78 protein-coding genes (1 of these 78 only partly in view) are annotated in these 102,186 nt (G+C 72.0%); 14 read left to right on the top strand and 64 right to left on the bottom strand.

Features of this window, described 5'->3' with window-relative positions; all coding sequences use genetic code 11:
* Window positions 1–206: WXG100 family type VII secretion target (locus ACYVK7_RS22875; RefSeq protein ID WP_460889040.1), on the bottom strand; the 206-nt coding region annotated here is incomplete at its 3' end.
* A gap of 121 nt (window positions 207–327) precedes the next feature.
* Window positions 328–1,059 (bottom strand): hypothetical protein, encoded by a 732-nt coding sequence (locus ACYVK7_RS22870; RefSeq protein WP_460890021.1) that lies wholly within the window; start codon window positions 1,057–1,059, stop codon window positions 328–330.
* Between the two features lie 163 nt (window positions 1,060–1,222).
* On the opposite strand from ACYVK7_RS22870, the gene ACYVK7_RS22865 reads away from it, so the two are divergent.
* Complete coding sequence (locus ACYVK7_RS22865; protein WP_460890020.1) at window positions 1,223–1,480, top strand: hypothetical protein; 258 nt, start codon at window positions 1,223–1,225, stop codon at window positions 1,478–1,480.
* Between the two features lie 8 nt (window positions 1,481–1,488).
* Here the strand turns inward: ACYVK7_RS22865 and ACYVK7_RS22860 are convergent, their stop codons facing one another.
* The 35 genes from ACYVK7_RS22860 to ACYVK7_RS22690 form a co-directional block, all read right to left on the bottom strand.
* Window positions 1,489–2,106 (bottom strand): hypothetical protein, encoded by a 618-nt coding sequence (locus ACYVK7_RS22860; protein ID WP_460890019.1) that lies wholly within the window; start codon window positions 2,104–2,106, stop codon window positions 1,489–1,491.
* Window positions 2,103–2,588: a hypothetical protein gene (locus ACYVK7_RS22855; protein ID WP_460890018.1), complete on the bottom strand. Its 486-nt coding sequence runs from the start codon at window positions 2,586–2,588 to the stop codon at window positions 2,103–2,105. Before ACYVK7_RS22855 ends, ACYVK7_RS22860 begins: the two co-directional genes overlap by 4 nt.
* Window positions 2,589–2,742: 154 nt before the next feature.
* Window positions 2,743–4,149, bottom strand: a complete 1,407-nt coding sequence (locus ACYVK7_RS22850; RefSeq protein ID WP_460890017.1) for a hypothetical protein — start codon at window positions 4,147–4,149, stop codon at window positions 2,743–2,745.
* Window positions 4,150–4,158: 9 nt separating this feature from the next.
* Window positions 4,159–4,431, bottom strand: coding sequence for a hypothetical protein (locus ACYVK7_RS22845; protein ID WP_460890016.1), 273 nt, complete (start codon window positions 4,429–4,431; stop codon window positions 4,159–4,161).
* 154 nt (window positions 4,432–4,585) lie between these two features.
* Window positions 4,586–9,064, bottom strand: coding sequence for an FtsK/SpoIIIE domain-containing protein (locus ACYVK7_RS22840; protein WP_460890015.1), 4,479 nt, complete (start codon window positions 9,062–9,064; stop codon window positions 4,586–4,588).
* Window positions 9,065–9,077: 13 nt separating this feature from the next.
* The gene (locus ACYVK7_RS22835) at window positions 9,078–9,329 is read right to left on the bottom strand and encodes a hypothetical protein (RefSeq protein WP_460890014.1); all 252 of its coding nucleotides are present in this window, start codon (window positions 9,327–9,329) and stop codon (window positions 9,078–9,080) included.
* Complete coding sequence (locus tag ACYVK7_RS22830) at window positions 9,326–10,042, bottom strand: hypothetical protein (protein ID WP_460890013.1); 717 nt, start codon at window positions 10,040–10,042, stop codon at window positions 9,326–9,328. The genes ACYVK7_RS22835 and ACYVK7_RS22830 overlap by 4 nt, the downstream gene beginning before the upstream one ends.
* 66 nt (window positions 10,043–10,108) lie before the next feature.
* Entirely contained in the window at window positions 10,109–11,740 is a 1,632-nt protein-coding gene (locus tag ACYVK7_RS22825; protein WP_460890012.1) for a serine/threonine protein kinase, read from the bottom strand.
* 58 nt (window positions 11,741–11,798) lie between these two features.
* The gene (locus ACYVK7_RS22820; RefSeq protein ID WP_460890011.1) at window positions 11,799–13,595 is read right to left on the bottom strand and encodes an FHA domain-containing protein; all 1,797 of its coding nucleotides are present in this window, start codon (window positions 13,593–13,595) and stop codon (window positions 11,799–11,801) included.
* 94 nt (window positions 13,596–13,689) lie between these two features.
* Window positions 13,690–14,496 (bottom strand): PP2C family protein-serine/threonine phosphatase, encoded by an 807-nt coding sequence (locus ACYVK7_RS22815; protein ID WP_460890010.1) that lies wholly within the window; start codon window positions 14,494–14,496, stop codon window positions 13,690–13,692.
* Complete coding sequence (locus tag ACYVK7_RS22810; protein ID WP_460890009.1) at window positions 14,493–16,100, bottom strand: RDD family protein; 1,608 nt, start codon at window positions 16,098–16,100, stop codon at window positions 14,493–14,495. The genes ACYVK7_RS22815 and ACYVK7_RS22810 overlap by 4 nt, the downstream gene beginning before the upstream one ends.
* The gene (locus tag ACYVK7_RS22805) at window positions 16,097–18,565 is read right to left on the bottom strand and encodes a transglutaminase family protein (protein ID WP_460890008.1); all 2,469 of its coding nucleotides are present in this window, start codon (window positions 18,563–18,565) and stop codon (window positions 16,097–16,099) included. The genes ACYVK7_RS22810 and ACYVK7_RS22805 overlap by 4 nt, the downstream gene beginning before the upstream one ends.
* On the bottom strand, window positions 18,562–19,905 hold the full coding sequence (locus ACYVK7_RS22800) for a DUF58 domain-containing protein (protein ID WP_460890007.1): 1,344 nt from the start codon (window positions 19,903–19,905) through the stop codon (window positions 18,562–18,564). Before ACYVK7_RS22800 ends, ACYVK7_RS22805 begins: the two co-directional genes overlap by 4 nt.
* On the bottom strand, window positions 19,902–20,876 hold the full coding sequence (locus tag ACYVK7_RS22795; RefSeq protein ID WP_460890006.1) for an AAA family ATPase: 975 nt from the start codon (window positions 20,874–20,876) through the stop codon (window positions 19,902–19,904). The genes ACYVK7_RS22800 and ACYVK7_RS22795 overlap by 4 nt, the downstream gene beginning before the upstream one ends.
* A gap of 104 nt (window positions 20,877–20,980) precedes the next feature.
* Window positions 20,981–27,031 (bottom strand): Ig-like domain-containing protein, encoded by a 6,051-nt coding sequence (locus ACYVK7_RS22790; protein ID WP_460890005.1) that lies wholly within the window; start codon window positions 27,029–27,031, stop codon window positions 20,981–20,983.
* 197 nt (window positions 27,032–27,228) lie between these two features.
* A complete protein-coding gene (locus tag ACYVK7_RS22785) occupies window positions 27,229–33,327 on the bottom strand; it encodes an Ig-like domain-containing protein (RefSeq protein ID WP_460890004.1) in 6,099 nt (2,032 codons plus the stop codon).
* A 110-nt stretch (window positions 33,328–33,437) separates the two neighbouring features.
* The gene (locus ACYVK7_RS22780) at window positions 33,438–39,503 is read right to left on the bottom strand and encodes an Ig-like domain-containing protein (RefSeq protein WP_460890003.1); all 6,066 of its coding nucleotides are present in this window, start codon (window positions 39,501–39,503) and stop codon (window positions 33,438–33,440) included.
* 113 nt (window positions 39,504–39,616) lie between these two features.
* Window positions 39,617–40,705, bottom strand: a complete 1,089-nt coding sequence (locus tag ACYVK7_RS22775) for a polyprenyl synthetase family protein (protein ID WP_460890002.1) — start codon at window positions 40,703–40,705, stop codon at window positions 39,617–39,619.
* Window positions 40,702–42,474 carry an NADH-quinone oxidoreductase subunit NuoN gene (gene nuoN, locus ACYVK7_RS22770; RefSeq protein ID WP_460890001.1) on the bottom strand — a complete coding sequence of 591 codons (1,773 nt, stop codon included), beginning with the start codon at window positions 42,472–42,474 and terminating at the stop codon, window positions 40,702–40,704. The genes ACYVK7_RS22775 and nuoN overlap by 4 nt, the downstream gene beginning before the upstream one ends.
* The gene (locus tag ACYVK7_RS22765) at window positions 42,474–44,057 is read right to left on the bottom strand and encodes an NADH-quinone oxidoreductase subunit M (protein WP_460890000.1); all 1,584 of its coding nucleotides are present in this window, start codon (window positions 44,055–44,057) and stop codon (window positions 42,474–42,476) included. The genes nuoN and ACYVK7_RS22765 overlap by 1 nt, the downstream gene beginning before the upstream one ends.
* A gap of 11 nt (window positions 44,058–44,068) precedes the next feature.
* Entirely contained in the window at window positions 44,069–45,994 is a 1,926-nt protein-coding gene (gene nuoL, locus ACYVK7_RS22760) for an NADH-quinone oxidoreductase subunit L (RefSeq protein ID WP_460890028.1), read from the bottom strand.
* Window positions 45,995–46,014: 20 nt separating this feature from the next.
* Window positions 46,015–46,314 (bottom strand): NADH-quinone oxidoreductase subunit NuoK, encoded by a 300-nt coding sequence (nuoK, locus tag ACYVK7_RS22755; protein ID WP_460889999.1) that lies wholly within the window; start codon window positions 46,312–46,314, stop codon window positions 46,015–46,017.
* Complete coding sequence (locus ACYVK7_RS22750) at window positions 46,314–47,153, bottom strand: NADH-quinone oxidoreductase subunit J (RefSeq protein WP_460889998.1); 840 nt, start codon at window positions 47,151–47,153, stop codon at window positions 46,314–46,316. Before ACYVK7_RS22750 ends, nuoK begins: the two co-directional genes overlap by 1 nt.
* Window positions 47,150–48,076 carry an NADH-quinone oxidoreductase subunit NuoI gene (gene nuoI / locus ACYVK7_RS22745; RefSeq protein ID WP_460889997.1) on the bottom strand — a complete coding sequence of 309 codons (927 nt, stop codon included), beginning with the start codon at window positions 48,074–48,076 and terminating at the stop codon, window positions 47,150–47,152. The genes ACYVK7_RS22750 and nuoI overlap by 4 nt, the downstream gene beginning before the upstream one ends.
* Window positions 48,069–49,367 (bottom strand): NADH-quinone oxidoreductase subunit NuoH, encoded by a 1,299-nt coding sequence (gene nuoH / locus ACYVK7_RS22740; RefSeq protein ID WP_460889996.1) that lies wholly within the window; start codon window positions 49,365–49,367, stop codon window positions 48,069–48,071. The genes nuoI and nuoH overlap by 8 nt, the downstream gene beginning before the upstream one ends.
* Entirely contained in the window at window positions 49,364–51,970 is a 2,607-nt protein-coding gene (locus ACYVK7_RS22735; RefSeq protein WP_460889995.1) for an NADH-quinone oxidoreductase subunit G, read from the bottom strand. Before ACYVK7_RS22735 ends, nuoH begins: the two co-directional genes overlap by 4 nt.
* Window positions 51,967–53,313 carry an NADH-quinone oxidoreductase subunit NuoF gene (gene nuoF / locus ACYVK7_RS22730; RefSeq protein ID WP_460889994.1) on the bottom strand — a complete coding sequence of 449 codons (1,347 nt, stop codon included), beginning with the start codon at window positions 53,311–53,313 and terminating at the stop codon, window positions 51,967–51,969. Before nuoF ends, ACYVK7_RS22735 begins: the two co-directional genes overlap by 4 nt.
* Window positions 53,310–54,122, bottom strand: a complete 813-nt coding sequence (gene nuoE, locus ACYVK7_RS22725; protein WP_460889993.1) for an NADH-quinone oxidoreductase subunit NuoE — start codon at window positions 54,120–54,122, stop codon at window positions 53,310–53,312. Before nuoE ends, nuoF begins: the two co-directional genes overlap by 4 nt.
* Entirely contained in the window at window positions 54,119–55,420 is a 1,302-nt protein-coding gene (locus ACYVK7_RS22720; protein WP_460890027.1) for an NADH-quinone oxidoreductase subunit D, read from the bottom strand. Before ACYVK7_RS22720 ends, nuoE begins: the two co-directional genes overlap by 4 nt.
* Before the next feature lie 65 nt (window positions 55,421–55,485).
* Entirely contained in the window at window positions 55,486–56,238 is a 753-nt protein-coding gene (locus ACYVK7_RS22715; RefSeq protein WP_460889992.1) for an NADH-quinone oxidoreductase subunit C, read from the bottom strand.
* The gene (locus ACYVK7_RS22710) at window positions 56,235–56,786 is read right to left on the bottom strand and encodes a NuoB/complex I 20 kDa subunit family protein (RefSeq protein ID WP_460889991.1); all 552 of its coding nucleotides are present in this window, start codon (window positions 56,784–56,786) and stop codon (window positions 56,235–56,237) included. The genes ACYVK7_RS22715 and ACYVK7_RS22710 overlap by 4 nt, the downstream gene beginning before the upstream one ends.
* A gap of 74 nt (window positions 56,787–56,860) precedes the next feature.
* Window positions 56,861–57,220 carry an NADH-quinone oxidoreductase subunit A gene (locus ACYVK7_RS22705; RefSeq protein ID WP_460889990.1) on the bottom strand — a complete coding sequence of 120 codons (360 nt, stop codon included), beginning with the start codon at window positions 57,218–57,220 and terminating at the stop codon, window positions 56,861–56,863.
* Window positions 57,221–57,263: 43 nt separating this feature from the next.
* On the bottom strand, window positions 57,264–58,568 hold the full coding sequence (locus ACYVK7_RS22700) for a geranylgeranyl reductase family protein (RefSeq protein ID WP_460889989.1): 1,305 nt from the start codon (window positions 58,566–58,568) through the stop codon (window positions 57,264–57,266).
* A 145-nt stretch (window positions 58,569–58,713) separates the two neighbouring features.
* The gene (locus ACYVK7_RS22695) at window positions 58,714–59,463 is read right to left on the bottom strand and encodes a response regulator (RefSeq protein WP_460889988.1); all 750 of its coding nucleotides are present in this window, start codon (window positions 59,461–59,463) and stop codon (window positions 58,714–58,716) included.
* Complete coding sequence (locus ACYVK7_RS22690; protein ID WP_460889987.1) at window positions 59,460–60,710, bottom strand: sensor histidine kinase; 1,251 nt, start codon at window positions 60,708–60,710, stop codon at window positions 59,460–59,462. The genes ACYVK7_RS22695 and ACYVK7_RS22690 overlap by 4 nt, the downstream gene beginning before the upstream one ends.
* Before the next feature lie 132 nt (window positions 60,711–60,842).
* Here ACYVK7_RS22690 and ACYVK7_RS22685 point away from each other — a divergent pair, with 132 nt between their 5' ends.
* A complete protein-coding gene (locus ACYVK7_RS22685; RefSeq protein ID WP_460889986.1) occupies window positions 60,843–61,649 on the top strand; it encodes an ABC transporter ATP-binding protein in 807 nt (268 codons plus the stop codon).
* The gene (locus tag ACYVK7_RS22680) at window positions 61,634–63,334 is read left to right on the top strand and encodes a hypothetical protein (protein WP_460889985.1); all 1,701 of its coding nucleotides are present in this window, start codon (window positions 61,634–61,636) and stop codon (window positions 63,332–63,334) included. The genes ACYVK7_RS22685 and ACYVK7_RS22680 overlap by 16 nt, the downstream gene beginning before the upstream one ends.
* A gap of 66 nt (window positions 63,335–63,400) precedes the next feature.
* Here the strand turns inward: ACYVK7_RS22680 and ACYVK7_RS22675 are convergent, their stop codons facing one another.
* Entirely contained in the window at window positions 63,401–64,096 is a 696-nt protein-coding gene (locus tag ACYVK7_RS22675) for a demethylmenaquinone methyltransferase (protein ID WP_460889984.1), read from the bottom strand.
* Between the two features lie 204 nt (window positions 64,097–64,300).
* Between ACYVK7_RS22675 and ACYVK7_RS22670 the strand changes: the two genes are divergently transcribed.
* On the top strand, window positions 64,301–65,824 hold the full coding sequence (locus ACYVK7_RS22670) for an isochorismate synthase (protein WP_460889983.1): 1,524 nt from the start codon (window positions 64,301–64,303) through the stop codon (window positions 65,822–65,824).
* A 138-nt stretch (window positions 65,825–65,962) separates the two neighbouring features.
* Here ACYVK7_RS22670 and ACYVK7_RS22665 read toward each other — a convergent pair whose 3' ends face one another.
* On the bottom strand, window positions 65,963–67,804 hold the full coding sequence (locus ACYVK7_RS22665) for a DUF6114 domain-containing protein (protein ID WP_460889982.1): 1,842 nt from the start codon (window positions 67,802–67,804) through the stop codon (window positions 65,963–65,965).
* Window positions 67,795–68,388: a DUF6230 family protein gene (locus ACYVK7_RS22660; protein ID WP_460889981.1), complete on the bottom strand. Its 594-nt coding sequence runs from the start codon at window positions 68,386–68,388 to the stop codon at window positions 67,795–67,797. Before ACYVK7_RS22660 ends, ACYVK7_RS22665 begins: the two co-directional genes overlap by 10 nt.
* Before the next feature lie 131 nt (window positions 68,389–68,519).
* Here ACYVK7_RS22660 and ACYVK7_RS22655 point away from each other — a divergent pair, with 131 nt between their 5' ends.
* Together ACYVK7_RS22655 and ACYVK7_RS22650 are read left to right on the top strand one after the other, a co-directional pair.
* A complete protein-coding gene (locus ACYVK7_RS22655; protein ID WP_377190513.1) occupies window positions 68,520–69,149 on the top strand; it encodes a TetR/AcrR family transcriptional regulator in 630 nt (209 codons plus the stop codon).
* A 189-nt stretch (window positions 69,150–69,338) separates the two neighbouring features.
* Window positions 69,339–70,313, top strand: a complete 975-nt coding sequence (locus ACYVK7_RS22650; protein ID WP_460889980.1) for a hypothetical protein — start codon at window positions 69,339–69,341, stop codon at window positions 70,311–70,313.
* A gap of 26 nt (window positions 70,314–70,339) precedes the next feature.
* On the opposite strand, the gene ACYVK7_RS22645 is transcribed toward ACYVK7_RS22650, so the two are convergent.
* The 4 genes from ACYVK7_RS22645 to ACYVK7_RS22630 form a co-directional block, all read right to left on the bottom strand.
* Window positions 70,340–70,879, bottom strand: a complete 540-nt coding sequence (locus ACYVK7_RS22645) for a GNAT family N-acetyltransferase (RefSeq protein WP_460889979.1) — start codon at window positions 70,877–70,879, stop codon at window positions 70,340–70,342.
* A gap of 100 nt (window positions 70,880–70,979) precedes the next feature.
* On the bottom strand, window positions 70,980–72,620 hold the full coding sequence (locus tag ACYVK7_RS22640) for a S1C family serine protease (protein ID WP_460889978.1): 1,641 nt from the start codon (window positions 72,618–72,620) through the stop codon (window positions 70,980–70,982).
* A 123-nt stretch (window positions 72,621–72,743) separates the two neighbouring features.
* On the bottom strand, window positions 72,744–74,531 hold the full coding sequence (gene menD / locus ACYVK7_RS22635) for a 2-succinyl-5-enolpyruvyl-6-hydroxy-3-cyclohexene-1-carboxylic-acid synthase (RefSeq protein WP_460889977.1): 1,788 nt from the start codon (window positions 74,529–74,531) through the stop codon (window positions 72,744–72,746).
* Window positions 74,528–75,508, bottom strand: coding sequence for an o-succinylbenzoate synthase (locus ACYVK7_RS22630; protein WP_460889976.1), 981 nt, complete (start codon window positions 75,506–75,508; stop codon window positions 74,528–74,530). Before ACYVK7_RS22630 ends, menD begins: the two co-directional genes overlap by 4 nt.
* Before the next feature lie 219 nt (window positions 75,509–75,727).
* Between ACYVK7_RS22630 and ACYVK7_RS22625 the strand changes: the two genes are divergently transcribed.
* Window positions 75,728–76,681 (top strand): 1,4-dihydroxy-2-naphthoyl-CoA synthase, encoded by a 954-nt coding sequence (locus ACYVK7_RS22625; protein ID WP_460889975.1) that lies wholly within the window; start codon window positions 75,728–75,730, stop codon window positions 76,679–76,681.
* A 351-nt stretch (window positions 76,682–77,032) separates the two neighbouring features.
* Here ACYVK7_RS22625 and ACYVK7_RS22620 read toward each other — a convergent pair whose 3' ends face one another.
* The 3 genes from ACYVK7_RS22620 to ACYVK7_RS22610 all read right to left on the bottom strand — a co-directional run bounded on the left by ACYVK7_RS22620 (window position 77,033) and on the right by ACYVK7_RS22610 (window position 81,153).
* Window positions 77,033–78,688, bottom strand: coding sequence for an ABC transporter ATP-binding protein (locus ACYVK7_RS22620; RefSeq protein WP_460889974.1), 1,656 nt, complete (start codon window positions 78,686–78,688; stop codon window positions 77,033–77,035).
* Window positions 78,675–79,904 (bottom strand): DUF1611 domain-containing protein, encoded by a 1,230-nt coding sequence (locus tag ACYVK7_RS22615; protein ID WP_460889973.1) that lies wholly within the window; start codon window positions 79,902–79,904, stop codon window positions 78,675–78,677. Before ACYVK7_RS22615 ends, ACYVK7_RS22620 begins: the two co-directional genes overlap by 14 nt.
* A gap of 169 nt (window positions 79,905–80,073) precedes the next feature.
* Entirely contained in the window at window positions 80,074–81,153 is a 1,080-nt protein-coding gene (locus ACYVK7_RS22610; protein WP_460889972.1) for a DUF3048 domain-containing protein, read from the bottom strand.
* Between the two features lie 107 nt (window positions 81,154–81,260).
* Between ACYVK7_RS22610 and ACYVK7_RS22605 the strand changes: the two genes are divergently transcribed.
* On the top strand, window positions 81,261–82,502 hold the full coding sequence (locus ACYVK7_RS22605; protein ID WP_460889971.1) for an AMP-binding protein: 1,242 nt from the start codon (window positions 81,261–81,263) through the stop codon (window positions 82,500–82,502).
* Window positions 82,503–82,602: 100 nt separating this feature from the next.
* The gene (locus ACYVK7_RS22600) at window positions 82,603–83,472 is read left to right on the top strand and encodes a 1,4-dihydroxy-2-naphthoate polyprenyltransferase (protein ID WP_460889970.1); all 870 of its coding nucleotides are present in this window, start codon (window positions 82,603–82,605) and stop codon (window positions 83,470–83,472) included.
* 138 nt (window positions 83,473–83,610) lie between these two features.
* Here the strand turns inward: ACYVK7_RS22600 and ACYVK7_RS22595 are convergent, their stop codons facing one another.
* The gene (locus ACYVK7_RS22595) at window positions 83,611–83,907 is read right to left on the bottom strand and encodes a DUF4229 domain-containing protein (RefSeq protein WP_460889969.1); all 297 of its coding nucleotides are present in this window, start codon (window positions 83,905–83,907) and stop codon (window positions 83,611–83,613) included.
* Between the two features lie 107 nt (window positions 83,908–84,014).
* On the opposite strand from ACYVK7_RS22595, the gene ACYVK7_RS22590 reads away from it, so the two are divergent.
* Window positions 84,015–84,410 (top strand): PLD nuclease N-terminal domain-containing protein, encoded by a 396-nt coding sequence (locus ACYVK7_RS22590; RefSeq protein WP_460889968.1) that lies wholly within the window; start codon window positions 84,015–84,017, stop codon window positions 84,408–84,410.
* 115 nt (window positions 84,411–84,525) lie between these two features.
* Here ACYVK7_RS22590 and ccsB read toward each other — a convergent pair whose 3' ends face one another.
* The 6 genes from ccsB to ACYVK7_RS22560 all read right to left on the bottom strand — a co-directional run bounded on the left by ccsB (window position 84,526) and on the right by ACYVK7_RS22560 (window position 89,918).
* Window positions 84,526–85,512: a c-type cytochrome biogenesis protein CcsB gene (ccsB, locus tag ACYVK7_RS22585; protein WP_460889967.1), complete on the bottom strand. Its 987-nt coding sequence runs from the start codon at window positions 85,510–85,512 to the stop codon at window positions 84,526–84,528.
* A gap of 2 nt (window positions 85,513–85,514) precedes the next feature.
* Window positions 85,515–87,239 carry a cytochrome c biogenesis protein ResB gene (resB, locus tag ACYVK7_RS22580; RefSeq protein ID WP_460889966.1) on the bottom strand — a complete coding sequence of 575 codons (1,725 nt, stop codon included), beginning with the start codon at window positions 87,237–87,239 and terminating at the stop codon, window positions 85,515–85,517.
* Complete coding sequence (locus ACYVK7_RS22575; RefSeq protein WP_460889965.1) at window positions 87,239–88,054, bottom strand: cytochrome c biogenesis CcdA family protein; 816 nt, start codon at window positions 88,052–88,054, stop codon at window positions 87,239–87,241. Before ACYVK7_RS22575 ends, resB begins: the two co-directional genes overlap by 1 nt.
* Window positions 88,054–88,650, bottom strand: coding sequence for a TlpA family protein disulfide reductase (locus tag ACYVK7_RS22570; RefSeq protein WP_460889964.1), 597 nt, complete (start codon window positions 88,648–88,650; stop codon window positions 88,054–88,056). Before ACYVK7_RS22570 ends, ACYVK7_RS22575 begins: the two co-directional genes overlap by 1 nt.
* Window positions 88,650–89,294, bottom strand: coding sequence for a histidine phosphatase family protein (locus ACYVK7_RS22565; RefSeq protein ID WP_460889963.1), 645 nt, complete (start codon window positions 89,292–89,294; stop codon window positions 88,650–88,652). The genes ACYVK7_RS22570 and ACYVK7_RS22565 overlap by 1 nt, the downstream gene beginning before the upstream one ends.
* A 111-nt stretch (window positions 89,295–89,405) precedes the next feature.
* Window positions 89,406–89,918 (bottom strand): MarR family winged helix-turn-helix transcriptional regulator, encoded by a 513-nt coding sequence (locus ACYVK7_RS22560; protein ID WP_460889962.1) that lies wholly within the window; start codon window positions 89,916–89,918, stop codon window positions 89,406–89,408.
* A gap of 140 nt (window positions 89,919–90,058) precedes the next feature.
* On the opposite strand from ACYVK7_RS22560, the gene ACYVK7_RS22555 reads away from it, so the two are divergent.
* Complete coding sequence (locus ACYVK7_RS22555) at window positions 90,059–90,610, top strand: YceI family protein (protein ID WP_460889961.1); 552 nt, start codon at window positions 90,059–90,061, stop codon at window positions 90,608–90,610.
* Between the two features lie 109 nt (window positions 90,611–90,719).
* Here ACYVK7_RS22555 and ACYVK7_RS22550 read toward each other — a convergent pair whose 3' ends face one another.
* Entirely contained in the window at window positions 90,720–91,367 is a 648-nt protein-coding gene (locus ACYVK7_RS22550) for a redox-sensing transcriptional repressor Rex (RefSeq protein ID WP_460889960.1), read from the bottom strand.
* A gap of 60 nt (window positions 91,368–91,427) precedes the next feature.
* Window positions 91,428–91,676 carry a glutaredoxin family protein gene (locus tag ACYVK7_RS22545; protein ID WP_377190563.1) on the bottom strand — a complete coding sequence of 83 codons (249 nt, stop codon included), beginning with the start codon at window positions 91,674–91,676 and terminating at the stop codon, window positions 91,428–91,430.
* Between the two features lie 147 nt (window positions 91,677–91,823).
* Here ACYVK7_RS22545 and ACYVK7_RS22540 point away from each other — a divergent pair, with 147 nt between their 5' ends.
* The gene (locus tag ACYVK7_RS22540) at window positions 91,824–92,618 is read left to right on the top strand and encodes an HAD family hydrolase (protein WP_460889959.1); all 795 of its coding nucleotides are present in this window, start codon (window positions 91,824–91,826) and stop codon (window positions 92,616–92,618) included.
* A gap of 116 nt (window positions 92,619–92,734) precedes the next feature.
* Here the strand turns inward: ACYVK7_RS22540 and ACYVK7_RS22535 are convergent, their stop codons facing one another.
* From ACYVK7_RS22535 to ACYVK7_RS22525, 3 genes are all read right to left on the bottom strand, one after another.
* The gene (locus ACYVK7_RS22535) at window positions 92,735–92,833 is read right to left on the bottom strand and encodes a 30S ribosomal protein bS22 (RefSeq protein WP_003792170.1); all 99 of its coding nucleotides are present in this window, start codon (window positions 92,831–92,833) and stop codon (window positions 92,735–92,737) included.
* A gap of 206 nt (window positions 92,834–93,039) precedes the next feature.
* Window positions 93,040–93,708, bottom strand: a complete 669-nt coding sequence (locus tag ACYVK7_RS22530; RefSeq protein ID WP_460889958.1) for a potassium channel family protein — start codon at window positions 93,706–93,708, stop codon at window positions 93,040–93,042.
* Between the two features lie 79 nt (window positions 93,709–93,787).
* Entirely contained in the window at window positions 93,788–95,188 is a 1,401-nt protein-coding gene (locus ACYVK7_RS22525) for a TrkH family potassium uptake protein (RefSeq protein WP_460889957.1), read from the bottom strand.
* A gap of 111 nt (window positions 95,189–95,299) precedes the next feature.
* Here ACYVK7_RS22525 and ACYVK7_RS22520 point away from each other — a divergent pair, with 111 nt between their 5' ends.
* Window positions 95,300–96,472: an acetoin utilization protein AcuC gene (locus ACYVK7_RS22520; protein WP_460889956.1), complete on the top strand. Its 1,173-nt coding sequence runs from the start codon at window positions 95,300–95,302 to the stop codon at window positions 96,470–96,472.
* A gap of 206 nt (window positions 96,473–96,678) precedes the next feature.
* Window positions 96,679–97,986 (top strand): phytase, encoded by a 1,308-nt coding sequence (locus ACYVK7_RS22515; RefSeq protein ID WP_460889955.1) that lies wholly within the window; start codon window positions 96,679–96,681, stop codon window positions 97,984–97,986.
* A gap of 83 nt (window positions 97,987–98,069) precedes the next feature.
* On the opposite strand, the gene ACYVK7_RS22510 is transcribed toward ACYVK7_RS22515, so the two are convergent.
* From ACYVK7_RS22510 to mmsA, 5 genes are all read right to left on the bottom strand, one after another.
* On the bottom strand, window positions 98,070–98,795 hold the full coding sequence (locus ACYVK7_RS22510) for an ABC transporter permease (protein ID WP_460889954.1): 726 nt from the start codon (window positions 98,793–98,795) through the stop codon (window positions 98,070–98,072).
* The gene (locus tag ACYVK7_RS22505; protein ID WP_460889953.1) at window positions 98,792–99,568 is read right to left on the bottom strand and encodes an ABC transporter ATP-binding protein; all 777 of its coding nucleotides are present in this window, start codon (window positions 99,566–99,568) and stop codon (window positions 98,792–98,794) included. The genes ACYVK7_RS22510 and ACYVK7_RS22505 overlap by 4 nt, the downstream gene beginning before the upstream one ends.
* An 8-nt stretch (window positions 99,569–99,576) precedes the next feature.
* Complete coding sequence (locus ACYVK7_RS22500) at window positions 99,577–100,203, bottom strand: TetR/AcrR family transcriptional regulator (RefSeq protein ID WP_460889952.1); 627 nt, start codon at window positions 100,201–100,203, stop codon at window positions 99,577–99,579.
* Between the two features lie 119 nt (window positions 100,204–100,322).
* Complete coding sequence (mmsB, locus tag ACYVK7_RS22495) at window positions 100,323–101,504, bottom strand: multiple monosaccharide ABC transporter permease (RefSeq protein ID WP_460889951.1); 1,182 nt, start codon at window positions 101,502–101,504, stop codon at window positions 100,323–100,325.
* A protein-coding gene (gene mmsA, locus ACYVK7_RS22490; RefSeq protein ID WP_460889950.1) for a multiple monosaccharide ABC transporter ATP-binding protein crosses the window boundary here: on the bottom strand, window positions 101,501–102,186 show its final stretch. It continues 886 nt past the right edge of the window; 686 of the gene's 1,572 nt are visible here — the last part of the coding sequence; its start codon lies off the right edge, out of view; the stop codon is at window positions 101,501–101,503. Before mmsA ends, mmsB begins: the two co-directional genes overlap by 4 nt.

The following is a 102,186-nucleotide window of genomic DNA, read 5'->3' as shown; positions in this document are numbered from 1 at the left end:
TCGATGGCCTGCTTGGCACCCGTGGTGAACTCCTCGTAGGACTGCTGGAACTTGCCCGAGGCCTGGTCCGTCTGGAAACCAGAGGCCACCAGGTTGTTCACCTGCGAGGACAGGTTCTGCAGCGTGTCCATGATCTGCTGCTGACCGTTACGCAGCTGACCCGCGGTACCCCGAAGCTCCTCGTAGGTCACATTCATGTTCGCCATGAGTAATCCCCTTCTCGATCTGATCCCGGCCGGCCCCCACGGCCGATCCGACTGACCACGACAGTACTGGGACCTGGATGGGGCGTCGATGGGGAGCGGTACCCATCACGAGCAGCACGAACTACCTGGACGGTCCCGACGTGTCCTTGGCCGGCGACGTCTGCCGCCACGCGATCCGTAGCGCCCACGCGTACGACCACACGATCAGGCCCGTGCCGAGCACGCCGCACACGACGTTCGTCGCCTCGGAGACGTCCGCCGCGATCGCGGGGAAGAGCAGCAGCCAGCCGACTCCCGCGGGGAGCATCGCAAGGAACCACGGTCCCGACGCCTGCCACCCGGCCACGTAGAAGCGCATCAGGAATCGAGTGAGGGTGGTGTTGCGTACGGGCTGCAACGAGAGCGCGACGTCTGTCGCGGTCGGCGGCCCGATCACGCTGCCGCGTACACCGCTCGCCGTGAACGAAAGCTTCTCGTGGCGGTACGCGGGGTTCAGCGAGCGTGCCACGTACACGAACGAGAGCAACGCAAGGGGCCAGCTGCAGTTCGGCAGCCACCACAGCACCACCGGGCCCGCGATGACCGCGAGGAGTGGGGCCGCGAGGAACACCATGCCGATGAACGCCCCGACCGACGCCGTAGCCGGCTCGGTGAACTCCGCGACGGTGAGGTTCCCCGCGATCACACCGAACGCCAGGATGCCCCAGCCCAGGGCGACGACGAGCGCCCAGATCGCCAGCCAGGTCAGGCCCACCAGCAGGTACCCGAACGGCCTCAGCGCCACCCTCCACGGACGCGGCGAGACCCCCTTCGGCGCGGCTCCACGCCGCTCGCCAGCAACGATGTCCTCCATGACGTCCTCTCGACAGCGTCCACGTCCGGCTTGGCCTCAGGCGCCCGCCGCATCGCCGCGACGCACCCGGCCGGAGCGCCAGATGCTAGTTCGCCTGTCGTCATCCACATAGCTGCCCATAGGGTGTGTACCAGACCGCCTCTGTCCAGGAGAGAGCAGGAACATGAGCGACTACCGCGAGCACCGGCCAGAACTTGAGAACCTCGACTCCGGCACCAAGCGGAGCCTGCAGCCGATTCCCGTCGTCGTCGGGTTCAGCGTCGTCGTCCTCTTCGTCGCCGGCATCCTCAGCGGTGCGGCCCCCGACCTGTTCCAGAGCGCTGGTGGCTGGGTCACCGCCATCATCGTGGTCGTCGTCGCCGTCATCATCGGCAGCCTGCTGACCGTCAGGCGCATGAACGCCCACAACCGGCAGAGCTGACCCGCCTTCTACTCCGGCTCGTCCGCGTCCAAGAAAGTGATCGAGTCGACGATCTCGTCGAAGAGCATCGCGAACGGCTCGGCCGACGGGATGTTCGGGACGTTGACGCGGATCACGAGCAGCTTCGACTGCTCGTCCGGGTAGGGCATGTAGTAGACGAGCCGCATCGTGAGGATCTCGATACCGTCCTCGCTCGTCTTGCCCTGCGCCATCTCGGCCACCCGCGCGACCGGCCCGTACTTCTGAGTCGCGACCTCGCCGTCCGGAATGGCGCGGAGGGCACCTTCGATGTCCCCCTCGTCCGCGAGCTGACGCGCTGACTCGGGCCACTCGGCGTCATACATCATGATGGCGGCCGGAAACGGCACGGATGGCGCCAGCTCCAACGACATCAGATAGGTGTGCACACCGGCCTCGGCCGCTTGCCTCGCCGTCATGACGAGCTCCTGCACGGCCTCACGGCGCACTCGCGCGAGACGGTCCGCGGGACCTACCTGCTGCCTGACGAGGCGCTTCACGAAGGCGACCGACCGTGCGGGGTCGTCGACAGGGATATCCACCCAGGTCCCCGGGACGATGATGCGGATGTCTCGCCCGAACTCCCTGGCGAGCGGCTGCGCGGTCATGACCCACCCACTTCGACGGTGAGCCCAGCGAGCAGGTCGACGATCTGCTGCGGCATGTCGTCGAACGAGCCCACGCTTCGAGCGATAGCCGTGACCTCGACCATGTCCGGGGTCCCCTCGGGGAAGACACCCGCGACGACCCTCTCCTCGAGCACGGCAGAGCTACCTTCACCGAGCTCACCAGGATGCGCGATCATGGCATGCAGACCGGTGACGGACCCGATCGCCGTCGTGCCCTCGATCGCCTCCGCATAGGCGAAGTCATGCGTCTCGGAGGCTTCGACAACTTCCTTCAGCTCCGCCGCGTAGCCGTCCGGCGAGACATCCCGCTGCGCACCGACGGTGAGCATCGCGTCGACCACCCCGTTCTCCGGGTGACGCACGAGGAACGCCGTTCGGAGACCTGCGATCGCCGCGTCCTGAACGACTCGCACGACGCCGTCGAGCTGCTCGGCGAGGACCTCGACAGCGTCCTCCGTCATGGCGTCCAGGTCCCCTGCCGCCGGACCGGCAACCAGCTCGACAGCCGTCGACCTGGCCCATTCGTGAGGGTCGGTCAACTCCTTCGGAACCAGATGCCAGGCCTCGGGAAAACCTAGGTCGAACCTCACGATGTGCGGCACCGCGCCTCCTGTCTCAGCCGAATAGGCCCTTGCCGATGTTGATGCTGTTGCCCATCAGGGTGCCGTAGGAACCGCCTGCACCGCTCGTGACGGCAGAGCTTCCGCTGCTGGCCACGCCCCAGCCGTCGCCGCCGCTGATGCCGGTACCGAGGCCGGCCGCGATCTGCCCCATCTTCGCGGCGTTGTGCGTGACCGAGCCCGTGATCGCGATCGCCTGGGCAGCGCTCGTCAAGCCGTCGAGCTGGACGCCCGTCTGACTGAAGAACTTCGTCATGTCCATCACGTCGTCGTTCCCGAGCGCGAACCGCATTCCGCCATCCTTGTACGGGATAGGGAACTTCGCACCACGCCAGGTGGAAAAGGCCTCGCCATAGGTACCACGCTGCGCCATCCGCCAGATCTCGCCGTCCGTGGCGTTGCGGACGAACGGAGACTTGAGGGTGTCGAGGGCACGCGTGCTCAGCTTCGTGCCACTCGCCTCGACCAGCTCGCTGACGGTCGCGATCTTGCGCGCCTCCGTGATCCCCCTGACATTCCGGGTCTGCGTGATCGCGCGTGCCTTGGCGTACTTGCCCAGGGCGCCGAGCGCCTTTCCGCCGAACAGGCCCATCACGCCCATCCCTATGCCGAACAGCGCACCCCAGGAGAAACCTTCGTTCGCCATTTTGACGATTCCCTCGATGATCGCGATGATCGAGCCGATCGCGGCCATGACGAGGAGTATCTGCCCCAGGATCGGGACCCACGAGAGGAAGATCGCCAGGATTCCGGCGATGTCGCAGGCCATCTTGACCCACTTGCCGACCGACTCCCAGACCTCGCCGACGCCGTCCCAGAAGCCGTCCTCGAGCCCGTTGACCTTGTCGCCCGACACGACCTCCTCGATCTGGGAGATCGCGGTGCTCGCCGCCGAGTTCTTGTCGCCGTGCCCGCTGTTCCACTCGGCCTCGGCCTGGGTGATCTGGCTCTGGAGGTCGTTGACGGCGTTGTTCGCGTTCGTCTGGGCACGCTGCGCGTCGGACTTGTCCGCGTCGCTCGCGTCCTTCGGCAGGTCGTCCACGCCACTCTCGGCGCTCGACGCCGTGGCCTGTGCCGTCTCGAGGTCGGCGCGGAGCGTCCGGAGCCTGGCTGCGGCGGGGTCGGCCTCGTTCTTGGCCGCGCGCAAGGACGCGCCGTACGCCGTCAGTGCCTCACCGGTGTAGGAGTAGCGCTCACGCGCCTTCTCGATGTCCTCACGCACCTCGCCGGCCAGCTTGCGCGTCTTGTCCATCGACTTCGCCGTCGTGTTGGTGTCGTCGACGATCTGCTGCAGAGAGGAGACGGACCGAGCGATCGCCTCGGCCAGCTCGGTGTACCTGCGGCCCTTGGCCTCGACGGTGTTGGGCTCGCCCTCGAGCTCCTGCCACTGTGTGTCGCTCATCGGTCTCTCCTACTTCGCAGCCGCGTCTTCGAGGGCCTTCGCGAGCCCGGTGTCGACCTCGTCGAACGCTTCCGCGATCTGCGAGATGATCCCGGACAGCTTCTTGACGTTCTCGAGCATCTCGCCGCGCTTGATCTCCCACTTGTCGGCGAACTCGTTCACGCGGTCGCGCAGCTCGTCGTGGCCGGTAGCGTCAGCGACCCCCTGCGCGTTCCCGTCGGCGTTCTCGAGCTCGCTGGTGATCGACTTGAGATCTTCACTCAGCGTCAGAAGCTGATTCATGTCGATCGAGAGATCGTAGCCAGCCATCGTCCCCCTGCTTTCTCCGGTCAGTTTCTCACCTGAGCAGAACCGTACCGGCGACCGTCACGGGGCGACCATGGGGAGCACTCCCCATGGCCGCCCCGCGAGCATTCCGGTCAGGACCCCCGGGCGATCAGCCCTCGGCCCCGAGCACGAACGGTACCTGCACCCGGACGTTCTTGCCGCGTGCGATCCAGGCGCCGCGTCCGGGCGGGAACTCGCCCTTCGCGGCCCGCGGGAGCCCGGTCTTGAGGATCATGTCGCCGTCCATGTTCTCCGGCTGCAGCAGCAGGCCACGGCGACCGCTCTTGACCTCCGACAGCAGTGGCCAGGTAGCGCCCCACGAACCCGTCTCGGCCTCGGCCACCAGCAGGTGGTCCGACTTCTTGATCGCCTTGGTGAGGTCCTGGATCGCCTTGTCGGCGGGCGTCTGCAGGTAGTCGTTGATCCCCTCGATGATGACGACGACGCCGGGTGCGGTGTCCTCGTCCTGCACTGCCGCGAGCAGGTCCTTCGCCATGTCGGCGACCTTGTCCGGCCCCACGGCGACGTCCTCCCACGTGACCTCGCCCGCGATGGGCGAACGCGGCTGCGCGAACAGGTAGAGGCGCGCGTTCGGGTTCGCACGCTGGACCGCCTGCGCGATGTGCACCAGGGCGTTCGAGCGGCCGGACGCGGGAGGGCCACCCACCAGCAGCGTGCCCGTCGGGTCGAAGGGCAGCGGCTGCAGGGCGATGTTGTCCAGGCCGAGCACCGGCTGGCCCTCGACCGAGGGGGGCAGCTCCCGCGAGGAGTACTCCCCGGGCAGCACCCGGACCGAGGGCGCCGGGCGCACGCCGGCCCGACGCATCGACTCCGCGAGCCGGTCGGTCGCGGCCGCCTGCTCCTGGACCGACTTCGTCCCGCCGACCACCGCGACCTGGACCTCCAGGGAGTCGACGACGGCGCGCCCGGCGGGCGACGTCGCCGTGACGATGTCCCGCGGCGCGTTGAACGCGAGGTAGCCGTCGTCGGTCATGCGCAGCAGGATGTTGCGCTGCACCAGCGACCGCACGTAGGTGGGCACCGCGCCCGACCGGTCGGCCGTGAAGACGACGTGGATGCCGAGCCCACGGCCGTCGTTCAGGATGTCGCGGAACGCCTCGAACCACTCGGCCCGGCCCGCACCCACCTCGTACTCGTCGCGGAAGTTCGCGAAACCGTCCACCAGCAGCAGGATGCGCGGCACGTCCTGGCGGCCGGTGACCTGCCGGTACTCCGTGACGCTCGCGGCGTTCACGGACGCGAACGCGTCACCGCGGCGCACCAGCTCGTCACGCAGCATCCGCATCACGCCGACCACGCGCTCCGTGTCGTCGCCCTTGGCGATCGTGCCCACGTGCGGCAGCGCCTCCAGCATGCGCAGCGCGCCGGCCGCGAAGTCGAGGCCGTACACGTGGACGGGGCCGCCGCGCGGGGTGATGCCCGCGACCGCGGCGAGCGTGCGCAGCGCCGTCGACTTGCCGGAGCCACCGGTGCCGTAGACGCCGAGGTGGCCGTCCTGGTCCGGGTGGAAGTACTGCGGCGCCTGGGCCTGGTGCTCCGGGATGTCGGCGACGCCGATGAGGAGCTCGGTGTCCGTGCGCTGGTACAGGCGGGTCAGGTCGTAGACGTCGGCGAGCGAGTCGAGCCACGGACGGCGCGGGACGGGCAGACGACCGCGCTCGAACGCCTCCTGGACCCGGGCGACGAGCCGCTGCTGGTCGTTGGGGCCGAGGTCCTTCTCCTCGACCGACACGTCCGACTCGACGACCGGCTCCTCCCACTTCTCCTCCCGGCCGAAGTGCAGGCGCGCGACCTCCACCTTGGCGCGCTCGGGCGCCCGCGTGCTCCACGCGCCGGCGTAGCCGGACTGGAAGGCCTGCACGCGGCCCGGCCCGGTCTTGACGAGCCCGCGACCGGGGATCGACGGGTCCACGTACGCGGCGTCCTTCACGTCGACGACGTCGGAGGAGTCCGACTCGTCGGCCATCCTCAGGGCCACGCGCATGTTGGTGTTGGCGCGCAGGTTGTCCTTGATGACACCGGCCGGGCGCTGGGTGGCCATGATCAGGTGGATACCGAGCGATCGGCCACGCTGGGCGACGTCGACGACGCCGTCCACGAACTCGGGCACGTCGCCCACCAGGGCGGCGAACTCGTCGATCACGATGACGAGGGCCGGCGGGGTCTCCGGGTCCCCGCGCTTCTCCAGCTCGAGCAGGTCCTTCGCCTTCTTGCGGTTGAAGAGGTGCTCGCGCCAGTGCAGCTCGGCCCGCAGGCTCGTGATGGCCCGCAGCACCAGGTGCGGCGACAGGTCGGTCACCAGGCCCACGCAGTGCGGCAGCTGGACGCAGTCCGCGAACGCCGAACCGCCCTTGTAGTCGACGAACAGGAACGTCACGCGGTCCGGGCTGTACTCGGCGGCCATGCCGAGCACCCAGGCCTGGAGGAACTCCGACTTACCCGCACCGGTGGTACCGCCGACCAGCGCGTGCGGGCCCTGGGTCCGCAGGTCGAGGTGCTGGGCGTCCACACCGGCCGAGCCGACGATCGCACGCAGCGTGCCGGGACGCTTGCGCTGCACGCCCTGGCCCGTGCGGTCGTAGACCGACAGGTTCTGGCGCCAGCGCTCCATGACCGCGTCGGGGCTCTCGAACAGGTCGTGACCCAGCAGCGCCGGCATCGTGATGGAGCGGGGCAGGTCGGAGGCGTCCTCGACGATGGCGCCCGCGTCGAACACCGGGGCCAGCCGGCGCCCGTACTCCAGCGCCGTCTTGCCGTCCACCTCCTCGAGCACGATGTCGTCGACCCAGCGGCCGAGCCGCACCATGCCGACGCGCGGACCCTGCTGGCCGACCTCGACGAAGGTGCGGCACGCCGCGGGCAGGCCCGACGTGTCGGCGGAGATCCACAGGGGGTAGACGCCGGCGTCGGCCCCCATCTCGGCGAGCTGGATCAGCCGGGCGCGGTCCACGTCGATGTCGTCCGAGATCACGACGACCACCGCGGGGACGGGCGACTTGGTGCCCGTGTCCGCCATGCTCCGGTCACCGACGTCGCTGCCGCGCTCCAGCGCTGCCTTGTCCTCGCCGATCGCGCCACGGCGCTGGCCGCCCCGTACCGCCTTCAGGCGGGTGGAGATCAGCTCTTCGAGCTGCGCCAGCAGACGCTGGGCACCGGAGGCGGAGTCCGCGAGGTGGTGGCCCTCGACCGGGCTGTGGGCCGAGGAGGTGTGCGGGATCCAGGTGAGCCACTGCAGGTGCTGCGTCCACACCGGGCTCACGATGCTGGTCACGACGAGCTCCGACGGCGAGTGCAGGCCCGTGAGCTGCAGCAGCACGGCGTTGAGCGAGCCGATCACCCGCGCGGGCGGGCCCGCGAAACCGAGCGCACCCGCGTCGTACAGGTTCTCCACGACGGGCACGCCGTCGACGTCCTTGTGCTGGTCGACCAGGGTGTCGAGCAGCTCCTGGTACTCCTTGATCAGGTGGCCCTTGCCGGCGGTCTTCACCGTGTTGCGCGACGGCATGGTGCCGAGCCCGAAGCGCACGTTGAGGAAGCTCCAGTGCTCCGGACGGCGCGTCCACAGCAGGGGCCCGTGCCGCATCGCCTCCACGTAGACGTGCTGCGTGGCGGGCGCCTCACGGAGGCGGACCGAACGCTCGGTCTCCTTCTCCTCCTTGAGGACCTCGCGCAGCGAGGCGAGCTTCTCGTCGAACCGGGCGACGTCGCGCTCCAGGCGCTTCTTCGCCTGCCTGCCCTGGGTCACGTAGTTGCCGATCATCATGATCGGGGCCATCGCCACGAACAGCAGGGAGGCGGGCCGCTCGGTGATCATGAACATCGCGCCGCCCATGAGGACCGGCGCCAGCAGGGCGAGGAACGGGAACTCCCGGGGCTCGGTCTCCTTGGGAGCCTCGGGAGAGTCGAACTCCTCACCGTTGTACCGCGCCTCGACGCGGGGCGAACGGGTGAACGAGACCGGGCCGGCCTTGGGCGTCACGCCGGTGATCGTGGCGGGCCTGCGTGTCTCGATCGTGACGGCCGTGTCACCGAGCACCACCCGCTGCGAGCCCTCGATGCGCAGGCGCTGCACGTGCTCGCCGTCCACGAGGATGCCGTTCGCGGAACCGAGGTCGACGACCTCGACCTCGTCCGACACGTCGAGCCGCAGGTGCTTCTTCGACACCATCGAGTCGTCGACGACGACGTCGCACTCCTGCGAGCGGCCCAGCACCCACGAACCCTCCGTGAGCTCCACGGTGCCGGCGCCCTCGATCCGGACCGCCGCACGCACGGCGTCGGAGCCCGGGTAGTCGAAGCCGGGCATGGCCTGCTCCACCGAGGCCACGAAGGCCCCCGAGCCGATCCACGCCTCACCGAGCGCCGCGTCCGCGGGCAGGCGGACCGGCCGGTCCTGGCCCGGGAGCTGCGCCTCCAGCGTGCGGGACCTGCCCGGGGCGCCGGGCGCCGACGGGTCCACCCGGGCGATCGTGTCGGCGATCTCGCCGATCCGAGCACCGGCGTCGGCCGTCACCACGACGTCGTCGTGGCTACCGTCCGAACGTACGAGCGTCACCTTGACGCGCATGAATCCTCCCCCGTCACTTCTTCTTGTCCCGGCGGCCGCCGATGACGGCGCCCACCACCCCGCCGACCACGGCGCCACCGGCCGCGACCAGCCACGTCGATCCCGTCATGAGCACGCGCCCGAGAGCGCGCCACGGGTCCAGGAAGTCGCCGGTACCGGTGCCCGTGAACAGGACCGTCCCGAAGACCACGATCACCCAGGCGATCAGTCCGCCGCCGATGGCTCCCGCCACCACGAGCTCCGGTGTGCTCCGCAGGTTGCTCATGCGGTCGCCCCCTTCTCGGCCTCCGCCTCGTCCAGCAGCGGAAGGTCGGCCTGGGTCACCAGGCGCGATGCCACCGCGTACTCGACGAGCCGCGCGCGCCGGTTGGTCGCGAGCGCACCCGGGCCGCCGCGCAGCCCCTTCACGCCGATGCGGTCGAGCTTCTCGCACACGTTGTCGAGCTTGCGGTTGAAGCGCGTGCTCGCCCAGCCGAGCCGGCGGGCGGCCGAGGCCGACGAGGGGATCTCGCTCAGCCCCGTGCCCTCGCGCCGCAGCATGGGCTCGGCGAGCGACACGATGAGCTGCTTCTGGCTCTTGGTGAAGCTGATCGCGCCGATCGTGGTGGCACCGGAGTCGTCATCGTCCTCGGACCGGATCTCGTGGTACGGCGCGTTGTCGAGCTGAGCGGTGATCTCGTACGTCGTCGGCCCGGCCGTGAACACGATCGACGTCGTCGGGAACACCATGGGCAGGCGGTTGCCCGGCGGGAGCCAGGACTGCACGCCGCCGCCGGCGTCGCACACGGTCGCGGAGATGAGCGAGCCCACGTTGGACAGCCACCAGATGCCGTCCTCGTGTGCGATGCGCAGGAAGCGACGGTGCAGGTACGGGTTGTCGTCGATCGCGAGGTCACCCTCGCGGCCGATGTCGAAGGCCGCGCCCTCCTCGGACGGCCGAAACCACTCGCCGGCGAACTCGATCGCAAGGCCGTTCATCCACTCACCTCCCCGTGTGCGGTCCGAGCAGGTGCGCTCGGAGCTACGTCGTCGGTCCGGCTCTGGTCAGCCCTGCGGGCTGACGCAGCTGTCCTGGGCGTTCTCCTGCGGCTTCGACGGCTTGCCCGACCGCACCACCACGATCTCGACGCAGGTCTCACCCTTCAGCGGCACCGTCACGGACGTACCGCTCGGCACCGGTTGGAACACGGGGTCGCCCGTCAGCTCCAGCACGCGGTACGCGTAGGAGTCACCCTCCTCCACGGACTTGGGCGGCGTCCACGAATACACCGCCTCGTTGCCCTTGACCTCCACCGTGACGTCCCGGACCGGCGGCACATACCCACCGGCCGGAGCCGGGGGCACGACGGCGGAGGTCGTGGCCGTCTGCTCACCCTCCGGGTCGCCGCCGCCGTCCTGGGTCAGCGCCCACGCCGACACCCCGACGACCGCGACGACCACCACGCTGACCACCAGCGCGAGGAGGCCGCGGCGCGGCTGCTCCTCCTGCTCGGCGTCCTGGTCGGGCGCCGGCGCGGCGGGCGCGAGCTGCCCGACGGCGCCAGGGGTCGCCCGGGTGCCCTGCGTCGCCGGGTCGGCTGAGCTGCGGTACACCGTGTCGTCCGACGGCGCGGTGGTCGGCGCGGGCGCCGCGGGCGCGTAGGCGCCGCTCGCGGCGGCCTGCACCGCGCCGCCGGGACCGAAGCCGTTCGCACCCGGACCGAACGCGCTCGGGCCGGCGGCGCTCGCGCCGGCCGGGTCGATGGTGACCACCTGGCGCAGCCGGGTTCCGTCGGCCTCCGCCTCGTCCTCCTGCATCGCGCCGGACTCGTCCAGCAGGTCGATGGGGGTGACGTCGCGGGACAGCTCGACCTGGACCTTCTGCAGCTCGCGCGCGAAGGCCAGCACCGTCGGGTACCGCGAGGACGGCAGCTTCGACATCGCGATGCGCAGCACACGCTCCAGCGACGGCGTGACGTCGCTGCGGCTCACGGGAGGCAGCTCGTCCTGCTCGATGCGGCGCACCAGGTCCGCCGAGGTGTTGGACCCGCCGGGCGTCTCGAACGGGGTACGCCCGGCCAGCAGCGTGTAGCAGGTGGCGGCCAGCGCCCACACGTCCGTCGCGATACCCGACATCGGCGGGTCGCCGAACGACTCCGGCGGCGACCACGGGATCGACATGCCCTCCGCGGCGGCGGCCTCGTCGACCGTGGACGAGATGCCGAAGTCCGTCAGGGCCGGGTGGCCGAACTGCGTCACCAGGATGTTCGAGGGCTTGAGGTCACGGTGGAGGATGCCGAGCCGGTGCGCCGTCTCCACGGCGCCCGCGATCTGGATGGTGATGCGCAGGGCCTCCGCCACCGAGAACCGCTCCGAGCGGTAGCGCGCACCGAGGTTCGGGCGTGAGCAGTACTCCATGGCCAGGTACGGGCGGCCGTCGTTGGCGACACCCGCCTCGTACATCGTGACGATCGACGGGTGGTTGCCGAGCGTGGCCATCAGGTCCGCCTCGGCGTCGAACGCCGCGCGCTGCGTCTCGCTCGACCACTCCTTGAGCAGCACCTTCACCGCGACCTGCCGACGGGGTCGCTGCTGCTCGTACAGGAACACGTCCGAGAAACCACCCGAGCCGATGAGCTTGCGGTACTCGAAGCCCTCGATCTCGGGTGGCGGGGACGGCTTCCTCTTGCTGCTCACACTGCTCCTTCGTCGGTGGTCGAGCCTGTCTCTGCGCTGGTCCGGCCTGTCCGGGCCGTCACCAGATGCCCTCGAACGTGAGGGTCACGCCGTCACCCAGGTCCACGACGTCACCGTCGGACACGAGCTCCTTCTCGTTCGGGTGCAGACGCCGTGGCGGCTGGCCCGGACGCAGCAGCGTGGTCCCGTTCGTGGTGGCCAGGTCCGACACGAGCACGTGCCAGTCCTCGAGCGAGACCTCGGTGTGGGACCGCGAGATGTCCTGCTGCGGACTGGACACCGTCACGAGACGCGGCATCTGGTCGGCCGACGTGTTGTTGGTGCGGGGCCGGCGGCCCACGATCACCGGACGGTCCAGCTCGACCACCTGACCGCCACGGATCCCCGCCGCCCCTGACGTGGCGGCACCCGAGCTCACGACCATGCGCCCCAGCGACGGGCGCGTCGCCAGCTCGGCCTCGGCGGACAGCGCGCTGCCGCACTCCCGGCAGTTCTCGCGGGCGGTCGGGTTGGCATGGCCGTTCTCGCACGTCACCGCAAGGATCTTGGGCGCGTTCGGGTTGGCCGGCGCGGAGAACTTCGGGGCGGACGGCGCGGACGCCGCGGCCCTGAGGTCGGCGATCGCCGACGACATCACGGTGTGACCGTCGTGGTCGTCGTCGTCCGCCCCGGCCTCCGTCTCCGCTTCCGCGCCGACTGCGGCCGCGCGGTGCGCGGCCGCGGGCGTGGCGCCCGACCACCCGGGCACGCCGGAGATCGGTACACCGGAGATCATGTCGTCCGCGCCGGATGCCGACGGCTCCGGCAGCGCGGGGGCCGGGACGGGAGGCGCTGGGGCCGGCGGGGGCGGCGGTGCCGACGGGACGGCGCCCGACACGGGGGCCGGCTCGTCCTCTTCCTCCTCGGCGCTCTCCGGCCGCACGGCGGCCGCCTCGACACCGTGGGCGACCGTGGCGCCCCACAGGTGCATGTAGTCGTCCTCGTCCGGGGCCTCGTCCGCAGGTGCCTCCGGCTCGGGCGCCGGCGTCTCGCCGCCGTTGTCCTCGTCGGGCGCGATGGTCTCTTCGGACGCCGGGACCATGGTGACGGTGCCCATCGGGGCGACGGTCTCGGAACCGGGCTCGACGAGCGCCTCGGCGGCCGAGCCGCCGGTCGCGACCGGGGCCTCGGAGGTCGCGCCCTGGGTCTCGACGGAGTCGACCAGCAGCGCCTCCGAGTCGTCCGGCACGGGGGCCTGGCTCCGCGGCGCCGAGGTCTCGACGGGCGGCGGCGGGACGGGGTGGGCCGACGGCGCGGAGTCCACGAGCGGCGCAGGCTCCGCCGGCGACGAGACCTGTTCCGCCGGCTCGACCACCTGGTGGCGCACCACCCCGGCCAGGACCACGCCCGACTCGACGGGCAGGCCGTCCGCGAAGCTGCCGAAACCCGACACCCCCGTCGCCACCTCGACGGCGGTGACGCCCTCGACCACACGCTCGGTCCACGAGATGACGCCCGCGCCGGACACGGTCTGCGACTCCTCACCCGTCTCGATCGTGACGGTCAGCCCGTCCCCGCGTGCGACGACGTGCGCGCTCGCCGGCTCGCCGGTACCTGCTCCCGTGAGCACCACCACCGCGAACGGCGGGACACCCTTGAGGCCACCCACCGCGGACGCCGTCAGCGCGCCGAGAACCTCCGCCACCCCCGCGCCGGGCGCGGCCAGATCGGCCCAGAGGCCGGCCGCCGGCTCGTTCTCGTCAACCCCGGTGCCCTCCCCTGGCAGCACGACGACGGCGTCGCCGCGCACGATGACGCGGGCCTTCCCCGTCGTGTACCGGATCCCGGTTCGCTGTCCAGCGTCCGAGGTGCTCATGGTCGCCTCCTAGGTGTGTTGCCCTGCTCGTGTCCCGCCCCTGCCACAGTCCTGCTGTCAGACTCTATTGACCGCTCCGGCGGTCCCGCTCGGCTCAGTCACGTGGCACGGTGTCCTCGTCCGCGAACCCTCCGCGCGGCGAGGTGCTCGTACCCGCTGTCTCGTGCGCCACGCCGGTCGCGTCCACCACGATGACCGTGATGTTGTCCCGGCCACCCGCCGCGATCGCCGCCTCGACCAGCCGCCCCGCGGCCACCTGTGGATCGGGGTGGCCCAGCATGATCTCGGTGATCCGCGCGTCGTCGAGCTCCCCCGTCAGCCCGTCCGAGCAGACCAGTATCCGGTCGTGCGCGCCGATCGGGATGTACCGGAAGTCGGCCCGTGCCTCGTCCCGCCCGCCCAGCGCACGGGTGATCACGTGCCTGCGCGGGTGGTCGCGTGCCTCCTCGGCGGTCAGCGTACCGGCGTCGACCATCTCCTGTACCTCGGAGTGGTCGATGCTCACCTGGTCCAGCACCCCGCTGGAGAGCAGGTACGTGCGGGAGTCGCCCACGTTCACGAAGAGCCAGTAGGGCGCGTCGTCGAGGTAGGCGACCACGGCACCGGTGAGGGTCGTGCCCGCGCCGCGGCCCGCGCCGGCGGTGTCGATGGCCCGTACCCGTTCCTGCGCCGTCTCGAGCAGCGCCTCCACGTGGTGCGGCTCGACGCGCTCGATGTCCGACAGGGGCCGGAGCGCGTCCAGGGCGGTCGCGCTCGCGACCTCGCCCGCCGCGTGCCCGCCCATGCCGTCGGCCACGAAGAAGGCCCCGCCACCGGCGAAGTAGCCGTCCTCGTTGAGCTGCCGGCGCAGCCCTCGGTCGGAGGCAGCTCCCCAGGCGAGCGTCAGTGCCTCCTCGCTCATGCGGTCGCCTGCGGGTGCACGACGACGCGCCGGTCGCCCACGTGGATGGTGGATCCCACCGGGACCCGGACCCGGGCGCCCGGCTCGGCCACGCGTGGCGGCAGGCCCGGCGCCGAGACCACCGTGCCGTTCGTCGACCCGCGGTCTGTCAGCCACAGACCGGCCGTGTCGACACCCAGCTCCGCGTGCGTCTTGGACACGGACCGTGTCGGGTCCTCCACCTTGATCAGGATCCAGCCCGACGCGTCGGGTGCCTGCGGGTTACGACCGACGAGCGCCTTGGTGTCGACGACGTAGCGCTCGCCGCTCTCGACCTCCAGCACCACCGTCGCCACCGGCGCCGGGGTGAGCGGGCGGCTCAGGTGCGTGCGCGTCATGTCGACCGGCGCCGAGTCCCGCTGCTCCGGTTCGGGCTGCTGCACGTGGTGCACCGAAGGGGCCGGCGCGACGGGCGGCTGCTGGACGGGCGGCTGCACCGGCGCCGCGGGGGTGGCGGGCGGTGCCTGCTGCACCGGGACCTGCTCCACGGGCGGCTGCTGCACCGGCTGCTGCTGTACCGGGGCCTGCTGTATCGGGGCCTGCTGCACCGGCGGCTGTGCCGGCCGGCCCGGGTGCGGCGTGCTGCCGGACCCAGGGTGCGGCCTGCGAACCGTCGCGGGCTCCTCGTGGTCGGGCAGCGCCTCCGCGGGGCCGGCGGGCGCCTGCCCGGGGATCCCGGTGATCACGCCCGCGCCGGAACCGTTCGCCGAGGAGTCGGGAAAGTCCCAGGGGTCCTTCGCCTGCGCCGGTGCCACGGGCTGGGCCTGCTGCCCCGGAGCCTGCTGGACGGGGGCCGGGGCGCCGTTGCCGGCGCCCGTCCACACCTGGGAGGTACCCGCAGGCGCCTTCGTGGAGGCGGCCGACCTCGCGGCGGTACCCGCGACCGACCTCGTGCCGCTACCGGCCGGCGTACCGGCCGGGGCGACCGCGGGGTCGGACGCCATGAGCACCACCGCGCGGCCGAGCTTGTCGTGCCAGCCCTGGCGCTTGCCCTGGCCGTCGAACGCCGGGGAGACGAGCACCAGGATCTGGCCCACCAGGCACACCAGGGAGCCGAGCCCCACGATGAGCCAGCGCAGGAAGGCCCGGCCGAACCCGATCGGGCCGTACGCCGCGGCGTCGACCGTACGGATCTTGCAGACGAGGTTGCCGATCGTCTTGCCGGTCTTGCCCTCCCAGGCGGAGACGCCCAGCCAGTAGCCGAGCGCGAGCAGGCCGCTGATCAGCTGCGGCACCGTCATCGCCGAGGCGATGGCCTCCGGCGTCATCAGCAGGGCGCCGGTCCCGCCTGCGCTGGCGAGCCCGATCATGAGGATCACCCAGGCCACGACCCCGACCACCGCGGCGTCCAGGAGCGCGGCGAGGAAGCGGCGACCGGTTCCCGCGTACGCGACCGGTTCCGGCTGCACCGCCGAGACGCCCACCCGCGTGTGCGAGAGGGACTCGGGGACCGTGGTCCCTACATCACTTGTCTGGGTACGTGGGAACGGGCGGCCGCACACGCCGCAGTACGGGACGCTCCCGTCCTGTGTCGACCCGCATCCAGCGCAGACCACGTCCGTCATCGACTCTCCTTCGTCCGACGGGACCCGAGTCCCCCGAGTGCCGCGAGGATCCCGCGGCGTCCACCGATTCGTGCCCAGACGGAGCGGAGCGACAACGCTGCCCGCACCCTCCGTCGCGTGCCCACGGTGGAGCGTAGCCCGCCCACCAGCTCGTCCACCTCGACCCAGAACGCCTCGACCTCAGCGGGAGTCGGCTGCTCCCTGCCGAAGACCGTCGCGTCCGCGCGGTGCGCGAGCACGAGCGTCGACGGTACCTGGTGCGCCCCCGCGATGACGCCTGCGCTCTCCCGCCTGGTCGCCCCGCGGGGCACCGTGGTCCCGAGGTCGGTCACCACGTCGACCACCTCGTGCCACCCGCCGCTGACCCGGTCGGCCAGCTGCTCCGCGCTGCGGCGCAGCGCGCGGCGCCGCGCCTTGTAGGCGAGGATCGCGATGACCGGGCCGAGGACGAGCAGCAGCGGGATGCCCACCGCCAGCAGGATCACGCCGAGCAGACCCCAGTCGAAGAGGTCGTTCTCGGCCTCGTCCTTCTCGTCGTCCTCGACGCTGCCGGCCTTGGCCTTGTCCGGCTCCTCCGGCGGCTCCGGGTCCTGCAGCACCGGCGGCTTCGGAACCTCCTGGCTCTTCGGCTCCGGCTGGATCTGCGGCTTCTCCTCCGGGACGGCGTCGACGGGCACCCACCCGTGGCCCTCGAACGGCACCTCGATCCAGGCGTGCACGTCGCTGCCGAGCACCGTCCAGGGCTCGCCCTCCTCGTACGCGCTGTCCTTGTCCGGGTAGAAGCCCATGACGACCCGTGCGGGGATGCCCGCCTGGCGCGCCATGAGGGCGAGCGCGACGGCGAACTGCTCGTCGTCGCCGACCATCTTCTCCTCCTCGACGAGCGTGTCGATGCGTTCGGCCGAGTGGCCGGGCCGGGACGGCACCTCTCCGTCCAGCCCGCTCGACAGCACACCCGACGCCTGGAGGGCGTCCCGGATCAGGAACAGCTTGGTGGCCGCGTCGGTCTCCTCGCCCGTGAACTGCGTCGCCTTGGCAGGCAGCCCGGGCGGCATCGCGCTGTCCTCGGTCTCGGGCAGGTCGGCCTCGAGGATCGTGCCCTTCTTGAGGGTGTCCTCGTCGGGCTCCTCCGTCACGAGGGTGCTCAGCCGGTATGTGTCGCCCGACTTGATGCCGGCCGTGGTGAGGGCGGTCCTGGTGGTCGAGTTGTAGTAGGTCCCGTCCGTCTGCGCCTCGGCGTTCGGGCCGGTCCACTCGACACCGGTGAGGTCGCCGATCTCCGGCACCCAGACACCGTCGTAGCCGTGCACCGTGACCTCGATCGGCGTCGGCGTGCCCTCCTGCGCGGTCGCGATCTGCTCGCCCACCCGCGTGTAGACGCCGGTGTCGCCGCCGTCGCCCGACGCGTCGAAGACCACGCCGTCGTACTGGTCGAGCGTGGCGAGCCGGACGCGGCCGTCCTCGGGCAGGTCGCTGACCGTGAACAGCTCGTCCTCGCGGGCGTCCTTCGCGTAGTGCCGGAAGGCGACGAGCGGGCTGGTGAACTGATGGATGTCGAAGGGCGGCACGACCGTCTCGCGCAGGACCGTGCGGGGCTGGTCCGGCATGAGGATCGGTGCGGTGAAGCCGGCGGCCAGCGCCGCGACGCCCAGGATGACGGCGCCGGTGCGGATGCGGTACCAGCGCAGGCGGCGGGTGGCCTCCCGACTGGCCTCCGTGCTGATCGAGTGCGTACCGACGCGCGCCTCCATGACGCGAACGGCGCCCCAGAGGAGGGCCGCGATGGCGATCACGAGGCCCTGCACCACCGGCAGCGCGGCGTCGAGGGTGCCCAGCAGGATCGCGCCCACCAGACCGGCGATGACGGGAACCAGCGCCCACACCGCGTGCTTCGCGCGCCAGGAGATGGTGCCGGCGATCAGCGCGACGAGCAGCATGAGCAGGAACAGGACCACCGCGAGGTCGGGGAACGACCGCATGGGCGGCACGGTGGTGACGAACTGCTTCCAGCCCTCGACGGCGCCGAGCAGCAGCTCTCGCAGCGTGTCGAGGGTGGGCAGCACTCCGGCGACGGTCGTGTGCGGCAGCGCGAGCGCGCCGCCGAACAGGAGGTAGCCCAGCACGGCGAGCGCGGTCACGGTCACGGCCGGGAATCGGCGCCAGGCGCCCACCCAGGCCACCAGCAGGCCGACGACGGCGCCGCCGGCCGTGGGCAGCACATAACCGAGCGACCCCCAGACGGGCCCGAAGCCGACCGCGACGGCGCCGAGCATCACGCCCAGCGCCGCGACGTCGACCAGGGCGAACCAGGTCAGCGCCCGTGGGCGCTCGGCCTCCTTGCGGCGCGTGGTGCCCCGGCCCGTGCCCGTGCCGTAGCCGGTGCGCGTGCCCCGGGTGCGGGACGACGGCCGGCCGGAGCCGCCCGCTCCGACCGGGACGTTCCCGCGGGTGTTCTCGTCGCTCATCCGTCGCTCATCTTCTTCAGGGCAAGGGGAAGGTCTGCGAGCCGACCCAGGGTGAGCACCCCGAGCTCGGCGATGGCGTGCCGGCCGAGCGACGCGCCGGGCACGCACTGGATGGCCATGACCTGCACCCCTGCGGGGACGCGGGCCGACGCCGAGCGCAGCTCGGTGGGCGTCACCCGGCTGCCGATGACGAACGCGATGACCGAGAAGTCGGCGGCGGCCATGGCGGCCGACCGGGCCAGGTCCACGAGCTTCGACTTGCGGGACTCGAGCTCGATCCGCGACAGGTCGTCCATGAGGCGCGTGCGGTGGTCACCGCGCAGCGCGGCCTCGTTGACGAGCACGGTGACGCCACGGTCCTCCTTGATGGCCTGCAGGCCGAGGGAACCGCAGACGCTCACCGCGAGCTCGAACTCCTCGTCGTTCGCGTAGTCCTCCGCGCGCGTGGACAGCAGCACCGCGAGATGCGAGCGGCGGGTCTCCTCGAACTGGCGCACCATGAGCTGGCCCGTGCGCGCCGTCGTCTTCCAGTGGATGTGCCGCCGGTCGTCGCCGGGCACGTAGTCACGCAGGGCGTGGAAGTTCACGTCCGAGCTGGTGATGTCGTTGGTGACCCGGCCCTCGAGGTCCTTGAGGAAGCCGGTCGACGAGCCCGTGAGGTTCTTGACGCGCGGGTGCACGAAGACCTCCTGCTCGTTGGTCCAGGTCATCTCGCGGCGGAGCAGGCCGAGCGGGTCCGCCCGGACGGACTTGACCGGGCCCACCGTGATCACGCTGCGGCGCCGGGTGGGGATGGTGAAGATCTCCTCGTGCGACCCGCCACCGGGCAGGCGCGGGACGGGGAACGCGGCGGTGCCGGTACCCACGGGCAGCTCCATCACCGAGGGCAGCAGCGCACGGCTCGACGCGTTGCGCACGTCGAGCCGCCCGACGGCGCGGTCGCCGACCGTCACACGCGCCTGCGCGAGGTCGAGCACGACGTCGTACTTGAACCGGCCCAGCACGAACACGATGGCGCAGACGAGCGTCACGGTGAGCACGATGGCGGCGACCAGCACCTCGAGCCAGCCGAGCAGCAGCCCGGCGACCCAGGCGCCCGCCGCCGTGAGCGTGACGGCGATGCCGAACGTGCTGAACGTACGGCGCACCGGCGCCAGGACGCGGCCGACCGCCGCCGCCCGCGAACGGACGGCGGCGGTGAAGGTCACGCCCGCGCGCCGGCCGCGCAGCACCTGCGCGCGGCCGGCGGCCACCACGCCGCCGAGACCGCGCGGCTTCTCCTGACGTTTCCCGTACGCGGTGCCCGACGCTCCGCCGGACGAGATGCCCGTGGCCGTCATGCCGAGGCACGCTCCTGCGGAGCTGCGACGTCGGCCATGATCCGGGCCAGGATGACGTCGGGCCGGGAGCCCGCGAACTCGGCCTCCGGGTCCAGGACGAACCGGTGGCCCCAGACGGGCTGCGCCAGCTCCTTGATGTCGTCGGGCAGCACGTAGTTGCGGCCGTGCGCGGCCGCCCACACCTTGGCGCAGCGCACCAGGGCCAGCGCGCCACGGACCGAGACGCCCACCCGCACCTCGGCGGCGTTGCGCGTCTCCTCGCTGAGCCGGCTGACGTACTCGAGCACGGCGGTGTCGGTGTGCACGGTCATGGCCAGGTCGGCCATCTCGGTGACGGCCTTGGTCGTGATGATCGGCTGCAGCGACTTGCTGCGGTCCTTCACCGACGCACCCGACAGGATCTCCACCGTCGACGCGTGGTCCGGGTAGCCCACCGACGTCTTCATGAGGAAGCGGTCGAGCTGGGCCTCGGGCAGACGGTAGGTACCGGCCTGCTCGATCGGGTTCTGCGTGGCCAGCACCATGAACGGGCGCCCGGTCGAGTGCGCGACGCCGTCGACGGTGACGCGGCCCTCCTCCATGACCTCCAGCAGCGCCGACTGCGTCTTCGGCGAGGCGCGGTTGATCTCGTCCGCCAGCACGATCGAGTTGAAGATCGGCCCGGGGTGGAACTCGAACTTGCCGGCCTTCTGGTCGTAGATGGTCACACCGGTGACGTCGGACGGCAGCAGGTCGGGCGTGAACTGGATGCGGTTGTGCGTGCCCTGGACCGACGCGGCGATCGAGCGGGCGAGCATGGTCTTGCCCGTGCCCGGTGCGTCCTCCAGCAACAGGTGGCCCTCGGCGAGCATGCAGGTGAGCGCCAGGCGCACCACCGGTGCCTTGCCCAGGACCGCCTGGCCGACGTTACCGACGAGCCGGTCGAAGGTCTGGGCGAACCAGGCTGCCTGCTCGGGGGTCATCGTGGTCATCTCATGTTTCCCTACTGCTCGTTACTGCTCGTTCGTCGGGTGAAGTTGTGTCGATGATGGCGTGCCCGGCCGGCGGCGGCGCGGCGGCCGGGCACGCGGTGGTTCTACCAGGTCCTCGACGCGTACCGCTTGCCGTCGATGTAGACGAATACCTGGGTGCCCCCATAGCCGTAGAAGCAGCGGAGCTGAACCGATCCGTTTCCGGAGAAGGACCGGGTGCCTTCACTCGCACCGCCGTACGTCCTCCGCGACGGCTCGAGGATGTTGTGGTCACCGGAGGTCGCCGGGTTGGTGCCCGACCAGCACTCGATCCGGTGGCTACCGCTCGGGAAGTCCTGGTAGTTGAGCTTGAAGTAGGCGCACGCGCTGGTGCTGCAGTCGGGGTCGTTGACCGAGTTGCCACGCGTCACCCACGCCTGCGGGTCGGGCTGGGCGTCGGACCTGGCCTCGGCACAGCTCTGATTGCTCTGCCCCTCCGAGTCCGTGACGGTGACGCAGGCGCGCTTCACCTCGCTGTAGCCCGCAGAGGCGGACTTGGTCCCGCTCTTCTGCGTGCTGGTGATCGCACCGCTCACCACCACGGTGGTGGCCCGGCCGTTCGTGGCACGCGCATCCCAATTGAAGGTCACCTGCCGGTCGCCACCGGTGGCGCTGATCGACGGCTTGGGTACCGGCCCGTACGGCGTCACCGCGTTGGACGGGGCCGACGGCTCCGAGCACGTGTACGCGTTGCACGCGCGCACCGTGAACGTGTACGACGTGCCGTTGCTCAGGCCCGTGTAGGTGTACGACGTCGCGTTGCCCGCGCTCTTCCAGGGCATGCCGCTGGCCTGCACCTCGTACCGCGGGCCGGTGCCCCGGAACTCGCCGATGGCGCCCCACTGCACGTCGGCCTGGCCGCTCGTGTTGGAGCCCAGCCTGGCCGTCGGCTGGCCGGGCCTGTCCGGGGTGCCGTACGGCACCACCTCGTTCGAGAAGGGGCTCGCGGGCCCCTCGCCCGCCTTGTTCGTGGCCCGGACCCGGAACGTGTACGAGGAACCGGTCGAGAGGTCCTGGACCGTCTGCTCCGTCGCCGTGGTGTCGATGGCGCGGTCGAGCTGACCGTCCTTGTAGACGCCCAGCCAGTACTTGTCGATGGCGTCACCGTTGTTCGCGGGCGCGTTCCACGTGACGGTGATCTGGCCGCCGACGGCCGTGTTCACCCGGGTGGCCTTCGGTGCCGCCGGGGCGGCGGGAGGCGCGGCGGGCGTCTCCGGCGCGGACGGCTCGCTCCAGTCCGACGGATCGGGGGCGTCGTTCTTCGCCTGCACGCTGACGGTGTAGGCGGTGCCGTTCGAGAGCCCGTCCCAGACGGTCTGGCCGCCCTCCACGCAGGTCTTCTGGGTCACGCCGTTGGTCGGCGGCGGGCTGATCTCCAGGTTGACGCACTCGATCGGCGACCGGTCGGTGTAGGTGCGGTTCTTCCACGTGACCGTGAGCTCGCTGTCACCGAACTTCAGCGACGGCGGCGCGGGCTTCTCCGGCTTCTCGTCGGGTCGCGCCTCACGCGACGCCGGCGACGGGTCGGACTCACCCACGTCGTTGGTGGCCGTCACCGTGAAGGTGTACTTCACGTTGTTCTGCAGCCCGTCGAACGTGCACGTGGTCGTGGAGCACGCGTGCTCCTGGCCGGTGTTGGTCCTGAGGGTGTACCCCGTGATGTCGGAGCCATTGTTGTTGGGCTGGTCCCACGTCAGCACGACGGTCTCGGACCGCACCTCCTCGACGCGCGGGGCGCGCGGCGCCTCCGGCCTGCCGAGCACCGTGAGCTTCGCGATGCCGTCCACCTCACGGTCCGGGTCCTTCGTGGCGTCCTGCACGCGGTAGCGCACAAGCATCGCACCGGTGAAGTCCTCGTCGGGCGTCACCACGAGCTGGTTGCCGCTGTAGACCGCCTGTCCCATGCCCGTGTCGATCGTCGGGGAACCCGACAGCGTGAGCGGGTCCTCCGGGAACGGGTTCGTGTCGTTGTCGAGCACCGACATCGTCTCCGCCTCGCCCTGGTGGGCGTCGCGCACCACGTCCTCCGTCGTCTGCACCAGCGGCCGCGTGGACGCCACCACCTCGACGGTCAGCTTGGCCTCGACCGGCGGGTTCATGCCGTCGGACACCGTGAGCGGCAGCTCCCGGAACGTGCCCTTCGTGACGGACGGCTCGACCTGGCCGGTCACCGTGGCGCCGGAGACCGACGTCGTGATGCCCTCGCCGCCCGTGACCTCGAACGTCAGCGGGTCCTTGTCCGGGTCCTTGACGTACCGCGAGAGGTCGACGGTCGCCTCCTCACCGGCGGCCACCTCGAGCACGGGCGTGCCGGTGATCTTCGGCGGCATGTTCTTGGCCGGGCTCACGTCGATCGGCAGCGTCAGCACGGACGTGAGGCCCTCGTCGTCGTCCGGACCGTCGCCGTCGGTCACCTCGAAGCTGACCGAGGCGGCACCCGCGTAGTCCTTGGCCGAGGTGTAGACCACGGTGTCGTGGTCGGTCACGGTGACCGTGCCCTCGACCGCCTTGACCGTGTCCTCCTCGGTGATCCGCGGCTCGCGGTCCTCCCGGACCACCACGTACTCGGCGAGGTCGATGGTGAGCGGCTCGCCGCTCGTGGCCTTGAGCGGGCCCTGGCCGGGCTTCACGTGCGGCCTGGACTGGTCGCCCGGCACCCGCACGAACGCCTTGGCCTCCAGCCCGTCCATGTCGGTCACCGTGTAGGTGACGACCCGCGCGCTCTCGGTGAGCTGCACCTCGAGCGAGCCCGAGTCGGTGACCCGCACGCCCTCGAGGGAGTCGTCGACCGACACCTCGAGGTCGGCCGCGACGCCGTCCGGGTCCACGTCGTTGTCGAGCACCTTGACCGTCACGCTGGAGGCGCCCTCCACGTCGTCGGCCGTCACCACGTCGTCGTGCGCGACGGGGCGCAGCAGCGGCGCCTCCTCGTCCACGTTCACCGTGATGGCGCCGCTCGCGCGAGCCTTGAAGGTGTCCTGGATGCTGTAGTAGAAGGAGTAGGCCCCCTCCTCGCCCGGGGCCTCGACCACCACGTCGTCGTCCACGGCCTTCGGGTTCACGTCGTCGTTGCCCTCGAAGCCCTTGGCCACCAGGCCGATCTGGTCGCCGTCGGGGTCCGAGTCGTTGTCGAGCGCGGCCACCGCCACGGTGCGGCCCGGGCGGACGCGCGTCTCGTCGTCGATCGCCTGCGGCTCCTGGTTGGTCGCGGGAGGCGTCGCGATGCCGACCCGCACCGTGCCCTCGGCGGGGGCGCCGCGCGTGTCCATCACCTGGTAGGTGAACGTGTCCAGGCCGCTCCCGTCGTCCGCCGCCTGGTAGTCGATGAACCCGTCCACGATCGTGGCGGTGCCCTGGCTCGGCGCCCCCGAGATCGAGCTCAGGGTCACGTAGTCGCCGTCGGGGTCGGTCCCGTCCAGCGGCAGCGGGATGCGGACGATGCCGCCGCTGAGCACGCGGGCCTCGATGTCGGGCAGCTGCGGGGCGCCGTTCTGCGGGTCGTCCACCACGTTGATGGTGACCTGCGCGGAGTCCTTCTGCCCGTTGCTGTCCTCCACCTCGTAGACCGCGTGGTAGGTCCCGGCCTCCTGCCCGGCCCGGAACCGCACGGTGTCCTCCGAGACGAACGCCTCGCCCGCCTCGGCGGGCGGTGCCTCCTGCAGCTCGTCGGTGAGCTTCATCTCGAGGCCGTCCGGGTGCGTGTCGTTCTTCAGCACCGGGATGGTCACGACGTCGCCCACGTGGACGGTCGCCTCGTCGGCCCCGGCCTCCGGGGGACGTAGCTGAGCCGGCGCGGGGATGGGCACCACGCGGATCTGGCCGGTGCTGGTCCCCGAGCCGTTAGCCACGGTGTAGTCCAGCACCACCGCCTGGTCGAGGCGCTTGATCTCGGAGACCTTCAGGATCTGGTGGTTGAGCACGGACACGCTCACCGGGGCGTCCGCCGGCACGTCGACGCCCTGCACCACGAGCACGCCGCCCGCCGGGTCGGTGTCGTTCGCCAGCACGTCCACCAGTGCCGTGCCGCCGGTCGGGAGCAGCACCTGGTCCGACACGGCCACGGGCGATCGCGCCTCGTCGGACGGCTGGATGACGTCCACCCGGACCAGACCCATCGTCGGCAGGGGCCCGTCGGTGATCTGGTAGGTGACGTCGTACGAGCCCGGCTTGTCGCTCTCGAACTTGAACGTACCGGCCGTCGGGTTCTGCTCGATCGTGGCGTCGCGCACCTCGGCGACGCTGGTCAGGCGGATCTTGTCGCCGTTCGGGTCGAAGTCGTTCTTCAGCGGGTCGATCGTGATCGGCTCGCCGGCGAGCACGGTGACGTGGTCCTGCACCGCGACCGGCTGCACGTTGGACGCGAGCACGTCGATCAGGAGCGTGCCCTCGACGGGCAGTCCCTCCGCGTCCGACACCGTGACGTCCACGATCTTGCTGCCGGTCGCGGCGCCGCCGTCGCGGAACTCGATGGAGCCGTCCGGGCGGAACCGCACCTCGTCACGCTTGTCGGCGGTGCTCGCGTTCGTCAGGAACAGGTCGTCGCCGTCCGGGTCCTGGAAGTACGGCAGCACCTTGATGGTCCCGAGCTCGTCCTGGCCCACCCGCAGCACGGGCTTGCCGGTCTGGACGGGCGGGTTGTTCTCCTCGAGCGGCACCACCTTGACGTCGACCGACGAGGTGGCCGTGCCGCCCTCGCGCCCGTCGTCGACCTCGTACTCGAAGCTGGTGGTACCCGTCGCGTCGGCCGGCACGTTCGCCTGCAGCGCGGCGCCGTTGAGCACACGGTCGACGGCGATGTCGCCCTTGGGCTCACCCTTGACCGACGCCGTCATCACGTCGCCGTCGCGGTCGAAGTCGTTGCCCAGCACGTTGAGCACCGTGGTGCGGCCGGGCCGCACGCCGAACGTGTCGGGCTTGGGCTCCGGCGGGCGGTTCGCCTGGTCGCGCTTGGCCACGAACTGGTCGACGTGCTCCGGCGTGGTGTCCTCGGACTCGGTCTTCTCGCCCTCGGCGTCCTCCGGCATCGTGAGGTCCCAGTCGTCGACCTTCTCGAACTCGTCGGCGGCCATCCACAGGGCGCCGTCCCCGACGTCGTTCAGCACGATGACGTTCCGGTTCACGCGGTAGACGAGGTTCGCGGCGGCGTCGACGCCCTCCAGCATCTGGTCCACGTCGTTGTCCGGCCCGGGGCAGTCCCGGACGACCTGGCCCGACTGGGACCACGCGCCGTAGGTGCAGTCACCGAGCTGCACGGGCGCCGAGGGGTTGCCGGACGCCGTGCGCGTGGTCGACTCACCGCCGCCGAGCGGCTGGGAGACCAGGCCCTTGGTCGTGGCGAGCACCACGTCGGACGAGTCGGCGGAGGGCTGCTGGAGCATGCCCTGCGTGCCGTCGTCGATCTCCACGGTGTCGCCGCCGGGGAGCACGAGCGTCCCCGTCGACCGGTCCAGCACCACCGGCTCGTCGCCCACCGCGGAGACCTGCACCTCGGCGTCGGGCTTGACCGGGAGCTCGGACTCCTCCGGCTCCTCCGCGACGCCCTGCGTGCCGGTGGGGATCGTGTAGAGCGTGCCGTCGGACGGGACGGCGACGAAGACGGTGCCGTCGTTGCTCACCGCGACCTCACCGCCCGGGCCCGCCTTGAGGACCGGCTTCATCTCCTTCTCGTCGAACGCCACGGCGCCGTCGAACGGGATGACCCAGGTGCGGCCGGTCTCGCCGTCGTACACGGCGGTCGTGGCGCCGCCGGCCGCGGTCTTCGCACCCGCGGGGAACTTCATGGTGCCGTCCAGCGCCAGCAGTGCCGGGTCGACCGGGCTGGCGGACGAGTCACCGATGTTGTCGAGGAGCACACGCTGCGCGTCCTGCTCCACGTCGAAGCTCGTCGAGTTGGCGAACAGCGTGCCGTCGAGGGCCTTGGCCTCGTAGTTGAACCGCCCGAGCTTGCCCGACGCCATCTGGGTCACCCAGACGCCGGAGTCGTTGAGCTCGACGTCGGCCGTCGCCTCGCCTTCGTAGAGGAGCGCGAAGCCGACGAGGCCTGCACCGAAGAGGGTTACCGCACCGATCGATGCCACTGACCGGCGATTTTCGTACACGCGTGAGACAAAGCTCATGCGTCCTCCTCTTCGTTACTCCAGCGAAGTCTGTTCGCCCGGACCGCACACACAGGCGCAACGGGAGCACCTTACCGGGAGGTCGGGTGAATCGTCCTGAAGTTTTGGTGGGCAGGACTACCCATGGCGGTCGCCCGGTTTGTTCGGATCTGTCTGGTGTTCAGCGGGTGACCGCCCCGTGGCGGTCACCCGCGGCGTCACCAACGCAGGCGGTTGGACGATCCCAGCTCCTGCGTCTCCACCCAGGTGTCCTCGCCGGTATACCCGTGCATGCAGTCCGACTGACCGGACCAGTTGCCGTTCGCGTCCGTGCGGAGCGGGACACCCCACGCCTGGCCCCACCAGTTCCCGTCCTCCCACCGCGGGAAGTACACCTGACCCGACGGGTCGTGCTGGGTGGACAGGCAACGCATGGTGAACGCCGCGTTGGGCTCCCAGCCGGTGATGTTCATGTTGATCCAGCGGCACGCGGAGCCCTGGTTGCAGCCGGACGAGTTCGACCCGTCGGCACCCTTCGAGATCGTGAAGCTGCGGTGGGCCGGGTTCGGGTTGGTGCGCCCGCTGGCCGACGCCGACGTGCCGCACCCGGCGGCGTTGCAGGCCTGTGCCTCGACCGTGTAGGTGGTGCTGTACGCCGGTCCGACGTCGACGGTGCCGCCCGACGCCCCCATGCTCTGCCAACCGCCACCGTTCACGCGGTACCGCATCGAGTCGACGGCCCTGCCGCCGTTGTTGCCGGGCGGCGACACCGTGAACCGGCCCTCCGACGAGGACCGCAGCGCCCAGGTGACGCCGGGAGCGCCCGGCGTCGTGTAGGGCGTGACCGGGTTCGAGCTACCCGTCCAGGCCGAGCACGTGTACTGGTTGCAGGCACGGACCTGGAACCGGTACTGCGAGCCGTTGGCCAGGCCGGTGACGGTGTGCGGCGAGGTCGCGGCGCGTGCCGCCACCCCGTTGCCCTGGACCTCGTACCGGTGCGCCGGGCCACGGAAGCTGTCGGAGGAGATGCCGTCCCACCGCACGATCGCCTGGCCGCTCGTGTTGCTGCCGAGCTCCGCCGTCGGTGTACCGGGCACCTGCGGCGTGCCGTACGGCACCTGCGCGGCCGAGCGGTCGCTGGCCGGGGACTTCCCTGCCTTGTTCTCCGCCGTGACGGAGAACGTGTAGGACGCCTCCGACGACAGCCCGGAGACCACCTGCGACGTGCCCGTGACGGTCTGGGTCTCCTTCTTGGCCCCGTTCTCGAACACGTCGAGGTGGTACTTCTCGACGGGGTCGCCGTTGTTCGTCGGCTCCGTCCACGAGACGGTGATCTGCCCGCCGAGGGAGTTGTCCACCCGCTGGGCGGTCGGCGCCGCGGGCTCGGCCGGCGGCGCGGCAGGGATCTCGGGCGCCGAGGCGTCGCTCCAGTCGGACGGCTGCGGTGCGGCGTTCACGGCCTGCACCGTCACCGTGTACGCGGTGCCGTTGGACAACCCGTCCCAGACGGTCGACGCTCCCGTGACGCACTGCTTCTGCAGCACGCCGTCGGCCGGCGCCGGGCTGATCTCGAGGTTGATGCACTCGATGGGTGAGCGGTCGGTGTACGTGCGGTTCTGCCAGTCGACGGTCAGGGCCGAGTCGCCGAACGTCAGCGTCGGCGGCTCGGGCTTGTCGGGCTTCTCGTCGGGGCGCGCGTCCTCCGACGGCCCCGACGGCTCCGACTCCCCCACCTCGTTGGTCGCGGTGACCGTGAAGTTGTAGACCACGTCGTTCTTGAGGCCGGTCACGGTGCACGTCGTGGACCGGCACTGCGTGGTGTCACCCTTGCCGGACCGCGCGGTGTACCCGGTGATCTCGGCGCCGTTGTCGGCCGGCGGATCCCACGCGAGCACCACGGTTCCGGACCGCACCTCCTCGACCTGCGGGGCGCGCGGCGCCTCCGGCCTGCCCAGCACCGTCAGCCGGACGGTGCCCTCGACCTCCCGGCCGGGGTCGGCGGTCGCGTCCGCCACGCGGTAGCGCACCACCAGGGTGCCCACGAAGCTGTCCGACGGCGTCACGAGCACGCCCGAGTCCGACGGCTCGGCGGTGCCGTTGCCCGTCTCGACGACGGCCCCGACGACCTTCAGGGGCTCCTCGGGGAACGGGTTGGCGTCGTTCGCCAGGACGTCCACCGGAACCGGCTCGCCCTGGTGCACGTCGGCCACCTCGTCAGGGTTGGCGCGGGCCAGCGGGCGGGTGGAGGCCACGACGGTGACGGCCAGCTCGCCTGCGACGGGCGGGTGCCCGCCGTCGGACACGGTGTACGGGACGACCGCCCGTGTGCCCTTCGGGACCGACGGCTGTGCCTGCGCGAGGACGGTCGCCCCCTCGGTACCCAGCGTGATGCCCTCGGCCTGGCCCGTGACCTCGATGGTCAGGGGGTCGCCCTCCGGGTCGACGACCACACGCGACAGGTCGAGCGCGGCCTCCTCGCCGGCCGCCACCTCGAGCAGGGCGGTGCCCTTGATCTCGGGCGGCTGGTTGCGGCTCGCCCGGACGTCGATCGGCAGGGTGAGCACGGCGGTGCGGCCCTCCGGGTCGTCGGGTCCGTCGCCGTCGGTCACCTCGAACGTGACCGAGGCCGGCCCCACGTAGTCATCGGAGGACGTGAAGGTCAGCTCCGTCGGGCCGACGACCTCGCGGGTGCCCTCGACGGCGGTGACCTTCTCCTCGACGGTGAACCGCGGCTCGTGGCCGTCGGCCACCTCGACGTGCTCGGTGATGTCGATCTCGAACGTCTCGCCGGCGAACGTCTCCAGCGCCTCGACGGGCTGCTTCAGGTGCGGCAGCGAGCCGTCGCGCGGGACGCGCAGGAAGGCTTTCGCGGTCAGCCCGTCCAGGTCGGTCACCGTGTAGGTGAGCACCTGCGGGTCCTCGGTGAGGGCGACCGTGACGTCACCGCCGTCGCCGAGGGTGACGCCTTCGGGCAGCTCGCCGCGCTCGTCGACCACGGCGACCTCCAGGTCCGCGGCGACGCCGTCGGGGTCCGTGTCGTTGCGCAGCAGGTCGAGGGTCACCGAGTCGGAGGTGACGTCGGTGGGCGAGACCACGTCGTCGCGGGCCACCGGGCGCAGGAGCGGGGCGTCCTCGGCGACCTCGACGGTGACCGAGCCGGTGGCCCGGGCCGCGTAGGTGTCCTCGATGCCGTAGTAGAAGGTGGTGGTGCCCTCGTCGTCGGGCGTGGTAACGACGACCATGTCGTCGACCACCCGGGGGTCCAGCTCACCAGCGCCCTCGAACGACTTCGGCACCAGGCCCACCTGGTCGCCGTCCGGGTCCGAGTCGTTGGCCAGCGCGTCCACGGCGACCTCCCGGCCCGGGCGCACCAGCGACTCGTCGCCGCCCGCCGTGGGCGGCTGGTTCACGCCGGGGGGCTGTGCCACGCCGACGGCGACCGTGCCCTCGGCGGAGGCGCCGCGCGTGTCGGTCACGGCGTACCGGAACTCGTCGGCGCCGGCGGCGTCCTTGGCCGCCTCGTACTCGAGGAACCCGTCGACCACGCGGACCGTGCCCTGCTCCGGCGGGGCGGACAGCCCGTCGAGCGTCACGTGGTCGCCGTCCGGGTCGCTGCCGTCCAGGGGCAGCGCGATGCGCGTGACCGCTCCGGCGAGCACCCGTGCCGTGGTGTCCGGCGGCTGCGGCGGCGCGTTCTCCAGGGTGTCCGTCACGTTGATGGTGACCTGTGCGGAGTCCTTCTGACCGTTGCTGTCCCGCACCTCGTAGACGAGGTGCACGGTGCCGGCGTCGGAACCCGCCTTGAACCGCACGGTGTCCTCCGAGACGAAGGCCTCGCCGGACTCCGGCTCCTCGACCAGCTCCGGCGACAGCGTGAGCTCCAGCCCGTCCGGGTGGGAGTCGTTCCGCAGCACCGGCACCGTCACGATGTCGCCCGCGTGCACCGTCGCGTCGTCCGCCACCGCCTCCGGCGGACGCAGCTTGGTGGGTGCGGCGACCGGCACCACCCGCACCTGGCCGACTGCGGTCTGCGTGCCGTTCGACGCCGTGTACCGCAGCGTCACCGGGCGGTCGAGCCGCTCCGTCTCGGCCACCCGCAGCACGTGATGGTCCAGCACGACGGCGGTCACGCCGGGATCGGCGTCGACCGACGAGGCGACGAGCACGCCACCGGCGGGGTCGGTGTCGTTCGCCAGCACGTCCACGAGGGCCGAGCCGCCGGCGGGGAGCAGCACGGTGTCGGCGACGACGACCGGTGGGCCCGCGGCGTCGGGGGGCGCGAGCACGTCCACCCGCACCAGCCCCATCGTGGACTCCGGACCGTCGCTGACCTGGTAGGTGAGGTCATAGCTGCCCGGCTCCTGGCTCACGAACCGGAAGCTGCCCGCCGGGTAGTTCTCGGTGATCGTGGCCGGCGCCTGCTCGGAGACGCTGACCAGGCGGAGCTGGTCGCCGTTCGGGTCGGTGTCGTTGCGCAGCGGCCGCACGGTGACCGGATCGCCCGCGAGGACCGACACGTGGTCGGCCACGGCGACGGGCGGCTCCTGCGTGGCGATCACGTCCACCAGCAGCTTTCCCTCGCCCACCTGGTCCAGCCCGTCCGACACGGTGAGCTCGACGATCTTGCGGCCGGTGGCCGTGCCGCCGTCGCGGAACTCGACGGTGCCGTCCGGGCGGAACCGGACCTCGTCCATCGGGTCGGCCGTGGTGGCGCTCGACAGGATGAGGTCGTCCCCGTCCGGGTCGCGCCAGAACGGCAGCACCTTGATCGTCGAGGCGCCGCCCTGCGCGACCCGCAGCACCGGCTCACCCTTCGGAACGGGCGCCGCGTTCTCGCTGAGCGGCACCACGCGCACCTGGACCTGCGCCTCCGCGGTACCACCGCGCCCGTCGTCGACCGTGTAGGCGAAGGTGGTGCTGCCCGTCGCCGTCTCCGGCACGTTCGCCTGGAGCGCCGCGCCGTCGAGCACCCGGTCCACCGACACCTCGGCGCCTCGCGCGGCCGCCGGGCCGCTGCCCGGAGCGGCCGGGGCGACCGACGCGGTCAGCACGTCACCGTCCGGGTCCATGTCGTTGCCGAGCACGTCGAGCACCGTGGTCCGGCCCGGCCGCACCCCGAGGTCGTCGTCCTTGGCCTCCGGGGGCCGGTTCGGCTTGTCGCGCTGCGCGATGAAGCTGTCCACCATCTCCGGCGTGGTGGTCTCCGACTCGGTCTTCTCACCCTCCGCGTCCTCGGGCATCGTGAGGTCCCAGTCGTCGACCTCCTCGAAGTCGTCGGAGGCCATCCACAGCGTGCCCGCCGCGACGTCGTTCAGCACGATCACCGAGCGGTTGACCCGGTAGGCGAGCTCGCCCTCCGCACCCTCCAGGCGCTGGTCGGCGTCACGGTCGGTGCCGGCGCAGTCGCGGACCACCTGCCCGGTGCCCGACCAGGCCCCGTACGTGCAGCCCGCGAGCTGGACCGGTGCGGCCGGGGTGCCCTGTCCGACGCGGGTCGTGGCGTCTCCGCCGCCGAGCGGCTGCGTGACCAGGCCCTTGGGCGTCGCGACGACGACGGCCGCCGCTTTCGACGACGGCTGCTGCAGCCGCGCCTCGGCGCCGTCGGCCATGTCCACGACGTCGCCGCCGGGCAGGACCAGCGCCGAGGCCGTCCGGTCCAGCACCACCGGCCGGTCGCCCACCGCGGTGACCTCGACCTCGGCGCGCTTGCCGACGGGCAGCTCCGACTCGGACACCTCGCCGGCGGCACCGGTGGCCCCTGTCGCCACGGTGACGAGCCGGCCCTGCGCGGGAACCGCCGCGAACACCGTTCCGTCCGTGCCGACGGCGACGCGAGCGCCCGGGGCGAGCTCCACCGTCGGCTCCAGGTCCGCCTCGCTGAACTGGACGGCTCCGTCGAACGGGAGCACCCACAGGCGGCCGTCCTCCGGGTCGAGGACGGCGGTGGTCGGACCGCCCGATGCGACCACGGCCCCCGCGGGCATCGTCAGGGTGCCCTGCAGTGCCAGGTGCGCCGGGTCGACCGGGCTCGCGGTCGCGGTGCCCGGGTCGGTCATCAGCACGCGGTACTCGGCCTGCTGCACGTCGAAGGTCGACGAGCCGGACAGCAGCGTGCCGTCGAGCGCCTGCGCCTCGCTGTTGAACCGGCCGAGCAGGCCGGCCGACGTCTTGGTGACCCACACGCCGGAGTCGTCCAGGTCGACCTCGGCCGTGGCCTCGCCTTCGTGCAGCAGCATGAGGAGCACCAGTGCTCCGGCGAAGAGTGCCACGACACCGCCCGAGACGATCGAGCGGGTCGGCAGCTTCAGTCCGGGCACAGCTCTTCCTCACTTCTGGTCAACGACGGTGGCGGCAGCCTAGCGGCGGCCTCTGACACGCGGTGGGCGACCGGACCAGGGCGCGGGGGTGAATTCGGGTCGCACCGGGATCACCAGGTGATGTGCGTGGCGTCCCCCCAGGCCCCGGTCTTGATCCAGACGTCCGACCCCGACCGGCCCCAGGAACAGGCGATCTCGGCGTCGATGGCCCCGTTCGAGTCCAGCGTGAGCCGGTTGCCGAACCGGTCGTCGTTCTCGAAGTACCTTCTGCCCTCGTTGAACCGGTCGGGGTAGAACCCCGCGCCGTCGGCGTAGCACTGCACCCCGAACGTCGTGTCGGGGCGACCGTTGCGCACCACGACCTTGAGGTAGTTCTCCCCGTTGCCCGCGCTGCTGCCCTTGGCCGTGCGCACCGACCGGTTCGTCTCGCTCGATCCGGTGGTCCCCGACTTCTCGACCCAGTCGCCGCACCCCGCCTCGTTGCAGCTCCGGGCCCTGAGCGTGTAGCTCTTGTTCGGCGCGGTGGGGACGGTGACCCGCCGCTCGGCGATGGGGGACATCCCTTCGCGGTTCGCGTCGCCGCTCAGGACCCACCGCGTCTCCGTGACGTCGCGCCCGCCGTCGTTGCTCGCACGGTAGAGCGTGAAGTAGCCGTCGTCGGTCAGGTCCCCCGTCCAGTCGATGCTGGGGCGGCCCGGCACGGTGTACGGGTCGACGGCGTTGGACCGGTCCGTCCAGGCGGAGCACGCGTAGGCGTTGCACGCCCGCACGTCGAAGGTGTGGTCCCGCCCGTTCTCCAGGCCGCTGAAGGTGTTCGGGGAGCCTGAGGCCCGCTTCTCCGTCGAGCCGTCCGCCCGCAGCTCGTAGTACGGGCCGTTGCCACGGAACTCGTCGATCTCGCCCCAGGAGACCCTGGCCTTGCCGTCCGTGTTGCCCGTGATCAACGCCGCCCGCGGGGTGCCGGGCACCACCGGTATGCCGTACGGCTCCAGCGCGGCCGACCGCGGGCTCTCCGGGGAGTCACCCGCCTTGTTCTCCGCGACGACCGTGAACTGGTAGGAGGACCGCTGGTCGAGTCCCTGGAGCTTCTTGGAGGTGCCGGTCACCGGTACGGTGCGCTTCCTGCTCCCGTTCTGGTATACGCCGAGGTGATACGTCTCGACCGCCGCGCCGTTGGTCACCGGTTCCGTCCAGCGCACGGTGATCTGCCCGCCCACCGCGGTGTCCAGGCGCGACGCGGTCGGGGCGGCGGGACGGGCGGGCGGGGCCGCCGGTGTCTCCGGCGCCGAGGGGTCGGACCAGTCCGACGGGTCTGGTGCCGCGTTCCGCGCCTGCACCCGCACGGTGTAGGCCGTGCCGTTGCGCAGCCCGTCCCACACGGTCCGCGTGCCGTCGAGGCACGTCTTCTGCACCTGGCCGGACGGGGGCGCCGGGCTGATCTCCAGGTTGACGCACTCGATGGGCGACCGGTCGGTGTACGAGCGGTTCTTCCACGTCACCGTCAGCCGCTCGTCACCGAACACGAGCGCCGGCGCCGCGGGCGGGTCCGGCTTCTCGTCGGGGCGCGCCTCCTCGGACGCCTCGGACTCCCCCGAGGTGCCCACCTCGTTCTTCGCCGTCACCGTGAAGGTGTACGTCTGGTCGTTCGTGAGACCCGTGATCGTGCAGGTGGTCGTGGGACAGGTCGTGGTGCCACCCCGGCTGGGCCGGACGCGGTACTCGGTGATCTCCGCCCCGTTGTCCGACGGCGGGTCCCAGCTCAGCACGACCGTCTCGGACCGGACCTCCTCGACGGTCGGGGGGCGCGGCGTCTCGGGCGCTCCGAGCACCGTCACGCGGGCCGTGCCCTCGACCTCGCGGGTGGGGTCGTCCGTCGCGTCGGTCACCCGGTAGCGCACCACGGCCACCCCGTGGAAGTCGGCGGGCGGGGTGACCCGCACGCCGTCCCCCGCGGTCTCCACGGTGCCCCGGCCCGACTCGAGCCGGGCGGAGACGAGCCGCAGCGGGTCCTCCGGGAACGGGTTGACGTCGTTCTCCAGCACGTCCACGGTGACCGGCTCGCCCTGGTGCGCGTCCGGCACCTCGTCGGTCGTGGCGCGCGCGAGCGGGCGCGTCGAGGCCACCACCGTGAGGTCGAGCCGGCCGGCGACGGGCGGGTGCGCGCCGTCGGACACCGTGAAGCCGACGGTGGCGCTGGTGCCCTTCGGCACGTCCGGTGCCGCGGTGGCCAGGACGGTCGTGCCCTCCGTCGCGAGGCTCAACCCGTCCGCGCCGTCCACCGTCACGGTCAGCGGGTCGTCGTCGGGGTCGGTGACGAAGCGGGCGAGGTCCAGCGCCGTCTCCTCGCCCGCCGCGGCCTCCAGGGCGGGAGTGCCGGTGATCTCGGGCGGCTCGTTCGCCCCCGGCAGCACCATGATCGGCAGCGTGAGCAGGGCGGTCCGCCCGTCCGGGTCGTCGATGCCCGTGCCGTCGGTGACCTCGAACGTCAGGGCGGCCGGGCCGGAGTAGTCCTCGTGCGGGGTGTAGGTGACCGCCGCCGGTCCCGTGACCTCGTGGTCCCCCTCGGTGGCCGCGACCTTCGCCTCCTCGGTGATCCGCGGCGTACGTCCTTCGGCCACCACCACGTACTCGGTGAGGTCCAGCGCGGTGGGCGCACCCGCAGGCACCTCGACCGGCGCCAGGTCCTCGCGCAGCCGGGGCAGCGTGCCGTCCCGCGGCACCCGGAGGAACGCCTTGCCCGTCAGGCCGTCGGGGTCGGTGACCTCGTACGTGATGACCTGGGCGTGCGCAGTGAGCGGCACGACGACCTCCCCGTCGTCGGTCACCGTGGCACCGTCCGGTCCCTGGCCCGGCACCGTGACCTCGAGGTCGGCGGCGAGCCCGTCCGGGTCGACGTCGTTCCCCGTGACGTCCACGGTCACGGTGGGTGACGTGACGTCCTCGGGGGCCACCGCGTCGTCCCGCGCGACCGGACGTAGCAGCGGCGCGTCCCTGGCCACCTCCACCGTGATCGCACCCGTCGCCCGCGCCGCGAACGAGTCCTCGATGCCGTAGTAGAACGTATGGGTCGCCTCGCCGTCGGGCGCCGTGACGACCACGAGGTCGTCCACCACCTCTGGCGTGAGCTCGGCGGTGCCGTCGAAGGACTTCGGCACCAGGCCCACCTGGTCGCCGTTCGGGTCGGAGTCGTTCGCCAGCGCGTCGATGCCGATCGTCCGGCCCGGACGCACCGACACCTCGTCGTCGACGGCGAGCGGCGCCTGGTTCACCTGCGGCGGTGTCGCGACCCCGACGCGGACGGTGCCGGTGGCGGTCGCGCCGCGCGTGTCCGTGACGGAGTAGGTGAGCAGGTCCTCACCCGCTGCGTTCGCCGAGGCCTCGTACTCCAGGTACCCGTCGACGATGTCGACGGTGCCCATCGTCGGCGCCGACGTGATGGCCTCGAGCCGCACGTGGTCCCCGTCGGGGTCGCTGCCCTCCAGCGGGAGCGACACCCGGGTGCTCGCGCCGGCCAGCACCCGGGCCGTGGCGTCGGGCGGCTGGGGGGCCGCGTTCTCGTCGTCGTCCACGACCGTCACGGTCACCTGGGCGGAGTCCTTCTGGCCGTGGGGGTCCGTGACCTCGTAGACCAGGTGCACGGTGCCGCCCTGGCCGGCACCCGCCTTGAACCGCACGGCGTCCTCGGAGACGAACGCCTCGCCCGCCTCCGGCCGCTCGACCAGGTCCTCGGCGAGCGTGAGCTCCAGCCCGTCCGGGTGGGAGTCGTTGGCCAGCACCGGGATGGTGACCACGTCGCCGGCGTGCACCGTCGCCTCGTCCGCCGCGGCCTCCGGCGGGCGCAGCTTCGTCGCGGCGGGCACCGGCACCACCCGCACCTGGCCCACCGACGTGCCCGTACCGTTCGCCGCGGTGTACTCGAGGGTGACCGGCCCCTCGGGACGTCTGACCTCACTGAGGCGCAGCACGTGGTGGTCCAGCACCGCCGCCGTCACCGGGGCGCCGTCGGGCACGGTCACCGACTGCACGACGAGCACGCCGCCGGACGGGTCGGTGTCGTTCGCCAGCACGTCCACCAGCGCGGAGCCGCCGGCCGGCAGCAGCACCGTGTCCGTCACCGTCACCGGCGCGCCGTCCTGCTGCGGCGGCGGCAGCACGTCCACGCGGACGAGCCCCAGTGTCGCCTCCGGGCCGTCGCTCACCTGATAGGTCAGGTCGTAGCTGCCGGGCTCCTGGCTCACGAACCGGAACGAGCCCGCAGCGAAGTTCGGCGTGATGGTCGCCGGAGCCTGCTCGCCCACGTCCGCCAGCCGGAGCCGGTCACCGTTGGGGTCGGTGTCGTTCGTCAGCGGGTAGACCGTCACCGGCTGTCCCGCGGGAACCGCCACGTGGTCCCCGACGGCCACCGGCGGCTGCTCCGCGGCGACCACGTCGATCAGGAGCCGTCCCTCGCCCACCATGCCGCCGCTGTCGCTCACCGTGAGCTCGACGATCTTGCGGCCCGTCGCGTCGCCGCCGTCGCGGAACTCGACGGAGCCGTCCGGCCGGAACCGGATCTCGTCGGTGGTGTCACCGGTGGCGGCGCTCGACAGCACGAGGTCGTCGCCGTCGGGGTCGCGCCAGTACGGCAGCACGTCGATCGTCGCCTCGCCGCCCTGCGCCACCCGGAGCACCGGTTCGCCCTCGGCCGCGGGCGGCTCGTTCTCCTCCGGCGGCACCACACGGACCCGCACCTTCGCGTCGGCCGTACCGCCACGGCCGTCGTCGACCGTGTACGTGAACGTCGCCGAGCCCGACGCCTCCGCCGACACGTCGGCCTGGAGCGCCAGGCCGTCCAGCACCCGGTGCACGGTGATGCCGGTGGCCTTGTCGGGCGGTCGCGCCACCGACACGGTCATCACGTCGCCGTCGGGGTCGGTGTCGTTGCCCAGCACGTTCAGCACGGTCGTGCGCCCCGGCCGGACGCCCAGGTCGTCGTCCGCCGGCGTCGGCGCCCGGTTGGGCTTGTCCCGCTCGGCCACGAACTGGTCCACCAGCTCGGGCGTCGTCGTCTCCGTCTCGGTCTGCTCCCCCTCTGCCTCCTCCGGCATGGTGAGGTCCCAGTCGTCGACCTTCTCGAAGTCGTCGGCGGCCATCCACACGGTGCCCGCCGCGACGTCGTTCAGCACGACGACGTCACGGTTGACCCGGTAGGCGAGCTCGCCGTCCGCCCCCTCCAGGGACTCGTCCACGTCGCGGTCCGTGCCCGGACAGTCCCGCACGACCTGGCCGGTGCCCGACCACGCGCCGAAGGTGCAGGCACCGACCTGGACGGGCGCGGCGGGGACGCCGCCCGCCACGCGCGTCGTCGACTCCCCGCCGCCCAGGGGCTGCGCGACCAGCCCGGTGGGTGTGCCGACCACCACGGAGCGCTTCTCGTCCGACGGCTGCTGCAGCCGCGCCTCCGCGCCGTCGGGGAGGTCCACCACCTCGCCACCGGGCAGCACCAGGGCGGACGCGGTGCGGTCGAGCACCACCGGCTCGTCACCGACGGTGGTGACCTCCACCTCGGCGTCCTCCGCCACCGGGAGGTCGTTCTCGGTGACCTCGCCCGGCGCACCCTGGGTGCCCGTGTCGACCCGGTACAGCGTCCCGTCCGACGGGACGGCGACGAACACCGTCCCGTCCGTCGCGACGGTGAGCCGTCCACCCGTGCCTACCTCGACCGTCGGCTCGAGCTCCTCCTCGTCGAAGGCGGTCACCCCGTCGAACGGAAGCACCCACAGACGGCCGTCCTCGGGGTCGAGGATCGCGGTGGCCGGACCGCCGGACGCGACGGCGGCGCCCCTCGGCGCCTGCACCGGCCCGGCGAGAGCGAGCTGGGCGGGATCGACAGGGCTCGCCGACGACGCCCCGGCGTCGGTCAGCAGCACGCGCCCCTCGTCCTGCTGCACGTCGAACGTCGAGGACCCGGCGAGGAGGGTGCTGTCGAGCGCGCCCGCCTCGTCGTTGAAGCGGCCCAGCTTGCCCGACGCCGTCTGCGTGACCCAGACGCCGGAGTCGTTGAGCTCGAGCTCCGCCGTGGCCTCGCCGTCCTGCAGGAACGCGAGGGCCACCAGCGCACCGCTGAAGAGCGCCACCAGTACCCACGACACCACGAACCCGGCCGTCGCCCTGAACCCGCCCTCGACCTCTGCCACCGAACGCCCCTTCAACAGGCTGCATCCTAGCCAGTGGTCGGCGCGCGCAGGTGGGGAGAACTCCCCATGCCCGGGATGGCCACCGGACCGATCTAGCCCCGGCCAGCCCCGGGTCAGACCGCCCGGTCCGCCAGGACCTGCGCGAACTGCTCCAGCGACTCCTTGACCGGGCCTTCCGGCAGCGGAGCCAGCTCCGCCGACGCGGCCTGCGCCCACCGGACGGCAAGCTTTCGGGTCTCGGCCAGCACCGCGTGCGCGCGCAGCCGCTCCACGGCGACGGTCAGGGCCTCGTCGGAGGACAGGTCGCCGTCGAGCGTCGCGAGCAGGTCCCGGTCGTCGTCGGTCGCCGCGTCCGTGGCGACGTGCTGGCGCAGCAGCAGCACCGGCATGGTCGGCACGTGCTCGCGCAGGTCGGTCCCGGGCGTCTTGCCCGACGTCTCACCGGACGAGGCGATGTCGAGCACGTCGTCGGCGAGCTGGAACGCCACGCCCACCTTCTCGCCGTACGCGCCCACCGCCTCGATGTGGGCCTCCGGCGCACCGGCGAGCATCGCGCCCAGGCGGGCCGACGCCGACAGCAGCGCCGCCGTCTTGTCGGACAGCACCTGGAGGTAGTGGTCCACCGGGTCCTCGCCGTCGTCCGGACCCATCGTCTCGTGGAGCTGTCCCAGGCACATCCGCTCGAACGTCTTGGACTGCAGGATCACCGCCTCCGGCCCCAGCTCCGCCACGAGCGCGGACGCCCGCGCGAACAGCAGGTCGCCCACCAGGATCGCCACCGAGTTGCCCCACACCATGTGGGCGGCGGGTGCGCCGCGCCGCATCGGCGCCGAGTCCATGACGTCGTCGTGGTACAGCGACGCGACCTGCGTCAGCTCCACCACCACCGCGGCGTCCACGACCCCCGGCAGCGACCCGTCCCCCAGCTCACCCGTCAGCAGGGTGAGCAGGGGGCGGAACCGCTTGCCGCCCGCGTCGATGAGGTGCCGGGAGGCGCCGTCGGCCAGCTTGTCGGTGCTGGCGACGGCCTCGAGGAGCACCTCGTCGACCCCCGTCAGCCGGTCCGCGAGGCGCGACGCCAGCTCCGGGTCGGTGATCGGCAGGCCGAGCGCGGTCGGATCGGGCAGGTCTGTCGGAGCGGCCGGAGGTACGGACGCCGACGTACCCGTCGTCGTCTCGTGCGGCAGCGGTACGGAGGTCACGGCACGAACTTACTTGCCTCTTCGACCAGACCGAGAACCCAGGACGGGAACACGCCGAGAATCACCGTCGCGATCGCGCACACGGCGATGGCCAGAGCGGCCGGCCCACGGGACCGGACCACGGTGACCACCACCCGCTGCGGGCTCGTGACCTGCACCTTGGTGAGGGTGCCCGCCCCGCTCGCCGAGACCCCGGTGCCGGCGGCCTCCTCGGGCGCGGGCTCCGCGGGAGCCTCCTGCGCGTCTCGGACTGTGGCCTGCGACTCCTCCGGCTCGTCCTGCGCCTTCTGGAACACCATGACCACCAGGACCCGCACGTAGAACGCGACCGCGACGACGGACGCGAGCACGCCGAGGACCGCGAGCCACCACAGACCACCCGTCGTGGCACCGGTGAACGCGCCGAACTTGGCGATGAACCCCGCGGTGAGCGGGATGCCCGCCATCGAGAGGAGGAACAGCGCGAACGCCGCGGTGAGCCACGGGGCCTTGCGGCCGAGCCCCGCCCACTGCGCGATCTCCGTCGCCTCGCCGAGCACGACGCCGTCGCTCCCGCCGACCGGTCCGTTGTCCTCGCCGGTGCCCGCGGTGACCCGCCGCTCCCGCACCAGCGTGACCACGCCGAACGCGCCGATGGTCGCGAGGCCGTAGGCGATCAGGTAGAAGAGCGTCGAGGCCTGCACGGGGGCGTTGAAGCCCGCGATGCCCACCAGCAGGAAGCCGGCGTGCGCGATCGACGAGTAGGCCAGCAGCCGCTTCACGTCGGTCTGGACGATGCCCACCACGGTGCCGACGACCATCGTCAGGACAGCGACCACGACCACGACGATCTGCAGCTGTCGCATGATCTCCGGGTCGATGCTCCCCACCCCGATCGTGATGCGGTAGAGCACCTCGACGAGCGCGGCGACGGCGGCGACCTTGGTGCACGCCGCCATGAACCCGGTGATCGGCGTGGGTGCGCCGGTGTAGACGTCGGGCGTCCACGCGTGGAACGGCACGGCGCCGACCTTGAACAGCAGGCCGACGACGACCAGCAGCACGCCGGCCACGAGCAGCACGCTCATGCCCTCCAGCGGCAGGGCGCCCTGCTGCACGTTCTGGGCGATCTCCAGGAGGCGCACCGTACCCGCGAACCCGTAGATCAGCGCGACGCCGAAGATGAACAGCGCCGAGGCGAACGCACCCAGCAGGAAGTACTTGGCGGCTGCCTCCTGCGAGAGGAGCCGGCGCCGGCGCGCCGTCGCGCACAGCACGTACAGCGGGAGCGACAGCACCTCCAGCGCGATGAACATGACGATCAGGTCGTCGGTGGAGGCGAAGAGCATCATGCCGCCGGCCGCGAACAGCAGCAGCGGGTAGATCTCCGTCTGCTCCAGGCCGGCGCGCCGGGCCAGGTCCTCGTACGGCGTACCCGGCACGGCCGACGCCGCCGGGGCGAACGAGTCCTGCCCGGTCGTCGTGCGGTCGGCCACGACGAGCACGCCGAGGAAGGCCAGCACGGCGATGATGCCCTGGGCGGCGAGCGCGAACGGCGTGAGGGTCAGGCTGCCGCCCACCACCTGCACGGGCTGCGCCACGATCTGCGGCCACAGCACGGCGATGAACGCGAACGCTCCGGCCAGGGCGGCCAGGGTCAGCACGATCTGGGTGGCGCGGCGGCCCCTCTCGGGCACGAACGCCTCGATGAGCACACCGACCACGCCCGCACCCAGCACCACGAGCAGTGGTGCGAGGGCGAGCCAGTCGATCTCGGGTGCCTCGAACATCAGTTGTCGCTCCCCGTCTCCGTGGCGGCATCCGCCGGTTCGTCGACCACCGTGAGGGCCGCCGTCTGCTCGGCCGGCGCATTCACGTAGGTCAGGGCCAGGCCCGGCACGAGACCGAGCACCAGGAGGCCGGCCACGAGCGGCGCCGCGACGACGCGCTCACGCACCCGGAGGTCGGGCAGGGCCTCGAGCCCCGCGGCCGGCGGCCCCGTGAAGATCTTCTGGTAGGTCAGCAGCACGTAGATCGCGGCGAGCACCACGCCGGGGATCGCGGCGATCGCCCACGGGGCCGAGCCGGCGGGCGCGCCACCGAACGCACCGATCAGCACCATGATCTCGCTGACGAACGTCGCGAGGCCGGGCAGCGACAGCGTCGCGAGTCCCGCCACGAGGAACGTCCCCGCGAGCACCGGGGTGACCGACCGCAGTCCGCTGTAGTCGGAGATCCGCTGGGACCGCTCCGGGTGCCGGGCCACGAGGAACCCCGCCACCAGGAACAGCGCACCGGTCGCCAGGCCGTGGTTGAGCATCATGAAGCTCGACCCGGCGGTCCCCAGCGGCGTGAAGGTGAAGATGCCGAGGATGATGAAGCCGAAGTGGCTCACCGACGTCCAGCCCACCAGCCGCAGCAGGTCGGTCTGCATGATCGCCATGATCGCGCCGTACAGCACCGAGATCACCGCGAGCGCGATCACGAGCGGCGCCGCCCAGCGGGACGCCTCCGGGAACAGCGGCAGGCACAGCGTCAGCATGCCGAACGTGCCGACCTTGTCCAGCACACAGATCAGCAGGGTCGACGTGCCGGGGGTGGCGTTCGCCGCGACGTCGGGCAGCCAGCTGTGCACCGGAACCATGGGCGCCTTGATCGCGAAGGCGATGAAGAAGCCGACGAACATCAGGCGCTCGGCGGTGGTACCCAGGTCGACGGCGGCCAGCTCGTCCACGAGGAACGCCCGGCTCGGGTCGATGCCCGCGCCGATGCCGAGGAAGTACAGCGCGATCACCGCGGCGAGCATGATCAGCCCGCCACCCAGGCTGAACATCAGGAACTTGACGGCCGCCTTGCGCCGTCCGGCACCCTGCCCGAACCCGCCGATGAGGAAGTAGGCCGGGATGAGCATGGCCTCGAACAGCACGTAGAACAGGAACACGTCACGGGCGGCGAACACCGCGACCATGAACGCCTGGAGCAGGAGCACCAGGCCGACGAACTTGCGCAGCCGCACCTCGTCGCGGCCCTGTTCCGTCCAGGCGGCCAGCAGCACCAGCGGCACCAGCACGACCGACAGCGCCACCAGCAGCAGGCCGACGCCGTCGACCCCTACCGCGTACGAGGCACCGATCTGCGGGATCCACTCGTGGACGGCACCGAGCTGGTGCTCGTCCGCCGCACCCGTGTCGAAGGCGAGGAAGGCGCCGACGAGCAGGGCCACCTCCACCAGCGAGAACACGAGTGCCACGGGGCGGGCGAGGCCCACCCCCGCGCTCGCGGGGCCCGTGCGGGACCGGACGAGCGCGCTCAGCCCCACCACGGCCGCGCCGACCAGCGGCCATGCGATGAGCACGGTCAGCCAGGGAAACATCTCTCCTCCGATCACTGGGCACCACCGAGGCCGACCACGAGCCACGCGACGACGGCGACCACGAGGACGCCGCCCGCCATGCCGGCCGCGTACGAGCGGACGTAGCCGCTCTGCGCCTTGCGGAACGCTCCGCCGAACAGCGACAGGGTCTGGGGCAGCAGGCTCCAGCCACGGTCGACGACGTCACGGTCGCCGACCTGGACCAGGCGTGCGACCCCGAAGCCGGGCTTCATCACGAGCGTCTCGTTCGTGGCGTCCTGGTACAGGTCCTTGCGGGCCGCGCGGGTCAGGAAGGAGCCGCGCGGCGCCTCCTCGGGAACCAGCTGGACCGCGTACATCCGGAAGGCCAGCACCGCGCCGAGCAGCACGACCAGGATCGTGACGCCCATGATTACCGGCACGGGGAGCACCGGCTCGTGGTGCTCGGCGTGGCCGACCACCGGCTCCAGCCAGGTGGTGAACGTGCCACCGATACCGAGCACCGCACCCAGCGCGGCCGAGCCGACGCCGAGGAAGACCAGCGGCCACCACATCAGGGGCGACGGGTCGTGCGGGTGCTGGTTCTCCGTCCAGCGCGGCCGGCGTCCGCCGAACGTCATGAAGAACAGGCGGGTCATGTAGAAGGCGGTGATCGCGGCGCCGAGCACCGTGACCGACCCGAAGACCCAGGCGCGCCACGGCTGCCCGTCCACGGGGATGAACGCCGCCTCGATGATCCCATCCTTGGACCAGAAGCCGGAGAACGGCGGGATCCCGAGGATCGCCAGCCAGCCGAGCCCCATGGTGATCCACGTGATGGGCAGGAACCGCGACAGCCCGCCGAAGCGCCGCATGTCGGTCTGGTCGTCCATCGCGTGCATCACCGAGCCGGCGCCGAGGAACAGCCCCGCCTTGAAGAAGCCGTGCGTGAGCAGGTGGAAGATCGCGAACGCGTACCCGGCCGGGCCGAGGCCCGCCGCGAGCATCATGTACCCGATCTGGGACATCGTGGAGGCGGCCAGCGCCTTCTTGATGTCGTCCTTCGCGGTACCCACCACGGCACCGAAGAGCAGGGTCACGGCTCCGACGATCACCACGACGAGCTGCGCCGTCGGCGCCGCCTCGAGGATCGGGCCGGAGCGCACCATCAGGTACACACCCGCGGTGACCATCGTGGCGGCGTGGATGAGCGCCGAGACCGGCGTCGGGCCGGCCATCGCGTCGCCCAGCCAGGCCTGCAGCGGGAACTGCGCCGACTTGCCGCACGCGGCGAGCAGCAGGCACAGGCCGATGGCGGTGGCGGTGCCCTGGGACAGCGAGCCGAGGGAGTCGTCGGACAGCGTGGTCGCGAAGTCCAGGGCGCCGGTGCCCGCGAACAGCAGCGCCATCGCCGCGATGAGACCCATGTCGCCGATGCGGTTCATGACGAACGCCTTCTTCGCCGCCACCGCGTTCTCCCGGGCGGAGGGCCGCCCCGTGTCCCAGAACCCGATGAGCAGGTAGGACGCCACACCGACGCCCTCCCAGCCCACGAAGAGCATGAGGTAGGAGTCGGCGAGGACCAGCGTGAGCATGGCCGCGACGAACAGGTTCAGGTAGCCGAAGAACCGGCGCCGGTGCGGGTCGTGGTCCATGTACGCGACCGAGTACACGTGGATGAGCGATCCCACGAAGGTCACGAGCATCACGAAGGTCATGGACAACGGGTCCAGCCGGATGCCGAGGTCCACGTCCAGGCCACCGGCGGACAGCCAGGTCCACAGGTGGTGGTCGACGGAGCGTCCCTCGGCCGGCGTGCCGATCATGCGGAACATCAGGATGAAGCCGATGACCCCGGAGGCGGCCGAGGCCACCACCCCGAGCCAGTGGCCCCAGCGGTCGGTGGCCTTGCCACCCAGCAGCAGGATCGCTGCGCCGATCAGCGGGATGCCGACCAGCCAGGGGGCGAGCCCGATCACGTCGTTCACGTCTCTACCCTTCAGCCCTTGAGCAGGTTGACGTCGTCGACCGAGGCCGAGCGGCGGGTGCGGAAGATCGTCACGATGATGGCCAGGCCGACGACGACCTCGGCGGCGGCGACGACCATGACGAAGAAGGCGAGCACCTGGCCCGTCACGTCGCCGTGCATCCTGGCGAAGGTGACGAAGGCGAGGTTGGTCGCGTTGAGCATGAGCTCGACGCCCATGAACACGACGATCGCGTTGCGGCGCAGCAGCACGGTCGTCGCCCCGACGGCGAAGAGCACGGCGGCCAGGACCTGGTAGTTGGTGATGTCCATCAGGCGTCCCTCTCCGACTCGCCGGCGGCGCCGGTCGTCCCACGGATCGAGCTCGTCCTGTGGGGCGAGCTCGACGGGACCACGACCGCGGGCCCCTCGGGCGCCGGCCGTTCCTGGCCACGGATGCGCAGCACGCGCGACACGGACTGCGGCACCTGCTCACCGTCCGGCCCCAGTGCGGGCGTGTCCATCGCGTTGGACCGGGCGTAGACGCCGGGCGGCGGCAGCGGGGTGAGCACCACGCCGTCCGCCAGCGCCTTGATGCGTGCCTCGGCCACGGTCTCCTGCGTCTGCCTCGGCGTGAGCCGGCGCCGGTGCGTGAGCACGAGCGCGCCGACCGCCGCCGTCACGAGCAGCACGCCGACGGCCTCCATGGCCAGCACGTAGTCGCCGAACAGCACGCGGGCCAGCGCCTGCGGGTTGGCCACACCGGCGGGGTCGCCCCCGCTGAGCCCGGCGGCGGGCGGGAAGGTCGCGTTCGCGACCACGCCGCCGAGGATCACCGCGAGTCCGACCCCGATGAGCAGGCCGATCCAGCGCTGCCCGCGGATGGTCTCGGTGAGCGAGTCGGACGCGTCGACGCCGACGAGCATCAGCACGAACAGGAACAGCATCATGACGGCGCCCGTGTACACGACGACCTGGACGACGCCGAGGAACGGCGCCTCCTGCGCGATGTACAGGATGGCCATGCTGACCATGACGAACACCAGGCACATCGCCGCGTGCACGGCCCGCTTCACGAACAGCAGGCCGACGGCGGCCAGGACCATGAGCGGCGCGATCACCCAGAACAGGACGGTCTCGCCGCCCGAGATCACCAGCGCGGTGGGGGTCATGCCCGCACCTCCGTGCCGGTACGCGGGCCCGTCGAGGCGCCGGCGGTCAGGTCCGCCGCCGTCGTCGACCCGGGCTCGCTGGTCTCCCGCGCGCCGGTCTCGACGGCGTTCACCTGCGAACCGTCGGCCAGGACCCGCACCGAGCCGACCGACGCGGCGCCGGCCGACTTCTCGGCCGCGCCGGGTCCCTCGTCCGGGCGGAGCTGGTGCTGCCGCTGCGTGGGAGCCGGCGCCTTGCCCGACACCACGGCCTCGGCCGCGTCCAGCGTCGGGTCGTCGGGCCGCTGCTCGCGGACCCAGTCGACCTGCGCCGCCGTCGGGCCGAGGACGTCACCGCTGTAGTAGTCGGTGTCCGTCGTGCCCTCCACCATGGGGTGGGGCGCGGCCAGCATGCCCTCGGAGAGCGGGGCCAGCAGGTCCTGCTTCTCGTAGATCATGCCGGCGCGCGTCTTGCCGGCCAGCTCGTAGTCGTTGGTCATCGTCAGCGCGCGCGTGGGGCAGGCCTCGATGCACAGCCCGCAGAAGATGCAGCGCAGGTAGTTGATCTGGTACACGGAGCCGTACCGCTCACCGGGGCTCATGTGCGCGCCCTTGGAGTCGTCGGCGTTCACCTGGAGCCCCGCGTTCTGCGGCAGGGCCGCGTTGGACGCACCCTCCACGTAGATCGCGTCCGCCGGGCACGCCCAGGCGCACAGCTCGCAGCCGATGCACTTCTCCAGCCCGTCGGCGTACCGGTTGAGCTGGTGACGGCCGTGGAACCGGCGCTGGGTCGGCACCTTCTTGCGGGGGTACTGCTCCGTGACCGTGGGCTTGAACATCGACGACAGCGTCACGCCGAAGCCCGCGACGGGGGCAAAGATCTCCCCGATGGTCCCGGGCTGCGGCCGCAGGGGCTGGTACTCGCCTTCCTGACGTTCACTCACCGTGGACCTCCTTTCCGAACCGCTTGGACGGGGGCAGCTTCTCGCCGGGCAGCGGCGGTACCGGGAACCCGCCGGCGAAGGCGTCGACGGGCTCCTTGTCCTGCTCCGCGCCCGGTGGCGCTTCCTTCTTCTCCGGCCAGAACCACATGATCGCGATGAAGACGACGGCGGCCCCGATGATCACCGGGATGAACTGCTGGAAGGTCACGCCCTGCACGCGCTGCAGCCACTGGACGACGGCGAGCACGACGACCCAGCCCAGCGCCACCGGGATGAGCACCTTCCAGCCGAACACCATGAACTGGTCGTAGCGCAGGCGGAGCAGCGTGCCGCGCACCCACACGAAGACGAACATGACGGCCCAGAGCTTCAGGAGGAACCAGATGATGGGCAGCCAGCCCTCGTTGAGGGCGCCGCCGAGGAAGGCGTCGGGCACCGGGGCCCGCCAGCCGCCGAGGAACAGCGTGACCGCCACGGCGGAGACGTTGAGCATGTTGATGTACTCCGCCAGGAAGAACCAGGCGAACTTCATCGACGAGTACTCGGTCATGTAGCCGGAGACCAGCTCGCCCTCGGCCTCGGGGAGGTCGAACGGCAGACGGTTGGTCTCGCCGATCATCGAGATCACGTAGATCACGAACGCGGGAGCCAGCGGGATGAACCACCAGATCTGCGTCTGGCTCTCCACGATCTGCGACGTCGACATCGACCCCGCCATGATGAACACGCTCACCAGCGACAGGCCCATGGCGAGCTCGTAGCTGATGACCTGCGCCGTCGAGCGCACCGCGCCGAGCAGCGGGTACGTGGAGCCCGATGACCAGCCACCCAGCACGATGCCGTAGACACCGAGCGCCGCGGCGGCCAGCACGTACAGCACGGCGACCGGGAAGTCGGTGAGCTGGGCCGGGGTGGTCCAGTCCGTCCAGGGGAACGACAGGTTGGGCCCGAACGGGATCACGGCGAACACGAGCAGCGAGCAGAACACCGAGATCATCGGCGCCAGCAGGTACACGAACCGGTCGGCCCGCGTGACCGTCAGGTCCTCCTTGAGCAGGAGCTTCATGGCGTCGCCCAGCGACTGCAGCAGGCCGAACGGCCCGTGCCAGTTGGGGCCGGGACGCACCTGCATGCGCGCGACGACCTTGCGCTCGAACCAGATCGCGAAGAGCACGCTGGTCAGCAGGAACACCACGATCAGCACGGCCTTCACGATGGAGGCCCAGATGGTCTCCTGCGAGAAGTCGGCGGCCACCCCGGGCGCCGCCGCAGCCAGAGTCAGGGGATTCACAGAGCGTTCCCTTCCGAGTTGTCAGACGTGCGGGTCACCGGGGTGACCTGGGCGTCTGACCCGTGGGGGGTGACGGTGACGAGGTCGCCCGCGGCCGCGCCGAGCGTGTCGTGCACACGGCAGCCCGTGCTGTTGAGCGGCACCCACACGACGCCGTCGACCATCCCCGCGGTCACGGCGGCGGGCACCTTGACGGCACCGCGCGCCGTGCTGACCGTGACCTGGTCGCCGTCGGCCACGCCGAACCCGGCCGCCGTGGCGGCGGACAGGCGGGCGACGGGCTGCTTGGCCGTGCCGGCGAGGAACTGCTCGCCGTCCTGGCCGCGCCCCGCGTCGAGCTGGAGACGCCAGGTCGCGAGCACGGCCTGCCCCGCCCCGATCTGCGGCGGTGCCGCGGGTGCGCCGGCCTGGACCCGCAGCCGGTCCCCGGTCCAGGCACCGTGCTGCGTCATGGCGATGGAGAGGTGGGCCTCGGTCGGCGATGCCGCCTGCAGGTCCACGCCGAGGTGCTGGGCCAGCACGTGCAGCACGCGGTGGTCGGGCAGGGCGCTCGACTCGAGCGCCGCACCGAAGGACCGCACGCGACCCTCCCAGTTCCAGTAGGAGCCCGCACGCTCGACGGGCGGCGCGACGGGCAGCACCACGTCGGCCCGCTCGGTCACCTCGGAGGCTCGTACCTCCAGGCTCACGACGAATCCCGCCGCGTCGAGCGCGGCACGCGCGGCGGCCGGGTCGGGCAGGTCGGCGAGCTCGACGCCCCCGACGATCGCCCCGCCCAGCGCGCCGTCCGTCAGCGCGGCGAGGATGCCGGCCGTGTCACGACCCGGGGTGTCCGGGAGCTCCGCGCCCCAGGCCTCGGCGATCTGGGCACGGGCTGCGGCGTCCGCGACCGGGCGACCGCCCGGCAGCAGCTCGGGCAGGAGACCCGCCTCGACACCGCCCCGCTCACCCGCGCGACGCGGGATCCACGCGAGGCGTGCGCCGGTCGCCTCGGCGAGGCCGAGCGCCGCGGCGTAGGCACCGGGAGATCCGGCCAGACGCTCACCCACGAGGATGACCGCGCCAGGCTGGGCCAGGGCTCGGGCGTCGACGTCGGAGCCTTCGGGCGCCAGGTTCGCGGTCAGTCCGGTCAGCCACTCCGCCTCGGTGCCCGGTGCGGCGGGCAGCAGCGTGCCGTCCATCCGGGACAGGCCACGCGTCGCGTAGGGGGCGACGGAGAATACCCTGGTCCTCGCGGGCCCCTGGGCGCCCTTGCGCAGGCGGAGGAACGTGATGCCTGCCTCCTCCTCGGCCTCCAGGCCGACGAGCAGCACGGCCGGCGCCTGCTCCAGGTCACCGAACGTGACGCCGATCCCCGACCCGGCCACGACCTGGGCGAGGAACGCCGCCTCCTCCGCGGAGTGCACCCGGACCCGCTGGTCGACGTCGTTGGTGGCCAGCGCCGTGCGCGCGAAGCGCGACCAGGCGAAGGCGTCCTCGACGGTGAGCCGGCCACCCGGCAGCACGCCGACGCCGCCGGCCTGCCGTGCCTTGGTCAGCCCGGCCGCGGCGATCTCGAGCGCCTCGACCCAGGACGCGGGGCGCAGCGTGCCGCCCTCACGGACCAGCGGCGTGGTGATCCGGTCGGCGGCCGTCTGCCACGTGAACGCGAAGCGGTCCTTGTCGGTGATCCACTCCTCGTTGACCACCGGGTCCTCGCCGGACAGCCGGCGCAGCACCTGACCGCGGCGGTGGTCGATGCGGATGGCGGAACCGCAGGAGTCGTGCTCCGCGATGCTCTCGGTGCTGACCAGGTCGAACGGCCGCGACCGGAACCGGTAGCCCGCGCCGGTGAGCGCGCCCACCGGGCAGATCTGCACGGTGTTGCCGGAGTAGTAGGACGAGAACGGCCGCCCGGACGTGTCGGTGGTAGCCTCCCCGATCGGGCGGTCCACCGGCCCGGTGCTCGACTCCGCCCCGGCGAACCCGAGCACGTCCTCGTCGAACCGGCCGATCTGCTGGTGCGCGCCACGGTCCTGGAGCGCGATGAACGCGTCGCCGGCGATCTCCTCGCTGAACCGGGTGCAGCGCTGGCACAGCACGCACCGCTCCCGGTCGAGCAGGATCTGCGTGGACAGGGCGATCGGCTTGGGGAACGTGCGCTTGACGTCCACGAACCGCGTGTCGGCGCGGCCGTTGGACATCGCCTGGTTCTGCAGGGGGCACTCGCCGCCCTTGTCGCAGACCGGGCAGTCCAGCGGGTGGTTCATGAGCAGCAGCTCCATGACACCCTGCTGCGCCTTGTCCGCGACGGCGGAGGTGTGCTGCGTCTTGACGATCATGCCGGGCGCGACCGTCATGGTGCAGGACGCCTGCGGCTTCGGCATGGGCCGCACGTTGCCCTCGCGGTCCGGCATGGAGACCTCGACGAGGCACTGCCGGCAGGCGCCCGCCGGCGCCAGGAGGGGATGGTCGCAGAACCGCGGGATCTGGATCCCTGCCTGCTCGGCCGCGCGGATGATCAGCGTGCCCTTGGGCACGCTGACCTCGGTGCCGTCGATGGTGAAGGTGACCAGCTCGACCGGTGCGGCCTCGGCCTGGGCGTTGTTCGTCGTGACGGTCATCGGTGACCTCCCGCGCCGGCGCCCGCGAGGGTGCCCGGAGTGCGTGTCTTGGGGGTGTACGGGAAGAGTGCCGACGCGCTCGGGTCGAACGGGCAGCCGTGCCCGTCGATGTGCGCCTGGTACTCCTCGCGGAACAGGTTGATGCTGGAGGTGATCGGCGAGACGGCGCCGTCACCCAGCGCGCAGAACGCGCGGCCCAGGATGTTGTCGCACAGGTCGAGCAGCAGCTCGAGGTCGCCGTCCTGACCCTCGCCGTCCTCGATGCGGTGCAGCACCTGCTTGAGCCAGTACGTCCCCTCGCGGCACGGCGTGCACTTGCCGCACGACTCGTGCGCGTAGAAGTCGGTCCACCGGGTCGTCGCGCGCACCACGCACACCGACTCGTCGAAGATCTGCAGCGCCCGCGTGCCCAGCATCGACCCGGCCGCGCCCACGGACTCGTAGTCGAGCGGCACGTCGAGGTGCTCGTCCGTGAAGATCGGCGTCGAGGAACCGCCAGGGGTCCAGAACTTCAGCTCGTGCCCCGCGCGGACACCGCCTGCCAGGTCGAGCAGCTCGCGCAGCGTGATACCGAGCGGCGCCTCGTACTGGCCGGGCCTCGTGACGTGCCCCGACAGGGAGAACAGGCCGTGGCCCTGCGACTTCTCCGTGCCCATCGAGGAGAACCAGTCGGCGCCCTTGGCGACGATCGCGGGAACGGAGGCGATGGACTCCACGTTGTTCACCACGGTGGGCCGCGCGTACAGGCCGGCGACGGCGGGGAACGGCGGCTTGAGCCGCGGCTGGCCGCGCAGCCCCTCGAGCGAGTCGAGCAGGGCCGTCTCCTCGCCGCAGATATAGGCGCCGGCGCCCGCGTGCACGGTGACGTCGAGGTCGTAGCCGGAGCCCAGGATGTTCTTGCCCAGGTAGCCGGCCCGGTACGCCTCCTCGACGGCGTTCAGCAGCCGGCGGTAGACGTGCAGCACCTCGCCGCGCACGTAGATGAACGCGTGGTCGCAGCCGATCGCGTAGCTGGTGATCGCCACGCCCTCGATCAGGTGCTGCGGGCTGGCGAGCATGAGCGGGATGTCCTTGCAGGTGCCCGGCTCCGACTCGTCCGCGTTGACCACCAGGTAGCGCGGGCCGCCGTCGGGCGGGGGCAGGAAGCCCCACTTCATGCCCGTGGGGAAGCCCGCCCCGCCGCGGCCGCGCAGGCCGGAGTCCTTGACGGCCTGCACGAGGTCGGCGGGCTCCGTCTTCAGGGCCTTCTTGAGGCCGGCATAGCCACCCGCGCGCTCATAGGTGGCCAGGCGCCACGAACGGTCCTTGTCCCAGGTGTCGGTCAGTACCGGTGTGAGGGTCACTTCGCGTCCTCTCCGGACTTCTTGTCCTTGCCCACCTGGGTGTCCGCGGCCGTCGTCGGCTTGCGGTCGGCGCTCGACCCGGGCTCGCCCGTGATGGTCTCGCCCGCCTGGTCCGCCCCCGCGGCCGGACCGGAGGGGGCCGTCCAGCCGCGCTCGCGCGCGATCCGCAGCCCGGCCAGCGTCGGCTCGCCCGTACCGGCGTCCTCGTCGGCGCGCCCGTCCGGGAACCCTGCCAGGACGCGGCTCATCTGCTTGAACGAGCACACCGACGTGGCGCCCCGCGTCGGGGCGACGTCCTCGCCGAGCCGCAGCTTGTCCGCGAGCGCCGTCGCCGTCTCGGGGGTCTGGTTGTCGAAGAACTCCCAGTTGACCATCACGACGGGCGCGTAGTCGCAGGCCGCGTTGCACTCGACGCGTTCGAGCGTGATCGCGCCGTCGTCGGTGGTCTCGTCGTGCCCGACGCCGAGGTGCTCGCTCAGCTCGTCGAAGATGGCGTCGCCGCCCATGACCGCGCACAGCGTGTTGGTGCAGACGCCGACGGTGTAGGTGCCGTTGGGGTGCCGCTTGTACTGGGTGTAGAAGGTGGCGACCGCGGACACCTCCGCCGCGGTGATGCCGAGCATCTCGGCGCAGAAGAGGATGCCGTCCTTGCTCACGTACCCGTCGACGGACTGCACGAGGTGCAGCATCGGCAGCAGGCCGGAACGGGGGTCGGGGTACCGCTCCATGATCGCCGTGGCGTCCGCCGTCAGTGCCGCCAGGGTCTCGCCGTCGTAACGGGTCCTGGTCTGCACGGGTTCTGCGGTCATCGGTCCACACCTCCCAGCACGGGGTCCAGGGACGCGACGGCGACGACGACGTCGGCCACCTGGCCGCCCTCGCACATCACGGAAACGCCCTGGAGGTTGTTGAACGAGGGGTCGCGGAAGTGCGCGCGGTAGGGGCGGGTGCCGCCGTCGGACACGACGTGCACGCCCAGCTCGCCGCGCGGGTGCTCCACGGTCTGCCATGCCTGGCCGACGGGGACGCGGAAGCCCTCGGTGACCAGCTTGAAGTGGTGGATCAGGGCCTCCATGGAGGTGCCCATGATCTTCTTGATGTGCTCCAGCGAGTTGCCCTGTCCGTCGCCGCCGACGGCGAGCTGGGCGGGCCAGGCGATCTTCTTGTCGGCCACCATGACCGGCTCGCCCTCCGTGCGGTCGAGCCGCTCCATGGCCTGCTCGATGATCTTCAGGGACTGGTAGCACTCCTCGACACGGAGCACCACGCGGTCGTAGCAGTCGGCGCCCTTGGCGGTGGGGACGTCGAAGTCGTACGTCTCGTAGCCGCAGTACGGGTTGTCCTTGCGGACGTCGTAGGGCAGTCCGGTGGACCGCAGCACGGGACCGGTGATCGCGAGCGCCATGCAGCCGCTGAGGTTGAGGACGCCGACGCCGGTCAGCCGTGCCTTGAAAATCGGGTTGGCGAGCATGAGGTCCGTGAGCTGCTTGAGGTAGCCACGCACGTTCTTGAGCGCTGCGCGGGCCTGGGTGGTGAAGCCCTCCGGCACGTCGACGGCCACGCCGCCGGGGCGGATGTACGCGTGGTTCATGCGCAGGCCGGTGACCGCCTCGAACAGGCGCAGGATCTCCTCGCGGGCCGTGAACCCGACGGTCATCACGGTGGTGGCGCCCATCTCGTTGCCGCCGGTGCCGAGGCAGACCAGGTGGGAGGCGATCCGGTTGAGCTCCATCATGAGGACCCGGATCACGGAGGCGCGCTCGGGCACGTCGTCGGTGATGCCGAGGAGCTTCTCCACCGCGAGGCAGTAGGCGGCCTCCTGGAACAGGGGCGCCACGTAGTCCATGCGGGTGCAGAACGTGGTGCCCTGCGTCCACGTCCGGAACTCCATGTTCTTCTCGATGCCCGTGTGGAGGTAGCCGATACCCGCACGGGCCTCGGTGACGGTCTCGCCGTCGATCTCCAGCATGAGGCGCAGCACGCCGTGCGTGGACGGGTGCTGCGGACCCATGTTGACGACGATCCGCTCCTCGCCGATCGCCTCGCGCGCGATGTCGTCCCAGTCGCCGTCGCCGTAGGCCTCGAAGGCGCGCACCGTCGACGACATGTCCTCGTTCCCGGCGGGCCTGGTCGCATGCGGTGCGTGCGGCCGGTGGTCTGTCGGAGCGCTCATCAGTAGCTCCTCCTCGTGTCCGGCGGGGGCACCGTGGCCCCCTTGTACTCGACGGGGATACCGCCGAGCGGGTAGTCCTTGCGCTGCGGGTGGCCCACCCAGTCGTCCGGCATCTCGATGCGGGTCAGGGCGGGGTGACCGTCGAAGACGATCCCGAAGAAGTCGAACGTCTCGCGCTCGTGCCAGTCGTTGGACGGGTACACGGACGTCGTCGACGGGATGTGCGGATCGTCGTCGGGCGCCGTGACCTCGAGCCGCAGCCGACGCGAGTGCGTGACCGAGGCCAGGTGGTAGACCGCGTGCAGCTCCCGGCCGGCGTCGTGCGGGTAGTGCACGCCGCTCACGCCGAGCGACAGCTCGAACCGCAGGTCCTGGTCGTCACGCAGCGCCTGGCAGACGGCGACGACGTGCTCGCGGGCGACGTCGATCGTCAGCTCCGCCTGCTGCGCGTCCGCGCTGTCGGCGCCGTGCAGGTCGACGACGACCTTCTCGATGGCCTGTTCCGGCGGCACGCCGGCGTCGGTGAGCACCTCGGTCAGCACGTCGACGACCTGGTCGAACCAGCTCCCGTACGGGCGTGCCGACGCCGCAGGCATCGCCACCGGGGTGACCAGACCGCCGTAGCCCGACGTGTCGCCGGAGCCGGACACGCCGAACATGCCGCGCTTGACCTCGACGACCTCGAGCGTGGTGGCGTCCTCGGGTGCCTGCAGCGCAGACCGCTGGTCACCGCCGGGCGTGACATCGCTCATCGCAGCAGCCCCTTCATCTCGAAGGTCGGCGTTGCCTCCATCGCGGCGGCCTCGGCCGCACGTGCCGCCTCGACCCGGTTCACGCCCAGCGGCGAGCTCTGGATCTGGTCGTGCAGCCCGAGGATCGCGTTGATCAGCATCTCCGGGCGCGGCGGACAGCCGGGCAGGTAGATGTCGACCGGCACCACGTGGTCGACGCCCTGCACGATCGCGTAGTTGTTGAACATCCCGCCCGACGACGCGCACACACCCATCGAGAGCACCCACTTGGGCTCGCTCATCTGGTCGTACACCTGGCGCACCACCGGGGCCATCTTCTGGCTCACCCGCCCCGCCACGATCATCAGGTCGGCCTGCCGCGGCGACGCACGGAACACCTCCATGCCGAACCGCGAGAGGTCGAACCGCGACGCACCCGCCGCCATCATCTCGATGGCGCAGCAGGCCAGGCCGAACGTGACCGGCCACACCGAAGCCTTGCGCAGGTACCCGGCGAGATCCTCGATCGTCGTCAGCAGGAAACCTGACGGCGCTTCCTCGACACCCATGTCCCCTCCTTGCTGCCGGGCCCCGCCCGGCGTCGCTGCACGGCGCCTGACGGCGCCGCGCATGAAGTCGTTGGTCAGACCCAGTCGAATCCGCCGCGACGCCACTCGTAGACGAACGGCACGGTGATCAGCGCAAGGAACGCCAGCATCGCCACCAGACCGAACGTCGCGAGCGTCGTGAAGTCCACGGCCCACGGGTAGAGAAAGACGACCTCGATGTCGAAGACGATGAATGTCATCGCCACCAGGTAGTACTTGATCGGCAGCCGCCCACCACCCACCGCCTGCGGTGTCGGCTCGATGCCGCACTCGTAGGAGTCGAGCTTGGCGCGGTTGTAGCGCTTGGGTCCGATGACGGCGCTCGCGGCGACACCACCGAGCGCCAGGACCGCCCCGATCGCCATGAGGATCAGGATGGGTACGTACGGGTTCATGCTGTGCCCTTCATGGACGGCTTGCCCTTCATGGACGTGATGCTCATGCGCTCGGGACCACCCTGGTCAGGCCGGCGATGACGCGGTCGACCCAGTCGCCGCCCTGCGGCTCGTAGCAGTCGGACAGGAGCTTGAGCGTGAACTGCATGACGACCTTGCGCGGTAGCCCGTACCGCACACAGATCCGCATGATCTCGGGGTGCTCGATGAGCCGCACGAACCAGCGGCCCAGCGTGTAGTAGCCACCGAGGTCCTCGCGCATGCGGTCGGCGTAGGTACCGAGCGTGGCCTCGCGGGCGGCGTCGGTGCTCTTGTGGCGGGCCTGGCTGATCGCCTCGGCGGCGACCCGGCCGGCCTGCAGCCCGTAGGCGATGCCCTCGCCGTTGAACGGGCTCACCATGCCGGCGGAGTCGCCGGCCAGGAGCACGCCGTCCGCGTAGAGCGGGCCGCGGTTGTACCCCATGGGCAGGGCGGCGCCGCGGATCGGCCCACGCTCCGGCTCGTGCAGCAGGTCCCAGCCCTCCGGCGCGCTCTTGGCCAGCCAGGTCTCCATGAGGCGCCGGTAGTCGATGCCCGCCTTGGACTGGCGCGCGGGCGTCGAGTGCACGCTGCCGAGGCCCACGTTCACCGTGCCGTCGCCCAGCGGGAAGATCCAGCCGTAGCCGGGCAGCAGCGCGCTCTTGCCCGGCTCACCGTCCCACAGCTCGAGGTGGGACTCCATGAACGGGTCCTCGTGGCGCGGGGTGCGGTAGTAGGCGCGGACGGCGGTACCCATCGGACGGTCGTCCCGCCGCTCGCGGCCGATCGCGAGCGAGAAGCGCGAGCTCACGCCGTCGGCGGCCACGACCACCGGGGCGCGCAGCTCCGTGACGGGGCCCTCCGCCCGGCCGCGGGCGTCGAGCGGCTGGGCCGTGACACCGACCACGCGGCCGTCGTCGTCCCGGAGCGGTCCGGTGACCTTGGTGCGCTGCAGCAGCTTGGCGCCGCTCGCCTGCGCGTGCTGGGCCAGGGTGTGGTCCAGGCTCATCCGGGTACGGGCCATGCCGTAGCCCGGGTAGGTGGTGAGGCTCGGCCAGTCCAGCTCGTAGGAGCGGCCACCGCCGTGGACGCGCAGGCCGCGGTTGCGGATCCAGCCGTCCTCCTCGCGGGTGGGCACCCCCATGCGGACCAGCTCGGCCACCGCGCGCGGGGTCAGGCCGTCACCGCAGATCTTGTCGCGCGGGAACTCGCCCTTCTCCAGCAGCAGCACGTCGAGACCCGCGGCCGCGCACCAGTGCGCGGTGGACGAGCCGGCAGGGCCGGCGCCCACCACGATGACATCCGCGTCGTCGCGTCTTGCTGTTCGCACGTTCACCCCCGTTGGGAACCCGCTGCTGGCCGCTGCTGACCTTGCTGTGCGGGGTCGGTCCGGCTTCCTGACAAGCCCTTGTGAACCCTGTCACAACACCGACACCCTAGCCACACTTAGGGGGGATTGTGTAGGAAGGTTCCCCTTACTTGGAGGGCGATGCCGGGGGCTCCGCGCCGACGATTCCCGCCGTGTGCGCCGCGATGGCGAGCTGCGTCCGGTTCTCCAGGCCGAGCTTGGCGAGGGCGCTCGAGATGTGCGCCTTGACCGAACCGTGCGACAGGTACAGGCGGCGGGCGATCTCCGCATTGCCAAGGCCTTTCGCCACCGCGACGGCGACCTGCCGCTCACGGTCGGTGAGCGTCGCGAGGGCTTCCTCGCCGGGCCGGTCCGCTGGGTCGTGCCCCGCACCGGCGGGGCTCACGACAGCGGAGCCCGGCTGGTCCCCCGCGGTGGCCCCTGGCACCTCCGTGACGTGGTCGATGAGCCGCCGCAGGGCGGCGGGCGAGACCGTCGGCTCACCGTCGGCCGCCGCCCTGATCGCCCGGACGATCTCGGCCGGCGGTGTGTGCTTGAGCAAGAACCCCGACGCCCCGGCGCGCAACGCGTCGAGCACGACAGGTTCGCTGTCGAACGTGGTCAGCACGATCACCACGGGCTGCGGCGCGTCCGGAGTCGACCGGAGGGCGCGCAGCGCGGCGACGCCGTCCACGCGCGGCATCCGGACGTCCAGCAGCACGACGTCGGGTGCCGCCCGCCGCACGAGGCCCACCAGCCGGTCGCCGTCGTCCGCGTCGCCGACCACATCGACTCCTGGCGCCCCCGTGAGCATCAGCCGCAGCCCCTGGACGACGAGCGGGTCGTCGTCGACCAGAACCACCCGGACCGGCGTCACGCTCGCTCCGGCGGCAGGTGCGCGGCCAGGCGGAACTCACCGTCGCGGACGCCGTGCTCGAAGCGGCCGCCGTCGACCCGCACCCGCTCGGCGAGCCCGGTCAGCCCGGCTCCGGCGCCGGGGATCTCGCTGGCCGTGACCCCGACGGGCAGCGGGTTGGCCACCGCGACATACACCTGCTCGTCCGCCAGGCCGATGGTGACGGTGACGACGGCGCCCACCGCGTGCTTGCGCGCGTTCGTCAGCCCCTCCTGCACCGTCCGGTAGACGGTGCGCTGGACGTTGTCCGGCAGGTCGGCGAGCGGGCCGAGGTCCAGCCGCGCCGTGACCCGCTGCCCTGCGCCACGCGCCTCGTCCACCAGCCGTGGCACGTCGCGGAGCAGCGGCTGCGGCCGCTCGGGCAGGGCCTCCGACTCCGCACCGGGCGCGGGGACTGCCGCAGGGTCCCGCAGCACGACCAGCACCTGCCGCAGCTCCTCGACGGCCAGGTGCGCGTTGTGCCGGATCACCGTCGCGGCGGCGCGCACCTCGTCGAGGGTGGGCGGGACCTCCCCGGCCGTGCGGTACTCCAGCGCGCCCGCATGCACGGAGAGCAGCGAGACCCGGTGTGCCAGCACGTCGTGCATCTCGCGGGCGATGCGCTCGCGCTCCCCCCGGCGAGCTCCCTCGAGCCGCGCCGCCGCGAGCGCCCGCTCGCGCGCGGCCTCGGCGCGCAGGCCCTCGAGCACGAGCCGGCGCGAGCGCGTGAGCAGCCCGAAGCTGAGCGCCAGGAGGTGCAGGAGCGAGATCACGATCAGGAACGAGGGCCAGTCGACCCCGGGGATGGGGAACACCGCGTGGTACGGGATCGCCGCTGCGAGATAGGCGCCCACGAGCGGTACCGACACCTTCGGGCGCAGGTAGGCCGCCATCCGGTAGATCACGACGACGACCGCGAACGCCGCGCTCGCCGACAGCGCCGCCGGCACGAAGACCACCAGGCCGACCGGGAGCGGGTGGCTGCGGGTCCACCAGAGCGCGGCACAGGCCAGCAGGCCCATGGCATAGTCCCAGGGCAGGAACCAGTCCGTGACCCCCGGTGTCTGGTCCCGCGCCGGGTCCAGGTACGACGCCCAGACCAGGAGCGCGAGGACGAAGAGCAGCCAGTCCACCAGCCACTGGACGCCGGTCCGCGACCCTCGCAGCGGGCTCGGCCCGGCGCGGACGGACCGTCGTCCGCCCTCGACCGGAAGCGCCGCGGTGACCATGCGTCGAGAATAGGTACCCACGGCGCGGTACTGCCACGGGATCGAGCAGGTCTGGCCGATCGGCCGAACCCGGAGGCGTGGACTGGCCGATCGGCCGATGCGGGCCGGGCCGCCGCGTACCAGGCTGGCGCCATGACCTCTGAACCCTCGACCCTGGACAGCGTTCCGTCGTCCCGTGCGGTCCCCGCGTTCGAGCTCGTCGGGCTCCGCAGGGAGTTCGCCGACAAGGTGGCGGTGGACAGCATCGACCTCCGTGTCCCGCCCGGATCGTTCTTCGGCCTCGTCGGTCCCAACGGTGCAGGCAAGACCACTGCCCTGTCGATGGCGGTCGGCCTGCTGCGGCCGAGCGCGGGCCGGGCGCTCGTGCACGGCGTGGACGTCTGGGACGACCCGATCGCCGCCAAGCGCCTGCTGGGCGTGCTGCCCGACGGTCTCGCCCTGCCCGAACGGCTCACCGGCGGCGAGCTGCTCACCTACTGGGGGCGGTTCCGCCGGCTCCCCGCACGGACCGTGGCGGACCGCGCCAAGGAGCTCCTGCGCGTCCTCGAGCTGGAGGAGGCCGAAGGGCTCGGCACGCTCGTCGGCGAGTACTCCACCGGCATGCGCAAGAAGATCGGGCTGGCGACGGCCCTGCTGCACTCGCCACGCCTCCTGGTCCTCGACGAGCCGTACGAGGCGGTGGACCCGGTCTCGGCCCGGGTGCTCACGGCCATCCTGCGCCGGTTCACGGACTCCGGTGGCTCCGTCATCGTCTCCAGCCACGTGATGAGCCTGGTCGAGCAGCTCTGCGACCGGGTGGCGATCATCGCCCGGGGCCAGGTGCTCGCCGACGGCACCCTCGACGAGGTCCGCGGTGCGGGCACCCTGGAGGACCGGTTCGTCGAGCTGGTCGGTACCGCCGATCTCGCGGAGGAGGACCTGGCATGGATCGGGAGCTGATCTCGCTCAAGCTCACCGCGCTGCGCCACACCGCGGCGGGCATGCGCCCGGCCGGGTGGGTGATCGGCGGTCTGCTCGTCGCGGCCACCTGGACCGCTGTGCTCGTCGCCGGCGGGGACGACGCCCGGCACTCGATCCTCACGCTGGCCCTCCTGTTCTGGGGCGTCGGCGCGGCCATCGGCCCTGTCCTGATGAGCGGCGCCGGCACCCTGCGCCCCGGCTGGTTCGCGCTGCTGCCGATCCCCCGGCGAACGCTCGGCCGGGGCCTCCTGGTGAGCGTCTACGTGAGCATCGCCGCCGCGATCGTGCTCGCCGCGCTGCTCGCGGTCGGGCTGCACGCCGTGCTGCTGGACCCCGTCACGCTCGTCATCGCGATCCCGGCAGCCGCGCTGACCTGGGTGCTCGTGATCGCGCTGTCCCGCCTGATCTACGGCCTGCTCGGTGCGGCGATGGGCTCGCGCGTCGGCATCGAGATCGCGTCGATCCAGTTCGGTCTGATGTTCGCCGGGATGTTCGCCGGCTGGATCCCTGTGACCATCGCCATCGAGCGCACGCCGGACCTGCTGGCGACCGGCATCACCGACGGCGCGGTGACGCGCGGCCTGGACCTGAGCCCCACCTCCTGGCCGGTGCTCGCGGTCGAGAGCGCCGCACGCGGGGACTGGGCCGGCGCCCTCCTCCTGCTCGGCGCGCTCGCGCTGTGCGCGGGCGCCGTCGTGGCAGCCGCCATTCCTCTCCTCGTTCCCTCGACCCGCCCGCGTGCCCAGCGGCGCGGTGGCCGGCGCCGGTCCGCCGGCCTCGTCGCCGGTGGCGGATTCCTGCCGCGCACGCAGACGGGCGCGGTGATCGCCAAGGAGCTGCGCCAGTGGAGCCGGGACGGCTGGCGGCTCCTCGAGGTGCAGTCCGCCGTGTGGGGCGGAGTGCTCATCGGAGCATTCGCGCTGACCAGCGAAGACCTGAGGAACATCGCGCCGTTCGCCGGCCTGTTCGTGGCCTTCATGCTCGGCATCGCGGCCTGCACCATGTACGGCCAGGACGGCAGCGCGGTGTGGCTCGACGTCATCGGCCAGGACGAGACATCGGTCCGGGCGGATGTCCGGGGCCGTCAGTGGGGCGCTGTGCTGACCTTCCTGCCCAAGGTGCTGGTGGTGACCGCGGCGTTCGTGGTGCTCAGCCAGGCCTGGTGGGCGATCCCGATCCTGTCGGCAGCGCTTCCTGCCCTGTTCGGGGCAGCCTCCGGCGCCGCGGTGCTGGTGGCCGCCGTCGGTGTGTCGCCTGGCGTCGACCCGCGCCAGCGCGTGGGCCCCAATGACGCCGTCGGGAACATCAGTGTGCACATCTGGGTGCTGATGCTGATCATCTCGATCGCGGTAGTGCCAACGGCGGGGATGGTCGTCGCGCTGGCGACCTCGCCGTCGGCCTGGCTGGCGACGCTCACGGTGCTGGTCGGGCTCGCCAACGGCTTCGGCGCCGCGTGGCTGCTCGGCCGGATCACCGCCGGCTACCTGACCGATCGGCTGCCCGACCTGTTCAGCCGCATCCGGTACGGCCAGGTGTTTCGCGAGCTCGGCACGGAGAGCACCCTCGACTGGTTCGAGTCGAGGACGCTCAGGGGCGAGCAGGAGGCCAAGGCACGACAGCAGAAGGAGCGCGCGGACCGGATCGCCAACAGCTCGTCCAGGTAGCGCGCCGGCCGGGTCGGGCGTTGGGTCGGGCCGGGCCGGCCGGCCCGGCCAGGCGCCCGGTCGGTGTCAGGCCGGCCGGACCGCCCGGTGCAGCGCCACGATGCCCCCGGAGACGTTGCGGTAGGCGGCGTGCTCCCAGCCGGCACCGAGCAGCAGCTGCGCGAGCTCGACCTGGGTGTGCCAGGTCCGGATGGACTCGGCCAGGTAGTCGTAGGAGCCCTTCTCGCGGGTCACGACGTTCGCCACCACCGGCAGCGCGCGCATCAGGTACTCCTGGTAGACCGTGCGGAACGGCGCCCACGTGGGGGTGGAGAACTCGCAGATCACCACGCGTCCCCCTGGCCGCACGACACGCAGCATCTCGCGCAGCGCCACGCTGGTGTCCGCGACGTTCCGCAGACCGAAGCTGATCGTCACCGCGTCGAAGGACTCGTCGGCGAACGGCAGCCGCATGGCGTCGCCCGCGACGAACGGCAGGTCCGGCCGGCGCTCCTTGCCGACCTGCAGCATGCCGGTCGAGAAGTCGGACGGGACCACGAACGCGCCGTCCGCGGCGAAGGGCTCGCTGCTGGTCCCGGTGCCTGCCGCGAGGTCGAGCACGCGCTCGCCCGGCATCGCGGCGACCGCGTCGACCGTGAGCCGGCGCCAACGCCGGTCCTGGCCCAGGGAGATCAGGTCGTTCGTCAGGTCGTAGCGGGCGGCGATCCCGTCGAACATCGACGCGACCTCGGCCGGCTTCTTTTCCAGGCTTGCGCGGGACATGCCGCCATCGTTTCATGTCAGGGCCGTACACCCCGCGGCATACGAGACCGTGGTCGGCAATCGGTCAGGTAGTCGGCAGCCCGAGCGACCGACCATCTGACACGTTGCCGACCACACCGCCCTGGCACCCGCCCAGGCGCCCGTGGCTGTGACGTCCGCTACCGGTCGCCTCCGGCCGCTGCCCGCGCGCTTATCCTGAGGGGGATGATCGCTTCACCTGCCGGCGGCATGCCCGGCACACCCGGCGTCCCCGGTACCACCGTGTACGACACCTGGGTGGCCGAGGCACCGCCGCCGAACCCGGAGGCACCGCCCGGCGCGACCCAGGGACCCCAGCTCGTCGTCCGCACCGTCGCGATCGACGACCTCCCGGACACCCCGACCGCACTCGTCGACCGCCTCCCCGACACCCACGCCCTCGCGTGGGTACGGCACGGCGACGGACTCGTGGGCTGGGGCGAGGCGCTGCGGTTCGAGACGTTCGGCCCTGGCAGGTTCGCAGACGCCGACGACGCCTGGCGCCAGGTGCTCGACCGCGCCGTCGTGCACGACGACGTGGCACTGCCCGGCAGCGGCCTGGTCGCGTTCGGCAGCTTCGCCTTCGACGACGTGTCTCCGGGCGACGAGTCCGAGGACCCCGCGCGGGCGAGCGGTGTGCTGATCGTGCCGCGCGTCGTCGTCGGGCGACGGGGCGACCGGGCCTGGATGACGACGATCTCCCTGGTGGGCGACCGGTCCGCCCCGGTGGGCGAGGACCTGCTGTCCGCCTACCCGCACCAGCCCGTCACCGAGCCTGGCAGCGTCGTGCTGGCCGACGGCGCGGTGGGCGCCGCCGACTGGCCGGCCGTCGTGGCCGAAGGCGTCAGCCGGATCCAGACCGGAGAGCTCGAGAAGGTGGTGCTCGCGCGCGACGTGGTCGCCACCGCCGAGCACCCGATCGACACCCGACACCTGCTCGGCCGCCTCGCGTCCGCGTACGACGCCTGCTGGGCGTTCAGCGTCGACAACATGGTCGGCGCCACACCGGAGCTGTTGGTCCGCAGCGAGAAGGGGCTGGTCGCCTCGCGCGTGCTGGCGGGCACCATCCGGCGCGAGCACGGCAGGAGCGCGCAGGCGCAGGCGGCTCCCGCCCGCGCGGACGTGGGACATACCGCGGGTGCCCTGCGGGACGGGGACGACGCCGACCTGCTGCACGCCGCCCAGCTCGCCCGGTCCTCGAAGGACCTGGAGGAGCACGAGTTCGCGGTGCGCTCCGTCGCGGCGGCCCTCGAGCCGTTCTGCTCGTCGATGAACGTGCCGGAGGCGCCCTTCGTGCTGCACCTGCCGAACGTGATGCACCTGGCGACCGACGTGACGGGCGTGCTGACGGACCAGAGCCCGGCGTCGGGACCCCGGCCGCCGTCGTCGCTCTCGCTCGCGGCCGCGCTGCACCCGAGCGCTGCCGTCTGCGGTACGCCGACCACGGCGGCCCGCAGCCTCATCCGGGAGATCGAGGGTCTCGACCGGGCCCGGTACGCCGGCCCGGTGGGCTGGGTCGGCGCCGACGGCGACGGCGAGTGGGGCATCGCGCTGCGCTCGGCCGAGATCTCGCCGACGGACAGCCGGCACATCCGGCTGTTCGCCGGCTGCGGCATCGTCGCGGCGTCCGACCCGCAGGCGGAGCTGGCGGAGTCCGAGGCCAAGCTGGAGCCGATGCGCTACGCCCTGGGCACCCCCACCCCGAGGTAGTCGTCTGGCGAGGTAGTCGCCTGGCGAGGTAGTCGTGCAGCGAGGTAGTCACCCAACTTGCGCTCAGTGACTACCTCGCCAGACGACTACCTCGCCACGTGACTACCTCGGCGCCAGGGGGTCAAGGGGGTCAGGGGGTCAAGGAGTGCCCGCCGTCGGGCCCTTGCCGATCGGGCGGGTCGGGTCGCCCCAGACCTGCTCGCGGAAGCCGTCCCACACCTGGACGTCCGACATCGCGCCGAGGAAACCCATCCGCGCGTCCGTGGCGGTCAGCAGGAGCTCGATGAGCGAAGCGCCCTCGAGCACCTTCGTCGCCACCTCCAGGAGGTCCTGCCCGTCCGGCAGGTCCGCGTGGATGGACGACACGTACATCTGCGCGTCGCCCTCGAGCGACACGAAGTTCGCCCGCGTGTCCGTACCCGCCGTCGTGCCGTGGTCATAGGCGTACGACTTGAGCCAGAAGCCGTCGACGACGACCTTGTCGGCCGAGATCTTGATGGCGTCCCGGCGCTCGCCCGCGCCCTTGACCGGCACGTTCGCCAGGCCGATGCCGTTGATGCCCGTGAGCGGGATGGTCAGGTCCCTGCTCTCCAGGTCGGCCGGGACCGAGAAGACCGAGCCGTCCTCCCTGGCGCCGCACTGGCCCGGCAGGTCGATGTTGAGGTCGTACTTGCCACCGAAGCTCACCTTGACGCAGGTGCCGAGCTCCGTGTGCAGGGCCTCCTCGATGGTCTGCTGCGGGTCGACCTCTCCACAGGGGTCGGACGGCGCGCTGCCCTCCGCCTCAGGAGGTACCTCGCCGTCCTGCGTGGGCTCCTGGCACTCGGACTTGTCCTCGTCCTTCGCCCCGCCCGCGTCGCCGTCGGCCGGGTCGCCTGCCGTGTCGTCGCCGTCGGCACCGTCCGACCCGTCAGCCGGGTCGGTCAGGCCGTCGGTGACGTCACCGACCGGGTCCTGGTCGGCGCCGGCTCCCGGCTCCGCGGTGTCCGAGCCCGACGTGCTCGGCGACGGGGACGCGGACGGGTCGTCCGTGCCGGTGCCGTCGTCGCACGCGCCGAAGACCACGCACCAGAACGAGTCGTCCTGCTGGGTCCCGGCGTCCGCCGTGGCGGCGGGCAGTGTCGCGCCGCCGAGCGCCACCGCGCCCGCCACCACCACGGCTGCCGACTTCTGGGACAGGGCGCGCAGCGCCGAGCTGAGCGACTCGACCTGCGGGACCGCCTCCGTGTCGGCGGCCGGCTCGTGATCCGCACGCGGCGCGGCACCGTCCGGCACGGCGCCGTCCGGCGCGGCACCATCCAGCGCCGCACCGTCCGCCGGGGCTGCCTCCGCCCCGGCGGTGGGCACCCCGGCCGTGGGTGCCAGGGTGTCCGTCAGGGCGGCGGGCGACTCGGGCTCGGCGTCGACCTTCTCGGCGTCGGCCGCCGTGTTCGCGTCCCCGGCCGCGGCACCGCCGCCCGCGCCCGCGGCGTCCCCGGTCGGACCGGGGCCGGTGAAGCTGTCGTCAGCGGCCGCATCGGCGTCCGCCGGTCGCGCACCGTCGCCGTCCGCGACCTGGGCGGGGGGCGCCCAGGACACGACGACGATTCCGCCGATCACGCCGAGCAGAAAGCCGACGACCCAGCCGCCGAGGTTCACTCCCGCGATGGAGTAGACGGCGATCGCGAGGGCGATCACCCCGTAGAAGATCCGGTGGACGGGCTGGGCGATCGACAGGATCCCGAGCAGCACGAGCGCGAGCGGCAGGATCGTCGCCTGCGCGCCCTCGACCCCGAACTGCAGCACGACGTTCATGCCGAGCTGGTCCAGCTTGATCGGGCCGGACAGGAGCATCTCCAGGCCAGCGAGCGCTACGAGCACACCCCCGACGAACGGTCGCTGCCTGCGCCAGGGACGGAAGTCCCTGCGCCACTCAGCGAACCTCGTGCGAAGTCCGGGGCGGCTGGCGTTCGCCTGACCGTCACCCGGACTCAGAAGCACTCGGTGCCGTCCGTGATCTTGAGGCTGAGGTCCGTCAGCTGGAAGACGGCGGCCTGCGTGCTCCAGGAGACCTGCTCGAGGTTGGAGATGTCGATCGAGTCGGAGTCCATCGCGAAGTCGCCGGCGTCGCCCTTCTTCGCCGTGTTCACGGTCGAGGCGTCCACGCCGATGCGGATGTTCTTGAAGATCGCGGTACCCGACAGGTCGTTCATGCCGATCTGCAGGTCGGTGGCCTTCGCGGGCTCCTCGCCCGTGCCGGCGGAGATGAGGATGCCCACCTTGCCGAGCGGCGTCTCCTCGACGACCGACTGGCACAGGTTGTAGAGCTTCGCGTCCTTGATGTTCGCGATGGCGGCGGGGTGCTGCGTGCCGTCGGAGGCGGTGGCGACGCCCGCGTACTGCGAGAAGCCGGTGCCCGCGAGCTGGTCCGCGCCGATCTTGAACTGGCTGCCGGAGATGGCGAACGAGACGGGCACTGCGCCCTGCGCGACCCCACCCAGCAGAACGCTGGCGGCGATCGTGACCGGAATGACTGCGAGAGCCACGCGACCCTTGCGCGACCCCGTGAGCTTGCTGAGCTTCATTGGTGTTCCCCTCGATGCCAATGTGAGGACGACTACGCCGTCGTCCCGCCGAGACGTTAGCGCGATTACTGAGTTACCGTCAATTGGCGGCTCCTGACGGCGTCGCAAAGCCTGACGGATATGCTCGAACCATGGCAACAGCCCGTCGCACGCGACTTCGCCCGGAGGAACGCCGCAACCAGCTCGTGGCACTGGGAGTCGCAACCCTTGCGGACCGACCGCTGGCCGAGGTGACCGTCGAGGAGATCGCCGCAGAGGCCGGTGTCTCGACGGGTCTCGTCTACTACTACTTCGGCTCGAAGAACGGCCTGCACCACGAGATCGTGCGCCGCGCGCGCGACTCGATGCTGCACGCCTCGGAGCCCCAGCCGGAGCTCCCGCCGGCTGAGCGCCTGGCCGGGACGCTGACCAGGCTCGTCGCGTACGTCAAGGAGCACGGCCCCACCTTCTACTCGCTGGTGCGCGGTGCGGCCAGCGGTGACGAGGAGGTGCGCGCCGTCATCGAGGACGCGCGCCGCCAGCAGACGGAGCGCGCCCTCGCCGTGCTCCTGGAGCTCGGGGTACCGGAGACGGAGCTGCTGCGGGTCGCGGTGCGCTCGTGGGTGGCCCTGGCCGAGCAGGCGCTGGTCGACGGCGGCATCAACTCGGACCTCACCGACGAGGAACTGGTCGGCTACCTCGAGCGCAGTCTCGGTGGCGTCGTCGCCGCCGTGGTGCCGGGCGCCTCGGAGGCGCTGTTCGGGGTTCCTTCCGCCCTCTGAGCCAGGCTCCGGTCCGCGCACGATCGGCCGGCACGGCCGGCCAGCCGACCAGCCGACCAGCCGACCAGACGACCAGACGACCAGACGACCAGACGACCAGACGACCAGCCCAAAGATCCCCCTCCCGGGGGAGCGGTATCCCCCGGGCGCGCCAGGCTTTCGACGTTCGAGTTCGCGACAGTTGCAGGCATGGTCGCCGAAGACGTCACGTCAGTTCCACCATCCCGTCCCGCCGTGCTGCGCAGGCTGACACCGGTCATCGTCGGGTGGGCAGTCCTGTACGGATCGGTACGGGTCTACTTCGCGCTGGGAAACGCACCGACGTTCTCACCGCTGCCGCGGGATCTCCTGCTCTACTCGTACTGGGGAGCGGTCGCGCTGTGTGCCGCCGCAGGCCTGGCCGCCGTCGCCTTGCGTCTGACCTCGGGTAATCGGGCGGTGCTGGCGGCCGGCTGGGCAGTCACCGGCGCGATCCTGCTGGCCTGTCCGCTGGTTCTGCTGGACATCGTGGGTGGGCTGCTCGCCGGCCTGGGGATACCGGTCGACCTGGTCTCGCTCGCCAGCCGCGCCGGGATGCTGTCCGGCGCGCTCCTGCTGGGGGCGGCGAGCCTGTCGTACCAGCGCCAGATGCGTGGAGGCTGCCAGCGGTGCGGGCGGACCCGACCCACCGTCCGGGACGAGCGGACCCCGGGGTGGGCCTGGTGGGCGGCCTACCTGGCCGTCGCGGGGTGCGTGGTGCGCATCGCGGCTCAGCTGTCCGTCGGCTTCGGCGACCTCATGGAAGAGGCGGGGGCATCGCTGGTCGTCTTCGAAGCAGGCTTCGTCCTGGCAGGCACCCTGCTGCCGCTGGCGCTGGTGCATCGCTTCGGCGTCGTCTGGCCCGCCTGGGTGCTGCCGCTGGCCGGTCGGCGCGTGCCGCGATGGCTGGTGCTGGGCCCAGGCTTCGTGCTCGGCGGCATGATGACCCTGTACTTCGGGTTCGGTCTGGCGCAGATGGCGGGTGAGCTGGTCTCCGGCACGGCCGAGTACGGCGACGGGGTCAGCAGCGCCGGGTTCCTGTGGACCTCCGTGTCGGCATATCTGCTGTGGGGAGCCGGTATCACGGCCGCTTCCGTCGCACGGTTCCGGGCCACCCGGCCCAGCTGTCGCACGTGCGGCCGGTGAACCCGCCCGACCGGCCGGACCCGGGTTCAGAGCGACTTGACCATCAGCAAGCAGGGGTCATCGGCCCAGAGGTCGGGAAACTCCTCCACCGGGTGGAATCCACAGGCTGTGTAGAAGGCGCGCGTCTGGTCGAATCCTGGGTCGGACGCCGACGGCCCGAGCGTCTTGACGCTGAGCAGCCGGACGCCCTGGACACGGAGGTCGTGCTCGACGCGCTCCATGAGGGCTCGCCCGATCCCCGCGCGGTGATGCTTGCGCCGGACGGCGAGCAGGTGCACCTCCGCCGACGTCGGATAGCGCTGGTCGAGGAGCAGCACGCCGAGCACGCTCTCGGAGGGGATCTCGTCGCCGTCGGCCCCGATCGGTGGCGCCGCGCCGGCCGATACCGCCCACGCCGACGGGGTCTCGGGCGCGGCGACCGCCACATAGTTGGGGAACTTGGCCGCCGCCTCGACGTACTCGTGCGTGAACCGGTCGATGCCGAACCATTCCGGCAGCTCTTCGAGGATGTCGTGCGCGGCATCCGATCGGCCGAGGGTCCTGACCACGGTGAACGTCCCAGACACGCGGCCTAACTTAGACCTGCGGGGCGAGGTTCACCCGCTGAACGCGAATATGCCGGGACAGGACCCGAGCGGGTCCTGTCCCGGCCGTTCGAACGGGCGGTCAGCCCTGGTTCTCGAAGAACTCCTGCATCCAGTCGGGGATGTTGTTCGGCGCGCTCTGGTCCGATCCGGAGCCCGAGTCCGAGCCGCCGTCCTGGCCCGGTGACTGCTGGTCGGGAGCGCCCGAGCCCGGCACCGACGACTCCTCCTTGACCGCGAGGGTGACCGTGACCTCCTCGGTGCTGCCGTCGCGCACCACGGTCAGCACCGACTCGGCACCGGCGTCCTTCTCCCGGACGAACGCCGTGAGCGATGCCGACCCGTTGACCGGGTCACCGTCGATGGCGACGATCACGTCGCCCTTCTGGATGTCGGCCTCGCCGGCCGGCGAGTCGGGCACCACCTCGACGACACCGGCGCCGCGGCGGGTGACGTCGTCGGCCGTCGCGGTCGCGTCCTGCAGCGTGACGCCGAGGAACGCGTGCTCGGCCGTGCCGTCCTCCTTGAGCTGGTCGCTGATCTGCGTCGCCAGGTTGGACGGGATGGCGAAGCCCAGGCCGATCGAGCCGGAACCACCCGACGACATGCCGCCCGACAGGGTGGCGATCGAGGACGTGATGCCGATGACCTCGCCGGACGCGTTGAACAGCGGGCCGCCGGAGTTACCGGGGTTCACCGCCGCGTCGATCTGGATGGCGTTGGTGACCACCTGGCTCGACCCGTCCTCCGCGCTGGCCGTGACCGGGCGATCCAGGGCGGACACGATGCCCGTCGTGGCGGTGTTGGCCAGGCCCAGCGGGTTGCCGAGCGCCATCACGGGCTCGCCCACCACGACCTCGGCCGAGTCGGCGAAGCTCGCCGCCGAGAGGTCCGACGGCGGGTCGGACAGCTGCACGACCGCGAGGTCGGTGGCCGGGTCGGTGCCGACGATGTCGGCCTCGTACACCCGGCCGTCGCTCAGCGTGACCTGGACGGTCTCCGCGTCGGCGACCACATGGTTGTTGGTCAGGATGCGACCCTCGGCGTCCAGCACGACGCCGGAGCCCTCGGCGCCGCCGCCCTGGCTCGCCACCTGGATCGCGACGACCGACTCCTGCACGGCGGAGGTGACCGAGGTCCAGTCCGGGTTCTCGACGGTCGAGCTCTTCACCGGGACGTTCTCGCCGGCCGACTGCCCGACGTTCGCGAGGGAGGCCGCGCCGTCCGAGTCGCTCGTGAGCGAGATGGCCCCCGCGGTGCCCAGGCTGGCCAGCAGCGCGGCGGCCGCCGCGGCACCGACCACGGGAACCCAGGCACGGTTCTTCGCCTTCGGCTGGTCCGACGACGACGGGCTCTCCGGGGCGGCGTACGGGTTGACGTAGCCGGTCGCGGGGCTCGGGGCCGGTGCCGCGCCCTGCGGGTGCTGCGGGTGCTGCGTGGGCTGCGGGTGCTGACCCGGCGGCGGTGCGGAGGCAGGGTTCGGGGTCTGCGGAGTCTCGGAGGCCTGCGGAACGTCCGAGCCCTGCGCGGGCGCCGCACCCTGCGCGGGCGCCGCACCCTGCGCCGGCGCCGCACCCTGCGCCGGCGCCGCACCCTGCGCGGGTGCCGGGCCGGTGGCCGGCAGCTGCTGGGTGGGCTGCGTCATGGGCGGCAGCGGCTGGGTGGGCTGCGCCGCGGACGGCTGCTGATCCGGCTGCGGAGTGGTGCTGTTCTCGTCGGTCATCGTGACCCTCCTTGAAGTCAGAACCAGTTGACACCCCCTTCCTTGCCCCAGCCTTGGACGAGTCTGTGAGTTCGCTGCATGCCCTCGGGGCTCCAGCATTCGGGGGCCGCACGGCCGGGGCGCTCACCGAGAAGGGGCGTCACTCTCCACGATACGGCGCGCGAGGTCCCGGGACTCCGCGAGCCGGTCGGCACGCGGCACCCGCACCTCGATGACCTGGATGCCGTGGCTCGGCGCCTGCAGCGCGTGACGCAGGGTCGGCACGTCCTGCACCAGCTGATGGTCCACGCCGTACCCGGCGCACAGCTGCGCGAGGTTCGACCCGTGCGGCGTGCCGAAGACCCGCTCGAACGTGGCGCTCGCCGCGCTCCCGGTCGCGGCGAGCGCGCCGTGCTCCAGCGTCGCGAAGATGGAGCCGCCGTCGTCGTTCACCACGACGATCTCGAGGTCCACGGAGGGTTCGTCGGGTCCACGGAGCAGGCCGCCGACGTCGTGCAGGAACGTCAGGTCGCCCAGCAGGGCGCGGGTACGCAGGCCGCGCCGAGCGGCGGAGAGCGCCACGCCGACCGCCGTCGACACCGTGCCGTCGATGCCGGCGAGCCCGCGGTTGGCGAGGACCGCGGGGCCCGGACCGTCGAGGCCGAGCACCAGCTCGAGGTCGCGCACGGGGTTGGACGAGCCGACCACCAGCAGGTCCCCGGCATCGAGCACGCCGGCCACGGCGCGCGCCACGGAGAGGGCGGTCGGCCCGCCGACGACAGCGTCGTCGCAGGTGACCTCGTCGAGCACGCGAGCGGCGCGCGCCCCGGCGGCCCGCCAGCGCTCCAGGAACTCGGTGGGCTCCGCCACCGCGGCCTCGAACCACACGGGCGACAGACCCGGCAGCACCACGGCGGCGTTCCGGGCGGCGTCGGGCCACGGGCCCGCACCCGGCGCGACGACGGTGACCGCTACGTCCGGCCGGCCGAGGAGCCGCTGTACGGGGCGCGAGAGGGTGGGCCTCCCGAGGACCACGGCGTGCTCGACGTGCCCGGCGAGGTCGTCCGACCCGAGCAGCAGCCGGTACGCGGCTATCGCGTTGGGTCCGCCCGTAGCGCCCGACGACGGCTCGGCGAACAGGGGCCAGCCCTGCGCCTCGGCGAGCTGCCGGGCCTCGACGCCCGCGCCGTCGCCGGCCACGACCACGGTGCGCGCGGGATCACCGGGGAGCGCCGGCGAGGCGAAGTGCTGCAGCACGGCGGGGACGACGAGCGGCGGGTCGGGCTTCGGGTAGCCCTCCTGCGCGGTGTCGAGGGCGGGTCCCGGCAGCGGGGCCGACGGCGCCAGCGGGTCCCGGAACGCCAGGTTGAGGTGCACCGGTCCCGGGTGCCCCGACCGGAACCCGAGCGCGGCGCTGACCGCGCGCCCGGTGACGCTCCGCAGGTCCCGCAGGTCCGGCGTGCTCGGGGCCTCGCCGCCCGGTTCGCCGGCGGCCTCGGCGCCCGACGGCGCCGGCACGTCCACGGCGAACCGCACCGCCGCGCCGAAGATGCCCACCTGGTCCGTCGTCTGCGACGCCCCGGTACCGCGCAGCTCGTGCGGCCGGTCGGCCGTGAGCAGGATCAGGGGCAGGCCGGTGTGGCTCGCCTCCAGGACGGCGGGGTGCAGGTTGGCGACTGCGGTCCCCGACGTCGTGACGACAGCGACCGGCGCCCCGTCGGCGGCCTTCGAGAGGCCGAGCGCCAGGAACCCCGCCGACCGCTCGTCGACGCGCACGTGCAGGGTGATGCGGCCGGCGTCGGCCGCCTCGGCGACCGCGTAGGCGAGGGGCGCGCTGCGGGAGCCCGGAGCGAGCACCACGTCCTGCACACCCCTGCTGACCAGGTCGGCGACCAGCGCGCGGGCGGCGGAGACGGCGGGCGGGATCGTCATGCGTCCTCCAGGGTCCGGGTGAGTCGGTGGTACCGGGCCAGCCAGCGCTCGGTCGTCACGGCGTCGGCGGCCGCGGTCGCGAGCGCCTCGGGCGAGGGTTCGGTCCGACGGACGGCGAGCGCGCCGTCGGCGGGCAGCAGCGGCTCCGCGACGACGTCGTGCGCAAGGAGCTGCGATGTCGCGAGCCCGCAGGCGTAGGGCAGCTCCGGAAGGGCGGCAGCGAGGGCGACGCCCGCGGCGAGCCCGACCGAGCTCTCGAGCGCGGACGAGACGACCACGGGCAGGCCCACCTGCTCGGCGAGCTCGAGGCAGGCGCGGACACCGCCGAGCGGCTGGACCTTGAGCACCACGATGTCGGCGGCCTCCTGGCGCACCACGCGCAGCGGGTCGGAGGCTCGGCGGATGGACTCGTCGGCCGCGACAGGGACGTCCTGCTTGCGCCGCACGAGGGCCAGCTCGTCGACGCTCGCGCAGGGCTGTTCGACGTACTCGAGACCGCCGGCGGCGCGGTCGATCTCGGCGAGGTGCGCGAGCGCCTCCTCGGGGGTCCAGGCAGCGTTGGCGTCGACCCGGATCGCGCCGTCGGGCCCCAGCGCCTCGCGGACGGCGGCGACCCGGTCGACCTCGGCGGCCACGGGTTCGAGCGTCCCGTCGGGAGCGCGCTGCGCGACCTTGACCTTGGCGGTGCGGCACCCGCCGGACGCCAGGACGATCTCGCGGGCCCGTTCCGGCCCGACGGCGGGGACGGTCACGTTCACCGGGACGCTCTGCCGGACCGGCTCGGGCCAGCCGACCGTCGCCGCTTCGAGCGCGGCGCGCAGCCAGGTGGACGACTCCTCGTCGTCGTAGTCCCAGAAGGGCGACAGCTCGCCCCAGCCGGCGGGACCCCGCAGCAGCAGACCGTCCCGCACATCGATCCCGCGGAAGCGGGTCCGCAGGGGCGTGGACCAGACGACGGGCTCACCGATCAGCAGCACAGGGTCAGGCTATCGACCCGGCCGGCCGCACACGGGCGGGCACGACGTGAGATCGGTCGGATGCACGGTCCACGCCGCGAGTTCGGTCCTTTGCCATGAGATCGGTCGGTTGATTGACCGATCTCATGGCAAAGGACCGAACTCACGCCGCAGCCCCGCCCCGCCCAGCGCCGCACCGGGCCGGGCCGGGCCGCACCGGGCCGAACTACGCTTGCCCACGTGAGCACGAGCACCGAACTCCCCCGCCAGGTCTCCGAGACGTTCGACCCGCAGCGCTGGCGCACCGTCACCGGCTTCGAGGAGCTGACCGACCTCACGTACCACCGCGGCGTCGACCGCTCCGGCGCCGAGCCGCGCGACCTGCCCGTGGTCCGCATCGCGTTCGACCGCCCGGAGGTGCGCAACGCGTTCCGCCCGCACACGGTGGACGAGCTGTACCGGGTCATGGACCACGCGCGCATGACGTCCGACGTCGGCACGGTGCTGCTCACCGGCAACGGCCCCTCCCCCAAGGACGGCGGCTGGGCGTTCTGCAGCGGCGGTGACCAGCGCATCCGGGGCCGCGACGGTTACCGGTACGCGGAGGGTGAGAACGCCGACTCGATCGACCCGGCCAAGGCCGGCCGCCTGCACATCCTGGAGGTGCAGCGCCTCATGCGGACCATGCCGAAGGTCGTGGTCGCGGTGGTGGACGGCTGGGCCGCGGGCGGCGGGCACTCCCTGCACGTCGTCGCCGATCTCACGGTGGCGTGCCGCGAGCACGGCAAGTTCAAGCAGACCGACGCCGACGTCGGCTCGTTCGACGCCGGGTACGGCTCCGCGTACTTCGCCCGCCAGCTCGGGCAGAAGCGCGCCCGCGAGGTCTTCTTCCTCGCCCGCGAGTACTCCGCGGACGACGCGGAGCGCTGGGGCTCCGTCAACGAGGTGGCCGCCCACGAGGACCTGGAGGGGCTGGCGCTCGAGTACGCGAGGATCATCGCCGGCAAGTCGCCGCAGGCCGTCCGCATGCTCAAGTTCGCCTTCAACGCCGCCGACGACGGCATCGCCGGCCAGCAGGTGTTCGCCGGGGAGGCGACCCGGCTGGCGTACATGACGGACGAGGCGGTCGAGGGCAAGGAGGCGTTCCTGGAGCGCCGCGAGCCCGACTGGTCCGGCTTCCCGTACTACTACTGACGACGGCTTCTGCCGGCACATCCTGATGCCGCGTCGCTGGCGGCACGCGGCTGCCGAAGGCGGCACGCGGCTGCCGAACCGCAACGAATGCGAAGTCCGGAAAGGGCCGCGGCGCCGAACCGCAGGTTCCACCTCACCTTCGGTGCCGAACCGCAAGATGCGCGTCTCCCCGGCCCCGGATCGACGTGCATCCTTCGGTTCGGCGGCCGGGACGACACACACCCTGCGGTTCGACAACAGCCGGAGCCCCAACCGACACACACCTTGCGGTTCGACAACAGCCGGAGCCCCAACCGACACACACCTTGCGGTTCGGCAGCGGGCCCGACGCGGGTGTCGCGACGAGGCACGTCAGTCGTCGTCCGCCGCGCGGCCGTCCGCGGCAACCGGAACCGCCGTTGCCTCGACCCGGACCTCCTCGGCTCCCAGGGCGGCCGCCAGGTCGTCCGGTCCCGTGAGCACCACGACGCCCGGGTAGCCCGCGAGGATCCGCTCCAGCCGCGCGCGCCCCTCCTGGTCCAGGTCCCGGTCCAGGTCAGCGATCAGGAGCAGTGGCGGCTCGCCGTAGATCGCGCGGGCGAGAGCGAGCCGGGCGCGCTCGTCGGTGGTCAGCGGCTCACCGCCGGCGCGCAGCTCGGTGCGGAACCCGTCCGGGAACCGGTCGGCGGTCAGGCCGACGGCCGCGAAGACGCCCGCGGCGGTCTCCTCGTCGAGGTCCGGGCGCCGGTAGCGCAGGGCGCGGCGCAGCGGCCCACGCTCGAACACCGCTCCCCTGGCGGCCAGCCCCACGAGCGTGCGGCCGCGCGCGGGTGCGACGGCACGCAGGTTCTGGCCGGCCACCCAGACCTCGTCGGCGGCGCCCGGCGGGGCGGCGTCGAGCCCCACCACGCGGTGCATCAGGCGCAGCGGGGCTTCCGGGTCGGCACTGGTCAGGCGGATCCGGGCGCCGGCGGCCGCGCGCAGGGGCGAGCCGTCGGGGGTGAGCCCGGGGACGTCCACGTGCACGAGACCCGGGCCGTCCACGCCGTCGGGCACGGGGGCCGACGCCGCGATGTGGCGCGCCTCCTCGTACTCGGTGCGGCGGCGTGCTGCGTCCGCGAGCGCCGGGCCCAGCACGGCCCTCGCCGCCAGGTACGTCTGGCGGTACTCGACGATCCGGCCGGTGTCGATGATCGGGGTCGACGCGATCCCCGCGACCGCCATGGCCGCCATGGTGACGCCGGGGTCGAGGCCTCGCACGACGCCGGTCGTCGCGACGGCCAGCGTGGCCAGCAGCGCGGCGACGGTGCCGCCGGCCCGGATGGTGCCGACGATCACCGAGCGGTCGACCGCCCGGTCCACGACCACGTCGGAGGCCGAGTCGATGTGGCCGAGCTCGCGGCCCGCGCCGCGCGCCGCGATGATCTCCTGCGAGGCGCCGACGGTGTCGGCGATCCGGGTGGCCATGCGGCCTCTCGCGCGCCGCAGCCGGCGGGACTTGAGGTAGGCGATCCTGGCCCAGGGCACCATGACGGCGGCGAGGACGGCGAGCGGGAACAGGAACCCGATGCCGAGATAGGGGTCGATGATCATGAGGCCCACGGCGGAGCCGGCGATCAGCGGGATGCCGGCCGCGAGCGGCCCGATGCCCTGTGACACCCAGTTCCGCACGCTGGAGAGGTCGTTGGTGGTCCTGGCGACGGTGATGCCGAGGTGGGTGCGGCTGCCCGGGGTCAGCTCGGCCTCCAGCAGGTCTCGCCGCACCTCCCGCACGTAGTCCTGACCGAGCCGCTCGGCGACGATCCGTTCCTCGACCCGGAGCCCGCCGAGCGCCACGGCCGCCGCCACGATGCTGACGATGACGGCAGCCATGGGCCACGGGCTGCCTGCCCGGAGCTGGGTGAGCGCCCAGGCGCTCACCGCGCCCAGCGCGCCCTGGCCGAGGCCCAGCGCGACGAGGCCGAGCAGCCAGCTCCGGCGGGCCCCGGTCCCGACCCGTGGCAGCTCGCCCGGTTCAGGCGACCGCACAGCCGTCCCCGGCCGGACCCGACGCCGGCGCCAGGCCCGCGGCAGGGGCCAGTCCGGCGGCGCTCAGCGCGACGCCGGGCAGGCACAGGTCGAAGGTCGGCACGACGCTCACGTCGAGGGCGGTACGGGCCTCGGCCGTGGCGAGCGGCGACGCCGTGAGCACCCCGGACACGAGCGACGGCTCGCAGCCGATTGCGCGGAGCGCCCCCACTCCTCCGCTCGCGCCGAGGGCGTCGCCCGCCGCGAACACCACGCGGTCGACCACCGAGCGGAACGCGTCGTCGGTGAGCAGGCGGCGCGTGTCGCCCTGGTAGAGACCGTCCGCGATCTCGATCAGGACGACGTCCGGGGCGCCGTGCCCTGCCGGGGACGCCAGCACGTCGGCCATCGTCGCGAACACGTCACGCACGTCCTCGAAGCCGAGACCGAACGTGCTGGGCAGGCCGAAGTCGGTGAAGTCGACGACGTGGTCGGCACCCGCGTCGGTGTAGTGGTTCGCGTCGTTGCCCGCGCCCGTGCCGGTCGCCTTGCCCGCGTGGACGGTGCGGCCGGCGGCGGTGAGCCCACGGGCGAGGCAGGCCAGCGTGGTGGACTTGCCGGAGTTCATCGACGTACCGACCACTGCGACGACGGGTACGCGCGTCGCCGCCCCGCCGGCCAGCGCCGTGGGCCGTACCGGGTGGGGCGCGTACGCGGCGAGGTTCACCACGCCGTCCGCGTTCGTGAGGAGACCGACGGGCTCGATCACCGTGGCGTCCTTGATGGTCGCGTGCTGGTCGACGACGCGCGAGGCGAGCCCGCCCGCGGCCGCGAGGTGGCACTGCCCGAGGTCCTCCGGGATGACCGCGTGGAACTGGTCCGCCGCGTAACGGGACCCGTAGGCCACGAGGATCTCGTCGCCCTCGAACAGGATCTGCCGGCGGGAGGCCGGGGACTCCAGGCGGCGGTGCTGGCCGATCGTCACGACCCGGGCCAGGACCACGTCGCCCGGACGGGGCGCCCGGGCCGGGTCGACGGTCAGGTGGAACGCGGCGGGGTCCGCCTCGACCGCCGCGGCGACGAACCGCGTGGAGTAGGCCTTCTTGGCCCGCAGCAGGCGCCGCACGAGCGGGCCGGGCGTACGCGCCGCCACATCGGCGGTGCCGACCCGCAGCGGGGTGGCGACGGGACGCGGGGCGTAGCCGCGCAGGTGCGAGGTCGTGTCGAGAATGCTCATGGCAGCCACGCTTTCTTGTCGAGGGACGCACGGTGCGACACCGTCACTCAACTAGGCCGCCATGAACCCGTCATGAGACCGGGATGAAAGGTCTCTCATCGAGTGGTGTCGCCCCGGCGCGCACGACCGGCAGACGTCGCGGCCGGCAGACGTCGCGACCGGCGCACGCTCAGCGCGGCGTCCAGCTCCCTGACCGCTCGGGCACCAGCTCGACCCACGTGTTGCCCGGGTCGAGCAGCGCCTCCTCGCCGCCGGGCAGCTTCAGCACGATCGGCGAACGGTGGTCCTTCTTGGACCAGCGCACCGGGACGCTGTGCCCCATGGAGGCCAGCGTGCCCTCGCCGCCGCTGCGCGCGAGCCGGTGCTCGGGAACGGCGGCTCCGGACGGGTCCACCCACTTGGTGTCGAACACGAAGGTGGACAGCACGAGCACGTTCCGGGCGGTGTGCCTGCTACCGTCCGCCGCCACGGACGACGCCGAGCCCTCGCTGCGCAGGTACCGCTTGCGCTCCGGGGCCCATGTCCAGACGCTGCGCTGCGCCGGGGACAGGCGCACGTCCACCTCCCGGGCCGGCTTCCCGGACCGCGGGGCCGATCCTTCGCCCACCTTCCGCGCGTACTCGAACTGCGGCGGTGGCGGGCTGGTGCGGCGGTCGTCGGCCTGTGCGAGGAACGCCGGGACGCTCCCGATCACGTTGTGCGGCGCGACCCGCCCGGGGTCGCGTGTGAAACCGCCGGCGCCGTCGTCCATGATCACGGTCTGCGTGCCCTCCCGCTTCGTCGCGGCGATGAACGGTCCCTGCCCGCCGGAGAACGCCAGGATGCCGTCGAGCGGAGCCACGATCGCAGCGTCCATCGGCCGGATGGAGCGCACGGGCTCCACCGCGTCCGGGATCTTCGAGTGGTAGGTCGCCACGAACCGGGAGATGCCGCCCTCGACCACCTCCTCCCAGACGATGTCGGCCTCCACGAGACCGCGCTGGGGCCGTGCCTCCACCGCGTTCTCGACCTTCACCGACACCGCCGGCCGGTCCGCCACCTTCTTGGTCGGCATACCCGTGAGGGGCCACACCGGGGGCAGGTCCGGCTTCGGCGGGCGGTCCCGGTCACCCCGCACCGGGGCGTCGACGGTCGTGGTGGGGGTGGGCAGGGGCTCGTCGGGCGCACCCGGGCCGCAGCCGGCCAGCCCCAGCCCCGCCACGAGGGCAGCGGCCGTGACCCGCACCGCGGTCGTCCAGCGTGCCGTCATCCGACCTCCTCCGCCCGGGCCCCGAACTCACTCGGGGCCGTTCCGCGTGGCGCACACCCTACCGACACGGTAGTCCCGCACGCCCGCGACGCGCTTACCCTCGTGAGGTGGCCCCGACCGACCCCCTGACCGACGTCGTCCGCGGTGTCCGCGCCGCTCTCGACGGCGGTCCCGCCTATGTCCCGCAGCCCCGGCTGTCCGACGCCGCGCCGCCGCCCCGCACCGCCCTCGTGCTGCGCACGTCCGGTTCCACGGGAAACCCTCGTGAGGTCGCACTGAGCGCCGCCGCCCTGCGTGCCTCCGCCGAGGCCACCCACGAACGGCTCGGCGGTCCGGGCCGCTGGCTGCTGGTCCTGCCGCCCACGCACGTCGCCGGGGTCCAGGTCGTCACCAGGTCCCTCGTCGCGGGCAACGGGGTCTACCCGACGGAGCCGGAGCGCTTCACCCCGGCCGGCTTCGCCGCCGTCGCCACCGACTTCACCGACTTCCTCGCGCACGGACCTCGCGCGTACGTCTCCCTGGTGCCCACCCAGCTGCACCGCCTGGTCACGGCGGCCGACGACGGCGACACCGCCGGCCTCGACGCCCTCACCCGGTTCGACGCCGTGCTGGTCGGCGGCGCAGCGACACCCGCGCCGCTCCTGGCCCGTGCGCGGGCCGCCGGGGTCCGCGTCGTCACGACGTACGGCATGTCCGAGACCAGCGGCGGCTGCGTGTACGACGGCGTCCCGCTCGCCGGGGTCCGCGTCCGGACGGTCGACGCCGAGCCCGGGTCCGGCCCGGCTCCCGCCTCCGGGACGGGTGTGGTCGAGCTCTCCGGCCCCATGCTCGCCGAGGGCTACGTGGGCGACCCGGACGCCACGGCCGCCGCCTTCCGCACCGACGCCGGGGGCACCCGCTGGTTCCGCACGTCCGACCTCGGCCGCCTCGACGACGGCCGGCTCACGATCCTCGGCCGCGCCGACGACGTGATCCTCACCGGCGGCGTCAACGTCGCCCCCGCGGCCGTCGAGGACGCGATCGCCGAGCACCTCGCGGGGCTCGGCCGGCCGGGCGAGGCCTGCGTGGTCGGCGTGCCGGACCCTGAGTGGGGCCAGGCCGTCGTCGCCGTCGTCAGCGCGGGCGGTGGTGCTGCCGGCGGGCCGGGCCTGTCCGACGGCGGTCGCGAGCTGCTCGCCGGTCTGCGCTCCGCCGTCGGGCAGCGGCTCGGGACCCCGGCCGCGCCGCGGCGGGTGTACGTCACCGCCGCCCTGCCGACCCGCGGCCCGGGCAAGGTGGACCGCCGCGCGGTACGGGACGCCGTCGTACGGGCCGAGCGGCGGGCCGGCCGGGAACCCGTGCGACCATGACTTCGTTCCTCCGCCAGGGCCGCGCACAGGTGCGGCCCCGGCGTCTCGGACCGGACTGTCCCGAGGAACCGGACACACCTCACGAACGAAGGGCACCCTGATGGCGACTGCCGCCGAGTGGATCTCCGGGGCGCGGCCCCGCACGCTGCCGGCGGCGGCGGCTCCGGTGATGGTCGGCACCGGCGCGGCCGCGCAGGTCGACTCCGCGGCATGGCTGCCCGCGCTGCTCGCGCTGGGCGTCGCGCTCGCGCTGCAGGTGGGCGTCAACTACGCCAACGACTACTCGGACGGCGTGCGTGGCACCGACCTCGACCGGGTGGGTCCCATGCGGCTGACCGCCTCCGGCGCCGCCGCCCCCGGCGCGGTGAAGCGCGCGGCGTTCGCGGCCTTCGGCGTCGCGGCGGTGCTGGGCCTCGCCCTGAGCGCGGTGTCGGGCCACTGGTGGCTGATCGCGGTCGGCGCGGTGGCCATGGCGGCGGCCTGGTACTACACCGGCGGCAAGACGCCGTACGGGTACCGGGGGCTCGGCGAGATCGCGGTGTTCGTGTTCTTCGGCCTGGTCGCGGTGCTCGGCACCACGTACACGCAGGCGGACCGGATCACGTGGCCCGCGGTGCTCGGTGCCGTCGGCGTGGGCCTCATCGCCTGCGCGCTGCTCATGGTGAACAACCTGCGCGACATCCCCACCGACGTGCTGGCCGGCAAGCGCACGCTGGCGGTGCGCCTGGGCGACCACCGGGCTCGCCGGGCCTACGTCGCGATGCTGTGGGTCCCGGTGCTGCTGGCCACCGTCTGCGCCTTCTGGGCGCCGTGGTCGCTCGTCGTGCTGCTCCTGCTCGGGCCGGCGACGCTGCTGACCATCCCGATCCTGGCCGGGGCCCGCGGCAAGCTGCTGATCCCGGTCCTTGCCGGCACGGGACTGTACGAGCTGGGCTACGGCCTGCTCCTCTGGTTCGGCCTGTCCCTCTGACCGGCCCGGCCCGGCCCAGCCCAGCCGGGCCGGGCTCGTGGTCGGTAGAACGTCAGGAGGTCGGCAGCTCGGGTTGCCGACCTCCTGACGTTCTACCGATCAGGCGCGGTCAGCCGCGGTCGGCGCGGTCAGCCGCGGTCAGCCGCGGTCGGCGCGGTCGGCGCGGTCAGCTCGGTCCAGCTTCGCGTCCTCGTGGGCCGCGTCGGCGTCGACCTTCGGTGTCGCAGCGCGTGCGGCGGCACGACGCTCCGCGCGGTCTGCCATCCACCGCGTCGCGGCGTCGCGCGGCTTGCGCAGCGTCAGGTAGGAGACGGCGAGCGCGACCACCACGGCGATGATCGGGAGCAGCCAGCCCCGCAGACCGACCGCGTAGAGCAGGCCGAAAGCCACGCCGAACAGCGCGAGACGGAGCAGGGTGTAGATCACGAGAGGCACCCACCCATGGTAGGCCGGGACCTGGCCGTACCCCGCCGCGTGGCAACGCGGCGAAGGTCACGTAACGGTATGCGAGATCCCCGCCAACCCGCCGTAGGCTGGGGTGTATGGCACGCATACTCCTGATCCTGGTCGTCGTCGGACTCATGGCGTATGCCCTGACCGACGTCTGGGGAGCTGACGAGGACGAACGCGGTGGGCTGCCCCGCTGGCTCTGGGTGATCCTGATCGTCTTCCTGCCCCTGCTGGGCGCGATCTCGTGGATCGTGGTGCGTGTCGCGGCCCACCGGAACAGCTCGGGCCCCTCGGGTCCCGGCCGCGGTGGCAGCCGCCCGACACCGCCCCCGCGCTCCCCCCGGCCCGGCCCGCGACGCCCGTCCGGCCCCGTCGCCCCCGACGACGACCCCGAGTTCCTCTGGCTGCTGGAGCAGGAGAAGCGCAAGCGTGAGCGCGAGGCCCGCAGCCACCAGGACGCCAAGGACGACGAGGCCGAGAACAACTAGCCGGTCCGCCGTCACGGGCCGCGCAAGAGCCCCCGCGAGAATGACCTGAGGCACCGCATCCGGCTCGGACGCGGTGCCTCAGGTCATTCCCGGGACCGGCTGCGGACGGGCACCGTCACAGGCCCGAGTACGAGTGCTTCCCGTTGAAGATCAGGTTCACGCCGGTGAAGTTGAACAGCACGCACGCGTAGCCGGCCACGACGAACCAGGCCGCGCGCGTGCCCGACCAGCCACGCGTGGTACGGGCGTGCAGGTAGGCCGCGTAGACCACCCACACGATGAAGCTCCAGACCTCCTTGGGGTCCCAGCCCCAGTAGCGCCCCCAGGCGTCCTCGGCCCAGATGGCGCCGCCGATGAGCGTGAAGGTCCACAGCACGAACGCGACCGAGTTCAGCCGGAACGAGAGCGACTCCAGCGCGTGGGGCGTCGGCGTGTGGTCGAGCCAGCCCCAGCCCCGGGCGGCCAGCACGGGCGAGCCGCTGTCGCGGCCGTCGCGCAGGAGCTGCAGCACCGACGTCACGAACGCGACGGTGAAGATTCCGGTGGCGCAGATGGCGACGCCCACGTGGATCACGAGCCAGTACTTCTGCAGCGCGGGCTGCACGCCCGTGGCCACGACGAAGAACTGCTGCTGCGCCAGCACGAGGAACAGCACGCCGAGGCCGGTGACGAAAGCACCGAGGAACCGCACGTCGCGGCGGGTGTTGACCCCGACGAACACGGCGATCGCCACGAACGTGCCGACCAGCGCGAACTCGTACATGTTGGCCCACGGCGCACGGCCCGCGGCGACGCCGCGCAGCACGATGGCGGCGAGCAGCAGCGCGGTGGCCAGCCAGGTCACGGACATCCCGATGCCGGCCAGCTTGCGGTTCACCGCTCCGGGAGCGGCCTCACCCGCACCCGGGCCGGGTCCGTACGGCGTCACCGGCTCGGCGCCCCCGGAGCCGACGGCCACCTGCTCACGGCTCCTGGCGGCGTCCCGCGCGTCGACTTTCGCTCCCGACAGGCGCGACAGGTCCACCGCGAACGCGATGAGCGCGACGGCGAGAGCAGTCGCGGCGCCCCAGACGAGCAGCACACTCAGGTTTGCCAGGTCCATGTTCAGTCCTTTTCCGATCTTGTCGGGGTCTCGACAGGCTCGACCTCCGGGTCAGGCACGGCCTCCCGGCCGGGTACCGCCTCGAGCGCGCGGTCGACCTCGGCCTGCAGGCCGGCATCGTCCCCGCGGGCGAGCCCCGCCACCTCGACCACGGTAGCGCCGTTCGTGGCGACGTACGCCCGCGCCCAGACGCGCCGCCGGGGCGTGAACAGCGAGACGGTGAGCCCGCCGAGAGCGAGCAGCGAGAACACGAGCACGAACCCGAGCGAGGGGTCGTACCGCAGGTCGAGCGCCACGTAGCGCGGCAGCTCCGCACCGAGGGTCAGGGTGCCGAGCCCGTCCGGCAGGTCGACCGTCTCGCCGGGCCGGGCCAGCACCTTGACGCGCTCGCCGGACTCCTCGACGGCCGGGTCGAGCGACGCCGTGTCGAGCTCGTACACGTTCTGCGGGGTGCCCTCGTCGAGACCCAGGTCGCCCGTGTACACCTCGAGCACGAGCAGCGGTTCGACGGGCTGGGGGAACACCGAGCGGGCGGACCCGTCGGGCTCGACCTCCGCGGTCGGCAGGAAGTAGCCGACGAGGCCGATCTGCTCGAGCCCCGGGGACACGTCCGGCACCTTCACCACGCCGCGGGACGTGTACATGGTGTCCTGCGGCACGAAGGTCACGCGGCCGGAGAACGCGGTCTCGCCCTCGGCGTCGCGCACCGTGATCTCGGGCGCGAAGCCGTTGCCCTGCAGATAGATCTTGGCGCCGTCGACGACGAGCGGGTGGTTCACCTTCACGGTCTCGGGGCGCTGCTCGCCGGAGGGCTCCGTCACGGTCACGTGCGCCGTGAAGTCGCGCGCCTGCGCGAAGGCCACGGTGTCGCTCGCGAACTCGGACACGAACCGGTCGAGGGTCATGGAGAACGGGACCAGGGACTCGGGCCGGAACCACGCGCCCTTCTCGAACGTGTCGTAGTCCACCACGGCGTTGGCGAACCCGCGGCCCTCGGTGACGATCGCCTGGCCGCGGTAGTGCAGCAGCTGACCGGTCGCGACCGACACCAGCAGGCCGACCAGGGCCAGGTGGAACACCAGGTTCCCGGTCTCCCGCAGGTAGCCGCGCTCCGCGCTCACGGTGGCCGACGCCGGCCGCGTGCCCCGGGCGGCCTCCTCGCCCCTGTCCACGCGGAAGGTGGGCAGCCAGGAGATCTTGCCCCGCAGGCGGGCGGCGACGGCGTCGGCGGCCTCCTCGGGCGAGACGCCGGTGGTGGCCGACGCCCGGGCCGGGAACCGGGTGAACCGGAACGGTACGCGCGGCGGGCGGCCGCGCAGGGCGCGGTAGTGGGCCATCGACCGCGGCAGGATGCAGCCCACCAGCGACACGAACAGCAGGATGTAGATCGCGGAGAACCAGACCGACGTGTAGACGTCGAAGAACCCGGCCTTGTCGAGCCACTCGCCGGCCGTCGGGTGGTCGGCGAGGTACTCGATCACGCCGGCCGCGTCCTGGTTGCGCTGCGGCAGCACCGAACCGGGCACCGCCGCGACGGCGAGCAGCATCAGGAGCATGAGCGCCACGCGCATCGACGTGAGCTGGCGCCACATCCACCGCAAGGTGCCCACCAGGCCAAGCGCGGGCGCGCCGGGTCGCTTCGGCGACGGCTGCTGCTCGCTGGACGGGGCGCCCTGCGTGAAGTCGTCCGCGATGCCCTCGGGGACGTACCTACCTTCCCTGGCCATCAGATCACCGTCTCGAATCCGCCGATCCAGAGCTGCATGGCGCCGGTGATCCGCGTCCACAGCCCGGTGACCAGCAGGAGCCCCACGAGCACCAGCAGCCCGCCGCCGATCCGCAGCGCCGCGAGGCGGTGCCTGCGCAGGAAGTCGAGCATCCGCTCGGAGCTCTGCAGCCCGAGAGCGACGAGCAGGAACGGCACGCCGAGACCCACGCAGTAGGCGACGCCCAGCAGCGCCCCGCGCCCCGCCGACGCCTCGTCGATCGCGAGCGCCTGCACGGCGCCGAGGGTCGGGCCGATGCAGGGTGTCCAGCCCAGGCCGAACACGACGCCGAGGAGGGGCGCGCCCCACAGGCCGGCGCGCGGGGTCACGTGGAACCGGGCCTCGCGCTGCAGGAACGGGACGGCGCCGAGGAAGCCGAGGCCGAGCAGGATCACCACGGCGCCGAGCACGCGGGTGATGACGTCCTCCCAGCGCACCAGGTAGGTGCCGAGTCCGCCGAACGCGGCGCCGAACGAGACGAACACGGCGGTGAAGCCGAGCACGAACAGCGCCACCCCGCCGACGACGCGGGAGCGGGCGGGCTTGGTGCGCGTGCTCACCGCCCCGGCGGTCGTGTTCATGGAGGCGGCGGCCATGCCGCTCACGTAGCCGATGTAGCCGGGGACCAGCGGCAGCACGCACGGCGACGCGAACGAGACCAGGCCGGCCAGCACGGCGACCGGCACCGCCAGGAGCAGGGAGCCGCTGAACGCGGTGCTCGCGAGCCCGTCGCCGACGGCGGTCGCGACGGCGCCGAGGGGGCTGCCGGGAAGCATCAGGCGGCCTCCGCCAGGACCTCGTCGATCAGGGCCTCGAGCGTGGAGTGCTCCGCCTGCCCGATGACGCGCGCGGCGACGTTGCCCTCCTGGTCCAGCACGACGGTGGTGGGCACGGCCTGCAGCGGCACGACGCCGTTCAGGCCGGCGATCACGGCGCCCGTGCGGTCCTCGATGCTGGGGTACGGCACCTCGAAGGTGCGCTGGAACGCCAGGGCGGCACCGGCGTCGTCCTCGGTGTTGATGCCGAGGAACCGCACGCCGTCCGTGGCGTTCGCGAGGTCCACGAGATCGGGGGCCTCGGCGCGGCACGGCGCGCACGAGGCGTACCAGGTGTTCACGACCACCACGTCACCCGCCCACTTCGACGTGTCGACGTCGTCGCCCTCGAAGGCGGTGCCCTGGATGGCGACGGGGCCCTTGCGCTCGCCCGGGTCGTAGGTCTGCACGGACCCGTCCCCCGAGACGTACCCCTGTCCCACGACGTCGCCCGCGCCGGAGTCCTCGGGCGTGCACGCCGTGAGCGCCGCGACCAGGCCGATGACGATGCCGACCGCTACGACTACCTGAACGACCTTGAAGGTCCTGCCCCGCATCACGCGCCGGCGACCTTGCTCGCACCGTCGTACAGCTCCGCGGCCGGCTCCGTGTAGTGGAGGCCCACGAACCGGTCGTCCTCGAAGCTCAGGGACGTGAGGGACGCCAGGTTGCACTGGCGGCTGCGCGGGTCGTGCCAGAGCTGACCGCCCTCGAACGACCTGCGGGTGAGCCACACCGGGAGCTGGTGGCTCACGAGCACGATCTCGTGGCCCTCCGCCGCACGGCGCGCGTCCTCGACGGCGTGGCGCATGCGCTCGACCTGGTGGGTGTAGGGCTCGCCCCAGGACGGGCGGAACGGGTTCCACATGTACGGCCAGTTCCGGGGGCTCTTGAGCGCTCCGCCGCCGTCACCGCCGGGCAGACCCTCGAACCGGTTGCCCGCCTCGATGATGCGGTCGTCGGTCGCGAGCTCCAGGCCGAGGCTCTGCACCAGCGGGGCCGCGGTCTCCTGCGCGCGCTGCAGCGGGGAGGCGACGACGCGGACCACGTCCCGGCCGGTGCTCGTGAGGTGGTCGGCGACGATCTTCGCCATCGCCTGGCCACGGTCGGAGAGGCGGTAGCCGGGCAGCCGCCCGTACAGGACACCGTCAGGGTTGTGCACCTCGCCGTGACGCAGCAGGTGAACCGTCGTGGAAACCATGGCGCCCAGTCTCGCACCCGACCCAGGGTGCCTGTGACCTCCAACGGGTGCGGGTTGCCGCATCTCACACCGATCCGCGGCAGGTTCGGCCGCCGCCGGGCGCTCGGACCGCTAGTCGCAGTGCGCCGCGAGCCCCTCCTCCGTGCCGCCGGAGAGCTTCGAGGACTCGGCGACCTTGGCCATGATGCGGCCCAGCATGGCGAACTCCTCCGGCTCCAGCGCCTCCACCATGATGTTGCGCACGGCGGTGACGTGGCCGGGGGCCGCCCTCTCGAGAGCGGCGAGGCCGGCGTCGGTCATGGTGCAGTTCACCCCGCGCCGGTCGCCCTCCGCCGCGCTCCGCTCGACGAGGCCGCGTGCCTCCATGCGCGCGACCGTGTGCGTGAGCCGGCTGCGCGACAGCACCAGGCCGTCGGCGAGCGTCGACATGCGCATGGTGCGCTCCGGCGCCTCCGAGAGCTGCACCAGCAGGCTGTACTCCCCGAGCGAGAGGTCGAGGGTCCGGTCGTGGACGGCTCCGAGCGCCTCGACGAAGCGGGCGGTGCCCTCGAGGTAGTGCCGCCAGGAGCCCTGCTGCTCCTCGGTCAGCCAGATGTCTCGCTGCTCGATCGTCTCTGCTGCCATGTCACCCACCGCTCTCGTGCTCACCCGCTCGCGCACCCTCTAGGAATACGTTACGGGACCAGTTATGTTGGACCTGAACGTGACTAGTTGATCTCTCAACTATCTACCCAAACCGCCGCATCATCAAGGAGCTCTCTCACATGGCCACCTCGCTTCCCGCCGGCCTCACCACCGGCACGTACGAGATCGACCCGTCCCACACCACCGCCGCCTTCTCCGTCCGCCACGCGGGCATCGCGAAGGTGCGCGGCACCATCGCCGTGGCCTCCGGCAGCATCACGGTGGGCGAGGACCTCGAGTCGTCGAGCGTCACCGCCGAGCTGGACGCCGAGTCGGTCAACACGGGCGACGCCGGCCGCGACGGCCACCTGAAGAGCGCGGACTTCTGGCACGCCGAGGAGAACCCGGCCTGGACCTTCACGTCCACGGCCATCCGCCCCGACGGCGACGCGTACATCATCTCGGGCGACCTGACCATCAACGGTGTCACCAAGGGCGTCGAGCTGGAGACCGAGTTCACCGGCACCGCCAAGGACCCGTTCGGCAACGACCGCGCCGGCTTCGAGGCCAACCTCGAGATCAACCGCAAGGAGTTCGGCCTGACCTGGAACGCCTCGCTGGAGACCGGCGGCTTCCTCGTGGGCGAGAAGGTCAAGATCACGCTGGACGTCAGCGCGATCGCCAAGGGCTGACCCGCTCTCGGCCCCTACCGACTCGCGTCCAGCAGGCCGCGGGCGACCATGAACCCCACGATCATGGTCGCCCGCGGCCTGCTGTACTGCTGTCAGGCACAGATGGGCCTCAGAGCGCCGCCGCCCGCGTCGCCGCGTGGAAGGCCAGGATCTGCAGCTCACCACCGACGTCGACGGACCGCACCACCACGTCGTCCGGCACCTGGAGCGCCACCGGCGCGAAGTTGAGGATCTCGCGCACGCCCGCGCCGACCACGGCGTCCGCCACGTCCTGGGCGCCGTGCCCCGGCAGCGCGAGCACCACCATCGACACCCGCTCCCGCTGGATGACCTCGGCCACCGCGCGCACGTGCTCGACGGCCACCCCGGCCACGAGGGTGCCCACGACGTCGGGCGACGCGTCGAGCAGGGCCACCACCTGGAAGCCGCGCGTCGCGTACCCGGAATAGTTCGCGAGCGCGTGCCCGAGGTTACCGATACCGACGATCGCGAGCCGGTGCTCGGTCTCGAGCCCCAGCGCGACGGTGATGTACGAGGCGAGCGACTCGACGTCGTACCCGACGCCGCGCGTGCCGAACGAACCCAGGTACGACAGATCCTTGCGCAGCTGCGCCGAGCTCACGCCCGAGCGTTCGGCGAGCTCCGTCGAGGAGGTGAGGTCCACCCCCTCGGCCGCGAGGTCGCGCAGAGCGCGCAGGTAGTACGGCAACCTCCCTACCGTCGCCGCCGGAACCGTGCCGTCACTGAGTTCGACCACGTGCTGCTCCCCTCCCCGCGACCACTGTGTCGCGGGCGTACGCACACACTGCCGGGATGATCATGCCAGGAGGCGGGCCAGGCGCGCACCGTCCACGCGCCAGAATCCCTGCTGGACCCCGTCCACCTCCACCACGGGGACGTACTCCCCGTACTTCTCCCGCAGTGCGGGCGCGCTGTCGATGTCGACCTCGCGCCATTGGGCTCCGGCCCCTTCGCACACCTGCACGACGACGGCGCGTGCGTCTTCGCACAGATGGCACGCCTCGCGTGTGTACAGGACTACCCGGGCTCCGGCAGGACTTGTCACGCCATGAGGTTACGTCACACGGGCGACGGCGAGCGGTCGGTATCCGGAAGACAGCCGGACGAGGCGTCACCACCTGGTCTTGTCACGGTCGCACCGGGCCGCCCGGCGGGAACTTGCGCGACGTGTCACGCGGATAGAGTGACCTCCATGCCGTCGACGCTCCCCTCGTCCGCCACCGCGGCGTTCTTCGACGTCGACAACACGATCATCCGCGGTGCGAGCGCCTTTCACCTGGCCAAGTCGGCGTACCAGCGCAAGTTCTTCGGTACGCGGGACATCCTGAGATTCGCGCTCATCCAGGCGCGCTACCTGGTGTGGGGCGAGAACAAGGAGCAGATCGACGAGGTGCGCAACCGTGCCCTGTCGCTCATCGCCGGCCGCAGCGTCGCGGAGATCGCCACCCTCGGCGAGGAGGTGTGGGACGCCGTGCTGTCGTTGCGGATCTACCCGGGTACGCGCCGGCTGCTCGACGAGCACATCGCGGCGGGCCACCAGGTCTGGCTGATCACCGCCACGCCGGTGGAGATCGCCCAGCTCATCGCCCGCCGGCTGGGCGCGACGGGGGCGCTGGGCACGATCGCCGAGCACAAGGACGGGTTCTACACGGGCCGGCTCACCGGTGACCTCATGCACGGCCAGGCCAAGGCGGACGCCATCGTCACGCTCGCCGACGTCAACGAGATCGACCTCGACGAGAGCTACGCCTACGGGGACTCGCTGAACGACCTGCCGATGATGCGCGTGGTGGGCCACCCCTGCCCGATCAACCCCGACCTGCGGCTACGTCGGCACGCGCAGGAGGTGGGCTGGCCCATCCGGGAGTTCCGCGGCCGGTCCCAGCGGGCGGCGGGGCGCGGGGTGCGTACGGCGTCGTGGGCGGGGGCGGCGTGGGTGCTCGGCCTGGTGCTGCGCGCGGCCCGGCGGCGGCTGCAGGGCCGCTAGCCCGTCCGCTGGTCGGCCCACCCGGCCGCACCCGCGGAAAGACAGCTCGGAGACACGAAGAAGGCCCGGCCCACAAAGGGCCGGGCCTGCTCGTCACGCGCCGGAGGGCGCGGGCGTCACTTCTTGTTACGGCGCTGGTGGCGCGTCTTACGAAGCAGCTTGCGGTGCTTCTTCTTCGCCATACGCTTGCGGCGCTTCTTGATGACGGAGCCCATAGGTCCTCGCAATGTTCGATCGGTCGGCGGCAGCCCGACGACGGGCCGCTCAGCGAAATGGTCCACGGTTGGTCCGGGACAGTGACGCCAGAGTGACGATGGCCGACCAACACGAAAGGGAGTCCGTTCCCTAGGCTACCTGGTCCGGCGCGCGCCCCGTAATCGACGGCGGTGTGAGTTGCGCCGACAGGGGCCTGCCGGCCCGGTCACGGCCGGGCGGCGAACCGGTCCAGCAGCTCGGCGTGGCCGGAGCACACGAGCAGATCGTTGGCCGAGACGCGGGTCTCCGGCGTCGCGTAGACGAAGTCCACGCCGGGCGACTTCACGCCGATCACCGTGACGCCGTAGCGCTTGCGGATGTTCGACTGCGCGAGCGTGAAGCCCTGCGCCTCCTTGGGCGGGCGCATCTTGACGATGGTGAACCCGTCCTCGACCTCGATGTAGTCGAGCAGCTTGCCGCTCACGAGGTGGGCCACGCGCGAGCCGGCGTCGGCCTCGGGGAAGACGACGTGGTGCGCACCGATGCGGGTCAGGATGCGGCCGTGCTCGGCGGAGATCGCCTTGGCCCAGATCTGGGGCGTACCGAGGTCGACCAGGTTGCCGGTGATCAGCACCGACGCCTCGAGCGACGAGCCGACACCGACCACCGCGACGCCGAAGTCCTTGGCGCCGAGCTGCTCCAGGGCCTCCGGGTTGGAGGCGTCCGCCTCCACCAGCGGCAGCCGCCCGGACCACTGGGCGACCAGGGTGGGGTCCTGTTCGACGGCGAGCACGTCCTGGCCCAGCCGGTCCAGGGTCGCGCCGATCGACGACCCGAACCGGCCCAGACCGATCACCAGCACACCCGCGTCCCGCTCGGGCTTCTTCTCCGCCACGGTTTTCCCTCTCTAGCCACGTGAACAGCCAGTTCTCCGACCTACACGTCACGATAGTGACCCATGGTCCCGCGGCGTCCTATCCGATGATGGGTCGTTCCTCGGGGAAGCGTACGATGCGCCGCCGGTCGCGCAGCGCCAGCACCGCCACGACCGTCACCGCCCCGGTACGCCCGACGAACATGAGCGCCGACAGCCAGTACTTGGCGCCGTCGGGCAGGCCCTGCGTGATCCCGGTGGACAGGCCCACGGTCGCGAACGCCGACAGCACCTCGAACAACACCCTGGACAGGTTGTGGTCGGTGAGCTCCAGCAGCGCGACGCACGACACCAGCACGATGGACGCACCCGTGAACACCACGGCGATGGAGAGCCGCAGCACGTCGCGCGGGATGCGCCGGCCGAACGCCTCGATGTCCCGGTCACCGCGCGCCTCGGCGAAGATCGCGAGCATCATGACGGCGAGGGTGGTCACCTTGATGCCGCCGGCGGTCGACGCCGACCCGCCGCCCACGAACATGAGCGCGTCCTGGATGAGCCAGCTCGACTGGGTCATGGCCCCGACATCGACCGCGCTGAACCCGCCGGAGCGCGGCATGACGCCGGCGAAGACCGCCGCCAGCAGCTTCTCCCCCAGGGTCAGCGGACCGAACGTGTGCGGGTTGGCCCACTCCAGCACCAGGAGCAGCAGCGCCCCCACCGCGAACAGCACGAAGCTGGTCACGAGCGTGAGCTTGGTGTGCAGGGAGAACCGCCGCGTCCAGCCGTGCCACCGCTGGCCCGGCCGCGGCAGCGACCGCTGGATGTTGAGGATGACCGGGAAGCCGAGCGCGCCGATGAACACGCCGAGCGCGATCGGCAGCATGAGCGTCCAGTCCCCGACGTGCGGCATCAGGCCCTCGACCGTGGGCACGAAGCCCGCGTTGTTGAAGGCCGAGATCCCGTAGAACAGCGAGTGCCAGGCGGCCGTGCCAGCGTTGCCCTCGATCACCCAGAACCGGGGAAAGAGGAGCAGGGCTATCGACAGCTCGATGGTGGTGGCGGTGACGATGATGACCCGGATCAACGACCCGACGTCGCCCAGCTTGCTGGTCTTGGTCTCCGACGCCGTGAGCAGCTTCTGCGTCAGCCCGATCTTGCGCGACACGATCATGCCGAGCAGGGAGGCGACGGTCATGATGCCGAGGCCGCCCACCTTGATGCCGGCGAGGATGACGATCTGCCCGTACAGGGACCAGTAGGTCGCGGTGTCCTGCACGACCAGGCCGGTGACGCACACCGCGGAGACCGCGGTGAACAGCGCGTCGACGAAGCGTGCGCCGCCCTCGCCCGCCGTCGCGAGCGGAGCGAGGAGGAGCAGCGTGAACACACCGATCACAGCCGCGAACACCGTGACCGCCAGCCGGGCCGGGGCCCGGAACGCGAGCACGTCGATGTACTCCCTGAGACCGAACAGCCGGTGCCGCAAGCTCGGCGCCATCCGACCCGCTCCCTCCCCCAGCTCTCGACGATCGACGCCTTACTCTGCCACGCCACGGGACCGGCGCCGGGCAGAAACCCGCGCACCGCACCAGTCCGTTACCGTGGGCGGGTGCACCTCGCCCGGCTGGTCTGGAGTCCGCGACTGCTCGAGTACGACTTCGGACCCGGGCATCCCATGTCGCCTGCCCGCCTCGACCTCACGATGCGGCTCATCGAGGCGCTCGGCCTGCTCGACCGGCCCACGCTCGAGGTGGTGGACGCCGAGCCCGCGCCCGACGCCGTCATCGAGACGGTGCACGACGCCGACTACGTGGCCGCCGTCCGGCACGCCGGGACCACGCTGGAACCGGACCTGGCGCGCGGACTCGGCACCGACGACGACCCGCTCTTCGTCGGGATGCACGAGGCCGCCGCGCGCCAGCTGGGCGGGTCCGTCGACCTCGCCGAGTCGCTCTGGGCCGGCGAGATCGCGCACGGCGTGAACGTCGCCGGCGGCATGCACCACGCGATGCCGGGCGCGGCGTCGGGCTTCTGCGTCTACAACGACGCGGCCGCCGCCATCCGCCGCCTGCTGGACCGGGGCGCCGAGCGCGTCGCCTACCTGGACTTCGACGCCCACCACGGCGACGGCGTCGAGGCGATCTTCTGGGACGACCCGCGCGTGCTCACCGTCTCGATCCACGAGGACGGCCGCACACTGTTCCCGGGCACCGGCGCGTCCGCCGACGTCGGTTCCGGTGCCGCGGAGGGCAGCGTCGTCAACATCCCCGTACCCGCGCGCACCACGGGTGCGGCCTGGCTGCGGGCCATCGACGCGGTCGTCCCCGCGCTGGTGCGGCAGCACCGGCCGCAGGCGATCGTGTCCCAGCACGGCTGCGACGCCCACGGGCGCGACCCGCTCTCGAACCTGAACGTCTCGGTGGACGCCCAGGTCACCGCGCAGAAGTGGGCCCACGCGCTTGCCCACGAGCACGCCGAGGGCCGCTGGCTCGCCCTGGGCGGTGGTGGCTACGCCGTGTCCGACGTCGTCCCGCTCGCCTGGGCGGCCCTCGTCGCCGAGGCTGCGCACGTGCCGCTGGAACGCGGCGCGGAGCTGCCCGCCGCGTGGCGCGCGGCGGTCGAGGCCCTGGACCTGGACGCCGCCCGGACGCTGGGCTCCGCGGAGGTGCCCTTTCGCCCCTGGAGCGACGGCTACGACCCCGCCGACGCGGTGGACCGGTCGGTCCAGGCCACCCGGCGGTCGGCCTTCCCCCTCTGGGGCCTGGACCCCTACCTGGACTGACCGCCAGCGCCGTGGCTGCCCCGCCGTGGCTGCCCCGCCGTGGCTGCTGCGCCGGGGCTGCTGCGGTCGGCAATTCGTCAGGTGATCGGTAGCCCGAGTTACCGATCACCTGACGTACTGCCGATCACGCGACTTATTGCCGATCACGCAGCGGAGTACACGCCCCGTTCATCCCGGTTCCACCTCGCTGCGGGAGCCTCGTGCTCATGCGCCGTCGCCTCGCCGCCCTGCCGGCCGCCCTGCTGCTCCTGTCCACGCTCGTCCCGGCCTCTGCGGCCGCGAGCGCCGGGCCCGGCCGCCCGGTTCCCGGCCCCGCGACCGTCACCACCTCGGTGGAGACGCCCCCGCTGTACGACGACGAGGCCGGCGGCAACGCCTCGGGCGACGACCCGGCGATCTGGGTGCACCCGGACGACTCGGACCGTTCGCTCGTCGTCGCGACGGCCAAGGAGGGCGGCCTGCGCGCTTACTCCGTGGCCGCGACCGAGCTGCAGTCGGTCGCGGCCACGGCGGCGCCCCGCGCCGACGGGGTGCCCGGCCGGTACAACAACGTCGACATCGCCTACGGGCTGGAGGTGGACGGCGAGGCGACCGACGTCGCCGTCGTCTCGGACCGGTACAACGACCAGCTCCGCTTCTTCGCGATCGACCCGGCCGGGGCCGACGCCGAGGCGCCGCTCACCGAGGTGACCGCGCCCGAGCTGGACTTCCTGTTCAGCCCCGACCGGGCGACGGTCGCGGAGGACCAGACGGCGTACGGCCTGGCCGTCTACCAGCCGCGTGACGGCGCGACGTACGCGGTGATCACGCAGGAGGGCCGCACCACCGTCGCGACGGCGCGCCTCACGACCGGCCCGGACGGCGTGGGTTACACCGACGTCGAGCACCTGGCGATGCCGGGCGAGTTCCCCCTGCCGGACGGCACCACCTGGGTCCCGTGCGAGGAACCGGGCGTGGGCCCGCAGCTCGAGGGCGTGGCGGTGGACCGCCGCACCGGCACGCTCTACGCGGCGCAGGAGGACGTGGGCCTGTGGCGGGTGTCGCTCCCGCTCGGCTCCGGCGAGCCGCGCCTGGTCGACAAGGTCAGGGACTTCGGCGTCCACGACGCCTACGACCCCGAGACCGAGGAGTGCGCTCCGGTCGACCCGGACGCGCCGTCGTACGGGGGCACGAACCTCACGGCCGACGCCGAGGGCGTGGCCATCTGGTACGGCCCCGGCCGCCAGGGCTACGTGATCGTGTCCAGCCAGGGCGACGACTCCTACGGCGTCTACGCCCTGACCGGCCGCAACCGGTCGCTCGGCACCTTCCGGGTGGCCGGCGACGGCGTGGACGACGTCAACGGCTCGGACGGCCTCGCGGTGTCCAACGCGCCCGTCGGCGAGTACGAGTCCGGCCTGCTGGTCACGCACGACGAGCCCGAGACGGGGCCGGACGCCGACCCGGACCGCGACGCGACGGGCTTCTCCTACGTCCACTGGGCTGAGGTGGCGCGCGCCCTGGCCCTGCGCTGACGAAGCCTCGCGTGGTCGGTAGGACGTCAGGAGATCGGCAGCCCGGGTTGCCGACCTCCTGACGTTCTACCGACCATCTGGCCTTACTCCGTACGACGGCGGAGCGTGGCGACGCCCAGGAGCATCGCGCCGACGATGAACAGGGCGATGACGCCGACGGCCCCGCGGACGCCCGCCCACTCGTCGCCAGCCGCGAGCGACGTCATCGCCTCGACCGCGTAGGTGAGCGGGAAGACGCGGGACAGCCACTCGAGGACCTCGGGCATCTGGTCGCGCGGCATCAGGAGGCCGCACGTGATGAGCTGCGGGAACAGGATGGCCGGCATCATCTGGACCGCCTGGAACTCGCTGCGGGCCAGCGCCGAGGCGGCGAGGCCCAGCGTGCAGCCCAGCACCGCGTCGAGCATGGCCACGACCAGCACGAGCCACAGCGGGCCGTCCACGTCCATGCCCACCCATGTCGCGAAGCCCACGACCACGAGCGCCTGGACCAGGGCCAGCGTGGCGAACGCGAGACCGTAGCCCGCCACGAAGTCGCCCTTGCGGATCGGCGTGGTCATCAGCCGCTCCAACGTGCCCGACTGCCGCTCCCGGAGTGTCGCCACGCTTGTGACCAGGAACATCACGATGAGCGGGAAGATGCCGACCAGCATGGGTCCGAACCGGTCGAGCACCTGTGGCTGGTCGTCGAACATCCAGGCGATGAGCCCGATCAGCAGGCACGGCAGCACGATGATCAGGGCGACGGTACGGTGGTCGCCGCGCAGCTGGGACAGCACGCGGCCGGCGGTGGCGAAGGTCAGGTTCATCGCGCCGTCTCCTCGGTGGGCTCGGTGCCGGGCGTGGGCTCGGTGCCGGGCGCGGGCCGGGCGGCGTCGATCAGGGCGAGGAACGCGCGCTCGGCGTCGGGCGCCCCGGTGGTGGCGAGCAGCTCGTCGGGCGTGGTGTCGGCGACGAGCGCGCCGTCACGCATCAGGATCAGGCGGTCGCACTGCACCGCCTCGTCCATGACGTGGCTGGAGACCAGGAGCGTGCGCCCTCCGGCCGCGAGCCGGCGGAACACCGCCCACAGGTCGCGGCGCAGCACGGGGTCGAGGCCGACGGTGGGCTCGTCCAGGACGAGCAGCTCCGGTCCGCCCACCAGGGCCGCGGCGAGGGAGACGCGCGAGCGCTCACCGCCGGAGAGCGTGCCGACGCGCTGCTTCTCGTGCCCGCCGAGGTCGACCGCCTCGACCGCCCTGGCGACCGCGGCCGCCGCGTCGGGGAGGCCGGCGAGGGCCGCGAAGTACCTGAGGTTCTGCACGACGGTGAGGTCGGTGTAGACGCTGGCGTCCTGCGTCATGTAGCCGACCTTGCGGCGCAGGGCCGGGCTGCCCGCCGCGCTGCCGAGCACCTCGACGGAGCCGGTCACCTTGTCCTGCACACCGACCAGGGACCGCATGAGCGTCGTCTTGCCGGAGCCGGACGGCCCCATCAGCCCGACCACGGAACCAGCGGGCACGCTCAGGTCGAGACCGTCGATGATCGCCCTGCCCCCGCGGACGACGCCGAGGCCACGGATCACCACCGCGTTTTTCCTCATGTGAGGAATTATGCGCGCCGACCCGGCCGCACCGCAAGGTCTCCGGTGAGGTAGCGCTGGAGGTTCGGGCCGACGAGCGCGGCCACGTCGGACGGGCCCATCGAGGCCAGCGGCTCCACCGGGACCAGGTAGCGGGTCATCATGAGGCCGGCCATCTGGGACGCCACGAGAGAGGTGCGCAGCGGGGCGTCGGGCACGTCGAGCGCCCGCACCACCGGACCGAGGATCGCCGCGCCGATGAACTGGGACAGCAGGCCGCGCAGCGTGGCGTCCGACATGACGGCCGGTACGACCACCCGGACCGTGTCTGCCCCGTACTCGTCCCAGAGGCCGAGCAGCGCCTCGACGAGCCGCTCCCCCAGGGTCTCCACCGGGCCCGTGGCCACCTCGCCGACGGCCGCACCGGGATCGATCCCGACGACGCCGAGCATCGCCGTCAGCAGCTGGGCCTTGTCGGCGAACCAGTGCCGCACCGTCCCCGGGTCCACGCCGGCCCGCCGGGCGACCGAGCGGAGGGAGGCGGCCTCGTACCCGCGCTCGACGAACTCGGTGCGCGCGGCGGCCAGGATCTCGGCGCGTGCGTCCTGCCCGGCAGGACGGCGCCCACGGCGCGGCGGGGAAGCTGGTTCAGCCATCCGGCCATTCTCGCCCACCTGTGCCCGGGACCGGAGTTCCGCGCCGACCCAGTGATCTGGCCCGGAACTCACGCGAGTTCCGGGCCAGATCACTGGGTCGGCGCGAACGCCGGGAGGGATCAGCGCGCGGCGGCCGCCCGCTTCTTGTTCCAGACGTCGAAGGCGACGGCCAGGAGCAGCACGACACCCTTGACGATCTGCTGCGTCGACTGGTCGACGCCCATGAGCGACATGCCGTTCGACATGACGGCCATGATCAGACCACCGACCATCGCGCCGGTCACGGTGCCGATGCCGCCGGTCACGGCGGCGCCACCGATGAAGCACGCCGCGATCGCGTCGAGCTCGAACATGTTGCCCGCTCCCGGCTGGGCGGCGCTCGACCGGGCGGAGAACACGATGCCCGCGATCGAGGCGAGGAAGCCCATGTTCACGAACATCCAGAAGTTCACGCGCCGCACGCGGACACCGGACAGCTGCGCCGCGGCGAGGTTGCCACCGATGGCGTAGACGTGGCGGCCGAACACGCTGTGCTTCGTGACCAGCGTGTAGGCCATGACCAGCACCGCGAGGATGATCAGCACGGCGGGCAGGCCGCGGTACGTGGCGAGGTTCCACGCGAACCACATGACGACGGCCGCGACCACGACGAGCTTGAGCACGAACAGCACCGGCGCCTCGACGGTCTGCTTGTAGGCGATGCGCGCGCGGCGGTTGCGCCATGCGTTGTACGCGAAGCCCAGCACACCGATCGCGAAGATCAGGAGCGTGAACGTGTCGTACCCGTAGCCGCCGAGCAGCCCGTTGAGGAAGCCGGAGGCGATGGACGTGTACTCGGCCGGGAACGGCGAGAGCGAGACGTTGTTGAGCACCTCGAGCGTGAGCCCGCGGAACAGCAGCATGCCCGCCAGCGTCACGATGAACGCCGGGATGCCCACGTAGGCCACCCAGAACCCTTGCCAGGCGCCGACCAACAAACCCGTACCGAGCGCGGCGAGCACACCGACCCACCAGGGCTGACCGCCCCGGATGACGACGACGGCCGCCACCGCACCGGTCAGCGCGACCACCGACCCGACGGACAGGTCGATGTGCCCGCCGATGATGATGATCACCATGCCGATGGCGAGGATCAGGATGTACGAGAACTGCAGCACCAGGCTGGTCATGTTCCGCGAGCTGAGCAGCAGTCCGTCGGTGAGCACCGAGAACAGTGCGATGATCAGCACGAACGCGATGTAGATCCCGCTCTGGCGCAGGTTGCGGGTGAACAGGTCTTTGATGTTCGCGATGCCGGTCATGCCTTCGTCTCCTGCGTGGTCTCCTGCGTCATGAGAGCCATGAGTCCTTCCTGGGTGGCTGAGGCGACGTCGGCCTCGCCAGTGATGCGGCCGAAGGCCAGGGTGTAGATGCGGTCACAGATCCCGAGGAGCTCCGGGAGCTCCGAGGAGATGACCAGCACGGCCTTCCCCGCTGCGACCAGCTCGTTGATGATGGTGTAGATCTCGTACTTCGCGCCGACGTCGATACCGCGCGTGGGCTCGTCGAGGATCAGCACCTCCGGTGCGGTGTACAGCCACTTGGACAGCACCACCTTCTGCTGGTTGCCACCCGAGAGCTTGCCCACCTCCACCAGCACGTTCGGGGTGCGGATGTTCATGGAATCGCGGTACTCGCCCGCGACCTTGAGCTCCTCGTGCTCGTTCACGAAGCCGTTCTTCGACAGCTTGCCGAGGCCCGCCGCTGAGATGTTGCGGCGGATGTCCTCGATGAGGTTGAGCCCGTACTGCTTGCGGTCCTCCGAGACGTACGCGATACCTGCCCTGATCGCGTCCGGCACGGTCCCGACGGACACCTCGCGGCCGTCCAGGTAGACCTTTCCGGAGATGTCCCGGCCGTAGGAACGACCGAAGACCGACATCGCGAGCTCCGTGCGCCCCGCGCCCATCAGGCCGGCGATGCCGACCACCTCGCCGGCGCGCA

This window comes from Promicromonospora xylanilytica (assembly GCF_054782895.1).
The sequence above is the reverse complement of the archived record's forward strand: the minus strand, read 5'-3'. Positions and strand labels throughout refer to the sequence as shown.

What these genes read in the sequence shown, in the direction of transcription:
- ACYVK7_RS22870 (WP_460890021.1), bottom strand. Translation starts at nt 1,059, where the DNA reads ATGGAGGACATCGTTGCTGGCGAGCGGCGTGGAGCCGCGCCGAAGGGG.
- ACYVK7_RS22865 (WP_460890020.1), top strand. Translation starts at nt 1,223, where the DNA reads ATGAGCGACTACCGCGAGCACCGGCCAGAACTTGAGAACCTCGACTCC.
- ACYVK7_RS22860 (WP_460890019.1), bottom strand. Translation starts at nt 2,106, where the DNA reads ATGACCGCGCAGCCGCTCGCCAGGGAGTTCGGGCGAGACATCCGCATC.
- ACYVK7_RS22855 (WP_460890018.1), bottom strand. Translation starts at nt 2,588, where the DNA reads ATGACGGAGGACGCTGTCGAGGTCCTCGCCGAGCAGCTCGACGGCGTC.
- ACYVK7_RS22850 (WP_460890017.1), bottom strand. Translation starts at nt 4,149, where the DNA reads ATGAGCGACACACAGTGGCAGGAGCTCGAGGGCGAGCCCAACACCGTC.
- ACYVK7_RS22845 (WP_460890016.1), bottom strand. Translation starts at nt 4,431, where the DNA reads ATGAATCAGCTTCTGACGCTGAGTGAAGATCTCAAGTCGATCACCAGC.
- ACYVK7_RS22840 (WP_460890015.1), bottom strand. Translation starts at nt 9,064, where the DNA reads ATGCGCGTCAAGGTGACGCTCGTACGTTCGGACGGTAGCCACGACGAC.
- ACYVK7_RS22835 (WP_460890014.1), bottom strand. Translation starts at nt 9,329, where the DNA reads ATGAGCAACCTGCGGAGCACACCGGAGCTCGTGGTGGCGGGAGCCATC.
- ACYVK7_RS22830 (WP_460890013.1), bottom strand. Translation starts at nt 10,042, where the DNA reads ATGAACGGCCTTGCGATCGAGTTCGCCGGCGAGTGGTTTCGGCCGTCC.
- ACYVK7_RS22820 (WP_460890011.1), bottom strand. Translation starts at nt 13,595, where the DNA reads ATGAGCACCTCGGACGCTGGACAGCGAACCGGGATCCGGTACACGACG.
- ACYVK7_RS22815 (WP_460890010.1), bottom strand. Translation starts at nt 14,496, where the DNA reads ATGAGCGAGGAGGCACTGACGCTCGCCTGGGGAGCTGCCTCCGACCGA.
- ACYVK7_RS22810 (WP_460890009.1), bottom strand. Translation starts at nt 16,100, where the DNA reads ATGACGGACGTGGTCTGCGCTGGATGCGGGTCGACACAGGACGGGAGC.
- ACYVK7_RS22805 (WP_460890008.1), bottom strand. Translation starts at nt 18,565, where the DNA reads ATGAGCGACGAGAACACCCGCGGGAACGTCCCGGTCGGAGCGGGCGGC.
- ACYVK7_RS22800 (WP_460890007.1), bottom strand. Translation starts at nt 19,905, where the DNA reads ATGACGGCCACGGGCATCTCGTCCGGCGGAGCGTCGGGCACCGCGTAC.
- ACYVK7_RS22795 (WP_460890006.1), bottom strand. Translation starts at nt 20,876, where the DNA reads ATGACCACGATGACCCCCGAGCAGGCAGCCTGGTTCGCCCAGACCTTC.
- ACYVK7_RS22790 (WP_460890005.1), bottom strand. Translation starts at nt 27,031, where the DNA reads ATGAGCTTTGTCTCACGCGTGTACGAAAATCGCCGGTCAGTGGCATCG.
- nuoN (WP_460890001.1), bottom strand. Translation starts at nt 42,474, where the DNA reads ATGTTCGAGGCACCCGAGATCGACTGGCTCGCCCTCGCACCACTGCTC.
- ACYVK7_RS22765 (WP_460890000.1), bottom strand. Translation starts at nt 44,057, where the DNA reads ATGTTTCCCTGGCTGACCGTGCTCATCGCATGGCCGCTGGTCGGCGCG.
- nuoK (WP_460889999.1), bottom strand. Translation starts at nt 46,314, where the DNA reads ATGGACATCACCAACTACCAGGTCCTGGCCGCCGTGCTCTTCGCCGTC.
- ACYVK7_RS22750 (WP_460889998.1), bottom strand. Translation starts at nt 47,153, where the DNA reads ATGACCCCCACCGCGCTGGTGATCTCGGGCGGCGAGACCGTCCTGTTC.
- ACYVK7_RS22735 (WP_460889995.1), bottom strand. Translation starts at nt 51,970, where the DNA reads ATGACCGTCACGACGAACAACGCCCAGGCCGAGGCCGCACCGGTCGAG.
- nuoE (WP_460889993.1), bottom strand. Translation starts at nt 54,122, where the DNA reads ATGACCGCAGAACCCGTGCAGACCAGGACCCGTTACGACGGCGAGACC.
- ACYVK7_RS22720 (WP_460890027.1), bottom strand. Translation starts at nt 55,420, where the DNA reads ATGTCGTCGACGGTGCGCGCCTTCGAGGCCTACGGCGACGGCGACTGG.
- ACYVK7_RS22715 (WP_460889992.1), bottom strand. Translation starts at nt 56,238, where the DNA reads ATGAGCGATGTCACGCCCGGCGGTGACCAGCGGTCTGCGCTGCAGGCA.
- ACYVK7_RS22710 (WP_460889991.1), bottom strand. Translation starts at nt 56,786, where the DNA reads ATGGGTGTCGAGGAAGCGCCGTCAGGTTTCCTGCTGACGACGATCGAG.
- ACYVK7_RS22705 (WP_460889990.1), bottom strand. Translation starts at nt 57,220, where the DNA reads ATGAACCCGTACGTACCCATCCTGATCCTCATGGCGATCGGGGCGGTC.
- ACYVK7_RS22690 (WP_460889987.1), bottom strand. Translation starts at nt 60,710, where the DNA reads ATGGTCACCGCGGCGCTTCCGGTCGAGGGCGGACGACGGTCCGTCCGC.
- ACYVK7_RS22685 (WP_460889986.1), top strand. Translation starts at nt 60,843, where the DNA reads ATGACCTCTGAACCCTCGACCCTGGACAGCGTTCCGTCGTCCCGTGCG.
- ACYVK7_RS22680 (WP_460889985.1), top strand. Translation starts at nt 61,634, where the DNA reads ATGGATCGGGAGCTGATCTCGCTCAAGCTCACCGCGCTGCGCCACACC.
- ACYVK7_RS22675 (WP_460889984.1), bottom strand. Translation starts at nt 64,096, where the DNA reads ATGTCCCGCGCAAGCCTGGAAAAGAAGCCGGCCGAGGTCGCGTCGATG.
- ACYVK7_RS22670 (WP_460889983.1), top strand. Translation starts at nt 64,301, where the DNA reads ATGATCGCTTCACCTGCCGGCGGCATGCCCGGCACACCCGGCGTCCCC.
- ACYVK7_RS22660 (WP_460889981.1), bottom strand. Translation starts at nt 68,388, where the DNA reads ATGAAGCTCAGCAAGCTCACGGGGTCGCGCAAGGGTCGCGTGGCTCTC.
- ACYVK7_RS22655 (WP_377190513.1), top strand. Translation starts at nt 68,520, where the DNA reads ATGGCAACAGCCCGTCGCACGCGACTTCGCCCGGAGGAACGCCGCAAC.
- ACYVK7_RS22650 (WP_460889980.1), top strand. Translation starts at nt 69,339, where the DNA reads ATGGTCGCCGAAGACGTCACGTCAGTTCCACCATCCCGTCCCGCCGTG.
- ACYVK7_RS22640 (WP_460889978.1), bottom strand. Translation starts at nt 72,620, where the DNA reads ATGACCGACGAGAACAGCACCACTCCGCAGCCGGATCAGCAGCCGTCC.
- menD (WP_460889977.1), bottom strand. Translation starts at nt 74,531, where the DNA reads ATGACGATCCCGCCCGCCGTCTCCGCCGCCCGCGCGCTGGTCGCCGAC.
- ACYVK7_RS22615 (WP_460889973.1), bottom strand. Translation starts at nt 79,904, where the DNA reads ATGAGCATTCTCGACACGACCTCGCACCTGCGCGGCTACGCCCCGCGT.
- ACYVK7_RS22610 (WP_460889972.1), bottom strand. Translation starts at nt 81,153, where the DNA reads ATGACGGCACGCTGGACGACCGCGGTGCGGGTCACGGCCGCTGCCCTC.
- ACYVK7_RS22600 (WP_460889970.1), top strand. Translation starts at nt 82,603, where the DNA reads ATGGCGACTGCCGCCGAGTGGATCTCCGGGGCGCGGCCCCGCACGCTG.
- ACYVK7_RS22590 (WP_460889968.1), top strand. Translation starts at nt 84,015, where the DNA reads ATGGCACGCATACTCCTGATCCTGGTCGTCGTCGGACTCATGGCGTAT.
- ccsB (WP_460889967.1), bottom strand. Translation starts at nt 85,512, where the DNA reads ATGGACCTGGCAAACCTGAGTGTGCTGCTCGTCTGGGGCGCCGCGACT.
- resB (WP_460889966.1), bottom strand. Translation starts at nt 87,239, where the DNA reads ATGGCCAGGGAAGGTAGGTACGTCCCCGAGGGCATCGCGGACGACTTC.
- ACYVK7_RS22575 (WP_460889965.1), bottom strand. Translation starts at nt 88,054, where the DNA reads ATGCTTCCCGGCAGCCCCCTCGGCGCCGTCGCGACCGCCGTCGGCGAC.
- ACYVK7_RS22570 (WP_460889964.1), bottom strand. Translation starts at nt 88,650, where the DNA reads ATGCGGGGCAGGACCTTCAAGGTCGTTCAGGTAGTCGTAGCGGTCGGC.
- ACYVK7_RS22565 (WP_460889963.1), bottom strand. Translation starts at nt 89,294, where the DNA reads ATGGTTTCCACGACGGTTCACCTGCTGCGTCACGGCGAGGTGCACAAC.
- ACYVK7_RS22560 (WP_460889962.1), bottom strand. Translation starts at nt 89,918, where the DNA reads ATGGCAGCAGAGACGATCGAGCAGCGAGACATCTGGCTGACCGAGGAG.
- ACYVK7_RS22555 (WP_460889961.1), top strand. Translation starts at nt 90,059, where the DNA reads ATGGCCACCTCGCTTCCCGCCGGCCTCACCACCGGCACGTACGAGATC.
- ACYVK7_RS22540 (WP_460889959.1), top strand. Translation starts at nt 91,824, where the DNA reads ATGCCGTCGACGCTCCCCTCGTCCGCCACCGCGGCGTTCTTCGACGTC.
- ACYVK7_RS22535 (WP_003792170.1), bottom strand. Translation starts at nt 92,833, where the DNA reads ATGGGCTCCGTCATCAAGAAGCGCCGCAAGCGTATGGCGAAGAAGAAG.
- ACYVK7_RS22525 (WP_460889957.1), bottom strand. Translation starts at nt 95,188, where the DNA reads ATGGCGCCGAGCTTGCGGCACCGGCTGTTCGGTCTCAGGGAGTACATC.
- ACYVK7_RS22515 (WP_460889955.1), top strand. Translation starts at nt 96,679, where the DNA reads ATGCGCCGTCGCCTCGCCGCCCTGCCGGCCGCCCTGCTGCTCCTGTCC.
- ACYVK7_RS22510 (WP_460889954.1), bottom strand. Translation starts at nt 98,795, where the DNA reads ATGAACCTGACCTTCGCCACCGCCGGCCGCGTGCTGTCCCAGCTGCGC.
- ACYVK7_RS22505 (WP_460889953.1), bottom strand. Translation starts at nt 99,568, where the DNA reads ATGAGGAAAAACGCGGTGGTGATCCGTGGCCTCGGCGTCGTCCGCGGG.
- ACYVK7_RS22500 (WP_460889952.1), bottom strand. Translation starts at nt 100,203, where the DNA reads ATGGCTGAACCAGCTTCCCCGCCGCGCCGTGGGCGCCGTCCTGCCGGG.
- mmsB (WP_460889951.1), bottom strand. Translation starts at nt 101,504, where the DNA reads ATGACCGGCATCGCGAACATCAAAGACCTGTTCACCCGCAACCTGCGC.